Source organism: Tardiphaga sp. 42S5, from assembly GCF_034044155.1.
Classification (GTDB): domain Bacteria; phylum Pseudomonadota; class Alphaproteobacteria; order Rhizobiales; family Xanthobacteraceae; genus Tardiphaga; species Tardiphaga robiniae.
Genome location: NZ_CP139027.1, coordinates 1,198,537 through 1,313,413, shown reverse-complemented (window position 1 = coordinate 1,313,413; position 114,877 = coordinate 1,198,537). Strand labels below are relative to the sequence as shown.

General features: G+C 62.4%; 101 protein-coding genes, 1 tRNA gene, 2 pseudogenes and 1 riboswitch (2 of these 105 running past the window's edge). Of the genes and pseudogenes, 44 read left to right on the top strand and 60 right to left on the bottom strand.

All coding sequences use genetic code 11. The features are described from left to right. The 5 genes from SFY93_RS06130 to SFY93_RS06110 form a co-directional block, all read right to left on the bottom strand. Positions 1–366, bottom strand: partial view of a hypothetical protein gene (locus SFY93_RS06130; RefSeq protein ID WP_320446418.1) — the 5' portion only. The gene continues 126 nt to the left of window position 1, outside the view; the window shows 366 of its 492 coding nt (coding positions 1–366); it begins with the start codon at positions 364–366; its stop codon lies beyond the left edge, outside the window. 9 nt (positions 367–375) lie between these two features. After that, positions 376–735, bottom strand: a complete 360-nt coding sequence (locus SFY93_RS06125) for a DUF6152 family protein (RefSeq protein ID WP_320446417.1) — start codon at positions 733–735, stop codon at positions 376–378. A 27-nt stretch (positions 736–762) separates the two neighbouring features. Further along, positions 763–1,278: a PAN domain-containing protein gene (locus SFY93_RS06120; RefSeq protein ID WP_116664682.1), complete on the bottom strand. Its 516-nt coding sequence runs from the start codon at positions 1,276–1,278 to the stop codon at positions 763–765. Positions 1,279–1,426: 148 nt separating this feature from the next. Next, on the bottom strand, positions 1,427–2,797 hold the full coding sequence (locus SFY93_RS06115) for a glutamate--cysteine ligase (RefSeq protein WP_320446416.1): 1,371 nt from the start codon (positions 2,795–2,797) through the stop codon (positions 1,427–1,429). A 96-nt stretch (positions 2,798–2,893) separates the two neighbouring features. Continuing rightward, positions 2,894–3,394 (bottom strand): MarR family winged helix-turn-helix transcriptional regulator, encoded by a 501-nt coding sequence (locus SFY93_RS06110; RefSeq protein WP_320446415.1) that lies wholly within the window; start codon positions 3,392–3,394, stop codon positions 2,894–2,896. Positions 3,395–3,519: 125 nt separating this feature from the next. Between SFY93_RS06110 and gstA the strand changes: the two genes are divergently transcribed. Further along, complete coding sequence (gene gstA / locus SFY93_RS06105) at positions 3,520–4,134, top strand: glutathione transferase GstA (RefSeq protein ID WP_120288156.1); 615 nt, start codon at positions 3,520–3,522, stop codon at positions 4,132–4,134. Positions 4,135–4,403: 269 nt separating this feature from the next. Here gstA and SFY93_RS06100 read toward each other — a convergent pair whose 3' ends face one another. From SFY93_RS06100 to SFY93_RS06085, 4 genes are all read right to left on the bottom strand, one after another. Then, a complete protein-coding gene (locus tag SFY93_RS06100) occupies positions 4,404–6,620 on the bottom strand; it encodes a 3-hydroxyacyl-CoA dehydrogenase NAD-binding domain-containing protein (RefSeq protein ID WP_320446414.1) in 2,217 nt (738 codons plus the stop codon). Positions 6,621–6,632: 12 nt separating this feature from the next. Then, positions 6,633–7,841, bottom strand: coding sequence for an acetyl-CoA C-acetyltransferase (locus SFY93_RS06095; protein WP_320446413.1), 1,209 nt, complete (start codon positions 7,839–7,841; stop codon positions 6,633–6,635). A gap of 157 nt (positions 7,842–7,998) precedes the next feature. Continuing rightward, positions 7,999–9,789 (bottom strand): acyl-CoA dehydrogenase C-terminal domain-containing protein, encoded by a 1,791-nt coding sequence (locus SFY93_RS06090; protein ID WP_089266812.1) that lies wholly within the window; start codon positions 9,787–9,789, stop codon positions 7,999–8,001. Between the two features lie 98 nt (positions 9,790–9,887). After that, positions 9,888–10,274 (bottom strand): nuclear transport factor 2 family protein, encoded by a 387-nt coding sequence (locus tag SFY93_RS06085; RefSeq protein ID WP_320446412.1) that lies wholly within the window; start codon positions 10,272–10,274, stop codon positions 9,888–9,890. A 77-nt stretch (positions 10,275–10,351) separates the two neighbouring features. Here SFY93_RS06085 and SFY93_RS06080 point away from each other — a divergent pair, with 77 nt between their 5' ends. From SFY93_RS06080 to SFY93_RS06060, 5 genes are all read left to right on the top strand, one after another. Then, positions 10,352–10,939: a TetR/AcrR family transcriptional regulator gene (locus SFY93_RS06080; protein WP_320446411.1), complete on the top strand. Its 588-nt coding sequence runs from the start codon at positions 10,352–10,354 to the stop codon at positions 10,937–10,939. Positions 10,940–11,166: 227 nt separating this feature from the next. After that, entirely contained in the window at positions 11,167–14,562 is a 3,396-nt protein-coding gene (locus tag SFY93_RS06075; RefSeq protein ID WP_320446410.1) for a tetratricopeptide repeat protein, read from the top strand. A gap of 116 nt (positions 14,563–14,678) precedes the next feature. Beyond that, positions 14,679–15,494: a COG3904 family protein gene (locus tag SFY93_RS06070; protein ID WP_320446409.1), complete on the top strand. Its 816-nt coding sequence runs from the start codon at positions 14,679–14,681 to the stop codon at positions 15,492–15,494. 215 nt (positions 15,495–15,709) lie between these two features. Then, the gene (locus SFY93_RS06065) at positions 15,710–16,639 is read left to right on the top strand and encodes a sulfite exporter TauE/SafE family protein (RefSeq protein WP_320446408.1); all 930 of its coding nucleotides are present in this window, start codon (positions 15,710–15,712) and stop codon (positions 16,637–16,639) included. Beyond that, positions 16,636–17,409, top strand: a complete 774-nt coding sequence (locus SFY93_RS06060) for a TIGR02186 family protein (RefSeq protein ID WP_068737508.1) — start codon at positions 16,636–16,638, stop codon at positions 17,407–17,409. Before SFY93_RS06065 ends, SFY93_RS06060 begins: the two co-directional genes overlap by 4 nt. Here the strand turns inward: SFY93_RS06060 and SFY93_RS06055 are convergent. The 3 genes from SFY93_RS06055 to SFY93_RS06045 form a co-directional block, all read right to left on the bottom strand. Beyond that, on the bottom strand, positions 17,406–18,713 hold the full coding sequence (locus SFY93_RS06055) for an NRAMP family divalent metal transporter (protein ID WP_320446407.1): 1,308 nt from the start codon (positions 18,711–18,713) through the stop codon (positions 17,406–17,408). The two genes, SFY93_RS06060 and SFY93_RS06055, sit on opposite strands and share 4 nt — an antisense overlap. Positions 18,714–18,786: 73 nt before the next feature. Continuing rightward, positions 18,787–19,551 (bottom strand): MBL fold metallo-hydrolase, encoded by a 765-nt coding sequence (locus tag SFY93_RS06050; protein WP_320446406.1) that lies wholly within the window; start codon positions 19,549–19,551, stop codon positions 18,787–18,789. Between the two features lie 3 nt (positions 19,552–19,554). Further along, positions 19,555–20,481 carry a DMT family transporter gene (locus tag SFY93_RS06045; RefSeq protein ID WP_320446405.1) on the bottom strand — a complete coding sequence of 309 codons (927 nt, stop codon included), beginning with the start codon at positions 20,479–20,481 and terminating at the stop codon, positions 19,555–19,557. Between the two features lie 95 nt (positions 20,482–20,576). Between SFY93_RS06045 and SFY93_RS06040 the strand changes: the two genes are divergently transcribed. Together SFY93_RS06040 and SFY93_RS06035 are read left to right on the top strand one after the other, a co-directional pair. Beyond that, complete coding sequence (locus tag SFY93_RS06040) at positions 20,577–21,440, top strand: LysR substrate-binding domain-containing protein (RefSeq protein WP_116664696.1); 864 nt, start codon at positions 20,577–20,579, stop codon at positions 21,438–21,440. 78 nt (positions 21,441–21,518) lie between these two features. Continuing rightward, complete coding sequence (locus SFY93_RS06035; RefSeq protein WP_320446404.1) at positions 21,519–22,043, top strand: ureidoglycolate lyase; 525 nt, start codon at positions 21,519–21,521, stop codon at positions 22,041–22,043. A 31-nt stretch (positions 22,044–22,074) separates the two neighbouring features. Here the strand turns inward: SFY93_RS06035 and pdeM are convergent, their stop codons facing one another. The 4 genes from pdeM to SFY93_RS06015 all read right to left on the bottom strand — a co-directional run bounded on the left by pdeM (position 22,075) and on the right by SFY93_RS06015 (position 28,278). Continuing rightward, positions 22,075–22,767: a ligase-associated DNA damage response endonuclease PdeM gene (gene pdeM / locus SFY93_RS06030; RefSeq protein WP_320446403.1), complete on the bottom strand. Its 693-nt coding sequence runs from the start codon at positions 22,765–22,767 to the stop codon at positions 22,075–22,077. A gap of 38 nt (positions 22,768–22,805) precedes the next feature. Continuing rightward, positions 22,806–25,547, bottom strand: a complete 2,742-nt coding sequence (locus SFY93_RS06025; protein WP_414717072.1) for a ligase-associated DNA damage response DEXH box helicase — start codon at positions 25,545–25,547, stop codon at positions 22,806–22,808. A 186-nt stretch (positions 25,548–25,733) separates the two neighbouring features. Further along, on the bottom strand, positions 25,734–26,951 hold the full coding sequence (locus SFY93_RS06020; protein WP_231078378.1) for an ABC transporter substrate-binding protein: 1,218 nt from the start codon (positions 26,949–26,951) through the stop codon (positions 25,734–25,736). Between the two features lie 106 nt (positions 26,952–27,057). Further along, the gene (locus SFY93_RS06015; RefSeq protein ID WP_089266798.1) at positions 27,058–28,278 is read right to left on the bottom strand and encodes an ABC transporter substrate-binding protein; all 1,221 of its coding nucleotides are present in this window, start codon (positions 28,276–28,278) and stop codon (positions 27,058–27,060) included. Positions 28,279–28,624: 346 nt separating this feature from the next. On the opposite strand from SFY93_RS06015, the gene SFY93_RS06010 reads away from it, so the two are divergent. Beyond that, positions 28,625–29,974, top strand: a complete 1,350-nt coding sequence (locus SFY93_RS06010; protein ID WP_089266797.1) for an outer membrane protein — start codon at positions 28,625–28,627, stop codon at positions 29,972–29,974. 198 nt (positions 29,975–30,172) lie between these two features. Continuing rightward, positions 30,173–31,546, top strand: a complete 1,374-nt coding sequence (locus SFY93_RS06005; RefSeq protein WP_320446402.1) for an outer membrane protein — start codon at positions 30,173–30,175, stop codon at positions 31,544–31,546. A gap of 189 nt (positions 31,547–31,735) precedes the next feature. Here the strand turns inward: SFY93_RS06005 and SFY93_RS06000 are convergent, their stop codons facing one another. Then, on the bottom strand, positions 31,736–32,668 hold the full coding sequence (locus tag SFY93_RS06000; RefSeq protein WP_320446401.1) for a class I SAM-dependent DNA methyltransferase: 933 nt from the start codon (positions 32,666–32,668) through the stop codon (positions 31,736–31,738). A 74-nt stretch (positions 32,669–32,742) separates the two neighbouring features. On the opposite strand from SFY93_RS06000, the gene SFY93_RS05995 reads away from it, so the two are divergent. The 4 genes from SFY93_RS05995 to SFY93_RS05980 all read left to right on the top strand — a co-directional run bounded on the left by SFY93_RS05995 (position 32,743) and on the right by SFY93_RS05980 (position 37,228). Further along, entirely contained in the window at positions 32,743–33,783 is a 1,041-nt protein-coding gene (locus SFY93_RS05995; protein WP_320446400.1) for a ligase-associated DNA damage response exonuclease, read from the top strand. Beyond that, positions 33,780–35,456 (top strand): ATP-dependent DNA ligase, encoded by a 1,677-nt coding sequence (locus SFY93_RS05990; protein WP_320446399.1) that lies wholly within the window; start codon positions 33,780–33,782, stop codon positions 35,454–35,456. The genes SFY93_RS05995 and SFY93_RS05990 overlap by 4 nt, the downstream gene beginning before the upstream one ends. An 86-nt stretch (positions 35,457–35,542) precedes the next feature. Further along, positions 35,543–35,848, top strand: coding sequence for a DUF6460 domain-containing protein (locus SFY93_RS05985; protein ID WP_068737958.1), 306 nt, complete (start codon positions 35,543–35,545; stop codon positions 35,846–35,848). Between the two features lie 30 nt (positions 35,849–35,878). Next, a complete protein-coding gene (locus SFY93_RS05980) occupies positions 35,879–37,228 on the top strand; it encodes an MATE family efflux transporter (protein WP_320446398.1) in 1,350 nt (449 codons plus the stop codon). Here SFY93_RS05980 and SFY93_RS05975 read toward each other — a convergent pair. Continuing rightward, complete coding sequence (locus SFY93_RS05975; RefSeq protein ID WP_175365900.1) at positions 37,203–38,297, bottom strand: quinone-dependent dihydroorotate dehydrogenase; 1,095 nt, start codon at positions 38,295–38,297, stop codon at positions 37,203–37,205. The genes SFY93_RS05980 and SFY93_RS05975 overlap by 26 nt on opposite strands. Continuing rightward, on the bottom strand, positions 38,294–38,638 hold the full coding sequence (locus SFY93_RS05970; RefSeq protein ID WP_170849835.1) for a DUF952 domain-containing protein: 345 nt from the start codon (positions 38,636–38,638) through the stop codon (positions 38,294–38,296). The genes SFY93_RS05975 and SFY93_RS05970 overlap by 4 nt, the downstream gene beginning before the upstream one ends. Before the next feature lie 237 nt (positions 38,639–38,875). On the opposite strand from SFY93_RS05970, the gene SFY93_RS05965 reads away from it, so the two are divergent. Next, positions 38,876–39,505, top strand: coding sequence for a S24 family peptidase (locus tag SFY93_RS05965; protein WP_089266927.1), 630 nt, complete (start codon positions 38,876–38,878; stop codon positions 39,503–39,505). 83 nt (positions 39,506–39,588) lie between these two features. Next, a complete protein-coding gene (locus tag SFY93_RS05960; RefSeq protein ID WP_309940652.1) occupies positions 39,589–40,098 on the top strand; it encodes an SgcJ/EcaC family oxidoreductase in 510 nt (169 codons plus the stop codon). Positions 40,099–40,161: 63 nt separating this feature from the next. Here SFY93_RS05960 and SFY93_RS05955 read toward each other — a convergent pair whose 3' ends face one another. Beyond that, the gene (locus SFY93_RS05955; RefSeq protein ID WP_320446397.1) at positions 40,162–41,805 is read right to left on the bottom strand and encodes a lysine--tRNA ligase; all 1,644 of its coding nucleotides are present in this window, start codon (positions 41,803–41,805) and stop codon (positions 40,162–40,164) included. 72 nt (positions 41,806–41,877) lie between these two features. After that, positions 41,878–42,708, bottom strand: coding sequence for an ABC transporter substrate-binding protein (locus SFY93_RS05950; protein ID WP_414717130.1), 831 nt, complete (start codon positions 42,706–42,708; stop codon positions 41,878–41,880). 278 nt (positions 42,709–42,986) lie between these two features. Here SFY93_RS05950 and SFY93_RS05945 point away from each other — a divergent pair, with 278 nt between their 5' ends. Beyond that, positions 42,987–44,852 (top strand): glycosyltransferase, encoded by a 1,866-nt coding sequence (locus SFY93_RS05945; RefSeq protein ID WP_320446395.1) that lies wholly within the window; start codon positions 42,987–42,989, stop codon positions 44,850–44,852. Here the strand turns inward: SFY93_RS05945 and SFY93_RS05940 are convergent. The 3 genes from SFY93_RS05940 to SFY93_RS05930 all read right to left on the bottom strand — a co-directional run bounded on the left by SFY93_RS05940 (position 44,843) and on the right by SFY93_RS05930 (position 46,332). Further along, positions 44,843–45,436: an SCO family protein gene (locus SFY93_RS05940; RefSeq protein ID WP_320446394.1), complete on the bottom strand. Its 594-nt coding sequence runs from the start codon at positions 45,434–45,436 to the stop codon at positions 44,843–44,845. The genes SFY93_RS05945 and SFY93_RS05940 overlap by 10 nt on opposite strands. 33 nt (positions 45,437–45,469) lie before the next feature. Then, a complete protein-coding gene (locus tag SFY93_RS05935; RefSeq protein WP_320446393.1) occupies positions 45,470–45,631 on the bottom strand; it encodes a hypothetical protein in 162 nt (53 codons plus the stop codon). Between the two features lie 242 nt (positions 45,632–45,873). Further along, on the bottom strand, positions 45,874–46,332 hold the full coding sequence (locus tag SFY93_RS05930; RefSeq protein ID WP_089266785.1) for a Clp protease/crotonase-like domain-containing protein: 459 nt from the start codon (positions 46,330–46,332) through the stop codon (positions 45,874–45,876). Between the two features lie 256 nt (positions 46,333–46,588). Between SFY93_RS05930 and SFY93_RS05925 the strand changes: the two genes are divergently transcribed. Further along, positions 46,589–48,247: an FAD-binding dehydrogenase gene (locus SFY93_RS05925; RefSeq protein WP_320446392.1), complete on the top strand. Its 1,659-nt coding sequence runs from the start codon at positions 46,589–46,591 to the stop codon at positions 48,245–48,247. A 12-nt stretch (positions 48,248–48,259) separates the two neighbouring features. On the opposite strand, the gene corA is transcribed toward SFY93_RS05925, so the two are convergent. After that, positions 48,260–49,267 carry a magnesium/cobalt transporter CorA gene (corA, locus tag SFY93_RS05920; RefSeq protein WP_309940730.1) on the bottom strand — a complete coding sequence of 336 codons (1,008 nt, stop codon included), beginning with the start codon at positions 49,265–49,267 and terminating at the stop codon, positions 48,260–48,262. 110 nt (positions 49,268–49,377) lie between these two features. Further along, positions 49,378–49,451: transfer RNA gene (locus SFY93_RS05915), tRNA-Gly, on the bottom strand. A gap of 164 nt (positions 49,452–49,615) precedes the next feature. Here SFY93_RS05915 and SFY93_RS05910 point away from each other — a divergent pair. From SFY93_RS05910 to SFY93_RS05895, 4 genes are read left to right on the top strand one after another with little or no spacing between them, the layout of a single operon-like run. Beyond that, positions 49,616–50,194 carry a methylated-DNA--[protein]-cysteine S-methyltransferase gene (locus tag SFY93_RS05910; protein ID WP_320446391.1) on the top strand — a complete coding sequence of 193 codons (579 nt, stop codon included), beginning with the start codon at positions 49,616–49,618 and terminating at the stop codon, positions 50,192–50,194. Positions 50,195–50,203: 9 nt separating this feature from the next. Then, positions 50,204–51,046 carry a helix-turn-helix domain-containing protein gene (locus tag SFY93_RS05905; protein ID WP_320446390.1) on the top strand — a complete coding sequence of 281 codons (843 nt, stop codon included), beginning with the start codon at positions 50,204–50,206 and terminating at the stop codon, positions 51,044–51,046. A gap of 35 nt (positions 51,047–51,081) precedes the next feature. Further along, positions 51,082–51,483 carry an SRPBCC family protein gene (locus tag SFY93_RS05900; protein WP_320446389.1) on the top strand — a complete coding sequence of 134 codons (402 nt, stop codon included), beginning with the start codon at positions 51,082–51,084 and terminating at the stop codon, positions 51,481–51,483. Continuing rightward, the gene (locus SFY93_RS05895) at positions 51,480–52,007 is read left to right on the top strand and encodes a hypothetical protein (RefSeq protein ID WP_320446388.1); all 528 of its coding nucleotides are present in this window, start codon (positions 51,480–51,482) and stop codon (positions 52,005–52,007) included. Before SFY93_RS05900 ends, SFY93_RS05895 begins: the two co-directional genes overlap by 4 nt. Before the next feature lie 246 nt (positions 52,008–52,253). On the opposite strand, the gene SFY93_RS05890 is transcribed toward SFY93_RS05895, so the two are convergent. From SFY93_RS05890 to SFY93_RS05875, 4 genes are all read right to left on the bottom strand, one after another. Next, the gene (locus SFY93_RS05890) at positions 52,254–52,391 is read right to left on the bottom strand and encodes a hypothetical protein (protein ID WP_320446387.1); all 138 of its coding nucleotides are present in this window, start codon (positions 52,389–52,391) and stop codon (positions 52,254–52,256) included. 131 nt (positions 52,392–52,522) lie between these two features. After that, positions 52,523–54,115, bottom strand: a complete 1,593-nt coding sequence (locus SFY93_RS05885) for an FkbM family methyltransferase (protein WP_320446386.1) — start codon at positions 54,113–54,115, stop codon at positions 52,523–52,525. A 400-nt stretch (positions 54,116–54,515) separates the two neighbouring features. After that, positions 54,516–55,961, bottom strand: a complete 1,446-nt coding sequence (locus SFY93_RS05880) for an MATE family efflux transporter (protein WP_320446385.1) — start codon at positions 55,959–55,961, stop codon at positions 54,516–54,518. Between the two features lie 130 nt (positions 55,962–56,091). Beyond that, a complete protein-coding gene (locus SFY93_RS05875) occupies positions 56,092–57,144 on the bottom strand; it encodes a hypothetical protein (protein WP_320446384.1) in 1,053 nt (350 codons plus the stop codon). 127 nt (positions 57,145–57,271) lie between these two features. Between SFY93_RS05875 and SFY93_RS05870 the strand changes: the two genes are divergently transcribed. Continuing rightward, positions 57,272–58,612: a PQQ-dependent sugar dehydrogenase gene (locus SFY93_RS05870; protein ID WP_320446383.1), complete on the top strand. Its 1,341-nt coding sequence runs from the start codon at positions 57,272–57,274 to the stop codon at positions 58,610–58,612. Positions 58,613–58,781: 169 nt separating this feature from the next. On the opposite strand, the gene garD is transcribed toward SFY93_RS05870, so the two are convergent. Further along, positions 58,782–60,326, bottom strand: coding sequence for a galactarate dehydratase (gene garD / locus SFY93_RS05865; RefSeq protein WP_320446382.1), 1,545 nt, complete (start codon positions 60,324–60,326; stop codon positions 58,782–58,784). Between the two features lie 166 nt (positions 60,327–60,492). Between garD and SFY93_RS05860 the strand changes: the two genes are divergently transcribed. Continuing rightward, on the top strand, positions 60,493–61,347 hold the full coding sequence (locus SFY93_RS05860) for an NAD-dependent epimerase/dehydratase family protein (protein WP_320446381.1): 855 nt from the start codon (positions 60,493–60,495) through the stop codon (positions 61,345–61,347). A gap of 19 nt (positions 61,348–61,366) precedes the next feature. On the opposite strand, the pseudogene SFY93_RS05855 reads toward SFY93_RS05860, so the two are convergent. Further along, positions 61,367–62,330: pseudogene (locus SFY93_RS05855) on the bottom strand (aldo/keto reductase). Positions 62,331–62,469: 139 nt separating this feature from the next. Here SFY93_RS05855 and SFY93_RS05850 point away from each other — a divergent pair. From SFY93_RS05850 to SFY93_RS05835, 4 genes and pseudogenes are all read left to right on the top strand, one after another. Next, a pseudogene (locus SFY93_RS05850) lies at positions 62,470–63,350 on the top strand (LysR family transcriptional regulator). Positions 63,351–63,580: 230 nt separating this feature from the next. Then, positions 63,581–64,240 (top strand): outer membrane protein, encoded by a 660-nt coding sequence (locus tag SFY93_RS05845; protein ID WP_320446380.1) that lies wholly within the window; start codon positions 63,581–63,583, stop codon positions 64,238–64,240. A gap of 342 nt (positions 64,241–64,582) precedes the next feature. Next, a complete protein-coding gene (locus SFY93_RS05840; RefSeq protein ID WP_320446379.1) occupies positions 64,583–65,278 on the top strand; it encodes a Crp/Fnr family transcriptional regulator in 696 nt (231 codons plus the stop codon). Positions 65,279–65,713: 435 nt separating this feature from the next. Beyond that, positions 65,714–65,920, top strand: a complete 207-nt coding sequence (locus SFY93_RS05835; protein ID WP_320446378.1) for a hypothetical protein — start codon at positions 65,714–65,716, stop codon at positions 65,918–65,920. Between the two features lie 16 nt (positions 65,921–65,936). Here the strand turns inward: SFY93_RS05835 and SFY93_RS05830 are convergent, their stop codons facing one another. Further along, positions 65,937–67,043: a 2'-deoxycytidine 5'-triphosphate deaminase gene (locus SFY93_RS05830; RefSeq protein WP_068737579.1), complete on the bottom strand. Its 1,107-nt coding sequence runs from the start codon at positions 67,041–67,043 to the stop codon at positions 65,937–65,939. 107 nt (positions 67,044–67,150) lie between these two features. Continuing rightward, positions 67,151–67,230: riboswitch (SAM riboswitch) on the top strand. Between the two features lie 82 nt (positions 67,231–67,312). Here SFY93_RS05830 and SFY93_RS05825 point away from each other — a divergent pair. Then, positions 67,313–68,494 carry an O-succinylhomoserine sulfhydrylase gene (locus SFY93_RS05825; protein WP_320446377.1) on the top strand — a complete coding sequence of 394 codons (1,182 nt, stop codon included), beginning with the start codon at positions 67,313–67,315 and terminating at the stop codon, positions 68,492–68,494. Positions 68,495–68,622: 128 nt separating this feature from the next. Here the strand turns inward: SFY93_RS05825 and SFY93_RS05820 are convergent, their stop codons facing one another. From SFY93_RS05820 to SFY93_RS05810, 3 genes are read right to left on the bottom strand one after another with little or no spacing between them, the layout of a single operon-like run. Further along, positions 68,623–69,594: an SGNH/GDSL hydrolase family protein gene (locus SFY93_RS05820; RefSeq protein ID WP_320446376.1), complete on the bottom strand. Its 972-nt coding sequence runs from the start codon at positions 69,592–69,594 to the stop codon at positions 68,623–68,625. Next, positions 69,594–70,352 carry an SGNH/GDSL hydrolase family protein gene (locus SFY93_RS05815; RefSeq protein WP_320446375.1) on the bottom strand — a complete coding sequence of 253 codons (759 nt, stop codon included), beginning with the start codon at positions 70,350–70,352 and terminating at the stop codon, positions 69,594–69,596. The genes SFY93_RS05820 and SFY93_RS05815 overlap by 1 nt, the downstream gene beginning before the upstream one ends. Continuing rightward, complete coding sequence (locus SFY93_RS05810) at positions 70,349–71,605, bottom strand: OpgC domain-containing protein (protein WP_320446374.1); 1,257 nt, start codon at positions 71,603–71,605, stop codon at positions 70,349–70,351. Before SFY93_RS05810 ends, SFY93_RS05815 begins: the two co-directional genes overlap by 4 nt. 242 nt (positions 71,606–71,847) lie before the next feature. On the opposite strand from SFY93_RS05810, the gene apaG reads away from it, so the two are divergent. Beyond that, positions 71,848–72,240, top strand: a complete 393-nt coding sequence (apaG, locus tag SFY93_RS05805; protein WP_320446373.1) for a Co2+/Mg2+ efflux facilitator ApaG/CorD — start codon at positions 71,848–71,850, stop codon at positions 72,238–72,240. A gap of 903 nt (positions 72,241–73,143) precedes the next feature. Here apaG and SFY93_RS05800 read toward each other — a convergent pair. The 3 genes from SFY93_RS05800 to SFY93_RS05790 form a co-directional block, all read right to left on the bottom strand. Continuing rightward, complete coding sequence (locus tag SFY93_RS05800; RefSeq protein ID WP_320446372.1) at positions 73,144–74,142, bottom strand: Hsp33 family molecular chaperone; 999 nt, start codon at positions 74,140–74,142, stop codon at positions 73,144–73,146. 269 nt (positions 74,143–74,411) lie between these two features. After that, positions 74,412–75,350 carry an ornithine carbamoyltransferase gene (argF, locus tag SFY93_RS05795; RefSeq protein WP_320446371.1) on the bottom strand — a complete coding sequence of 313 codons (939 nt, stop codon included), beginning with the start codon at positions 75,348–75,350 and terminating at the stop codon, positions 74,412–74,414. Then, positions 75,350–76,576 carry an aspartate aminotransferase family protein gene (locus SFY93_RS05790; RefSeq protein ID WP_320446370.1) on the bottom strand — a complete coding sequence of 409 codons (1,227 nt, stop codon included), beginning with the start codon at positions 76,574–76,576 and terminating at the stop codon, positions 75,350–75,352. Before SFY93_RS05790 ends, argF begins: the two co-directional genes overlap by 1 nt. Positions 76,577–77,022: 446 nt before the next feature. Between SFY93_RS05790 and SFY93_RS05785 the strand changes: the two genes are divergently transcribed. Beyond that, positions 77,023–77,532, top strand: a complete 510-nt coding sequence (locus SFY93_RS05785; RefSeq protein ID WP_068737968.1) for a GcrA family cell cycle regulator — start codon at positions 77,023–77,025, stop codon at positions 77,530–77,532. A 234-nt stretch (positions 77,533–77,766) separates the two neighbouring features. On the opposite strand, the gene phoB is transcribed toward SFY93_RS05785, so the two are convergent. From phoB to SFY93_RS05735, 10 genes are all read right to left on the bottom strand, one after another. Further along, positions 77,767–78,471 carry a phosphate regulon transcriptional regulator PhoB gene (phoB, locus tag SFY93_RS05780; RefSeq protein WP_068737970.1) on the bottom strand — a complete coding sequence of 235 codons (705 nt, stop codon included), beginning with the start codon at positions 78,469–78,471 and terminating at the stop codon, positions 77,767–77,769. 91 nt (positions 78,472–78,562) lie between these two features. Next, positions 78,563–79,276, bottom strand: a complete 714-nt coding sequence (phoU, locus tag SFY93_RS05775) for a phosphate signaling complex protein PhoU (RefSeq protein ID WP_315840221.1) — start codon at positions 79,274–79,276, stop codon at positions 78,563–78,565. Between the two features lie 28 nt (positions 79,277–79,304). Continuing rightward, complete coding sequence (gene pstB / locus SFY93_RS05770) at positions 79,305–80,132, bottom strand: phosphate ABC transporter ATP-binding protein PstB (protein ID WP_068737599.1); 828 nt, start codon at positions 80,130–80,132, stop codon at positions 79,305–79,307. Continuing rightward, on the bottom strand, positions 80,129–80,974 hold the full coding sequence (gene pstA / locus SFY93_RS05765; RefSeq protein WP_089266762.1) for a phosphate ABC transporter permease PstA: 846 nt from the start codon (positions 80,972–80,974) through the stop codon (positions 80,129–80,131). Before pstA ends, pstB begins: the two co-directional genes overlap by 4 nt. Before the next feature lies 1 nt (position 80,975). Then, a complete protein-coding gene (pstC, locus tag SFY93_RS05760; RefSeq protein ID WP_089266761.1) occupies positions 80,976–81,974 on the bottom strand; it encodes a phosphate ABC transporter permease subunit PstC in 999 nt (332 codons plus the stop codon). A gap of 147 nt (positions 81,975–82,121) precedes the next feature. Beyond that, positions 82,122–83,132 carry a phosphate ABC transporter substrate-binding protein PstS gene (gene pstS, locus SFY93_RS05755; RefSeq protein ID WP_089266760.1) on the bottom strand — a complete coding sequence of 337 codons (1,011 nt, stop codon included), beginning with the start codon at positions 83,130–83,132 and terminating at the stop codon, positions 82,122–82,124. Between the two features lie 438 nt (positions 83,133–83,570). Beyond that, positions 83,571–84,887 (bottom strand): ATP-binding protein, encoded by a 1,317-nt coding sequence (locus tag SFY93_RS05750; protein ID WP_320446369.1) that lies wholly within the window; start codon positions 84,885–84,887, stop codon positions 83,571–83,573. A gap of 39 nt (positions 84,888–84,926) precedes the next feature. Continuing rightward, positions 84,927–85,973, bottom strand: a complete 1,047-nt coding sequence (locus SFY93_RS05745) for a lysylphosphatidylglycerol synthase domain-containing protein (protein ID WP_320446368.1) — start codon at positions 85,971–85,973, stop codon at positions 84,927–84,929. Positions 85,974–86,302: 329 nt separating this feature from the next. Beyond that, positions 86,303–86,602 carry a hypothetical protein gene (locus tag SFY93_RS05740; protein ID WP_320446367.1) on the bottom strand — a complete coding sequence of 100 codons (300 nt, stop codon included), beginning with the start codon at positions 86,600–86,602 and terminating at the stop codon, positions 86,303–86,305. Continuing rightward, a complete protein-coding gene (locus SFY93_RS05735) occupies positions 86,599–88,002 on the bottom strand; it encodes an OmpA family protein (RefSeq protein ID WP_320446366.1) in 1,404 nt (467 codons plus the stop codon). Before SFY93_RS05735 ends, SFY93_RS05740 begins: the two co-directional genes overlap by 4 nt. A 162-nt stretch (positions 88,003–88,164) precedes the next feature. On the opposite strand from SFY93_RS05735, the gene SFY93_RS05730 reads away from it, so the two are divergent. Then, a complete protein-coding gene (locus tag SFY93_RS05730; RefSeq protein WP_320446365.1) occupies positions 88,165–89,223 on the top strand; it encodes a polysaccharide deacetylase family protein in 1,059 nt (352 codons plus the stop codon). A gap of 56 nt (positions 89,224–89,279) precedes the next feature. Here SFY93_RS05730 and SFY93_RS05725 read toward each other — a convergent pair whose 3' ends face one another. Then, on the bottom strand, positions 89,280–90,005 hold the full coding sequence (locus SFY93_RS05725) for a CBS domain-containing protein (RefSeq protein ID WP_320446364.1): 726 nt from the start codon (positions 90,003–90,005) through the stop codon (positions 89,280–89,282). Between the two features lie 169 nt (positions 90,006–90,174). On the opposite strand from SFY93_RS05725, the gene SFY93_RS05720 reads away from it, so the two are divergent. From SFY93_RS05720 to atzF, 4 genes are all read left to right on the top strand, one after another. Then, positions 90,175–90,981: an SDR family NAD(P)-dependent oxidoreductase gene (locus SFY93_RS05720; protein ID WP_320446363.1), complete on the top strand. Its 807-nt coding sequence runs from the start codon at positions 90,175–90,177 to the stop codon at positions 90,979–90,981. Positions 90,982–91,243: 262 nt separating this feature from the next. Further along, the gene (locus SFY93_RS05715) at positions 91,244–91,978 is read left to right on the top strand and encodes a cysteine hydrolase family protein (protein WP_320446362.1); all 735 of its coding nucleotides are present in this window, start codon (positions 91,244–91,246) and stop codon (positions 91,976–91,978) included. After that, positions 91,975–93,618 carry a regulator gene (locus SFY93_RS05710; RefSeq protein WP_320446361.1) on the top strand — a complete coding sequence of 548 codons (1,644 nt, stop codon included), beginning with the start codon at positions 91,975–91,977 and terminating at the stop codon, positions 93,616–93,618. Before SFY93_RS05715 ends, SFY93_RS05710 begins: the two co-directional genes overlap by 4 nt. Before the next feature lie 54 nt (positions 93,619–93,672). After that, entirely contained in the window at positions 93,673–95,478 is a 1,806-nt protein-coding gene (atzF, locus tag SFY93_RS05705; protein WP_320446360.1) for an allophanate hydrolase, read from the top strand. Positions 95,479–95,615: 137 nt separating this feature from the next. On the opposite strand, the gene SFY93_RS05700 is transcribed toward atzF, so the two are convergent. The 3 genes from SFY93_RS05700 to SFY93_RS05690 all read right to left on the bottom strand — a co-directional run bounded on the left by SFY93_RS05700 (position 95,616) and on the right by SFY93_RS05690 (position 99,333). Then, a complete protein-coding gene (locus SFY93_RS05700) occupies positions 95,616–97,661 on the bottom strand; it encodes a methyl-accepting chemotaxis protein (RefSeq protein ID WP_320446359.1) in 2,046 nt (681 codons plus the stop codon). Positions 97,662–97,957: 296 nt separating this feature from the next. After that, a complete protein-coding gene (locus SFY93_RS05695; RefSeq protein ID WP_320446358.1) occupies positions 97,958–98,665 on the bottom strand; it encodes a 3-oxoacid CoA-transferase subunit B in 708 nt (235 codons plus the stop codon). Further along, positions 98,662–99,333: a 3-oxoacid CoA-transferase subunit A gene (locus tag SFY93_RS05690; RefSeq protein WP_320446357.1), complete on the bottom strand. Its 672-nt coding sequence runs from the start codon at positions 99,331–99,333 to the stop codon at positions 98,662–98,664. The genes SFY93_RS05695 and SFY93_RS05690 overlap by 4 nt, the downstream gene beginning before the upstream one ends. A gap of 274 nt (positions 99,334–99,607) precedes the next feature. On the opposite strand from SFY93_RS05690, the gene SFY93_RS05685 reads away from it, so the two are divergent. The 3 genes from SFY93_RS05685 to SFY93_RS05675 all read left to right on the top strand — a co-directional run bounded on the left by SFY93_RS05685 (position 99,608) and on the right by SFY93_RS05675 (position 103,411). Beyond that, positions 99,608–100,093: a (2Fe-2S)-binding protein gene (locus SFY93_RS05685; protein WP_089266751.1), complete on the top strand. Its 486-nt coding sequence runs from the start codon at positions 99,608–99,610 to the stop codon at positions 100,091–100,093. 88 nt (positions 100,094–100,181) lie between these two features. Next, positions 100,182–102,536 carry a xanthine dehydrogenase family protein molybdopterin-binding subunit gene (locus tag SFY93_RS05680; RefSeq protein ID WP_320446356.1) on the top strand — a complete coding sequence of 785 codons (2,355 nt, stop codon included), beginning with the start codon at positions 100,182–100,184 and terminating at the stop codon, positions 102,534–102,536. A 74-nt stretch (positions 102,537–102,610) separates the two neighbouring features. Continuing rightward, positions 102,611–103,411, top strand: a complete 801-nt coding sequence (locus SFY93_RS05675) for an FAD binding domain-containing protein (protein ID WP_320446355.1) — start codon at positions 102,611–102,613, stop codon at positions 103,409–103,411. A 7-nt stretch (positions 103,412–103,418) separates the two neighbouring features. On the opposite strand, the gene SFY93_RS05670 is transcribed toward SFY93_RS05675, so the two are convergent. Further along, the gene (locus SFY93_RS05670; protein ID WP_320446354.1) at positions 103,419–103,580 is read right to left on the bottom strand and encodes a hypothetical protein; all 162 of its coding nucleotides are present in this window, start codon (positions 103,578–103,580) and stop codon (positions 103,419–103,421) included. 11 nt (positions 103,581–103,591) lie between these two features. Here SFY93_RS05670 and SFY93_RS05665 point away from each other — a divergent pair, with 11 nt between their 5' ends. Beyond that, positions 103,592–104,698, top strand: a complete 1,107-nt coding sequence (locus SFY93_RS05665) for a CaiB/BaiF CoA transferase family protein (RefSeq protein WP_320446353.1) — start codon at positions 103,592–103,594, stop codon at positions 104,696–104,698. A gap of 163 nt (positions 104,699–104,861) precedes the next feature. On the opposite strand, the gene hppD is transcribed toward SFY93_RS05665, so the two are convergent. Further along, positions 104,862–105,986, bottom strand: coding sequence for a 4-hydroxyphenylpyruvate dioxygenase (gene hppD / locus SFY93_RS05660; RefSeq protein WP_320446352.1), 1,125 nt, complete (start codon positions 105,984–105,986; stop codon positions 104,862–104,864). A gap of 133 nt (positions 105,987–106,119) precedes the next feature. Between hppD and SFY93_RS05655 the strand changes: the two genes are divergently transcribed. The 3 genes from SFY93_RS05655 to SFY93_RS05645 all read left to right on the top strand — a co-directional run bounded on the left by SFY93_RS05655 (position 106,120) and on the right by SFY93_RS05645 (position 109,573). Further along, the gene (locus tag SFY93_RS05655; protein WP_120287902.1) at positions 106,120–106,596 is read left to right on the top strand and encodes an Lrp/AsnC family transcriptional regulator; all 477 of its coding nucleotides are present in this window, start codon (positions 106,120–106,122) and stop codon (positions 106,594–106,596) included. 142 nt (positions 106,597–106,738) lie between these two features. Then, the gene (locus SFY93_RS05650; RefSeq protein ID WP_320446351.1) at positions 106,739–109,171 is read left to right on the top strand and encodes a spermine/spermidine synthase domain-containing protein; all 2,433 of its coding nucleotides are present in this window, start codon (positions 106,739–106,741) and stop codon (positions 109,169–109,171) included. A gap of 90 nt (positions 109,172–109,261) precedes the next feature. Beyond that, positions 109,262–109,573 carry a DUF1272 domain-containing protein gene (locus tag SFY93_RS05645; RefSeq protein ID WP_320446350.1) on the top strand — a complete coding sequence of 104 codons (312 nt, stop codon included), beginning with the start codon at positions 109,262–109,264 and terminating at the stop codon, positions 109,571–109,573. Positions 109,574–109,582: 9 nt separating this feature from the next. Here the strand turns inward: SFY93_RS05645 and hmgA are convergent, their stop codons facing one another. The 4 genes from hmgA to SFY93_RS05625 all read right to left on the bottom strand — a co-directional run bounded on the left by hmgA (position 109,583) and on the right by SFY93_RS05625 (position 113,817). After that, positions 109,583–110,929, bottom strand: coding sequence for a homogentisate 1,2-dioxygenase (hmgA, locus tag SFY93_RS05640; RefSeq protein WP_320446349.1), 1,347 nt, complete (start codon positions 110,927–110,929; stop codon positions 109,583–109,585). Between the two features lie 84 nt (positions 110,930–111,013). Continuing rightward, positions 111,014–111,967, bottom strand: coding sequence for an MBL fold metallo-hydrolase (locus SFY93_RS05635; protein WP_320446348.1), 954 nt, complete (start codon positions 111,965–111,967; stop codon positions 111,014–111,016). Positions 111,968–112,000: 33 nt separating this feature from the next. Continuing rightward, complete coding sequence (locus SFY93_RS05630; RefSeq protein ID WP_320446347.1) at positions 112,001–112,207, bottom strand: DUF2783 domain-containing protein; 207 nt, start codon at positions 112,205–112,207, stop codon at positions 112,001–112,003. After that, a complete protein-coding gene (locus SFY93_RS05625) occupies positions 112,204–113,817 on the bottom strand; it encodes an FAD-dependent oxidoreductase (protein WP_320446346.1) in 1,614 nt (537 codons plus the stop codon). The genes SFY93_RS05630 and SFY93_RS05625 overlap by 4 nt, the downstream gene beginning before the upstream one ends. A gap of 144 nt (positions 113,818–113,961) precedes the next feature. Here SFY93_RS05625 and SFY93_RS05620 point away from each other — a divergent pair, with 144 nt between their 5' ends. Beyond that, a complete protein-coding gene (locus tag SFY93_RS05620; protein ID WP_320446345.1) occupies positions 113,962–114,435 on the top strand; it encodes a MarR family winged helix-turn-helix transcriptional regulator in 474 nt (157 codons plus the stop codon). A gap of 4 nt (positions 114,436–114,439) precedes the next feature. Here the strand turns inward: SFY93_RS05620 and SFY93_RS05615 are convergent, their stop codons facing one another. Then, on the bottom strand, positions 114,440–114,877 hold the 3' portion of the coding sequence (locus SFY93_RS05615; protein WP_320446344.1) for an N-acyl homoserine lactonase family protein. It continues 375 nt past the right edge of the window; the window shows 438 of its 813 coding nt (coding positions 376–813); the start codon falls outside the window, past its right edge — the gene reads right to left on this strand; the stop codon is at positions 114,440–114,442.

Genomic DNA, 114,877 nt, shown 5'->3' with positions numbered 1-114,877 from the left:
GATGATCGCCTCGACCCAGACGACATTGAGCAAGCCCAGCGCGATCAGAGCCGCCTTGATCTGAAACACGCGGTTCAGCACGACATGACTCGCTTCGGCGGTAAACAGAATGCCGCCGGTGAGCACGAGGCCGAGAAATCCGGCAATGGCAAAACGGCGCGCCCTGCGCAGCAGCGGACCAGGCGCCGTTGCGGCTAACCCGCCCGCGAGCCGGACATCCATCACCGCAATGGCACCGGCGAAGAACATCAGCGCGACGATGTGACCGATATTGGCGGACATATAGAGCCAGCGCGATTGCCGGATCGCAGAGCCAATTGCGGACGCTTCCATCGCCATGAAGATCGCGGGTGCGCCCTCAGTCATGAGCCGGCGCTATCGCAATTCGTAGGTCTTGCCGTCCACGGTGATGCGTTCGGCGCGCATCTCGTCCTTCTCGACGGTGGATGGATAGCCGAAGGCCGAGACGGTCTTGCCGACAGCCACGATATCGGCAGACGCCCCGCGCGCCGTCATGCGGGAGGTCGGCGCAAGAGTGACAGTCCAGGCCCTGTCGGCCCCCTTGATCACGATCGTCGCGTGCGGGTTCTCGAATTTGCTGTTTTCGACAGGACCGTTCACGGTGACCGGGTTGGCAGCGTCGTAGCTGCCCCAACCGTGATGGGCGACGGCGGCGACCGTCGTAACAGCAATCAGTAATCCAGCGCATGTCAGTGCGGGCAGGAGACGCGTCATGGCTCAACTCCCTTCGTTGCTGGAATGCTACCTCACAACGCCCGAGATGAAACCCGGTTTTCGCCGCGGCGGCTTGATGTCGTTCTTCAGGAAGCAGCGCGCATTCTTGCCGGCATAACCGGGCCGCGCAAAGGTCCAGGCGCGGCATTTGTTGTCGCCCTGGCAGGCATCGCGGCAGGCATCGCCGTGCTCGGCCTTGTCGTCGTTCTTGATCTCGAACGAACGATAGTCGCCGCCAAAACGATCAGTCGAGGTTTCCACCGGACCGGTGCGCGGCTCGATGACGCCGGCGCCACGCACGCCGGAGACGCAGCAATAGCTCTCGACCCGCGGCGGGACCTTGTCTTTCAGCCAGCACACTGCGTTTTCGGAATTGTCGCTCGGATAGTTGAAGCTCCAGGCACGACACTTCTTGTCGCGCTCGCAGATCAGCGCGCATTCGGCCGGATCGCCGGACAGTGAGACCGAGCGCGAATAATCACCGCCGGGACGATCGAAATTGGTTTGCGCCTGAGCAGGCGTAACGGCTGCGACCAACAGCATGGCGAGGGCTGTCAGACACGCTCTGAACAGGTTCCTCGGCATGCAGGATGACTTTCAGCGGTTTGCAAAGGCGTAAGAAGGACGCCATTGGAACGCCGGTCACCTGTACCGCTGATGAACGGATTTTCAGCTTCGCCAAGCCGCTGATCTAGAAGCAGTATTCCTTATAGGCCGGCGCCACCGAGCCACCCCAGGCGCCATGGAACCTGTCGAGCATCTGCTCGGCCGGAGTCTTGCCGGAATCCAGTATCCGATCGAGTGCCTCCAGATGGTGGGACTCATCGCGGCCGTGCGCGTCGAGCTTGCCGCGCCGGCGCAGGCCACCATGGGCCAACTGCAGACACTCCTTGGCGATTTCGAACAGATAGCGATCCTTGATCTTCGCCTTGAAGCCCAACTTCGGCACATCGTCGCGCAACGCCTGTCGCTCCGCCGCAGTCCAGTTCTTGACGATATCCCAGGCCGCATTGAGGGCGCTGTCGTCATAAAGCAATCCGACCCAGAACGCCGACAGTGCCGGCAAACGATCCGACGGCACGCCATCGGCGCCGCGCATTTCGAGATAACGCTTCAGGCGGACTTCCGGGAAAATCGTCGAGAGATGATTGGCCCAGTCCGAGAGAGTGGGACGCTCGCCGGGTATCTTCTCGTTCTTGCCCGCGAAGAAGTCGCGGAACGACGAGCCGGACACGTCGATGTAAGTGTCGCCGCGCTTGACGAAATACATGGGAACATCCAGCGCGTAATCGACCCAGCGTTCGAAGCCCATGCCGTCTTCGAACGCCCACGGGATCATGCCGGAGCGGGCATTGTCGGTGTCGCGCCAGACTTCGGACCGGAACGACAGGAAGCCGTTCGGCCTGCCTTCAGTGAATGGCGAATTTGCGAACAAGGCGGTCGCGATCGGCTGCAGCGCAACGGAAACGCGCAGCTTCTTGACCATGTCCGCTTCCGAGGAGAAGTCGAGATTGGTCTGCACCGTGCAGGTCCGGTACATCATGTCCAGACCATACTGCCCCACTTTGGGCATGTAGTTGGTCATGATCTTGTAGCGGCCCTTGGGCATCACCGGAATCTGCGCGCGCGACCACGACGGCGTAAGACCGAGACCCAGAAAGCCGATGCCGAGCGGCGTCGCCACTTCGCGCACCTGCGCCAGATGCGCCATCAGTTCGGACTGCGTCTGGTGGACTGTCTCCACCGGCGCGCCCGACAATTCAAACTGACCGCCGGGCTCGAGCGAGATTGCGCCGCCGCCGGTGACGTCATAGAGGCCGATGATATTGCCGGCTTCCATGATCGGCTCCCAGCCGAGCAGATGCTTCATGCCGTCGAGCACCGCGCCGATGCCGCGCGGGCCTTCGTAAGGCACGGGATTGTGACCGGCGAGCGTGAACGGCGTCTTCTCGTGTTCGGTGCCGATGCGGAATTCCGATGGCGGCTTCACGCCCGCCGCCAGCCACGCCACGAGTTCGTCGCGCGATTGCAGCGGCGTCATATCGATTTGGTCACGCGCCATGGAAATTCCGAATGAAAGGCGCTGCAATCTGTTGCGCGCGGTGTCGGGAACGCCCGCGGCCCGTGCGGGTCGCGAACGCGGGCAAAAATTTAAGGCTCATCGCGCCGGCGCGGCGTCTCTGGCGGCCGGCGATGTCACTGTCGCTGCCGCTTCTTGGCACGCGCAGCCGAGCCGGTCGAGCAGGCCGCACAGTTTTGCTGCATCTGCGTCGGACAGTTTCGAGCCGACATGTTTCTCGATCGCCGTTGAATAGGCGCAGCCCATCTTCTTGTGCAACTCGCGCCCGGCAGCCGTGATCTCGACGAACAGGCCGCGCTTGTCCATCTTGCATTCGCGGCGTGCAGCCAGGCCTTCGTCGACCAAACGATCGATCAGCCGCGATGTCGAATATTGCGGTATCAGCATCTGCTTTTCGAGCTCGACCGGGCGCATCTCGCCGGTCGGCGAGCGCGACAGCTCGGCCAACGCGTCGTACCATGCGAGCGGCGGAAAACCGGCGCGCTTGAGGTCCTGCTCGACGCCGTCCAGCACCCGGCTCTGGATTCGCATCAGGCGGATCCAGGCGGCTGTCGCCTCGGTGGAAGGTTTACGTTTCATGGCTCAGTCCAAATGGTGGCGGCACCCTAGCCCACTTGATGCAGCTGCATCAATCTTGACTCGTTCATGCAAATGCATTTAGTCACCCGCGTGGTTAAACCAATGTCTTCAGGGAGGAATTTTCGATGAAGCTGTATTATTCGCCAGGCGCCTGTTCGCTCTCGCCTCATATCGCACTTCTCGAAGCCGGCCTGCCTTACGATCTCGTGAAGGTCGACCTCAAAGCCAAGAAGCTGGAAAATGGCGACGACTATCTCGCCATCAACCCCAAGGGCCAGGTGCCGGCCCTCGGCCTCGACAGCGGTGCGCTAGTGACCGAAGGTCCGGTTATCGTGCAGTACATCGCCGACCAGGCTGCTGCCAAAAATCTGGCGCCGGCCAATGGCAGCGATGCGCGCCGCCAGCTGCAGGAGTATCTTGGCTTCATCAACGGCGAGCTGCACAAGAACTTCAGCCCGTTATTCCAGCCGGTGTTCGACGACGAAGTGAAGGGCTTCTTCAAGACCCGCCTGATGGGCAAGTTCAAATATCTCGATGGCCAGCTCGCAGGTAAGGACTACCTGCTGGGCAAGGATTTCAGCGTCGCCGACGGCTATCTGTTCGTCATGCTGAAATGGGCCGACCGGATGAGCATCGACCTCTCCGAGTTCAAGAACCTGATGACCTACAAGGACCGCGTCGCTGCCCGTCCGCAAGTGCAGGCCGCGCTGGAGAAGGAAGGCCTGATGAAGGCAGCGTAAGCTGCTGGCATCGCGCTGAAATACGAAAGGGCCGGATCAATGATCCGGCCCTTTTTGTTTGCTGTTTCCCCTCTCCCCCAGCGCAGCGAAGCTGCGCGCCGCGGGAGAGGGTGCCTGAGCGGAGCGAAGGCGGGAGAGGGCTCTTGCTCCGAGCGAAGAGCCCCCTCTCCCGTCTCGACCGCCCGCGCGAAGCGAAGCTTCGCTAGAGCGGTCGATCCACCCTCTCCCACCAGCCGCGGCTGCGCCGCGTCCGGGGGCGAGGGGAAGACCTACGCCGCCGCCAGTTTCTTCGGCGGGAAGCGCCCGTAGAAGGTCTCGCCCTTGGCGGCCATCTCTTCGAGCAGCTTCGGCGGGGTGAAGCGCGAGCCGTATTTGGCTTCAAGCTTGTGGCAGAGCTCGACAAACTTCTTGGTACCCATGAAGTCGATATAGCTCAGCGTACCGCCGGTGAACGGCGCGAAGCCGAAGCCGAGGATCGAGCCGACATCGGCTTCGCGCGGATCGACGATCACGTGATCCTCGACGGTACGCGCGGCTTCCACCGCCTGTACCACCAGGAAGCGCTGTTTCAGCTCCTCGACATCGAGCGTATCGGGATCGACCGGTTTCGGCAGCAGCGGCGCGATGCCCTTCCACAGAGCCTTGGAGCCCTTGCCCTTCGGCGGATACTCATAGAAGCCCTTGCCGTTCTTGCGACCGAAGCGCTCCTGCTTCTCCACCATCTCGACGATCAGCTTCTTCTGCGCCTGATCGACCGCCTGCGAGCCGAGATCGGCTTCGGTGGCCTTCATGATCTTCAGCACCAGATCGAGCGCAATCTCGTCCGACAGCGACAGCGGCCCGACCGGCATGCCCGCCATCTTCGCGGTGTTCTCGATCATCGCCGGCGGCACGCCTTCGAGCAACATTTCAAGGCCTTCGGCGGTGAAGCGCAACACGCAGCGATTGGCGAAGAAGCCGCGGGAGTCATTGACGACAATGGGCGTCTTGCCGATGACGCGGACATAGTCGAGCGCGGTGGCCAGCGCGACGTCGCCGGTGTTCTTGCCGACGATGATCTCCACCAGCATCATCTTCTCGACCGGCGAGAAGAAGTGAATGCCGATGAACTTGGACTGGTCCGCGAATTCTTCGGCGAGCGAGTTGATCGGCAGCGTCGAGGTGTTCGACGCGATGATGGCGCCTTCCTTCAACAACGGCTGCACCTTCTTGTAGATCTCGGCCTTGACGGCGCGATCCTCGAACACGGCCTCGATAACAAGATCGCACTCCTTGATAACGTCGAAGTCCGCCGTTGCCGTGATCCGCGCCATCAGCGCCGTCTTGTCGGCTTCCTTGGCGCGGCCCTTGGCGATCAGGCCATCGATGGCTGCGATGCAATGACCGAGGCCCTTGTCGGCGCTGGCCTGATCGCGATCGATCAACACGACCTCCATGCCGCCGCGTGCGGAGACGAAGCCCACGCTCGCACCCATGAAGCCGGCGCCAATGACGGCGAGCTTCTTGACCTTGGTCGGCGGCACGTTCTGCGGACGACGCGCACCCTTGTTGAGCTCCTGCATCGACAGGAACAGGCTGCGGATCATCGCCGCCGCTTCCTTGGTCTGCAGGATATGCGCGAACTGACGGGACTCGACGCGCAGCGCCGCATCCATCGGCAGCTGCAGGCCTTCATAGACGCACTGCATGATGGCGCGAGCCGCCGGATAATTGTCGAAGGTCTCGCGGCGATAGATCGCGTTACCCGCGGGGAACATCATCATGCCCTGCTTGGAATAGACGGGGCCGCCGGGCAGCTTGAAGCCCTTCTCGTCCCAGGGCGCGACGGGCTTGCCGCCAGCCTTGATCCACTCCTTCGCGGCCGTGATGAGATCGGCCGATGGCACCACCGCGCCGACGATGCCCATCGCCTTGGCCTTGACGAGATTGATCGCATCGCCCTTCAGCAGCATCTGCATGGTGTCTTGCGGCTGCAGCATGCGCGCGAGGCGCTGGGTGCCGCCGCCACCGGGGAACAGGCCGACCTTGATTTCGGGCAGGCCCAGACGCGTCTTCGGATTTTCCGCAGCAACGCGATAGTGGCAGGCCAGCGTCAGCTCGAACGCGCCGCCGAGCGCGAGGCCGTTGATGGCCGCGACCCATGGCTTGCCGGAGGTCTCGATCTTGCGCAGCGTCAGCGACAGCTTGCGGCTCTCGTCGAACAGCATCTGCTGCGCGGCTTCCTCGCCCTTGGCAGCCCTGGTCTCGACAAACACCTTGCCCATGCCTTCGAGCATCGACAGATCGGCACCGGCCGAGAAAGCTTCCTTGCCGGAGGTGATGACGACGCCCTTCACGGCGGCATCCGCAGTGGTCTGATCGACGATCGCGCCGAGTTCCTCGATGGTCGCTACGTCGAGCACATTCATCGAACGGCCGGAGATGTCCCAGGTGACGAGCGCGATGCCGTCGGCGTCGGTCTCAACCTTGAAGTTCTTGAAGGTCATGTTGGCCACTCCTTACACGCGTTCGATGATGGTGGCGGTGCCCATGCCGCCGCCGATACAGAGGGTGACGAGGGCCGTCGATTTGTTGGTGCGCTCGAGTTCGTCCAGCACAGTGCCGAGGATCATCGCGCCGGTGGCGCCGAGCGGATGGCCCATGGCAATGGCGCCGCCGCAGACATTGATTTTCTCATTGTCGATATCGAAGGCCTGGATAAAGCGCAGCACTACCGATGCAAAGGCTTCGTTGAGCTCGAACAGATCGATGTCCGACAACTTCATGCCAGAGCGCTCCAGCACCTTCTTGGTGACGTCCACCGGACCGGTGAGCATCATCGCCGGCTCGGAGCCGATATTGGCGAAGGCGCGAATTTTTGCACGCGGCTTGAGGCCGGCTTTCTTGCCAGCTTCGGCATTGCCGAGCAGCACTGCGCCCGCACCGTCGACGATGCCCGACGAATTGCCGGCATGGTGCACGTAGTTGACGCCTTCAATTTCCGGATGCGACTGGATCGCCACGGCATCGAAGCCGCCCATCTGCGCCATCGTCACGAAGGACGGCTGCAGCGCGGCCAGCGACTGCATCGTCGTGGACGGACGCATATGCTCGTCCTTGGCCAGAATGGTGAGGCCATTGATGTCCTTGACCGGGATGACCGATTTCTTGAAGCGGCCTTCGTCCCAGGCCTTGGCAGCGCGCTGCTGGCTCTGCACCGAATAGGCATCGACGTCGTCGCGGGAGAACCCGTATTTGGTCGCGATCAGATCGGCCGAGACGCCCTGCGGCATGAAATAGGCGGGAACGGCGATCGACGGATCGACCGGCCAGGCGCCACCGGCGGCACCAATGCCGACGCGGCTCATGCTCTCGGCACCGCCGCCAATGGTCATGTCGTGCTGGCCAGACATGATCTGCGCTGCGGCGAAGTTCACAGCGTCGAGGCCGGAAGCGCAGAACCGGTTGATCTGGATGCCCGGGACGTCGTTGCCGTAGCCGGCGGACAGCGCAGCCATGCGTGCGATATCGCCGCCGGCTTCGCCGACCGGATCGACCACGCCGAGGATGACGTCATCGATAGTGCCCGGCTGCAGGTTGTTGCGCTCCTTGAGCGCCTTCAGCGGTGCAGTAGCGAGCGCCAGCGCGGTCACCTCATGCAGCGAGCCATCGGCCTTGCCGCGGCCGCGCGGCGTGCGAACGTGATCGTAGATATATGCCTCGGGCATTCATTCTCTCCCGGTTGTCGGATAGTTGATCTATCGGCTCGTCATTGCGAGGAGCACTTGCGACGAAGCAATCCAATCTTCGCTTTTGGCTTTCTGGATTGCTTCGCTGCGCTCGCAATGACGGCGTGTGTTGGTGATGACGGAGTACTTATTAATCTCAGAACGCTTCCGCCGGAAGCTCCATCGTCGTCGCGCTTCCGGTCTGGATGCGGGCGAGATGGAGTGCGGTTTCGGGCAACATCCGCTCCATGAAGAAGCGGCCGGTGACCAGCTTGGTGGTCAGATAGGGTGTCGCGCCATCCGTAGCAATCTTGTCCTGCGCCACCTTGGCCATCTTCGCCCACATATAGGCGAAGGCCGTGAGGCCGAACAGCTGCATGTAATCGGTCGCGCCGGCACCGGCGTTGTCGGGCTTCATCATGGCATTGTTCATCAGCCACATGGTCGCCTGCTGCAGATGACCGAGCGCATTCGAGAGCGGATCGATGTAAGGCTTCATGGCTTCGTCAGCGCCATGCTCCTTCGCAAATGCGCCGACCTCGCCGAAGAACGCCATCGCGGCACGGCCGCCATCGCGCGGCAGCTTGCGGCCGACCAGATCGAGTGCCTGGATGCCGTTGGCGCCTTCATAGATCATGGCAATGCGCGCGTCGCGCACGAACTGCTCCATGCCCCATTCGGCGATATAGCCGTGGCCACCGAACATCTGCTGCGCTGAGACCGCGTTGGCAAAACCGCCATCGGTGAGCACGCCCTTCAGCACGGGCGTCATCAGGCCCATATGATCGTCGGCAGCCTGACGCTCCTTCGGATCGTCCGAGCGATGCGCGACGTCGCTCTTCAGCGCGGTCCACACCACCATGGCACGGGCGGCTTCGTTGAAGGCGCGGATGGTGAGCAGCGTGCGGCGCACGTCCGGATGAACCATGATCGAATCGGCCGGCTTGTCCGGCGACTTCGGCCCGGTCAGCGAGCGGCCCTGCAGGCGATCCTTCGCATAGGCAACCGCGTTCTGATAGGCGACTTCGGACTGCGCGAGACCCTGCACGGCAACACCGAGACGGGCTTCGTTCATCATCACGAACATGCCCTGCATGCCCTTGTTCTCTTCGCCAATCAGCCAGCCGGTGGCGCCGTCGTAATTCATCACGCAGGTGGAATTGCCGTGGATGCCCATCTTGTGCTCGATCGAGCCGCACATCACGCCGTTGCGTGCGCCGATCGATCCATCGGCATTGACCATGAACTTCGGCACAACGAACAGCGACACGCCCTTGATGCCGGCTGGTGCGCCCTCGATGCGGGCCAGCACCAGATGGATGATATTGTCGGCAAGGTCGTGCTCACCGGCCGAGATGAAGATCTTGGTGCCGGAAATCTTGTAGCTGCCGTCCGCCTGTGGCGCGGCCTTGGTGCGCAAAAGACCCAGATCCGTGCCGCAATGCGGCTCGGTCAGGTTCATGGTGCCAGTCCATTCGCCGGCGACCATCTTCGGCAGGAACATCGACTTCTGCTCGGGCTTGCCGTGCACGATGAGTGCTGCGGTCGCGCCCATGGTAAGGCCGCCATACATCGAGAACGCCATATTGGCGGAGATCTGGAATTCGGCGACGGTCTGCGACAGCGTCACCGGCAGACCCTGACCGCCGAATTCAGCGGGAGCCGAGAGGCCGAGCCAGCCGCCCTCCGCGACCTGCTTGTAGGCTTCCTTGAAGCCTTTCGGCGTGGTCACGCTGCCGTCGTCGTTGCGCTTGCAGCCTTCGAGATCGCCGACACGATTCAGCGGCTGCAGCACTTCTTCGCTGAGCTTGGCGGCTTCGCCCAGAATCGCTTCGCGCACATCGGCGGACGCGTCAGCAAAGCCGGGCAGATTGTTGTAGCGATCGAACTGAAACACGTCGTTGAGCAGGAAGCCGACGTCTTCGAGCGGGGCTTTGTAGCTGGGCATGGAATTCTCTCGGTTTGAATTCGATTGATCGGATGATACGGCGCCGCCGTGTCAGATTTACGCAATTGTTATCGGAGATGAAGCAAGCGGCTGGCGGCTCATTGCCGCGCCAATTCCTCGCCCATCAACCGGTGCAACAGGTTGATGGCCTTGAGCGGCCTGACCATCACCTTGAAGTGGGTCATGCGGCCATCAGCGGCGAAGGTGATCATGTCGACGCCATTGATTTTGATGCCTTCGATCTCGTTCTCGAATTCGAGCACCGCGCCGTTGTCGCTGCGCCATTCGCCTTTGTAGGCGAAGCCGGGGCCACCCAGCACTTTCTCTGCAGTCGTCAGATACTTGAACACGATCTCACGGCCCCGCTGCGGCGCATGCACGACCGGGCTTTCGAACACGGCGTCCGGATGCAGCAGGTCCCACAGCATCGCCCGATCATGAGACCGCATGAAGCTATACCATCTATCGAGGCCGCTCACGCTCATCGGCTCTCCCTCCCGCATCGGGCACTGTTCGGCCAGTGCCGCTCCATACACTTCTGCATGGACGTTAACGCCAGAGCGTGGATTTCGTCAATACACATGTGTATGGTCGGGGAATGGATGACCAACTGACCAAAGACCGCCTGACGCGCTCGGCCTGGCTCGACCACGGGCTGAGGATCCTTGCGCGGCAGGGCGCCGACGCGCTGAAGGTCGGTGCGCTGGCCACTGGGCTGAATGTGTCGCGCGGCAGTTTCTATTGGCATTTCAAAGATATATCTGAATTTCGACTACAGCTTCTGCAACGTTGGCAGGAGCGAACGACCGATCAGGTGATCGAGGGGATCGACGCCTCGGTCGCTGGCGCCGCACGTCTGACCCATCTAATGAAGCTCGCTTTCAACGAAGATCGCAGCCTGGACCGTGCCATCCGCGCCATGGCCTCGACCGATGCGGACGTCGCCAAAATGGTCGCCTCGGTGGATGCCAGGCGGGTCGGCTACATGGCGAAATGGCTGATCGAAGCCGGGGTCGAAAGCCAGCGGGCGCTGCCCCGCGCCGAATTTCTATACTGGGCCTATATCGGCCAGTCAGCGGTGATGGACCCACGCCACAGCGCCATCACCGAACTGGATGTCGACGATTTGAGTGCGCTGTTTACGCGCTGACGCCAAAGCCAGAGACATCCGATCCTACCTGCAAATCGGCGCAAGTGTATCAGCGAGTTAACTTTTAAGGCTGGCCGAGCCCGATCCTTAACCCGTTATTTACCCTAACCCTGAAAAGTCCGGATCAGAGGCAGACGACCCGCGCACGTTACGATTGTCTTCACAATGGGACGCGCGGGGGAGGCTGCAGGCGCTGGTGGGCGTCAAGCTCGGAACCGGACCAAAGCATGAATTCGCGCGTATCGTGGAGTGTTGACGGGATTGAGCCATCGGTTCGCGAGCGGGCCGAAGCTGCGGCGCGCCGTGCCGGCATGTCGCTGGGCGACTGGCTGAACTCGACCATCGGCGAAGCTCCCCCGCGCTACAACTCGCCCAATGCACGCCCGCGCGACCAGGAACGCCCCCTCACCCCGCGTGCGGCGCTGCCGCAGCGCGACGCTGCCGATGTCGTCGAAATCCACGAGCGGCTTGACGCCATTGCCCGGCAGATCGAACTGTTCTCGAAGCCTGCACAACGCAGCAGCGAGCCCGGCGTCGCACGCCAGCTCAATGATGCGATTTCGCGGCTTGATGCGCGTTTGTCGCAGATCAGCGAGCCCGCATATCGCCCCGCGCCGCCGCCGCAACAGCCGCGCATCGATATGGTCGAGCGCGCCGCCAATCAGGTCTATAGCGCCTCGCCGCCGATCGATCCGTTCTCGCTGGACTTCGCCATCGCCGAGATTGCCGCCCGCCAGGGCGAACTCGACGGCACGCCGCGCATGGCCCCGCGCAATGCACCGCCCTTTGTACAGCCGCCTTACGCACAACCTGCCGCGCCACCGCAGAGCTTCATGCCGGATATGTCCGGCCTGGAACGGCAGCTGTTTCAGATCACGACAAAGATCGATGCGCTGCAGCGCCCGGACAACAATATCGAGCAGTCGATCGCGGCCTTCCGCGGCGAGCTCGCCGAGATCCGCAACGTCATCACCGAAGCGATGCCGCGCCGCGCGATTGAATCAATCGAGAACGAGATCCGTGAACTCGGCCGCCGCATCGACGACACCCGCCACAGCGGCATCGATGGCGATGTGCTGGCCAATCTCGAACGCGCCCTCGCCGACATCCACAAGACGCTGACCACGCTGACGCCCGCCGAACAGCTTGCCGGCTTCGACGAGGCGATCCGCAATCTCGGCGGCAAGATCGACATGATCGTGCGCTCGAGCAACGATCCCGGCACCATGGAACAGCTGCAGGGCGCGATCGCTGCGCTGCGCGCCATCGTTTCCAACGTCGCCTCCAACGAAGCGCTCGGCCGTCTCAGCGATGACCTGCAGACGCTGTCGTCGAAGGTCGACCAGCTTGCACGCGCGGATAACAGCGATTCCTTTGCCGCGCTCGAGGCGCGCATCATGACACTGACGGCAGCGCTGGAAAATCGCGAGCGCCCGGCTGTCATGGCCAGCTCGGATCATCTGGAAACCGCATTGCGGACGCTGTCCGAGCGTCTCGACCATATGCCGGTCGGCAATGACTCGTCGTCGGCCTTCGCGCATCTCGAACAGCGCGTCTCCTATCTGCTCGAGCGGATGGAGAGCATCACCGATACGCGCGGCAACAATCTCGGCCGCGTCGAGGACGGGCTGCAGGACATCCTGCGCCATCTCGAACGCCAGCAGTCGATGTTCGCCGCGCTGGACAATCCCCGCAGCAAGGCGTCATCGATCGATCCCGGCCTGGTCGACACGATCAAGCGCGAACTCTCCGACATGCGCTTCAGCCAGTCGGAAACCGACCGCCACACGCAGGATTCGCTTGAGGTCGTACACTCCACGCTCGGCCATGTGGTCGATCGCCTCGCAAGGATCGAGGGCGATCTGCGCGCGGTCAGCGCCGCGCCTGCCAAGCAATCCGCGCCCGTTGCAACACCCGCTCCGACCTCGCGCCCCGCGACTGCACCAGATATTTCGGTGCCGGCTCCGACGCGCCCGCAGATGCCCAATCCGGTGAAGCCACAGGCTGCGCCGTCGCAGGTCGAGGTGCGTCCGCCGCAGGTTCACTTCGATGCCGCGCCGCGCGACTTCGCGGCAACTGCGATCTCGCACGAACCGGCATCGGCCTTCCCGATGCCGAAGGCGATCAGCGACATTCTCGATCCTCCGCCCGCGCCAAAGCCAGTCGCGCAGTCTGCATCCGCTGCTGAGCGTCCGTCGCCGCGCCCGATGGTTGACCCGGCGCTGCCACCAGATCATCCGCTCGAACCCGGCACGCGTCCGCAGGGCCGCGGCGCATCGCCATCCGAACGCATCGCCGCGTCGGAAGACGCGATCAGCGAAATCGCCGTCGATGCCCCCGAACAGGCCACCGCGTCGAGTTTCATTGCTGCCGCGCGCCGCGCCGCACAGGCTGCCGCCGCAACCGGCAACGACAAGTCCAGGTCTGACAAATCTAGGACCGACAAATCGAAGGCCACCAGACTCGGGCCGCAGCTCGCCGATAGCGAAAAGTCATCCTCCACGATCGGCTCGAAGATCCGCTCACTTCTGGTCGGCGCCAGCGTGGTCGTGATCGTGCTCGGCTCGTTCAAGATGGCGATGACGCTGCTGGACAGCGGCTCGCCAGCGCCGGTGGCCGAGAATATTCACTCGGCCCCGCCGCTGCAGCTGAACGCGCCCGAGCCGGCCGAGGTCCCGACCAAGCCCGCCGCGCCGGTGCCGGCCACGCCGTCGATGACATCGCCAACCCCGATCGGCAAGCAGTCGCTGATCGCCCCGTCGCCCGCGGCCGTCGAGCCCGCGCCACAGCCGGTGCCTCAGGCCGCGCCCGTGCCTTATGTGTCACCCGACGTGACCGGCAGCATTGCCGCGCCGCAGGCCAGCGCCGCCGGCCCGGTGCTGCCATCCAGTGGCCAGAAGATCACCACAGCCTCGATCCCCGCCAGCGAGCGCCTGCCCGAGACCATCGGCAGCACCACGTTGCGCAACGCGGCGCTCAAGGGCGACGCCTCTGCCGCTTTCGAAATCGGCGTCCGCTATGCCGAGGGCAAGGGCGTGGCGCAGAACTACGACGAAGCCGCCAAGTGGTATGACCGCGCGGCGCAGGCCAATGTCGTGCCGGCCATGTTCCGCCTGGGCGCGCTGTTCGAGAAGGGCCTCGGCGCGAAGAAGGATCTCGACGTCGCCCGCCGCTATTACGTGCTCGCCGCCGACCGGGGTAACGCCAAGGCGATGCACAATCTCGCCGTGCTCGATGCCGATGGCGGCACCAAGGGCGCCAACTACAAGAGCGCGTCGTACTGGTTCCGCAAGGCCGCCGATCGCGGCGTCGCCGACAGCCAATTCAATCTCGGCATTCTCTATGCCCGCGGCATCGGCGTCGAACAGAACCTCGCGGAGAGCTTCAAGTGGTTCAGCCTCGCCGCCGCCCAGGGCGACGTCGATGCCGGCCGCAAGCGCGATGACATCGCCAAGCGCCTCGATCCGCAGTCGCTGGCCGCGGCCAGGCTGGCGGTCCAGACTTTCGCGCCGGAAGGCCAGCCCGAAGACGCCATTAACGTGGCCACTCCCGCGGGCGGTTGGGATGCCACGCCGGCACAGGCCGGGGCGAAAGCATCGATGGGCAAGCGGGCTGCGCGCTAAGGCAGATTTTCTGGCCGCCGGATCGAACCGGCGGTCTTATTTCCTCAACAAACCTTCAGCAGACTTGGCGCCGTGAAGTGCGCGCCGGGCCGGACTGAACGACGAGGAAGACTGGTTTGTCTTTTCGAAATGACGACACATCGGGGGACGCGGAACGTCCATCAGGGATTCCTACGGTCAACCCCTGGGCCGCACGTCCCGCCGAGCCGTCTGCCCCACCGCAGCCCCCGCTGCCCGAGGCACCGCGCAGCAAATGGTTCAACTGGCCCTCGGTCGCATTCGCGGTCGTGATATTCGGCGGCATCGGCGCGCAGGCCTATCAGGAGCTCTCCAAACCTGAGGCCTGGGCCTATTGGAAAGACCTCTATGTCTCGCCGAGCATGGCATCTTCAGAGGTCGCCAATCTCGATCCGGACAATTCAGGCCGCGGCCGTCCAGCGCTGGCGATCACGGGCGAGATCGGCCCGGCCACCGCGAGCTGGTTTCGCGAAAAGCTCGATGAAGCCAAACTCGCGCCTGGCGATACCGTATTGCTGTCGTCTCCGGGCGGAAACGTCGGCCAGGCCATCATCATGGGTGAGATCATCCGTGCGCGCGGGCTGACCACCGCCGTGGGCACGGTGGATTCCGCGGGCCGCATCAAACCGTCTTACTGCGCCAGCGCCTGCGTGATGACCTATGCCGGCGGCAAGGCCCGCATCGGCGTCGAGGGCTCGCGGCTGGGCGTTCACCGCTTCATCTCACCCAAGCCGGGGGCAGATCCTGTCGCGTCCGCGCAGCGCACCATGGGCTATGTGCTCAGCTACATGACCAAGATGGGCGTAGCCTCGTCGGTCGTGGAGGCCATGTCGGCCACCGAGAAAATCCGCTGGCTCGGCACCAGCGAAGCCGCCGCCATGAACCTTGTCACCGATCCGGCCAGGAAGTCGTGACACCGCGGGCCTGCGCCTGGCCCAACAAAATTTACCACCTTGAAAGGTGTATCATCGGTAGAGGCGGAAAACCGTGCCTTTACCGAATTCTTTAATCCCATCAACGGACGATATCGTCTAAGACGAGGACGCGGCTCGCAATCCGCGCCGCCTCCAGAACCACGCCATGAGCGGTTTCGGCCCAACTCAGGGCCAGAATTCCGAAGCGAACGCGCGTGCAACTGTATCTCCCGATCGCCGACATTCCGATCAATGTGTTGCTCATCCTGGCGATGGGCGCTGCGGTCGGCTTCGTCTCCGGCATGTTCGGAATCGGCGGCGGCTTCCTGATGACGCCGCTGCTGATTTTCGTCGGCATCGCCCCCGCGGTCTCGGTCGCGTCAGTGGCGAGCCATATCGCGGCCTCGTCTTTCTCCGGTGCGCTGTCCTACTGGCGACGCCGCGCCATCGATCCCGCGCTTGCGACGGTCCTTCTGACCGGCGGCGTGGTCGGCACGGCGCTCGGGGTGTGGGCCTTCACGCAGCTGCGCAATCTCGGCCAGCTCGACCTCACCATCTCGCTGTCCTATGTGATCCTGCTCACCGCCGTCGGCAGCTTGATGTTCTGGGAGGGCCTGCGCGCGCTGCTGCGCATCCGGCGCGGTGATCCCGTGAACTTGCGCCGGTCCGGCAGCCATAGCTGGGTTCACGGCCTGCCGCTCAAGATGCGGTTCAAGCGCTCCAAGATCTATCTCTCGGTGATCCCGGTGATCGCCGTCGGTCTCCTGATCGGCTTCATCGGCGCCGTGATGGGCATCGGCGGCAGCTTTATCCTGATCCCGATCCTGATCTACTGGCTGCGCATTCCGACTTCGACGGTGATCGGCACGTCCATGGTGCTGACGCTGGTCACCATGGTGATCGCGACATTGCTGCACGCCGTCACCAATCATCTGGTCGATGCGGTGCTGGCCCTCATCCTGATGGTCGGCGGCGTCACCGGCGCACAATTCGGCGCCCGCGCCGGGCAGAAGATTCGCGGCGAGCATTTGCGCCTGCTGCTGGGCCTGTTGATCCTGGCGGTCGGCGTCCGCTTCGCGGTGGAACTGGTCGTTCGCCCCACGGATCTGTTCACGATCCGCGATACCGGAGGCGTCGCTCCATGATACGCGCGCTCCCGATCATCGCCGCACTCGGCATCGGAATGCTCGCCCCGGCCCGCGCCGAACAACTGATCGTCTCGGTGTCGAACCATCGCGTGACCGTGACGCCGAATTATGCCGGCGAGGAACTGGTGCTGTTCGGGGCTGTCGAGAAAGACGACAAGACACCGCCCGGCCGCAACAACTACAATCTCGTCGTCACCGTCAACGGACCGCGCACCGACCTCATGACCCGGCGCAAGGAGCGCCGCTTCGGCATCTGGATCAACACGGATTCGCGCCAATTCCTGCAGGTGCCGTCCTATCTCGCCGTGTTTTCCAACCGTCCTATGGACGCCATAGCGCCTGCCGACGTACAGCGCCGCCAGCAGCTCGGAATCAATAACGTCCTGCTGACCCAGCGCGTCGGCACCGACTATGCGGACGTCGTGGCCACAGACCCGTTCCGCAGCGCCTTTGTGCGACTGCGCAAGGAACACGGACTGTATCGCGAGGAGACCTCAGCGGTGACATTCCTGACACCGACGCTGTTCCGAACCAGCATTCCGCTGCCTGCCGAAGTCCCCATCGGAACCTATGATGTCGAGATCAAATTGTTCGCCGACGGTGCGCTGATCTCGAAAGCGGAGACGGCGTTCGATATCGTCAAGGTCGGCTTCGAGCAGTTCGTCGCCAATGCCGCGCGCAATCACGGTTTCATCTACGGACTGCTCACCGCCGCGATGGCACTGATGTCCGGCTGGGCGGCATCGATCGTATTCAGGCGGGATTAAAGAAGGATTCCGGCGACCATCGCCACCACGCTGATGGCCATTGCTGCAGTCGACAGCCAACCGAGCCAGTGTAGCGGTCCCTTGATCACAAAATCGCCCATCACATCCTTGCGGCGCGACATCACCATCAGCAGCACCATCACCGGCACGGCGAGCACGCCGTTGATGACCGCGCTCCAGTACAGCGCCGAGATCGGGTTGATCGAGGTGAAATTCAGCGCGATCCCGATCACGGCAGACAGAGCCAGCACCGAGTAGAACGCCACAGCCTCGCGTGGCTTGCGATCGAGACCGACCAACCAGCGCTGACCTTCGCCCACAGCATAGGCAGTCGAGCCCGCGAGCACCGGGATCGCCAGCAGACCCGTGCCGACGATGCCCAGCGCAAATATCCATTCCGCGAATACTCCGGCGATCGGACGCAAGGCTTCAGCCGCCTGCGCCGAGGTCTCGATATCCGTCTTGCCTGAGGCATTGAGGGTGGCCGCAGCCGTTATGATGATCGACAGCGCGATCAGGTTGGAGAACGCCATGCCGACGATCGTGTCGGCCCGAATGCGCGAAAACTCCATCGCGGCACCAATCGGCCTCTCGATCAACGGAGCCTTGGCGGGATCGATACGTTCGTCCTCCGCCTCCTGCGAGGCCTGCCAGAAGAACAGATATGGCGAAATCGTCGTCCCGAGAATGGCGACTATGGTGGTGAGATACGAGCCGCTCCAGGTGATTTGCGGCAGCAGGATGCCTGTGAGAGCCGCGCTCCAGTCGACCTTCACCACCGCAAGCGCGGCGACATAGGAAAACAGGCAGAGCGTCAGCCATTTCAGCACCGAGACGTAGCGCTTGTAGTCGAAGAAAATCTGCGCGCCCACCGAGAGCGCGCCGAACAGAACGACGTAGATGATGCCGTGACCGCCAATGAGCAGCTTGGTGGCATCGGCCATGGCGCCGAGATCGGCCGCGATGTTGATCGTGTTGGCGATGAACAGCAGCGACACGATGAGATGCAGCAGCGACGCCGGATAGTGCCGGCAGACATTGCCGGAAATGCCACGACCGGTCACGCTACCGACGCGTCCGGAAATTTCCTGGATTGCGACCATCAGCGGGAAGGTCAGCAGCATGGTCCAACCGATGCCGTAACCAAGTTGTGCCCCAGCCTGACTATAGGTGCCAATGCCGGACGGATCATCGTCGGAAGCGCCGGTGATCAGACCAGGACCAAGCCGTTTCAGAAAGCCTTTCGGACCAGTAGCTTCTCCCTCCTGATCATCAGGCTTCTTCTCGCTCGACTGGTCCGACATCTGATCCCTGCCATCTCACCGCTCGGCAACGTGCCGTCGCAGCTAACGTTCCGAAGCAGGGACAGGCAATGGGCTAGATCAAGGTCCGCACGCCCGGCTCGAGGATACGCAGACGGGCACCGAAGCCGAGCGTGTCGAAGGATGCGCGCAGGTCGCCGGCGGTCTGTTTGAAATGCGCCCATCCGTCGGTGTGCACCGGCACAATCGTCGCATCGGGAAACGCGCGCGCCGTCTCGATCGTGTCGTTGGTGTCCATGGTGAGGTGGAATGGCCCGCGGGTTTGCGCCGCGCCGGCGAAGGGCAGCACTACGCCGGCCGGAAAACGCCGCGCGACCTCGGCGACGCCATCGAACCAGACGGTGTCGCCTGTAATGTAGATCGGCCTGCTCCCTGGCGCGTTCGAGCTCAGCACGAAGCCGATGACATCGCCCGACAGCGGCTCGATGCCGGCCGGGCCATGACGCGCCGGGGTCGCGGTGATCGTCAGCGACTGACCATCCTTGCCTGTAAGCTCAGTGCTGTCCCATGGCGCGAGACCTTCAACATCCCCACCGAGGCGCCTGGCGCCCGCAATGGTTGTCAGCACGCGCGGCGCATGGCGCAGGAAATCGCGTCCGGAATTATCAAGATTGTCGGAGTGCTGATCGTGACTGAGCAACACCGCATCAACCGCGCCGACTTGCGCGGCGGAGATCGCGGGACCGACGAGTTTCTCCAGCGTGACATGCGGCAGCTTGTAGGCGCCCGGATGATCGAAGGTCGGATCGGTGAGCAACCGGAAGCCGTCGATTTCGATCAGCGCGGTGGGGCCGCCGATCAGGGTGATAGTGAGGGACATGAACTACTCCTGTCGCAGGGGGGCTGGTGAAGCGGCCGGTCTGGTGACGAGATAGATACCGAGGGCGACCGGGACGATCCCCAGAAGATCACGACTTTCGACATGCTCGCCGAGCACCATCCAGGCGAACAGCATTCCGAGGGGCGGCATCAGGAAGTGATAGGCGCTGGCGGCGGTGGCGCCACAGGTCTTCAGGAGATGAAACCACAGCAGATAACCGAGGATAGAACCGCCCAATGTCAGGAATGCAAACGAACCGGCCAATCGCGCACTCGGCACGATCGCACCGATATCGGAAAACGCGAGCGCCACCGGGATCAGCACCACGCCGGCCACAAGATTCTGTACGCCGTTGCCGAGCCACAGGCTGCCCTTCGGAGCCAGCTGCTTGAACAGGATCGTCCCGGTCACGATGGACGCGAGCGATGCCAGCGTGAATACGATGCCCTGCGCGCTGTCGGTGCCCACCGATATGCGGTGCCAGACGATCGACGTGACGCCAGCGATGCCGAGCAAGAGCCCGGCGACCTTGCGTCCGGTGAGTGGCTCCTTCAGCAACAGCGCTGCGAACACAGCCGTAAATACCGGGTTTGCGCTGACGACCAGGCCGCCGAGACCGGCGGAGATGGTTTGCAGGCCGGTATAGCCGAGGCCGAGATACAGCGCGTTATTGGCTAGGCCGATGACGGCGTAAGCCGCGACATCGCGCCAGGACAGAGACCAGGCACCGCGGCGCAGGGCGGAAATGCCAAGGATCAGAACACCCGCGATCGAGAACCGTGCAGCGAGCAGAATGAGCGGCGGGCAATCGGTGACAGCGATCTTCCCTGCGACGAAGGAGAAACTCCAGAGCAGACAGAAGATGCCGATATAGATCGGCAGCGGATTGAAGGCGGCACGGGGAACCGCGACTGACGGCGCGATGGACATCGGAAATCTCCTTTGCCGCTGGTCTATGCGCCTGCCTTCCCATTTGGAAATTAAATGATATACTTGTTATCAGTTGAAAAACGAATGGACAGCCGATGCTGGATCTCGAACTCCTGCGCAGCTTCGTCTCGGTGGTCGATGCTCGCGGCTTTACCCGCGCCGGCGAGCGCGTTCACCGCACCCAATCCACCGTCAGCCAGCAAATCAAGCGACTGGAAGAGGATATCGGCCAGCCGCTGCTGAACCGCACCGGCAAGGACGTGACGCCGACCGAAGCCGGCGAGCGGCTGTTGTCCTATGCGCGACGGCTGCTGGCGCTGGCGGAGGAAGCCCGCGACGTACTGGCGCGCCCGACCAATGAAGGCGCTGTCAGGCTCGGCATCCCCGAGGATTTCGCGGCCTATCGCCTGACCGAATTGCTGGCGAATTTCTCGCGGTCGCGGCCCGGCTTGCGGCTCGACGTGCGCGCCGATCAGAGCACGTATTTGCGCCGCGATCTCGAACGCGGCGAACTCGACCTGGCACTGTTCAAGCGCGCCGCCGGTGAGAAAGGTGGCATTGCAGTGTGGCCCGAGCGGATCCATTGGGTCACGAGCAAGGCACATCCGATCGACCCCGCCATCCGGTCGGTCCCGTTGATCGGCTTTCCCGCCGGCTGCCTTTACCGGACCCGCGCGATTCATGCCATCGAGGCGGCAGGCCGCAGTTGGCACATGGCCTATACGAGCTCCGGCCTCGCCGGCATCCAGGCTGCGGTCGCCGCCGGACTTGGCCTCAGTATCCTGTCCGACATGGCTATCCAGGCCGACCATCGCATCTTGACGGCGAAAGAAGGCTTCGCGCCGATCGACCAGACTGAAGTGACGCTGATGGCCGCCCCCGATGCGAGCCCGGCAACGCTGCGGCTTGCCGACCACCTCGCCGAGTTCTGCGATACGGTGCAGGCGAAGGCGGCGTAAGGCCGCTCTTTCTTTTAATGCTCGTCGGTTTGCAGGGCCATGAAGCCATGCTTCGGACACGCCCCCAAGGAGCCCTCCATGCCGACATCCGACGCTGTTACTGTTGAGGCTCTGAGTCCCACGTCGTTCGAACCCTTCGGATGGGTGCTCGGCAAAACCGATCCTCTCAAAAAAGACGCGGTCGGTTTTCGAAGCCCGGCGAGCGATTTCTGGCACGAACACTTCTTTGATCCCGGCACGGGAGGCAACACCGAGGTCTTGTGGGTCGAGTATCGTGACAACAATCCGCTTGTCTCAAAGCTCGAAGTCCATCACCTGACCCAGCAGGCGGTCGTGCCTCTCACGAAAGAGATCGTTCAGGTCCTTTGCTTGAGTGACGCAAACCGGCAGCCGGATTTGTCGACCCTCCGAGCTTATCGTTTGTCTCCTGGCGTCGGAATCTGCATGCGCGCCGGCGTTTGGCACGCAACGCGCGCCGACAATGCGACCTGCCTGATGCTGACCCGAGGCTCGACGACGGAGGATCTTATCGACCATCTCGTCAACAGCCAGCCCGCAAAGGAGACTGCCATCCTGGAAATCCCGCAGGTTCGCCTGATCTAGGCAAAATGACGATCTATTGGATATCGCTGATCTAGCAACAGCGCGACGCAGCAATCGCGTGCATGCGCCGATCACCGAGCACATGGGCAATGAAGCCGAGGGTCTGGAAGATCCTGGCGAATGCCGCATCGCGGATGTTGAGCCCGCCGGCATAGGCGCCGAAGGCCGGCATCACCGCGCGGGTACCGTCGCTCGCAAAGCAACGACGTTCGACGGCGCGCCCGCGCGTGCTGACGCGCGCCTTCGGATGCAAATGACCGGCAATTTCGCCTGCAGCACCAGTCGGCTCATGACGGAAGATGATCGGGCCGACGGCCACTTCTTCAGCGACGGTGCCGCCGAGATCCGGCGGCAATGCGGGATCGTGATTGCCTGATATCCAGATCCAGTCACGGCGCATCTGCAATGCAGACAGCACCTCGCGATTGGCCGGGGACAACCGCTCATGGGCGTCGCGGTCGTGGAAACTGTCGCCGAGCGCAATCACAATGCGCGGATCGTGACGCGCGATCACCGCACCGAGGCGACCGAGCGTTGCGATCGTATCGTAAGGCGGCAGCAGCACGCCACGATTGGCATAGCTCGAGCCCTTTTCGAGATGCAGGTCGGACACCACCAGAAGTTTCTGCTCTTCCCAATACAAAGCACCCGACAGGTCCGCAGCCAACGTGACGCCGGCGATGCTGACGGTGCTCATATCGACGGTGATGGTCTCAGCGTGCATGGTGCTCTTTTAAGACGAATGCGAGATTCGCAAAACCCTTACGATTCTGTCTCTTCGAATCCCGCCGCCTCTTTCACGAGTTCCTCGGCGGCTTCTGCCAGGAGCTCGTCCGACGCTTCGCCGTATACCGCTTCACGGCCGATTTCCAGCATCACCGGCACCGCCAGCGGCGAGACGCGATCGAGTTCCCGGTGAATGATACGGCCCTGGATGCGCGTCAGCATGTCGCTCAATCGCCGAATATCCAGCAATCCCGTCGCGGCGTCGGCACGCGCGGCGCGCAGCAACACATGATCGGGCTGATGCTTGCGCAGCACGTCGTAGATCAGGTCCGTGGAGAACAGCACCTGCCGGCGTGACTTCTCCTCGCCGGTGAACCGCGTGTGGATCAGCCCCGAAATCACCGCGCAGGTGCGGAACGTGCGTTTCATCAGCGCCGATTCCGCGAGCCATGCTTCGAGGTCGTCGCCGAGCATGTCGGGATCGAACAGCGCGGCAAGATCGAGCCTGCCCTGCCTGATCATGTGCGACGTGTCGCCAAGGCCCCATATCGCCAGCGCATATTCATTGGCAACGAAGCCCAGCGGTCGCGCGCGGGCGCGTTCAAGACGGCGCGTCAACAGCATGCCCAGCGTCTGATGCGCGAGGCGGCCCTCGAACGGATAGCAGACGAGGTAATGCTTGTCGGCGCGCGGAAAGGTCTCGACCATCAGTTCGCGCGTGCCGGGCACATGAGAGACATGGGCCTGCAGCAACAACCATTCGCGCACCTGGTCGGGCAGGCCTTTCCAGGCGCGCTCATCGTCCAGCAGTTTGCGCACGCGTTCCGCGAGGTAGGTCGAGAGCGGAAACTTGCCGCCCATATAGGACGGCACTTTCGCGTCCTTGTCATGCGCGCGCGAGACATAGACCTGATCCTCGACCAGGGATTCATAGCGCACGACTTCCCCGCCAAAGACAAAGGTGTCGCCGACCACGAGGCCTTCGATGAAATATTCCTCGATCTGGCCGAGCATGCGTCCCCCGCGCGCCAGCGCACCAGTGACACCCTTTTTGCCTTTTCCGCTGCCTCCGCGCACCAGCCGCACCTTCAGCATCGTATCCTCGACGATGGTGCCGACATTCATGCGATACATCTGGCGCACCTTGGGATTGGTGACGCGCCACTTGCCGGAGGCGTCCTGCTTGATGCGGGCGAAACGCTCATAGATTTTCAGCGCATAGCCGCCGGACGCCACGAACTCCACGGTATCGTCGAAATCGACACGCGACAGTTCGGCATAAGGCGCCGCCGAGCGCACTTCGTTATAGAGATCGTCCGCGCGAAACGGCGCGCCGCAGGCGCAGCCGAGCACGTGCTGCGCCAGCACGTCGAGCGAGCCAGTCCGCAACGGCGGAGTATCCTGTGCATTTTCGGCAACGGCATCGATGGCGACGCGGCATTCCAGCACTTCAAAACGATTGGCCGGAACCAGTACAGCGCGCGAGGCTTCGTCGATCCGGTGATTGGCGCGGCCGATCCGCTGCATCAGCCGCGAGGCGCCCTTCGGCGCGCCGACATTAATGACGAGATCGACATCGCCCCAGTCGACGCCGAGATCGAGCGACGACGTGCAGACCACACCGCGTAATTTCCCGGCGGACATCGCGTCCTCGACCTTGCGGCGCTGCGCGACGTCGAGGGAACCGTGATGCAGCGCGATGGCGAGGCCATCGTCATTCATGCGCCAGAGATCCTGGAACAGCATCTCGGCCTGGCTGCGCGTATTGACGAAGACAAGTGTCGTCTTGTTGGCCTTGATGAGATCGTAGATCTCGCCGAGCGCATGGCGCGCCGAGTGCCCGGCCCAGGGCAACCGTTCCCTGGTGTCGAGCATCTCGACCACCGGCTCGGCTGCACCGCCGGCGATGACGATATCGGCCGAGACGCTTTCGCCTGATGGCTGCGGCACGAGGAAGCGCGCCAGCGATTCAGGCTCGGCGACCGTCGCCGACAGGCCGATGGCGCGCATGTCAGGCGCGAGTTTCCACAGCCGCGCAAGCCCGAGCGACAGCAGATCGCCGCGCTTCGACGTCACCAGCGCATGCAACTCGTCGAGCACGACGCGCTTGAGTGACGAGAACAGAAACGGCGCGTCGTCGGACGACAACAGCAGCGCCAGCTGTTCCGGCGTGGTCAGCAGGATATCCGGCGGATAGCGGCGCTGCCGCGCGCGGCGCGACACCGGCGTATCGCCGGTGCGGGTCTCGACCTTGATCGGCAGCTGCATCTCCGCGATCGGCGTTTCCAGGTTGCGCGCGATGTCGACGGCGAGAGCTTTGAGCGGGGAAATGTAGAGCGTGTGCAGGCCACCGGTGCGCTGAACGCCGCGGCCGGTGGAGACAAGGGCGTTTTTCCCCTCGCCCCGCTTGCGGGGAGAGGGTGGCGCGGACGCAGTCCGCGACGGGTGAGGGGGAGCTTCGGCGAACTCGGGAGTTTCAATTATGCGCTCCCCCTCACCCGGCTTGTTCGCTGTGCTCTCAAGCCGACCTCTCCCCGCCCGGCGAAGCTTCGCTTCGCTAGGCGGGGAGAGGTTAGACAATTCCACCAGCGTCGGAAGAAACCCGGCCAGCGTCTTGCCCGCGCCGGTCGGCGCAATCAGTAGCGCCGAGCGATCGCCGCGCGCCTTCTGCAGCAGCGCCAATTGATGTTCGCGCGGCGACCAGCCGCGCATGGCGAACCAGCGCAGGAAGTGATCGGGCAACAGGTCAGGTTTGGCGACGGATTTACGGGGCGGCACGCGTTAGAACTAGGCATTCTCGGCCGTCATTGCGAGGTCAAGGAAAGTTGCCGTGCAACTTTCCCCTAAGCCCTTGCGACGAAGCAATCCAGAAAACAGCAAGAGAGGACTGGATTGCTCCGCCCAAACGAAATTGGCCGCGCCAATTTCGCCGGGACTCGCAATGACGCGGAAAGACCTGTGGTCTTATTGCGTCACCGACTTGTCGGAGATGATCCAGTCCTTGCCGTCGAACCGCTGAGTGTACAGCGTCGCCATCGGAACATAGGCGTCATTGGTATAACTGTAACTCACCCCCGGCAGCATTTGCGGAGCGCGGAAGCCGTTCAGGCCGATGGCCTGTTTCAGCACGTTCTCATGGGTGAGCTCGTCGCCGCAGCGGCGCAAAATCTCTGCCATGGACACGGCCTGACCATAGCCGAAGAAGGCGATCGAATTATCGGCCGAGACTGTCGGCAGATATTTCGCACGCAGCGCTTCGAACGCCACGATGTCGGGATCCTTGGCATAGAGCGGCGAACCGATGTCCTTGCCATAGGCAATCGAGACGATGCCCTTGGCATTCTCCAACCCTGCCGCCTCCAGGATCGATCGGCCGGTGGAGCCCGCCGACAACAACTGCAGCGGCTTCCAGCCGAGCTCGACCACCTTGCGGATCGACTGCGATGTCGCCTTGCCGGTGGTGATGTTATAGAAAACATCGGCACCGGATTTGGCGAGATTGATCAGCTGCGAGTCGATCGTGGGATCGGTGAGATCGTAGGTCACCTCGGCGATCACCTTGGCGGTCCCGCCGGCTTTCGCGAGTTCATCCTTGAACGGCCCAAGGAAATCCCGGCCGAAATCATCGTTCTGATAGAGGATTCCGACTTTCGCATTTGGATTCACGCTGACGGCATATTTGGCGAGAATACGCGCCTCGGTCGGATAGAGCGGCAGGCCGGCCATGGTCCATTTGTTGTTCTTCGGATCGTTCCACTTCGATGCGCCGGTGTTGAGCAGCAGCTGCGGTACGCCCTTGGAATTGAGATATTTGTGCACGGCCGTCTGCGGCGCGGTGCCGAGCGAGCCATAGAGTGCGAGTACCTCCTCCTGCTCCACCAGACGGCGCGTGGCCTCGACCGCCTTCGGTGCGCTGTAGGAATCGTCCATCGTCAGAAACTTGATCTTGCGGCCATTGATGCCGCCCTTCTCGTTCAAGCTCTGGAAATAGGCTTCACCGACACGGCCCAGCACGCCATAGAGCGAACCGGGTCCGCTATGCGGAATGGTTTGTCCAATCTTGATTTCAGTATCGCTGGCGCCCGGATCGTATTTCTTGTCGGCGGCGATAGCGGCCGTCACAGTCAGTGGCAACACGACGACGGCGACCCGCGCCGCAGACGCAAACAGTCCCTTGTTCATAACGTTTTCTCCCTGATGATTTTTGATCCGGCTCTTTGCGAGTCCGATTGGTCGTCTCCATCCCCGGCCTGTCACCGGGGATGGTCGTTACTTCTAGAATACGCGCTTACTGGCTCACCGGCTTGTCCGACAGATCCCAGTCGGTGCCGTTGAAGGTGCCGACATAGAGCGCCTTGATGGTGGTGTAGTCGGTCGGCGTGAAGCCATAGGTGATACCCGGCAGGAACACCGGTGCGCGGTAGCCTTCCAGATTGGTGGCGTGCTTCAGGACATTCTCACGAGTGAGATCGTCGCCGCAGCGGCGCAGGATTTCCGCCATGGTCACGCCCTGCGAATAGCCCTGGAATGCGATGGTGTTATCGGGATCGACGTTCGGCAGATACTTCTTGCGCAGCTCCTGGAAGGCGATGACGTCCGGATCGTCCTTCCACTTCTCGCTGCCGACTTCCTTAGTGTAGGTCATCGCCACGATGCCCTTGGCATTTTCGGCGCCCGCGGCGTTGATGATCGAGCGGCCACTTGAGGTCGATACCAAGAGATGCAACGGCTTCCAGCCGAGCTCCGCGACCTTGCGGATCGATTGCGACGTCGCCTTGCCGGTGGAAATGTTGAAGAAGGTGTCGGCGCCCGATTTCGCCAGATTGATCAGTTGCGAATCGATGGTCGGATCGGTGAGGTCATAAGACGCCTCGGCGATCACCTTCGCGGAGCCGCCCGCTTCGGCCAGAATCTCCTTGAACGAATTCATGAAGTCCTTTCCGAACTCGTCGTTCTGGTAAAGGATCGCGACCTTGGCGTTCGGCTTGGCCTGCATCAGGTAGCGCGCGATGATCCGGCCCTCGGTCGAATAGATCGGCAGGCCCGGCGTGGTCCACTTGAACTCTTTCGGGTTATTCCAGCGCGAGGCGCCGGTGTTGAGCAGGAGCTGCGGGATCTTCTTGCTGTTGAGAAACTTCTGCACCGCCGACTGCGGCGCGGTGCCCAGCGATCCGAACAGCGCCAGCACCTCGTCCTGTTCGGCGAGCCGGCGAGTGGCCTCGACGGCCTTCGGCGCGCTGTAGGCATCGTCCAGCGACATGAAATTGATCTTGCGGCCATTGATGCCGCCCTTTTCGTTCAGCATCTGGAAATAGGCGGCCTGGGTCCGGCCGATCACGCCGTAGAGGGAACCGGCGCCGCTATAGGGGATGGTCTGGCCGAGCTTGATCTCGGTATCGCTGGCACCGGGGTCGTATTTCTTGTCCGCCGCGAAGGCCGAATGGGCCAGTACGGAGACAACTGCAGCGAGTGTTGCGGTCCTGAAGACGGACCTGTGGCGCGAAGGCATCTGGTGTTTTCTCCCTGAGACCCGCTTGTGCGGGCGTGTTTTTGTGACCCGTCGCGGCGTTGATCGCGGCTGTACGGGCTTGCCCTTATCCTCTGCGGGCGCGACAGGCTTGGCAATCCCTCACCGGTTGCCTCATGTTTTCCGTGGGTTGGCTATCGACAGGGCCTCAGCGCACCCAAACGTGACGAAATACGCATCGCGCCACGAGTGTCTAAACGCTTATTTAACCGGCTTTTTTTGGCCGGCGCCCCTGCGGTTGCAATGTCGGACAGTGTGGCCGTCCGGATACAGCCAATATGGCCCGACTCCCCTATTCTAACGGTTCAAATCTGAATTGGGGTCGACCATGAAACGTATTCTTCTTGCGAGCGCCGCGCTGCTCGGAACCGCTGTGAGCGCGCAGGCTGCCGATCTGGCCGTCAAGGCCCCTTATTACAAGGCGCCCCTCGTCTCGGTCTATAACTGGACCGGCTTCTACATCGGTGTGAACGCCGGCGTCGGCATCGGCCGCGACCGCGTCACACATAGCTACACCGGCGACTCGCTGTATCTCACGCCGCAGGGCGGCTTCGGCGGCGGCCAGATCGGCTATAACTGGCAGGGCGACTCGCTGCTCGGCCCGATCGTTTACGGCCTCGAAGCCGACATCCAGGGTTCGGGCCTCACCGGCGGTGGCGCCAATGTGGTTGGCCCGCTGCAGACCGTCTACGGTCAGAAGTCGGATTGGTTCGGCACCGTTCGTGGCCGCGTCGGTCTCGCAACCGGTCCGGTCCTGAGCTACTTCACCGGCGGTTTCGCTTACGGCAACGTCAAGACCACGATCACTGAAGGCGGCGTGACGGCGTTCTCGGATAGCCGCATGGCGACCGGCTGGACCATCGGCAGCGGCGTGGAAGCAGCCCTGGGCGGCAACTGGACCGGCAAGATCGAATATCTCTACCTGAACCTCGGCAACCGCTCTGATGCGTTCGCTACCCCGACCCAACTCACCAACACCGAACTGCGTGAAAACCTGTTCCGCGTCGGTCTGAACTACCGCATCGGCGGCAACAGCGTTTATACCCCGGTCGCTGCGGCGAACTGGACCGGCTGGTACCTCGGCGGCAACATCGGTTCTGGCACCGGTCGCGATCGCACCACGCTTACCGGCGTCACCCCGGTTCCCGAGCAGTTCAACCTTGCTCCGGACGGCATCAACGGCGGTGCCCAGATCGGTTACAACTGGCAGGCATCGAACTGGGTTTACGGTCTCGAAGCCGACATCCAGGCTTCCAGCCAGCGCGACAACAAGACTGCGGTTGCTCTCGGCCTCGTCAGCTACGATCAGAAGCTGCCCTGGTTCGGCACGGTTCGTGGCCGCCTCGGCTACTCGGTCGGTTCGACCCTGTTCTACGCTACCGGCGGTTACGCCTACGGCGGCGTGAAGACCAAGATCAACGCACTGGGCGTCGAAGTTGCCAACGCTTCGACCACCAAGAGCGGCTGGACTGCCGGCGCCGGCATCGAGACCCCGTTCAAGCTGCTCGGCCTGTTCGGACCGAACTGGACCTCGAAGACCGAATATCTCTATGTCGACCTCGGCTCGGCTTCGACCACGATCCTTCCGGGCGTCGTCAGCGAGAGCAAGGTTACCGAGCACATCTTCCGCACCGGCCTGAACTATCACTTCAACAGCCCGGTCGTTGCGAAGTACTGATCACAGCGACATCGACAGACCAACAAAACCCCGGCCTCGCGGCCGGGGTTTTTGTTTGTGTCTTCGCGCAACGCTGTTTCGGGAAAATTAACCACGAGGGAGGCAATATCTACGTACCGCAATTTCTGGTCGCGCGGCTACAGACAGCATCTAGTTACCGCTTCATAATTCGACCAGAAATCTGAACTGGATCCCTTCATGAAAAGCCTCTGCCTCACGACCGCCGCGCTGTTGTCCCTGACCGCCTGTGCACAAGCCGCCGACATGGCCGCAAAGGCGCCGTACTACAAAGCGCCGGTAGTCGCCGTTTATGACTGGACCGGCTTCTATCTGGGCGTCAACGCCGGCATCGGGCTCGGCCGGGATCGCGCCATCCACAACGACGGATTTCTGGGCACCGAATCGACCTACCTGTCACCGCAAGGCGCGCTCGGCGGCGGTCAGGTCGGCTACAACTGGCAGACCGGCTCCATGCTCGGCCCGGTGGTCTACGGCCTCGAAGCCGACATCCAGGGCGCCGGCCTGAGCGATGACCGCACCAATCTGGGCAGCCCGTTCGTGTCGACCACCTACAACCAGAAGATCGACTGGTTCGGCACCGTTCGCGGCCGCATCGGTCTGGCCACCGGTCCCGTGCTTGGCTACGTGACCGGCGGTTACGCTTACGGCAACGTGAAGACCAGCATCACCTTCGATAACTCCGGGACGGTCTTCTCGACCAACAAGATACAGAACGGTTGGGTCGTCGGCAGCGGCGTTGAAGCGGCCCTCGGCGGCAACTGGACCGGCAAGATCGAGTATCTCTACCTGAACATGGGGAACAACAGCTACGCGTTCGGCCCCCAGACGCTCAACACCGAAGTTCGCGAGAACATCTTTCGCGTCGGGCTGAACTACCGCGTCGGCGGCAGCGCCGTTTACACGCCGGTCGTCGCAGCGGACTGGACCGGCTGGTATCTCGGCGGCAACGTCGGTTCCGGCACCGGCCGCGATCGCAGCGGCATCTTCAAACCAGGTGATCTGCCTGGCGACCCGGCCACGAGCCTGATCTTCAACCTCGCTCCCGACGGCATCAATGGCGGCTTGCAGCTTGGTTATAACTGGCAAGCCGCGAACTGGGTCTACGGTCTGGAAGCCGACATCCAGGCCTCCAGCCAGCGCGACAACAAGACCGTGATCGACTTCGGCAGCCTCGCCCATGACGCCAAGCTGCCCTGGTTCGGCACGGTTCGCGGCCGCCTCGGCTACTCCGTGGGATCGACCCTGTTTTATGCCACCGGCGGTTACGCTTACGGCGGCGTAAAGACCAAGATCAGCGAAGACGGCGTCCAGGCGTTCAATGTTTCGACCACCAAGAGCGGCTGGACCGCCGGCGCGGGTATCGAAACCCCGTTCCGGCTGCTCGGCCTGTTCGGACCGAACTGGACCTCCAAGACCGAATATCTCTATGTCGATCTCGGCACGGCCTCGAACACCGTCAACACCGTGACCGTCACGACCGCGGTCACCGAACACATCTTCCGCACCGGCCTGAACTATCACTTCAACTCCCCGGTTGTTGCGAAGTACTGATCACAGCGACATCTCCGATAGGCAAAACCCCGGCCTCGCGGCCGGGGTTTTTATTTGGTAGGACGCCTGGCGCTCACAGACGTTATTGCCCGGCCGTCATTGCAAGGAGCCCTTGCAACGAAGCGACCGTCTTTTCGCTTCGATTTCTGGATTGCGTCAGCAAACTTGCCCTGGCTGACCCCGACGGCGTTAAAGCCGACACTTGATCGCGACGGCCACCAGTCCTGGTGCGGCAACGCCGCGTTCCGTGCGAGACGAAACGTGCTCAAGATGAATGAGCGCCAGGCCAGCAGCTGCGATCAGGCCGCGCAGATGATCTTCGCTCTGCGCATAACGCAAGCCCGCGCCGAGAGCGACACCGGCGCCATCATGGGTCTCAGCCGTGAAGGCGAGCAACCCGTCTGGGACCAGCACGCGCGTAGCTTCTCGCAAAACCGGCGCAAGGTCGTGCAGATAGATCAGTACGTCGGCTGCGATGACCAGCTCGACACTGCTATCTGACCGGCGGCACAAACCCTCGACGATCTCAGCCACTTCAAGCTCGGCGTAAAGCCCGGTGGCATGAGCGCGCTCGATCATGCGCGGCGACAGGTCGATGCCCATGATGGCGCCAGTGCAGGCGGCAAAAGCGCCGGCCGCCAGCCCGGTGCCGCAACCGAGATCGACGGCGCGGGGGAAGAGCATCGCCCTATCCGTCGCAGCGCATGCGGCACGCACGGCGCCCAACAGGACCGCTGGTCCGCGATAACCGAGCGTATCGACCAGAGCGGCGTCGAACTTGGGCGCGTATTGATCGAACAGCGCCGTCACATAGGTCGCCGGCATGGCCGAGAGATCGTCAGCGCCGAGCCGCATCAACCGCAGACCAGCACCGTTGCGATCACCGGGATCGCTGGCCTGCGCGCGGCGAAACGCGGCGATGGCGGCGGCGGTGTCACCCAGCTGCTCCCGGATCTCCCCGAGCACGAACCATGCGGTGGCAAAGCCCGGCGCCAGATCAGTGGCCTGCTCGAACAGATCGGCGGCCGCCACCAGATCGCCCTGCACCTGCAGGTCGCGCGCATAGTCGAAACGCCGGTCGGCGTTCATATCGCCGGATGACATGAACAAGCGCGCGGGCATGGTGGGAACCGATCGGAGGGCGGGGCGTTCGCAGGATGACTCGAACCAACCCAAGGCGGACCTATATAACCGAGATGCGTCCGCAAGACATCCTTATCCCGGTTCCCGCCGGCCTTTGCTGCAAACCGGGCGGCTTCCATATCGACCCCGTCAGACCGGTCGAGCGCGCCGTGATCACCCACGGCCATTCCGACCATGCCCGCCCCGGCCATGGCGCAGTGCTGGCGACGCAGGAAACGCTCGACATGATGCGGCTGCGCTACGGCGACAATTTCGCCGGCAGCACGCAGGCCATTGCCTATGGCGAGACGATCAAACTCGGCAACGTCACGGTGTCCTGCCACCCCGCCGGCCATGTGCTCGGCTCGGCGCAGATGGCCGTGACCTGCAAGGATATCTGCATCGTCGCATCTGGCGATTACAAGGACGCCCATGATCCGACCTGCACGCCGTTCGAGGTGGTGCCCTGCGACGTGTTCATCACCGAAGCGACATTCGGGCTTCCGGTGTTTCGCCACAGCGATGCCGCCGACGAAGTAAAGAAGCTGCTGGCCTCGGTCGCGCTGTTTCCGGAGCGCGCGCATCTGATCGGCGCCTATTCGCTCGGAAAGGCGCAGCGGATCATCAAGCTGATCCGTCAGGCCGGTTATGATGCGCCGATCTATCTGCATGGCGCGATGGAGAAGATCACGCACTACTATCAGAGCCGCGGCATCGATCTAGGCGAACTGCGCCCGGTGAAGGGCGTCAGGAAAGCCGATCTCGCCGGCACCATCACGCTGGCGCCGCCGTCGGCCACATCGGACGTGTGGACGCGGCGCTTTCCCGATCCAGTCACCGCCTTCGCGTCCGGCTGGATGCGCGTGCGCGCCCGTGCACGGCAACGCGGCGTCGAACTGCCGCTGGTGATTTCGGATCACGCCGATTGGAACGGCTTGATCGCAACAATCGGCGCGACCGGCGCCGGCGAAATCTGGGTGACTCATGGCCAGGAAGACGCGTTGGTGCATTGGTGCCAGAGCAAAGGCCTGACCGCGCGGCCTCTTGCGCTGATCGGCTATGGCGACGAGGAGGAGGAAGAGACACTTCCACCCGGCGAAAGCGCCGAGGCATGAACCGCTTCGCCGAACTGCTCGATCGCCTGGCCTATGAACCCGGCCGCAACAACAAGCTGCGGTTGATCACGGGCTATTTCCGCGAAGTGCCCGATCCCGACCGTGGCTATGCGCTGGCAGCGCTCACCGGCGCGCTGTCGTTCAAACATGCGAAAGCTGGATTGATCCGCGACCTCATCGCATCGCGAACTGATCCGGTGTTGTTTGAACTCTCTTATGACTATGTCGGCGATCTCTCGGAGACGGTTGCGCTGATGTGGCCGAAGGCCCAGGACATCGCGCACAACAACCCGCCACCACCGACACTCACCGAAGTCGTCACCACACTCCGCACGCTCGGCAAGGCCGAATTGCCCGCACAACTCACCCGCTGGCTCGATGAACTCGATGAGACCGGGCGCTGGGCGCTACTGAAGCTCGTCACCGGCGCGATGCGGATCGGCGTTTCGGCGCGGCTGGCCAAGACCGCCGCCGCGGCGCTCGGCGACAAGGACCCGCATGACGTCGAGCTGATCTGGCCCGGCCTTGCGTCGCCCTATGGCGAATTGTTCGCTTGGCTTGAAGGCCGCGCCGAGAAGCCAATCAATCGCGATCCTGCGCCGTTCCGCCCGGTGATGCTGGCGCATGCCATTGAGGAGTCCGACTTCGCCAATCTCGACGCGTCCGATTTCGTCGCGGAGTGGAAATGGGATGGCATCCGGATTCAGGCGGTCAGCGGCAAAGGCGATGACGACAGGATCGTCACGCGGCTCTATTCGCGAACCGGCGAGGACATCACCGGAAGCTGCCCGGACCTCACGCCATCGCTGCGTTTGCCCGGCGCGATCGATGGCGAGTTGCTGGTGCTGCGCGAAGGACGCGTGCAGTCATTCAACGTGCTGCAACAACGGCTGAACCGGAAAAGCGTGACGCCGAAGCTGATGAAGGAATATCCCATTCATCTGCGCGCCTATGACCTGCTCAGCGATGGCGAGACGGATTTGCGCGAACTGCCATTCGAACAGCGACGAACCAAACTGGAAAAGTTCATCGCAGAGCTGGACGACGACAGGATCGATCTGTCCGACCAGATCCCGTTCGCAACGTGGGATGCCCTCACCGCCGCACGTGCCGACCCTGTCAGTGCCGGAGCCGGCGAAGATGCCGATGCCGTCGAGGGCGTGATGCTGAAGCGGCGCGATTCCGCCTATCTGCCGGGACGGCCGAAAGGCCAGTGGTGGAAATGGAAGCGCGATCCGCACGTCATCGACGCGGTGCTGATGTATGCGCAACGCGGCCACGGCAAGCGCTCGTCCTATTATTCGGATTACACCTTCGGCGTCTGGACCGCAGGCGAGAGCGGCGACCAGCTGGTACCGGTCGGCAAGGCCTATTTCGGCTTCACCGACGAGGAGCTGTTGCAAATCGACCGCTTCGTCCGCCGCAACACCACCGAAAAGTTCGGCCCGGTGCGCCACGTCACCCACGAACCTGACAAGGGGCTGGTGCTGGAAGTTGCCTTTGAAGGGCTGGCGCGCTCGCCCCGGCACAAGTCGGGGGTCGCAATGCGGTTTCCCCGCATCAGCCGGCTGCGCTGGGACAAGCCGCCACGTGAGGCCGACCGGCTGGAGACGCTGGAGCGCATGCTGAAGGCGGAGACCACAATTGCGCCGCCCGAGCCTGCGACGCCTTGACGGTCCATACTTGACGAACGAGCCGGGTTCCCCATTTGCGTGGGACCACCTATGATCAGCGCGCGATTTGCGCGCAGGAGACCATGATGCAGCCAAATGAGACCCGGGACTTGCCGGCCAACAATGACGGCCTGGCGCGCTTCCTCGGCGGTTCGCCGCTGGCGGTACTCGGCCGGCTGATCCTGCTGTCGATCCTGGTCGGCGTCGTTCTCGCCGCCATCGGCTTCGATCCGTGGAACATTGTCACCAGCATCCGGCGCCTGTTCCAGTGGGTCTACGACCTCGGCTTCGATGCCATCAACGGCCTCTGGCGCTACTTCCTGCTCGGCGCCGTGATCGTCGTGCCGATCTGGCTGATCATGCGGCTGTTCAGCGCGCCCCGCGGCCGCTGAGACGCGCATCATCCGCTTCAGGCTGCATTGATGTCGTCGGGATTGTCCGTCACCAACAGGCGCGTCTTTGCCATTGCCGGCCCGGCCATGCTGGCCAATCTGACGACGCCTCTGATCGGCATCGTCTCGACCGCGGCAATCGGCAGGCTTGGCGACCCGCACCTGCTCGGCGGTGTGGCTTTGGCCTCCGTGGCATTCGACTGCATTTTCTGGCTGTTCGGATTTCTGCGCATGGCGACGGTTGCCTTCACCGCACAGGCGCTTGGCGCCGGTGACCGGATCGAGGTGCGCGCTATCCTGCTGCGCGCGTTGATGCTCGGAGCGGCGATCGGGCTGACGCTGATTATCTTGCGGACACCGCTGGCGGCGCTGGTGTTCAGCATCATGGGCGGCAGCGACGCCGTCACATCCGCCGCACGCCAGTATTTCTTCATCCGACTCTGGTCCGCGCCGCTGATGCTCGGCAACTATGTCATTCTCGGCTGGCTGGTCGGCCAGGCGCGCACCGGGATCGCTCTGGCACTGCAGGTCGGCATCAATCTCGCCAACATGGCACTCACCGCCCTGCTGGTCCTGCAATTCGACTTTGGCGTCAGCGGCGCAGCACTGGCCACGGTGATCGCGGAAACCGCGGGCTTTCTCGCCGGCCTCATCGCCATGTGGAAAATCCTGGGCGGCCGCATCGATGTGCCGCGCGCGATCCTGTTCGACCGCATCCGGCTACTACGGTTGTTCGCAGTCAATCGCGACATCATGATCCGTACGGCAGCACTGATTGCTGCATTTCTCTTCTTCACGGCGCAGGGCGCCCGTGCAGGCGACCTGACCCTGGCTGCCAATGCAGTGCTCAACAACTTCGTCATGATCGGCTCGTTCTTCCTCGACGGCATCGCCACCGCCGCTGAGCAGCTCTGCGGTCAAGGCACCGGCGCTCGCGACCGCAAGCAATTTTCCCGGGCCGTAAAGCTCGTCCTGATCTGGAGCACGGCATTCGGCATCGCTGTCACGTTGCTATTCGTGCTGTTAGGCGGCCTGCTGATCGATTTCATCACCACCAGCCCCGAAGTTCGGCTCGCTGCGCGGAACTACATGCTGCTGGCGGCGCTGGCGCCCGCCTGCGGCGTCCTCGCTTATGCCTATGACGGCATCTATATCGGCGCATCGTGGGCGCGCGACATGCGCAACCTGATGCTGCTGGCGCTGGCGATTTACATCGCTGCATGGTTCGCACTGGCCAGCCTCGGCAATACCGGACTATGGCTCGCATTTCTGGTGTTCATGCTGTCGCGCGGCGCTTTGCAGGCGCTGCGTCATCCAGCCCTGCTGCGACAGTCGTTTCCGCAGCAGGCCTGGCTTACGCCGGCCAGTCTTCCGCTGTGATCGTCGCCGCATCGGCGCCGACGATTTCCGACAGTGAATCACGGCCGGTGCGCAGCAGCGTCGAGGACAGGTCGGCCTTGATGCTGTCGACAAGGCCGACGCCTTTATAGACCAGCGCCGAATAGAGCTGGATCAGGCTCGCACCCGCGCGAATCTTGGTGAGCGCCGCACCACCGCTGTCGATGCCGCCGGCGCCGATCAGCGGAAATGCACCTTCGACACGCACGAAAGTCTCCGCCACCATGCGGGTAGACAGCCTGAACAAGGGCCGCCCGGACAATCCGCCCTGCTCTTTCGAGCGTGCCTGTTCGCGCAAGGTCGAGGGACGGCCGATCGTGGTGTTCGCGACGATCATGCCATCGACGCCGCGCGAGCGCGCGACATGGACGACATCGTCGAGGTCGGCGAGGCTGAGATCGGGCGCGATCTTCAGCAGCACCGGAGAATCTCCCGCATTCTTGCGAACGCGCTCACGCGCATCGATCACCCGTGCCAGCAGATCGTCGAGTTCGGCGGCCTGCTGCAGATTGCGAAGGCCCGGCGTGTTCGGCGATGACACGTTGACGGTGAAATAGCTCGCCACCGGTGCAAAGGTCTCGATCAGCCGCACATAATCCTGCGTGCGATCGGGCGAATCCTTGTTGGCACCGACATTGACGCCGACGATACCGCCATTCTGCGCACGTGCAGCCAGCCGACGCAGCACGACCTCCGCACCGTCATTGTTGAAGCCGAGCCGGTTGATGACCGCTTCGTCACGCTCCAGCCGAAAGATGCGCGGGCGTGGGTTGCCGGATTGTGGCTTCGGCGTCACTGACCCGATCTCGGCAAAACCGAAGCCAAGACGCAGCAGCGCATCCGGCACTTCGGCGTTCTTGTCGAAGCCGGCCGCGATCCCCACCGGATTGGGGAAGTTCAGACCGAATGCACGGACCGCGAGTTTCGGATCGTCCGGCCGCGGGCGGGCGTAAGGCAGCATGCGCAACCCGCGGATCGCGAGGCGGTGCGCGTCTTCGGCATCGAGCATACGCAGCATCGGTAGGGAAAAGGCATCGAAAGCGCGGATCACGATTTGAGCTCCGGAATGTCGTGGTTGCCGTCGGAGCGCGCACGCAGATCCATGACGGCCGTGACGGCGCCGAGATCGAGTTCGCCATAGAGATGCGGGAACAGATCGCCGCCGCGGGATGGCTCCCAGCGCAGGTCGTCACCGAGTGCGTCTGCGTCCACAGCGACCAGAAACAGGCCGGTCTGGCCGAAATAGTACTTCCGGAGCGTCTCGGGAAGCTGTGCCGCGGTCGAGAAGTGGATGAAGCCGTCCCGGGCATCGTCGGCGCTGCCGCGATAGGTGCCCTGACGCTCGGCCTCGCGCCAGCTCGAGGCCGGACAGATTTTATAGATGGTGCGCAACCGCCCAGACTTCCAATTTGGTTGAATCAGCTGTTTTCGATGTGGTGTGGACGCCCAGTCGCGGGATTCGATGGCTGGAGCCGACAGTCGACCGTATCGGCGCCCCCCCTCCACTTCAAGGCTGCACATTTTTTTCAAATGCCTGTTGCGAAATCCGTGCATTCACGGCAATAATTCCTAGATTTCGCCACGATTCACCGCCCCGCAGAAATCCGGGCCAAGGGACCGAAACCGATGATGCTCTCGCACGCCCAGATCTGGAACGCCCTCGACCGCCTCGCAGAGCGCAACGGCATGTCACCCTCCGGCCTTGCGAAGAAAGCGGGGCTCGACGCCACGACCTTCAACAAATCCAAGCGCATTACCAACGACGGCCGCGAACGCTGGCCGTCGACGGAGTCGGTCTCGAAGGCGCTGACCGCAACCGGCGTGACCATCGACAGCTTCGTCACGCTGATCGAAGGCACCAAGCGCATCGTGCAGTCGGTGCCGCTGCTCGGCTTCGCACAGGCCGGCCATGGCGGTTACTTCGACGACGCGGGTTTTCCCGCCGGCAGCAAGGGCTGGGACGAAGTGGGCCTGCCGTCGGTGAATGACGAGCACGCTTATGCGCTGAAGATCTCCGGCGACTCGATGAAGCCCGCTTATCGCGACGGCGACATCATCGTCGTCTCGCCTGAAGCGCAGATCCGCAAAGGCGACCGCGTCGTGGTCAAGACCAAGGACGGCGAGGTGATGGCGAAGGAATTGAAGCGCCGAACCACGAAGATCATCGAGCTGCAGTCGCTCAATCCGAACCATGTCGACCGCAGCTTTCCGGCCGCCGACATCGCCTGGATCGCGCGCATCGTCTGGGCGAGCCAGTAACCGAACACACTCTGGACTGGCGTCCGGCCACCGAATGATCTATGCGAGTTCCCTATCCGAAACTCGCAACCTTCGGTGGCGCCATGAAAACCAGAACAATCGTTGCCGGCGCGATCGCGCTGGCCCTCGTTAGCGCAGGTTCTCTCGCACATGCGAAGCCCATGACCTGCGCGGTCGTCACGACAAAGCAGATCGAAGCGCTATTCGACCGCTGGAATGCCTCGCTCGCAACGCTCGACCCCGCCAAGGTCACCGCCAATTACGCCTCGGACGCGGTGCTGCTGCCGACGGTGTCGAACACGCCGCGCACCGACAGCGCGTCGATCCAGAGCTACTTCGTGGATTTTCTGAAGAAGCACCCGCAAGGCAAGATCGACACGCGCACCGTCAAGATCGGCTGCAACATGGCATCCGACGTCGGCACCTACACCTTCACGCTGTCCGGCAAGTCCCCCAGCGATACGCAAATCGTCAAGGCCCGCTACAGCTATGTCTATGTCTACCGCGACAAGAAATGGCTGATCGCGCACCACCACTCGTCGGCAATGCCGGAGCCTGTCACGTCGGCGGCACCGACAGCAGCGCCGAAATAGGCATCAAGAAAAAGGCGCGCTCCATCAGGAAGCGCGCCTTTGACGTTTCGCAGGGCGTGAGCCTCAGGCCGAGCGCGCCAGCGCGCCGTCGATCATGTTGATCGCATTCTGCACGCCATAGACTGCGACGAAGGACCCGAAGCGCGGGCCCTTCTCCTGGCCGAGCAGCACCTGGTACAGCATGTTGAACCAGTCGAGCGAGACGCCGGGCCGGCCATCCTTGGCGAGCTTCTTGTGATCAAGGAACGGCTCGCGGCGGCCGATCTCATAGACCGCGTTCTGGATGTCTTCCGGCGTGGCCTCCGCCGGCAGTTGCGACAGCGCATCGCGCAGATCCTGCAGCGCCACGCGCTCGACATCAGTGGGCTCGCGGAACGTCTTGGTCGGCGCCACAAAGTCCCGATAGTAGTTGATGGCATAGCCGACCATCGCGTCGAGCCGCGGATGCGTCGCCGCGGAGACGCCCGGCCGATAACGCCGGATGAAGCCCCACAGGGTTTCGGCATTCTCGGCATTCGACGACGACACCAGCGTCAGCAGGAGCTGGAACGTGACCGGCATGTCCGCCACCGGCGGATCGCCGGCATGGATATGCCAGGCCGGATTGGACAGCCGCTGCTTGGGATCCTGCTTCGCATAGCCTTCGACGAACTGCTGGTACTCGTCGACATTGCGCGGAATCACGTCGAAGAACAGCCGCTTGGCCGCCTTCGGTTCGCGATACATGAACAGCGACAATGACTCCGGCGACGCGTAGCGCAGCCACTCGTCGATGGTCAGGCCGTTGCCCTTCGACTTGGAGATCTTGCCGCCCTTGTCGTCGAGGAAGAGCTCATAGTTGAAGCCTTCCGGCGGCGTGCCGCCAAGCGCAGCGCAGATCTTGCCCGACAGCTTTACGGAATCGATGAGATCCTTGCCGGCCATTTCATAGTCGATGCCGAGCGCCGCCCAGCGCATCGCCCAGTCGGCCTTCCACTGGCACTTCACATTGCCGCCGGTGACCGGCGTCGTGACTTCTTCGTTAGTGTCAGGATCGACATAGGTGACGGTGCCGGCAGCCACGTCGCGCCCGATCATCGGCACCTGCAGCACCACACCCGTTGTCTTGCTAATGGGGAGGAACGGCGAATAGGTCGCACGGCGATCCGGGCCTAGCGTCGGCAGGATGATGTCCATGACCTTGTCATAGACTGCGAGCATCTTCAGCAGCGTCGCATCGAACCGGCCGGATGTGTAGTAGTCGGTCGACGAAGCGAATTCGTAGTCGAAGCCGAACTGATCCAGGAAGACGCGCAGCCGTGCATTGTTGGCCGCGCCGAAGGACGGATATTCGTTCGAGAACGGATCCGGCACCCGCGTCAGCGGCTTGCCGAGATGCGATGCCAGCATGTCCTTGTTCGGCACATTGTCCGGCACCTTGCGCAGACCGTCCATGTCGTCGGAGAAGGCAATCAGCCGGGTCTTGATCTTGTCCTCGGTGAGTACGCGAAAGGCATGGCGCACCATGGTCGTGCGCGCGACCTCGCCGAAAGTGCCGATATGCGGCAGGCCCGACGGACCGTAGCCGGTCTCGAACAGCACTTCGTCTTTCGGCGTTTTCTTCAGACGCGCCACCAGCGCCTTCGCCTGCTCGAACGGCCAGGCGTTGGAAGTCTCGGCGAGCGCGCGCAGCTCGCTCGGGCTCATGGTGGGGTCTAGCGTGGACATCGTGTTTTGGGCCTCCGGGCCGCGGAACCTAGCGGCTCCGCACCGAAATGCCAAACCGCGGGATGAGAAAATTCAGAACGGGCTGACCGAGAAATAACGCAGCCACAAATCGGTGTAGCGGCCTTTCTCCCAGACCCGGAACAGGGCCCAGTTCAGCGCCTGGCGCAGCGTGTCGTTGCCTTTGCGGACGGCGATGCCGATGCCCTCGCCGAAGAAACGGCTTTCGATGAAGGGCCCGCCGCTGAAGGCGCAACAATCGGCGGAATCGCTGCCATTGATCCAGAAGGCGAACGAGATCGCATCGCCGAAGATGAAATCGACCTCGCTGCGTTTCAGCGCCTGGCGTAGCGCATCGTCGCTTGGAAAAGGCACCAGCACCGCATCGGTGAACATCGCCTTCAGATAGGCCTCATGGGTCGAGCCCGCGATCACGCCGACCTTCTTGCCTTCGAGATATTCCGGGCGGATCTCCGGCATCACCGCATTCTTGCGGGCCACGAAGCGCGCCGGCGCACGGTAATAGGGATCGGTGAAATCGACGCGGGCGCGAATCTGCGGCGTCACCGCCATGGAGGCGATGATCGCGTCGCCCCGGTTGCTGGAAATGGCATCGAGCAACGTCTCGAAGCGGCGCATCTGTACGGTGCAAGTGACCTTGATCTCCTCGCAGAGAAGACGTGCGAGATCGACGTTGAAGCCCGCCGGATTGCCGTCGGGGCCGGTGAAGTTGAACGGCGGGTAGTCGGTCTCGGTCAGGAAGCGGATCACGGTGATGCGCGACAGGTCAGGCCGGTCCGGACGGCGACGCGGATCCCAGAAGCCCGGCACAGCCTGCGGACCGGGCTGGCTCACAGTCGGAGTCGACGTTTGTGCCGAGACGACCGTCACCGAAAACAACGACATCCACGCGCCCAGCAGCAGGCCAAGGGTCAGCGCAGTTGCGCGACACTTCTTCAGCGGTATTTGGTTGCGGGAATTAACCATCTGTGGTTGCATATAGGCGGGTCCGGATCGCGGTCTTATAGACCATCCGGCGCGAGACGCGAGTAGCGTTTGTGGTGTGAGGGCGTTGCATGGGGGTGCAGCAATCTTCCCGGGGTCATCAGCCGCGCGTTTCGCGCCAGCCGGGCGCCGCACTACGCTCTCCTCCTCTGCCGATCGGCAGGATGACCTCCTTCCCCATGCCGCAGCGAGACGGGTCGGACCGGCGCGCGGAACCAGCCAGCGAACTCGACTGCCTGCGCGGCATACTCCCGGTCCCGCTTCTGCACGCCGCGGAGCGACGGAGCCGCGAGCTCAATCTGGGCGCCGATCAGATCCTGATCCAATGGGGCGTGATCACCGAGAAGACGTATGTCGCGCATCTGGCCCGCCACCTTGGCATCGGCTTCGACGATCTCTCGACAGTCGGGCGCGCTCACTGCCCCCTAGCTGATGCCGATCTTCCGAAGATCGCAGAGTTCGGCATCCTGCCCCTCCAGCAGGATGACACACTCAACTGGATCGTCACGCCGCGCGCCTTTACGGCACGGCGGCTGATGTGTTTCTCCACCACATATCCATCACTTATCGCGCGCATTCGGCTGACCACGCGGCGTCACCTGCATCAATATCTGACCGAGCAGACCGGCGACGCGCTTTCGGATATCGCCGCCGAAGGCCTGCTGCAGACGCGACCTGCCATGTCGGCCAAGTCGATCATCGGTTGGCGCAGAGGATTGCAGCCAGCGATTCTGCTGCTGGTATGCGCGGTTCTCGCGCTTCTGTATCCGACGCTGGCGATGGATCTGATCGGTGGCCTGGCGGCGATCTGGTTTCTCGCCTTTTCGCTTCTCAGGCTGACTTGCGTGCTGGTTCCGCCGCAGCCGGAGCAACGGTTTCCGCCGCTGCGCGACGATCAACTGCCGATCTACTCAGTGGTCGTCGCGCTCTATCGCGAGGAAACGTCCGTTCCGGGTCTGTTGCGATCCCTGCAAAGGCTCGACTATCCCTCCGAAAAACTCGACATCATTCTGGTGCTCGAGCCCGACGATCTGCGGACCCGCGCCGCCGTTACCAGAGCCCGGCTAGGGCCGCAGGTTCAAGTCCTGATCGCACAGGCCACGGGTCCGAAAACCAAGCCGAAGGCGCTGAATGTTGCACTTCCCTTCGTGCGCGGCAGCTTTCTGACCGTGTTCGATGCCGAAGACGATCCCGACCCCGGCCAATTGCGCGCCGCGCTCGGCATGTTTCGCCAGCACAACGACGACGTCGCCTGCGTTCAGGCTGGGCTGCATTTCGACAATCTGACGCACAGCCTGCTGTCGCGCATGGCGGCAGTCGAATATGCCGGGCTGTTCGCGGTCTTCCTGCCCGGGCTGGTCGCATTGGGCATGCCACTGCCGCTTGGCGGCACCTCCAATCATTTCCGCACGGACACCTTGCGCCGCATCGGCGGCTGGGACGCCTATAACGTCACGGAAGATGCCGACCTCGGGATCCGCCTGGCGCGGCTGGGCTATCGCTCGGTGACCATTCCATCGGTCACGCTTGAGGAAGCACCGATCGCGTTCGGCGCCTGGCTGCGACAACGCTCACGCTGGATGAAGGGCTGGATGCAGACCTGGGCCGTGCATATGCGCGATCCCCAAAAACTGTGGGACGAAGCGGGCGCGCGGGGATTCCTCGCACTCAACATCGTCTTCGGCGGCAATATCCTGACGTCGCTGGCTTTTACGGTGCTGGTCGTCAAACTCATCGCCTGCCTGCTGCTTGCCGATAGTACCCTGCTGCTTGGCGACCGGTTGTCGTCACTGCACGTGCTGGCCATCGCCTGCGGCTTCATCGCGACCTGCGTCCTGGGCCTTACCGGCCTGATGCGCCGTGGCCGCCTGCGCGATGGCTGGATCCTGGCCCTGACGCCGATTTATTGGGGATGTCTCTCGATCGCGACCTGGCGCGCCCTGTGGCAATTCTGGACCCGGCGCCATCACTGGGAAAAGACCGAGCACGGCCTCGTGCATCGGACCGGAACGATGGCAGCGAGCCGCGGTCGACCTCAGAGATAGCGCTTGAGATCCGTGGCCGCTTCTTCCGGCTTGCGCTTGAGGTTGAACGGCGCGACGAAATTGCCGTCCTTGTCCATCAGATAGATCAGCGCGGTGTGATCCATCGTATAGTCACCGTCCTTGGTCGGCACCTTCTTGGCATAGACGCGGTAGCCGGAAATCACCTTCGCCACCGCATCAGGCGTGCCGGTCAAACCCTTCAGGTGCGGATCGAAGCTCGACAGATATTCCTTCATGATCGGTGCCGTATCGCGCTCGGGATCGACCGAGACGAAATAGGTATTGATACGATCGGCGTCCTTGCCCATCGCGCGCAGCACTTCCGACATTTCGAACAGCGAGGTCGGGCAGATGTCCGGGCAATGGGTGAAGCCGAAGAAGACCAGCGTCGGCTTGCCCTTCAGGCTCTGCTCGGTGACGGTCTGGCCGGACTGATCAGTGAGCTGGAACGAACCGCCAATCGAGGCAGGTGCAGCGACATTGCGGAAACCGCCCGTCAGCCACAGCACGACCAGCAGTCCCGCCGCGAGGCTGCCGGCGAAGGCAGCAATAATGACCAGCGGCCGGGTGGTTCGATCAGTCATGGAATCTCCCCTGAAATGCCCTTTGGCAGCCGATCACATGCAGGCGGCGATGCCAGTCTTGACCATCTCGAAAAATACGGCAGTACCGTAATGTGCCCACAGCCCGATGGCGCCCACCACAAGGAGCGCCACGAATGCCGCGGCCGATGCAACAATGACCGACGCAAGCCGTGAAGGCCGCTCGGACGCGGGCATCGGGCTCTTAGGCGTCAATAAAGACTGCACCATCAGACGATCTCAGAACGGCCAAGGCCCGAGATCATTCAGGAGCCTGCCATCCAGGTTCCAGATAGGCTGAGATGACGGCGCGGGCAAGCGCTCCCGGCGCCGCAGGGCATCACGTCATGCTGATGGAATAAAAACCAGATCGGCCTTTAGCTTTTTGTTCTGACGCGTTTTCTTGACGCGAACCGGCATCCACTTCGCTCGAAAACGCTCTAGCGCGCGCTGGAGGCGTGAGCATCCATGTAACAGGGCTTGTACATGCCCATCAGCTGGCGACCGCGCAGGAAGATCATCTGCGTCTTCAGTCCGCCGCGTTTGGATATCCAGCGCCGGATCTGCGTCGGATACATCGAATACAACATCTGGGTGGCTTCCGGGTTGGTCACCGCGCGACCATTGGCACCCATGTCCCAGGCCGCATGAAAGCCGAGATTGGCATTGGAGGTGACGCAGATCCGGTCACGCGGAACTGCGCCGAGCACGATCGTGCAGGCCGAGGCGCACAGGCCATCGATGATCACGGTTTCGCCGGAAGTGCGCAATCCCTGATACCTGTCGACATAGGTTCCGATCCGTCCGCCACGATCATCCGCGATCCGAACCACCGCGTGACTTGCCCCGACGCCCGCGAACAGCAAGACCGCCGCCAGCAAACCCGTAACGAACTTCATGTCCAGCCCCAAAACCTGTCGATCCCGAATCTGAGCGCCCTGGTGATGCAGGGCATGATCAGCGTGTTGCCAGATCGTGGCTTTGTCCAGACGAGCATGACGCTTCCAATGCGATTCAAATCGAGTGTTGCGCGCGGGATGCACCTCGTTCCGTCGCGGTATCAATCTGAAACAGCGCCGCCCTTCGCGCGCAATTTCCGTTGACCAAAGTTCCCGCGCCGACTTCAATCTCCATTAACAAAATGGGGGAAACAGTATGGCCGTTGATGCGGATATCATCGTCGTCGGCGGCGGACTCGCGGGCCTTGTCGCGGCTACGGAAATTGCCGACGCCGGCAAGCGCGTTGTCGTGGTCGATCAGGAAGGCGAGCAGAATCTCGGCGGCCAGGCGTTCTGGTCGTTCGGCGGTTTGTTCTTCGTCGACTCGCCGGAACAGCGGCGCCTTGGCATCAAAGACTCCCATGACCTGGCGATGCAGGACTGGCAGGGCACGGCCGGCTTCGATCGCGATGAGGACCTGTGGCCACGGCGCTGGGCCGAAGCCTATGTCGCTTTCGCCGCCGGCGAGAAACGCGACTGGCTGCGCGCCATGGGGCACCGTGTGTTTCCCGTGGTCGGCTGGGCCGAGCGCGGCGGCTATGACGCGATGGGCCACGGCAATTCGGTTCCGCGCTTTCATGTCACCTGGGGCACTGGCCCCGGCATCGTCGAGCCGTTCGAGCGGCGTGCGCGCGAGGCGCAGAAGAAGGGTCTGCTGAGTTTCAGGTTCCGCCACCGCGTCGATGCACTCAGCGTGACCAACGGAACTGTCGATGGCGTCAGCGGCGCAATCCTCGAACCGTCCAACACCGAGCGCGGCGAAAGCAGTTCGCGCAACGTGATCGGCGACTTCTCGCTGCGTGCGCAAGCCGTGATCGTCGCTTCCGGCGGCATCGGCGGCAATCATGATCTGGTGCGGCAGAACTGGCCGAAGCGGCTCGGCGAGCCACCGAAGCGGATGATCTCCGGCGTGCCCGCCCATGTCGACGGCCGCATGATGGGCATCACGGAAGCCGCCGGTGCGCGGCTGATCAATCGCGACCGCATGTGGCACTATGTCGAGGGCATCGAGAACTGGAATCCGATCTGGCCGAAACACGGCATACGCATTCTGCCGGGCCCCTCGTCGATGTGGTTCGACGCCACCGGCAAGCGGCTGCCAGCGCCGCTGTTTCCGGGCTCCGATACGCTCGGCCAACTGCAATACATCCAGTCTACCGGCTATGATTATTCATGGTTCGTGCTGACGCAGGCGATCATCAAGAAAGAGTTTGCGCTCTCGGGCTCCGAGCAGAATCCCGATCTCACCGGCAAGAGCTGGCTGATGACCGCGCGCCGCGCCACCAACAAGGGCGCGCCAGCGCCTGTCGAAGCCTTCAAGGATCACGGCATCGACTTCGTGGTGCGCGACAATCTCGACGACCTCGTCAGCGCAATGAATGCACTGACCGGCGACAATCTGCTGAAGCTCGATGAGATCCGCACACAGATCGAGGCGCGTGACCGCACCATGGCCAATCCCTACGTCAAGGATGCGCAGGTGATGAACATCCACAATGCGCGCAAATATATCGGCGACCGCCTGATCCGTACGGCGAAGCCACATCGCATTCTCGATCCCGCGCGAGGACCGCTGATCGCCGTGCGGCTGAACATCCTGACGCGCAAGACGCTGGGCGGCTTCGAGACCGATCTGGACTCGCGCGTATTTGGCAGCAACGGCCAGATCATGCCGGGGCTCTATGCTGTCGGCGAAGCCGCAGGCTTCGGCGGCGGCGGCATGCACGGCTATCGCTCGCTGGAAGGCACGTTTCTCGGCGGCTGTTTGTTTACGGGAAGAACGGCGGGCCGCGCGGCTGCGAAGGCGGTGGGGTGATCGCTTCGCCGGTCACAGCCATCCGTTGCGCTTGAAGCGGGTATACAGGTAACCGCAGATCGCGGCGATGCCGCCCAGCACGACATAATAGCCGTAAGCCCATTTCAGCTCCGGCATGTGTTCGAAATTCATGCCGTAGATTCCGGCAATCGCCGTCGGCACCGCCAGGATCGCGGCCCAGGCCGCAAGCCTGCGGGTAATTTCGGTTTGCTGCGACTGCCCTGACATCAAGCTGGCTTCAAAGGCAAAGGCCAGCACTTCGCGCAGCGAGTCGATATCTTCTTCCGCGCGTTTGACGTGATCCAGCACATCGCGGAACAGAGGTTTCATGTCATCGTCGATGAACAGAATATCGATATGTTCTAGGCGATGACAGACATCGACCAGCGGCCCGACCGCGCGACGCAGGCGCAGCAGCTCGCGGCGCAGCTTGTAGAGCCGCTCGAATTCGGCCCGCGTCAGCATGCGGTGCAGGACACCATCCTCGAGTTCATCGATCTCGGACAGGATGGATTCGATGACAGGGCGATAGTTGTCGACGATGAAATCGAGAATTGCGTAGAGGATGTAGTCTTCGCCGTGCGTCAGGTTGGTCGGGCAAGCCTCGCACCGCTCGCGGACAGACGCATAGGACGTCGAGGCGCCATGGCGCACGGACACGACGTAGCCTTTGCCCAAGAAAATATGCGTCTCGCCGAAAGCAACCGTCTGATCGACCAGTTGCGCCGTTCGCGCGACAATGAAGAGCGCTTCGCCATATTGCTCCACCTTGGGATGCTGATGCGATTTCAGCGCGTCCTCGATGGCGAGCGGATGCAGATCGAATTGCGCGCGCAGTTTCTCGAGCAGTTCAAGGGACGGTTCAAACAGTCCAATCCAGACGACGTGGCCCGGCTTCCGCGCCCAGACGCCCGCCTCCTCGACGGGGATATCTGCAACACGGCGCCCATTGGCATAGACGCTGGAGGCGACAACACCAGGCACATTGCCAGCGGTTGCAGCTGAGAGGGGAAACGTCATTCAAGAACCCTGTGTTGTGCGAACAGCAACGGGCGCCTTTGAAGAACGGCGGGAATGCCAAACCGTTCAATCGCCATGCGGCACCGATCATCTGGAATGAACGAAGGGGCTGGAGCGGACGGAGGGAATCGAACCCTCGTATGCAGCTTGGGAAGCTGCCGTTCTACCATTGAACTACGCCCGCATCGTCGCGCCATCTGATCTAGCCGAGACCGGTCGATCCGCCAAGCGGATTGATGGCAGCCGGTTACAGTTCCTTGCGCCGCACACCCGGCCGTGCCCTCCGAAAGGTCACCGCTCAAAGATTCCAGATGACGGCTTCAATTCGCCTGCTAACATCCCTTCGGGATGGCTGGGCACGGATACACAACCTTCGACACGTCGGTGGGCCGATGCGGTATCGCATGGGGCGACGCCGGCATTGTTGGCGTGCAGTTGCCGGAAGCGCGCGAGATCGAGACCCGGCGCCGCCTGCTGCAGCTATTTCCCGATGCGCGCGAATTCCGGCCGCCGGCCGATGTCGACTACGCCATCGAGGGCATCGTTGCGCTGCTGCGCGGCCAAGCCGTCGACCTCGGCGATATCCCCGTCGACATGCATGGCCTGCCGCTGTTCAATTGCCGCGTCTATGATGCGATCCGGATCATCCCGCGTGGCGAAACCCGCACCCATGCGGAGATCGCGGCCAAGCTCGGCGCCAGCGGCGCGGTCTATTCAGTCGGCCAGGCCATCGCGCGCAATCCGTTTGCGATCCTCGTACCATGCCACCGTGCACTGGCCGTTGCGGGCCAGACCAGCGGCTTTGCCGGCAATGGCGGCATCATCACCAAGTCGCGGCTGCTCTCGATCGAGGGCGCGCTGGCGGGCCGGACGACTACCCTGTTCGATGCCCTGCTGTCGGTTGCCCCGTCACGCCCGCAGGGCTAACCTCCGCATATGCAGGCAACAACACTGTTCCAGAGCAACGCGATCACCGTCACGGACTATCGCTGTACGGCGGGTCCGGACGACCAGCCATTTTCCGAACAGCACGCCGGCCATTCGCTCTCCTATGTTCGCAAGGGCAGTTTCGGCTGTCGCTGCCGCGGGCAATCGCACGAACTCATCGCCGGCGCGCTGCTGATCGGGAACCCCGGCGACGAATATACCTGCCATCACGAGCATCATGGCTCTGGCGACGAGTGCCTTTCATTCTCCTTCGCGCCTGAGCTGATCGACACCGTCGGCGACGCCAGGGAGATCTGGCAGCAGGGCGCCATCGCGCCACGCGCCGAATTGATGGTGCTGGGCGAGCTCGCGCAGGCCAGCGCAGGGGCGCACAGCGATCTCGGGCTCGATGAGATCGGTCATGCATTTGCCGCGCGCTTTGTCGACGTCGTGTCGGGCGAGCCGCGCAGGCGTGTGAACGGCAATGCACGGGATCGCCGGCGCGCGGTCGAGGCCGCGCTGTGGATCGACGCCCATGCCAGCGAGGAGATCGATCTCGATGCGGCCGCCCGTCAGGCCGGATTGAGTCCGTTTCATTTCCTGCGCCTGTTCAGGAATGTGCTCGGCGTGACACCGCACCAGTATCTGGTGCGCGCGCGGCTACGGCGGGCTGCAAATCTGCTAGTCGAGCAAGACCGCGCCATCACCGACATCGCCTTCGATGTCGGCTTCGGCGATCTCTCGAATTTCGTGCGCAGCTTCCATCGCGCTGCCGGCGTCTCGCCCCGCGCATTTCGACAGGCTTCCCGCGGCGACCGCAAGATTTTCCAAGAACGGCTGGCCGTGCACTGAGTAGCTTGCCGTCCTGATCAACCGGGAGGCACAGCATGGCATCGATTCACAAAGAGATTTTCCTTGGCGCACCGGCAGACGATGTCTGGTCGGCACTGGCCGACTTTGGCGCGTTGCATACAAGGCTGGTGCCGGGGTTCGTCACCGACACAAAGCTGGACGGCGACGCGCGTATCGTGACGTTCGCCAATGGGTCCGTCGCACGCGAAATACTGGTCACCTGCGACCACGGCCGGCAGCGCCTCGTCTATGCCATCGTCAGCGAACGTATCAGCCAGCACAGCGCGTCAGCGCAGGTGTTTGCCGATGGCGATGCGCGCTGCCGGTTTGTCTGGACGGCCGACGTGCTGCCGAATGAAATCGCGCCTTATATGAGCAGCCAGATGGATCTGGGCCTCGCAGCGATGCAGACCCAATTCGGGAAGGTGGCGCGATGACTGCATCGTTTCTCGATGCGCTCGCAGCGGACGGCCCCGCCCCGGATCGCATCGGCCGGATGGATCTCTATGGCTGGCTGATCGGCGCCTGGGAGCTCGATGTGGTCAGGTATATGACGGACGGCGGAGAGCGCCGACGCAAGGGCGAATGGCATTTCGGCTGGGTGCTGGAAGGCCGTGCCATCCAGGATGTCTGGATCGTGCCGCCGCGCGGCCAGTTGCGTGACGGCGACGCCGCAGCGAATGCCTACTCGTATGGAAGCACGCTGCGGATCTACGACCCACGTATCGATGCGTGGCAGATCCAGTGGACCGATCCGGTGATGCAGAATTTTCTCACCATGACCGGCCGCAAACAGGGCAACGACATCGTCCAGTTCGGCCGCGACAATGACGGACGCCCGATCCGCTGGAGCTTCTCGCAGATTACGCCGCGCTCGTTTCTATGGCGCGGCGAGACCTCGCATGACGACGGCGCGACGTGGCGACGCGATGTGGAATTTACTGCGACGCGCGTCGGCTAGAGGCTGCTTCGTCGATCCAGGATCGGACGCGCATGTTTTGGCACCTCTCCCATAGGAAGAGGTCGGATCGCATGCGAAGCCGCGATCCGGGTGAGGGGTTACGGACTATCCATAGGCCGGTGCCCCCTCACCCCAGCCCTCTCCCTAGCGGGGAGATGGGCGCGCTGTCGATGCGTAAGTCCAGACTCCAGAAACTGTTCTCCGGCCGGATCTCAGGCACAGGACCAGCCTTCGGTCCCCACGGCGTCAGCCGCTCAGCGCCGACAACAGGCCGAGCAACACCATGGACGCCGCCGCCAACCAGAAGAAGGTCATGGCCGATGCGTCGATCGACGCGGATACGCTATGCCGGATGTTATCGTGCATGAAGGTGGTTATGCGCATTCTGCTCGCGGCGATTGTTAGAGTGCTCAAAATGTTATTGAGGCACACCGCTTCAGTTGGAATGCTATTCGGCCGCGAGATTGGGGCCACGCAACAGGTTCGCCGCTCGCACGATGTGCTGCGCCCAGGCGCTATATCCACCTGCGGAACACGATGTTTTCCGCGCCAAATGAATTCTGTACTTTCTTTTCAACAGAACGCCTGTTCGTGCGTTCGCTTCCAGTCATGTATTGAGAATGAAATTCCACGTATATGGCATCAAGTTTTCGATGCACGCCCTTCTCGATCATATCTTCAAGAATTTCGTACTCGGCACCTTCGACATCCATTTTTATGACAATAACGTCATAAACTGCGCATTTGGCCATAATCAGGTTTGAGAGTGAGAATGTTTCGACCAAGCCAACTGTGATTTCTTCTGCTTCGTACAAAGCATTATTGTGGTCCATCACAATTGAACATCCTTCGTACGTGGGATCACGCCGAGTCGCTGGAGGACCAAACAGCTTGGTGTAGCCGTCCCTCGCGCTTGCAGCCTTCTCTATAATTTCGATGCTGCCGCCGCCATCTCTGCGCAGTGCGTGGAGATGAGGTACGCAGTTCGTATTTGGTTCAACTAAAATGTAGTCGTAAAGGTTGGACGTGTAATACTTGCTAAAGAACTTATACCCCTGCCCAATATTGGACCCACAATCAATAAAGAGGCCGCGCGCGCCTTTTTCGTCCTTGATCTTGATCAAAATCCGGCTTGCGTCCGCAGCCACAGCAGCGCGTAGCCGGGCTGACTTGACCGGCTCGATCAGCGATAAGGTTGACAGTTCCAGGAACTTTAATAGCCCGTGCTTCCGCAGAACTTCCGCGGATTGCTTGATCTTCGAGCGTCGCGTTGCTGGCTTCGCTGGTGCGTTGGACTTTCCGCCCTCCAGAGCACAACACGGCTCAATCAGCGTAACGGCTCTCAAGGGTATCGATCGGACCGGGTCTCGCACGGCGTTTCGGTCTCTCAATCGCAGGACAATCCCTTCGGCCTGGTCGAGCGCCTCGCAAAGCGACGTTGGGTCCAGGGAGCTAAGGGAAATCGATGATTCACCGCGCATACGAAGCAAGCGATTCACGCGATCGACGATTGGAATCGCGGCAAGGTTTCTCTCAACATTCGCCTCAAATAGCCGCTCCGCAGGTGATTCAAGACGCAGCCGTTCGCGCAAACGCGCCTCAAGGATTTCTGGAGGTGCATTAAGATGGATGATCAGATCAGCCTTCGGGACGAGTCCAATCGCTTGCTGCAGAGAGGCATCGGTTGCGTGCTCGTTATATAAGGCAAGGGCGCAGGTCACCTGAACAAAAGCCTGGTCAAAAATAACGATCTTGGCTGACCCCGTCGACAGATCCCAATGGCGACATAAACGCAGGACATACTGGCTTAGCCTGACGAGCCAGACGATACTTTTTGGCGGGAGTTCCCGTACTAATCTCAACGTAAGGTCGAACTGGTTCTTGCTGACAATAGGTCGAGCGGCCATTGAAGTGATTTCAGTTATTCCGCGACCGATGCGGCGAAAGGCAGCTATGCCTCCGGCTGGATCGAGGGATGACGCCTCAGCTCCCGGTCGATAGCTGAGTACAACATCCGCATGATGGCCGCGCTCGTTGAGCCTTTTGCATAGCGCGTGGGCGAAGGTGGTCTTTCCTGCCGCTGCAGGGCCAAAGAATTCGATGATCATGCTCGCGAACCTCGAGAGGTGATGTCGGTGCTTGAACGAATCTTCCGGATGCGGCAGTTGGCGCTCTTCCGCCCCAAGTTTGGACCACCTCAACGCTTGGTGCGCATCATGCAAATGAAGGGAGACTGGATTATTTGGAGCGACCGGATCAGAGGCGCCGTCCATACAACGATTACGGTGGACTGCCGAGGTAATGCGGTGAGCTAGCAACACGACGTGCGCCGGCCGACTGAGCGACCTGCACGTTCCGGATTCGAAAGGGAAGCGCAATGGCTTAGCAAAGCTGCCGCAGGCTGTGTGCTTCCCCAAAAGATGCCGCACGCTCGGAAACGACACAGAAGAGGGTTCACCCTTTTGAAGTGCCCCGAAGATGGTAGCCGGCCCATTCCCTAGGCCGAACTCACCACAGCACGGGCCGAACTTCTGGCACGGGGCCAGCCTTCGGTCCCCACGACGTCAGCAGTACGCTGAGTGCCGACAGCAGGCCGAGCAGCACCATGGACGCCGCCGCGAGCCAGAAAAAGCTTATGGCCGAGGCATCGATAGACAGCAGCCACCAGCCTCCAACGCTGACAAAGACCAGCCGCGCGGTTTGCGCCAGCACCGGGCCGAGTACCTTGGCGGCGCCCTGCGAGGCAAAATAGGCCACCGTGGACAGCCCCAGAAAGGCATACATTGGCGCGCAGGTGGCCAGATAGGTCCGGCTTGCCGCGCGCACGCTGGCATCATTGGTGAACAGATTGACCCAGGCATCGGGGAAGATCGCGATCAGTGTGCCGAGCAGGCCGACGACACCGAAGGCGATCACGCTGCCAGTCCAGGTCACGCGGCGCGCACGCGCGATGCGGCCGGCGCCGATTGCCATGCCGACGATCGGCACCGAGGCGATACCCACCGCGAAAGCCAGCGTGCTCAGCATGAATTCGAGCCGCGCACCGATGCCGTAGCCGGCCAGCACCGCGGTGCCGTAATGCGCCAGCATATGGGTGAAAATCAGGAGAGTCAGAACGCCCTGTAGCGGATTGAAACAGGCGATGGCACCCACTTTCAGAATATCGAAGAACATTCCGCGCTGAATGCGAAAGCCCCTGATCTGAGGCCGGACTCGCGCACGACCGGAAAAGACATACCAGCCCATGACGCCTGTGCCGATCGTGAATGCAGTCAGCGTGCCCGCCGCGACGCCGGGCATGCCGAATTGCGGGATCGGACCGAAGCCGAGGCCCAGCACGCCACCGAGAACCACCTGCAAGGCGGCCCCCGCCATCTGCATGGCGGAGGGCATCTTCATGTTGCCGGTGCCACGCAGGATCGCCGCGAAGGTATTCAGCAGCCACGGGATCACGCCACCAGCGAAGAAGACGGTGATATAGCCCTGCGCCTGGCTCAGCACATTACCGCGGCCACCAAGCAGTTGCAGCAGCATGGAGCCGAAGGTCAGCATGCCGACCGTGAAGGTGAGGCCGAAGCAGATGGCGATCAGCAGCGCATGGCCCGCCAGCGTATCGGCGCGCGCGCGGTCACCGGCGCCGAGCGCCCGCGCAATCGCCGACGACACGCCACCGCCCATGGCACCGCCGGACATGGTCATGGTCAGCATCACGAAGGGAAACACCAGCGCCATCGCCGCCAGAGCTTCGGTGCCGAGCCGGCCGACATAGGTGGTCTCGAAAATAACGACGACCGTGCCGGCCGTCAGTGCAACGACATTGGGCCAGGCCAGCCGCAGGATGGTCGGCAGAATGGGGTAATCCAGCAGGGGGTTTTTGGCCGGCGCCTTCAGGCTCGGGAGCGGCTGCTTGTCGGCATCGACCAATCGGGGTTCGGCGACGACAGCGTCGGACATGCATTCTCCCTGAGCTTCCGGTCTTGCCTGCCGGACACATCCGTTCCTAGCACCGATCGCGGGCAATACCATGCCCGGCGCACGCATGGGGGATGCTCGATTTGCACTGCAGTATCAACGGGTCGAGGCGCTAGCCGATCGACCAGATGAACGGCAGCGCACCACCTGGTGCCGGCGTCATCGTGACAGGTATGTTGCGACCGCATCCTGCCGCAAGGCCCTCGACCAGTCCCTGCAGGGCCTTCGCACAGGCGGCGTTGTTGTCGGCGACGCCGTCCATCAGTTTCCAGCTCTGCTGCCGGATTTCGACCTGGCCCTCGGACTTGCCGATCTCCACGATATCGTCCTGCGCCGCGAACAAGGCGCTCAGAAATTCCGCGAACGCTCTGGCATCGCCGCGCTGCAGGCCGAAGCCCGCGGAAACTTCATCGAAATACTGCATGCCGATCAGTCTGCCGGTGAGATGCAGCAGATAGCCGGCATCGACCGGGCCGAACAGTTGAACCGCCACAGGCGCTGCGGTCCGTACATATTCCATGGCGTAGTTGCGATAGGCCTTTTCCAGCCGGGCTTTCGGCCAGCTATCCACCGGCAGCGCGGGTGCCTTGGCGGGATCGAACAACGGCGCTTCCAGATGGCGCGCGAACACCAGACGCTGATCGATATCCAAATCATGGTCGTATCCGCAGTAATAGCCTTCGAGCCCATCCTGGCCATCGACGCTCTGCTTGGTGCAGACGAAACCCATGCGGGGATTGCCGAGCGAGACGCCGTTGTTGGCGTGCCAGCCGCGCAGCATCGCGCGGGAGACCTCACCGGGCACGCCGCAGATCGCGGTGCCGCGCCAGATCCAGCGCGGCGGCGGATAGCGGATCCAGGCCTTGCGGTCACTCTCGTACATATATTCGACCGACACGCCGCCGATCCAGTTCGAGAGATAGTGATACTGGGCCGCAGCGACCGCGGGTGGCAGGCCGGACAGACCAAGCTTTGCGAGGCCGGGCAGAAATCGCTCCTGCTGCTGCCGGCGGAATATCCGAAACATGAATTCCGCGGCATCTGCGGTGCCGCGGCGTGTGACGGTGGTCAGGATCAGGCCGGTGAAATAGGCATGATAGAGATCTGCGACGCTGCGCCAGCGCATCCATGTGGCTTCGTCGCTCGTATTTGTCGGTCCGGTCATCGTTTCTTCCCTGTTTGTTGGGAGGACCATAGCCGTGCATCACTCCGGCTTCACATGAAATTCATGCAGGGAGGTCGAACGTTCCTGCATCGCGCGCATTGAATTCCGTCAGCCACAAGGACATTCCATGCGCCAGAAATTCCTGCTTTCAGCCTGTCTCGTCGCCCTGACGTTGCCGCTGGCCGGATGCAACGAACAATCCAACATAGCATCCGGCGAAGACTTCGGGCCCTCACCCAAACTCGTCGAGCCCAGCAAGTCGCTCATCCCGACTGTCAACGTGTCCAGAGCGGTCGGCTGGCCCGATGGCTCCAAGCCGAAGGCTGCCGAGGACATGACGGTCAACGCTTTTGCGCGCGGGCTCGATCATCCGCGCACGGTCTATGTGCTGCCCAATGGCGACGTGCTGGTGGCGGAAAGCAATGCGCCGCCGAAACCGGAAGATGGCAAGGGCATCAAGGGCTGGGTCATGAAACTGGTGATGGGCCATGCTGGCGCGGGCACACCAACAGCAAATCGCATTTCGCTGCTGCGCGACGCGGACGGCGACGGCGTCGCAGAGACCAGGACAGCGTTTCTCGAAGGGCTCAACTCACCCTTCGGCATGGTGCTGGTGGGCGACGAATTCTTTGTCGCCAATGCCGATGCCGTGGTGAAGTTTCCCTACAGGACCAATGATACCAGGATCACAACGCCTGCCGTGAAGGTGGCTGACCTGCCCGGCGGCCCGATCAATCACCACTGGACCAAGGATCTCGCGGCGAGTCCCGACGGCACGAAACTCTATGCAACCGTCGGCTCCAACAGCAATGTCGGCGAGAACGGCATGGAGGCCGAGAAAGACCGCGCCGCGGTGCTTGAGATCGACCGCGCGACCGGCGCCTCACGCATCTTCGCATCCGGCCTGCGCAATCCCAACGGCCCGTCGTGGCAGCCGCAGAGCGGCGCGCTCTGGGTGACCGTCAACGAACGCGACGAGATCGGCAGCGACCTTGTGCCAGACTACATGACCTCGGTGAAGGATGGCGGCTTCTATGGGTGGCCTTACAGCTATTACGGCCAGCACGTGGACGTCCGCGTGCAACCGCCCCGCCCCGACATGGTGGCCAAAGCAATCGCGCCGGATTACGCGCTCGGTGCGCATACCGCGTCGCTCGGCCTGACCTTCAACACCGGAGACCTGTTTCCAGCCAGCATGAAGGGCGGTGCCTTCATCGGCCAGCACGGCTCATGGAATCGACGCCCGCAAAGCGGCTACAAGGTGATCTTCGTGCCCTTCACTGACGGCAAGCCATCGGGCAAGCCCCAGGACGTGCTCACCGGTTTCCTCAACGACAGTGGCGAAGCGCAGGGGCGTCCGGTCGGCGTGCGCATCGACAGCAAGGGCGCATTGCTGGTGGCTGACGATGTCGGCAATACGATCTGGCGCGTGACGACATCGGGCGCGAAGGCGGCAGCGTTGAAGTGATATCAGAGACCTGACGAAGCTCCGTCATGGCCGGGCAGCGCGAAGCGAGGGCTTCGCTTGATGTCCCGGCCATCCACGTCTTCCTGAGTTTATGGCCGAGACATGGATGCCCGGCACGAGGCCGGGCATGACGAGTTTTTATTACTTCGCCTATCCCACTTGAAATTCTTCACGTCACCGGCGCCGGGTTGAACAGCACCAGATCGTTATGCAAGCCCCATTTGTCCGCCCAGACCCGCTTGCGGCCGCTGGCGACGTCGAGGATCAGCTGGAACAGCTCCCAGCCGGCTTCCTCGATGGTCATCTCGCCTGACGCAATGCGGCCAGCGTCGAAATCGATCAGGTCCGACCAGCGCTTCGCCAGTTCAGTCCGCGTCGAGACCTTGATGACCGGCGCCTGCGCCAGCCCATAGGGCGTGCCGCGTCCCGTGGTGAAGATCTGCATCTGCATGCCGGCGGCGAGCTGCAGCGTGCCGCAGACAAAATCGCTGGCTGGCGTTGCCGCAAACAGCAGTCCCTTCGTCGTCGCGCGCTCGCCAGGGCCGATCACACCACTGATCGCGCTCGAGCCGGACTTGACGATCGAGCCCAATGACTTCTCGACGATATTGGCAAGACCGCCCTTCTTGTTGCCGGGCGTCGTATTGGCACTGCGATCGGCGCCGCCCCGCGCCAGATAGGAATCGTACCAATCCATCTCGCGGATCAGCGCGCGGCCGACATCCTCGTTGACGGCACGGCGCGTCAACAATTCGATGGCGTCACGCACTTCGGTGACTTCGGAGAACATCACCGTTGCGCCGGCGCGCACCAGCAGATCACTGGCGAAGCCGAGCGCCGGATTGGCGGTCACGCCGGAAAACGCGTCGCTGCCGCCGCATTGCAGGCCGATCACCAGATCGGAGGCCGGGCAGGTCTCACGCTTGCGCTGGTTCAGGATTTTCAGCCGCGCCTCGGCCATGGTGGTGATCGTATCCACCATGTCGCCAAAGCTCTGATTGCCCTCGTCCTGCAGGCGCATCATGCTGGCAGGATCCTCCTTCGGCAGCAAACGCTCCGGTGCTAGCTTCTCGCAGCCGAGGCCAACCACCATCACCTCGCCGCCGAAATTCGGATTGCGCGCGATGTTCTGCAGCGTGCGGATCGGGATATAGGCATCCGGCGCATTGATGGCGACACCACACCCGTAACCGTGGGTGACGGCGACGACGTCATCGACATTCGGATAGCGCGGCAGGAGCTCGGCCTTGATCTTCTTGAGCGCAAATTCCAGCGTGCCGGCGACGCATTGCACCGAGGTACTGATGGCGAGAATATTCTTCACGCCGACGGAGCCGTCGCGATTGCGAAAACCTTCGAATGTGTAATCTTTCAGCGGCGGCTGCGGTTCCGGAACCGCATTGGCAATCTCAAGGCTGTCGAGATCCGGCGCATCGGGCATATGGATGCGCGCCTCCTCGACCCATTCACCGGCCGAAATCATGTCCAGCGCATAACCGATGATTTCGCCGTAGCGGATGATCGGCGCATCCTTGGCGATATCTTCCAGCGCCACCTTGTGCCCCTGTGGCACGAAATGACGCAGCTCCAGGCCGCCGGCCATCATGGTGCCCGCGGGCAGGCCAAAATCATTGACGATGATGGCGACATTGTCGCGCGCATTCAGTTTGATGTAGCGCGGCGCATATGCATCTGCTGCCAGCGTGGTGGCCATCGCCTTGTCCTTCCCAAATCTATCTGCCGGCATTCGCGCCGGTCTCGTAGTAGAGCAGTAGCATAAAAGATGACGATGTCGCGCACTTGACCGGCACGCTCTGCAGCCCGAATGATGACCTTGAAATGGGCCGGCGCGCCCGAATTCATGCAGAAATGGGATCACCGTGCGTCTTTTCGTCTTCGGGCTCGGCTACAGCGCAAACCGCTTCATCGCGCAGCATGGCGGTCAATTCACCGGGATTGCCGGCACCGTCCGCACGGCCGGCACATCGGCAGCCTTGGCGCCAGCCCGCGGCATCGAGACGCTCGTCTTCAACCCTGATGTCACCGATCCCCGCATTGCCGATCGCCTCGCAGATGCCGATCTGCTGCTCGTCTCGATCCCGCCCGGCGCGGATAGCGATCCCGTGCTGCAGACTTTTGGCTCAGAGATTGCCGCCAGCGGCATCCGGCGCATCGTTTATCTCTCCAGCGTCGGGGTTTACGGCGATCATCAGGGCGCCTGGATCGACGAAACCGCCCCGGTCTCCGGCGAGGGCCGGCGCAAGGCACGTATCGATGCCGAAGCCGGCTGGCGCGCTCTGGCCGGCGATCGCGCGACGATTCTGCGCATCGCGGGCATCTACGGCCCTGGCCGCAATGCGCTGGAAAATCTCAAAGCCGGCAAGGCCCATCGCATCGTCAAGCCGGGCCAGGTGTTCAACCGCATTCATGTGGATGACATCGTGGCGGCCATCGCGGCAGCATTCGATCACGCGCAGACCGGCATCTTCAATCTCTGCGACGACGAGCCGGCGCCGCCGCAGGACGTCGTCACCTATGCCGCCGCACTGATGGGTATCGCGCCGCCGCCGGAGCAGGACTTCGCAACCGCCGAGATGAGCCCGATGGCGCGCAGCTTCTATGCCAGCAATAACCGCATCTCGAATGCACGGTTGAAACGCGAGCTTGGCGTGAAGCTCGCGTTTCCGACCTATCGCGAAGGCCTCACGGCGCTGTGGCAGCAGCGCGAGACCTAAGCAGCGAGTGACTTGCAGGTTACCGGCCGGTCATTGCCTCCAGCCTGTCCGGGTAGCGGTTGCCCTGCACGGTGATTTTTGCAGCAGCGCTGTCGATGTCCCGCAGATCGTCTGATGTCAGCTCTATAGCCGCCGCACCGAGATTTTCCTCAAGCCGATGCAGTTTCGTGGTGCCCGGGATCGGCACGATCCACGGCTTCTGGGCCAGCAGCCATGCCAGCGCGATCTGCGCGGGCGTCGCCTGCTTCCGTGCCGCGATCTCGCCAAGCAGATCGACAAGGGCCTGATTTGCCTTGCGCGCTTCGGGTGTGAAGCGCGGGAGAATGTTGCGGAAGTCACCGCTGTCGAGCGTCGTGCTCTCATTCATGGCGCCCGTGAGAAAGCCCTTGCCGATACCGAGCTCCTCAAGCTTCGCCAGCACTTCCTTCTCGGGGCCCCGCGTCCACAACGAATATTCGCTCTGGATTGATCGGCTGTACGGCATGGGCGCGGCGAATTGTCGTCACGCCCGGCTCGGACAGGCCGAAATGCTTCACCTTGCCTTCAGTGATCAGGTCCTTCACCGCGCCGGCCACGTCCTCGATCGGCACGTCAGGATCGACGCGATGCTGGTAGAACAGATCGATGGCATCGATCTTCAAGCGCTTGAGCGATGCTTCGGCGACCTCGCGAATATGTGCGGGGCGGCTGTCGAGACCGACCTGCTGACCGGTTGCGGGATCGAGCCTGAAGCCGAATTTGGTGGCGATAACGACCTGATCGCGGAGCGGCGCGAGCGCTGCACCGACGAGTTCTTCATTGGTGAACGGGCCATAGACTTCGGCGGTATCGAAGAAAGTAACACCGCGTTCGACGGCCCCGCGGATCAGCGCGGTCATTTCTGTTGTGTCGGCCGCAGGCCCGTAGCCGAAGCTCATGCCCATACAACCGAGACCGATGGCCGAGACTTCCAGTCCACTGCGTCCGAGTTTGCGTGTCTTCATGTCAGATCTCCTGTGCCATCCGGCCAATGAGCGGCTCCCGCGCTGGTGGGATGTTGCCGCCGACCTGCGACATCTGGAGATCATGCGCCCATGACACTAGATGATATAATCTGCACGCACTTATCAGCCGGATTCATGAATGGCCCGCCAGACAATCGACGACCTTCTCGCATTCTTTGCCGTCGCGAAGGAGGCGAGCTTCACGCGCGCGGCCGCCAAACTCGGCGTCTCTCAATCCGCGCTCAGCCACACCATCCGCGGTCTCGAAGAACGGCTCGGACTGCGGCTATTGACCCGAACGACCCGCAGCGTCGCGCCGACCGCCTGATCCGGACGATCGGCCCCAAGCTGGAAGAGATCGACGCCGAACTCGCGGCCGTCACGGAGCTGCGCGAGAAGCCGGCCGGCACCATCCGCATCACCACCGGTGAGCATTCCGCCGAAACGATCATCTGGCCCGCCCTCGCCAAGCTGCTGCCGCGCTGTCCCGACATCAAAGCCGAACTCGTCGTCGATTACGGCCTCATCGATATCGTCGCGGAACGCTACGACGCCGGTGTTCGCCTGGGAGAACAGGTCGCGAAAGACATGATTGCCGTCCGCATCGGACCGGACTTTCGCATGGTCGTGGTCGGCGCACCGTCCTATTTCGCCAAACGACCGCCGCCGAAACGACCGCAAGATCTCACCGCGCATGACTGCATCAATATCCGTCTGCCGACCATGGGCGGCCTCTATGCGTGGGAGTTCGAGAAGCGCGGGCGCGCCTTGAAAGTGCGTGTCGATGGCCAGATCGTGTTCAACAACATGTCGCTGCGCCACAAGGCGGTGCTGAACGGACTGGGGCTGGCCTATTTGCCGGAGGATCGCGTGCGCGATCACATTGCCTCAGGCCGGCTTGTTCAAGTGCTGGACGATTGGTGCCAACCGTTCTCGGGTTATCACCTTTATTATCCGAGCCGCCGGCAACCGACATCCGCATTCGCAGCGCTGGTTGAAGCGTTGCGTTACCGTGGCTGACCGGGATCGATGTCGGGTTCCGTCGCCTCAATTCTAACATGATTGAAGCGAAATCGCACATCGTGAAAAGTTCCTGAATCAATTTGGGCAATGCTGTGTCCTAAGCGCGACGTGGTGGCCAAAGCTGCCTTTTTCGTTTGAAGCGCTGTTGCACGCGTGTGACAGCATTCACTGCGCAATAGTCTAGGTTCGCCTTCGTCATCCCCGTTGGGATTGAGAAGGAACACCTGATGAAGAAGCTTCTACTGTCTACCGCTGCTCTGGCCCTCGTCGCCTTGGCTGCTCCCGCGTCTGCTGCCGACCTGGCTGCGCGCCCCTACACCAAGGCTCCGGCCTATGCTCCGGCTGCTCCGATCTACAACTGGACCGGTTTTTACATCGGCGGTCACATCGGCGGCGCGTTCCCGGGTGAAGACAACGCGCTGATTGGCAGCCGCGACGGCACGTTCATGGGCGGTGTGCAGGGTGGTTACGACTACCAGTTCGCGCCGAACTGGGTGTTCGGTCTCGAAGCCAATTACAGCTTCAAGGACACCAACAGCAACTTCGACAATCGTGGTCTCGGTTCGGTCACCGGTCGTCTCGGCTACACCTGGGGTCCGGCCCTGCTCTACGTGAAGGGCGGCTACGCCTGGGCTGACTCGCGCTTCACCAATGGCTTCGGCGGCGACGGCGGCCGCGATGGCTACACGGTTGGCGGCGGTCTCGAATATCTGTTCACCCAGAACTGGTCGGGCAAGGTCGAATATCAGTATTACGACTTCGGCAACGTCACCTTCCTCACACCAGCTCTCGCTGTCGGCGGTTTCAAGAACGACGAGCACACGATCAAGGCTGGCCTGAACTACCGCTTCAACCTGGGCAACTTCGGCGCAGGCTTCGTTCAGTAAGCCTGACGATCTATCGTCTACTTCGTCTCCAGAAAAAACTTAGGCCCGCAGCCATGCGGGCCTTTTTTTGGTGCCACGGAGATCTGGGAGGTTGCGAAGCGCACACCCCGTCCAAGGAGAGAAATATTATCATTCAGCGCAATCGTCCTAAGCGCCTGAGTGAATTTGGTTATCCGGGGTCTGCCAATCGCGATTCCGCAAGACGGCCTGCCGGCAGGGCTTGGCGCCGCTCATTCTCGCGTCCGGCACCCCATATGTACGGTAACCCGCGTGGAACGTGCTCTCGGAGCGTATTCCAACCCCCTTGCGGAAGCGGCCCGACCGATCGGGCAGGAAACCTGCATGCTGTCGCCGAATTCAGGCGGTCCCTTGGACAACAAGCTGCTCTCGACCTTGCCGCGCTCCGAACTCGAGATGCTCCTTCCCAATCTTTCAACCCGGAATCTCCCGCAAGGGCAGGTGTTGCTGGAATCCGGTGAGGAGTTCGACCAGGTCTACTTCCCCCACAGCGGGATGCTCTCCTTGCTCGTTGTCATGCAGGACGCCAAGGCCATCGAGACATCGACGGTAGGACGTGAGGGCGTCGTCGGGGCGATGGCGGGAATCGGCCTCTACAAGTCGTCGGCCCGCGTCGTCGTTCAGCTTCCTATGACCTGTACGCTGATCGCGGCATCGCAGTTGAGGAAGGCAGTCGCGGCGAACGAGGTCATCCGGAAGCTGTGCATCGACTACAACGAAGTGCTGCTCATGCAGTCGCGCGTCACCGCCGGCTGCAACGCGCTACATCCCATCGACCAGAGGTTCTGCCGCTGGCTGCTCCAGTCGTCCGATCGTGCCGCAAGCGATACGGTCGAACTGACGCAGGAGTTCCTTTCCGAGATGCTGGGTGTGCGGCGTACGTCGGTCACGGAAGTCGCGAGCAACCTGCAGAAGGCGGGCATCATTACCTACGCGCGCGGGACCATCAAAATACTTGACCGAAAGAAGGTCGAAGACTTGTCGTGCGAGTGCTTCCAAAGGCTTTCAAGCGCGAACTAAGCCAGTGTCGAACACCGGACTGATAAAAGCCTGAGTTTCTGGGAATTAATGATGGAACGGGAGAATTATGTCGACTCTCCGACATATGGAGCGCATGGTCGGCGATCACCGAGCTGCACATCGGCTTTTGTCGGTGACTGAGAGCATCGTGCTCCCGCCTGTTACACAGGGGTGCACCATGACTGAAATTCGGCCCGAACCGAACAATCTCACTTCAAGCGAACGTCCGCGCTGCCCCAGATGCATGTCCCGCATGATGCTCGCCCGGATCGGTCCGGGGTCGTCTGGGGTGAACCCGCGCTCGTTCGAATGCGGGTCATGCGGCCATTTCATCAAAGCCTTAATTGCAGACGACCCTATGAAATCCAGATCTGCAGGCTGGCTCGACGCCGACCTTCGTGCACCGAATTAGAGCGCCACGAAAGGACAAGCACGATGCGCAGCAGGCAGAAAACTGTCTTTCTTTCGGCCGATCACCTGGAGATTCAAGCGGCTTCCCGGATCAGCGAGGCCGCATTGCTGCCGCCCGGCGAAGCCCGCAACCAGGCCCTAAGGAACGCCGCGCAGTTGCGTTCCTACGCCGAGATGAAGCGGGCATTGTCGCCGTCACCTGCGGCATTGGTACAGACTGCGAAACGTTGACGCGACGACGCCCCCGTCAGACCTTGAAGTGCTTCGAGAGCTTCAGGCTCTGGCCCTGATAATTCGAACCGATGCGCTGGCCGTAGAGGGCATCCGGACGATCCAGCATGCGCTCATAGACGAGACGGCCGACGATCTGGCCATGTTCGAGAATGAACGGCACTTCGCGCGAGCGCACTTCCAGCACCGCGCGCGAGCCCTTGCCGCCGGCGCCGTCATGGCCGAAGCCGGGATCGAAGAAGCCGGCATAGTGGACGCGGAATTCGCCGACCAGCGGATCGAACGGCACCATTTCGGCGGCGTAGTCCGGCGGCACCTGCACCGCTTCCTTGGAGGCAAGAATGTAGAACTCGCCGGGATCGAGGATCAGCGTGCCGTCCTTGCGCGCCGAGATCGGCTCCCAGAATTCATTGACGCTGTAGCCACCGCGACGATCGATATCGACGACGCCGGTATGGCGTTTGGCGCGGTAGCCGACGAAGCCCGAGGCATTCTCGCCGGAGAGATCGACAGACAGCGCGAGGCCGTTGTTGAGATCGGCCGTGTCGCTGTCGACCAGCGGCTCCTGCGCATGTAGTTCTTCCAGCGCCTCGGTGTCGAGCACCGCATCGCCGACGCGGAAACGGACCTGCGACAGGCGCGAGCCTTCGCGCAGCAATACCGGGAATGTCTTCGGGCTGATTTCGGCATAAAGCGGCCCGTGATAGCCCGCACCGATCACATCGAACCGTCTGGTGCCATCAGCAATCACCCGCGTGAACACGTCGAGGCGTCCCGTGGAGCTCTTCGGATTGGCAGCCGCGAAGATGTTCGGCGGCAGCGCCAGGCTTTCGATCAGCGGCACGATGTAGACGCAGTTGGTTTCGAGCACCGCACCGTCCGACAGGTCGATCTCGTGCAGCTTCAGCTCGTCGATGCGTTCGGCGACCGTCGAATTCGGCCCCGGCAGGAAGCTGGCGCGCACGCGATAGGCGATGGAGCCCAGCCGCAGATCGAGGCTGGCGGGCTGAATCTGGCTCTCGACGAAGGGATATTCCGGCAGGATCAGGCCGGCATCGGCCATCGCCGCAATCATGCGGTCGGGCAGAATTCCATCGGCATCGGGGGCAAGCGTAAACGGCACAGGTCTCGTCCTTCGGTCGTCCTTCAGCGAGAATACACTGAAAAATAGCGACTTTACCGGTTATCTCAGCCCCGCCTTGACGAAAAGGGCAAGCGGGAATATGCACATCGTTATCCCGTGGTGATTTGAGCCGGCCGGCTTGCAGCCACGTAAAATAAGTCGCTAAACAGGCCGGGGACACATGTCCTTCCAGCATGCGATCCCGGCCTGAGGACGTCCGTCCAGGCCGGTTTTTTGTGCCCGTATTACGCGGGTACGTTGGAGGTCACATGTCTACGAAGTCCTATCGCCCCGAAACCCGGCTCGTTCATTCCGGCGCGCTGCGCTCGCAATTCAACGAGACGTCCGAAGCCCTCTTCCTCACGCAGGGCTTCATCTACGAGACCGCTGAAGCCTGCGAGGCGCGGTTCAAGGGCGAAGATCCCGGTTTCATCTATTCGCGCTTTTCGAATCCGAATACGTCGATGTTCGAGAGCCGCATGATCGACCTCGAAGGTGCGGAGGCCGCACGCTCGACGGCCACCGGCATGGCCGCCGTGACCACCGCCATTCTCGCGCCGCTGCGCATGGGCGATCACGTCGTCGCCGCCAAGGCACTGTTCGGCTCCTGTCGCTACGTCATCGAAGAGCTGCTGCCGCGCTATGGCATCGAGTTCACCCTCGTCGATGGCCTCGACCTCGACCAGTGGCAGAAGGCAATGCGCCCAAACACCAAGTCGCTGTTCCTGGAAAGTCCGACCAATCCGACGCTCGACGTGCTCGACATATCAGCCATCGCTGACATCGCCCATGCCGGCGGTGCGCGACTGATTGTCGATAACGTGTTCGCGACGCCGCTCTGGCAGAGCCCGCTGGCGCTCGGTGCAGATGTCGTCGTGTATTCGGCGACCAAGCACATCGATGGGCAAGGGCGCTGCCTCGGCGGCATCATCCTGTCGTCGAAGGACTTCATCGACGAGCATATTCACAACTATCTGCGCCAGACCGGCCCCTCGATCTCGCCGTTCAATGCGTGGACGCTGGTGAAGGGACTGGAGACGCTGGCGATCCGTGTCGAACGGCAGACGCAGACCGCGGCTGCTATCGCAGACGTGCTGGCCCAGCATCCGAAGATTTCGCGGCTGATCTATCCGGGCCGCGAGGATCATCCGCAGGCGGCAACGGTGAAGAAGCAGATGCGCGCCGGTTCGACGCTGATCGGCTTCGAGGTAAAGGGAGGCAAGACCGCGGCGTTCCGCGTCCTCAACGAGCTGAAAGTGGCTCGTATCTCGAACAATCTCGGCGACGCCAAGAGCCTCGTCACGCATCCGGCGACGACGACGCATCAGCGCCTGCCGCTGGAGGCGCGACTCGAACTCGGGATCACGGAAGGTTTCATCCGCTTCTCGGCGGGCCTCGAGCATCGTGACGATCTGATCGAGGATCTCGAAGCGGCACTGGCGAAGGCGTAGTTCGCGCCATCACACTCCGTCATGCCCGGCGAATGCCGGGTATCCACGTCTTTGCCTCAAACCAAGACGTGGATGGCCCGGACAAGCCCGGCCATGACGGCGTTTTAGTTTCAACTACCACAATAAACTTACAGCGGCTTCTGCGCCTGCTGAATCTGCGGTTCATTGATGCCAAGCTTCACCTGGCCGACCGACTTGATGATGTTGTCGCCGAGCAGCTGCGCGAAGCAGGCATAGCCCCAATCGTTCATATGCAGGCCGTCGGCAATGACGAAGCTGTCAAACGACATCTGCTGGCCTTCGTGCCATTCCTTCATCACTTCGAAGCGCGGGAAGATGCCGACCTTGCGCAGTTCGGCGACCTTGTGGAGCAGCGAGACCATCTTGCTGGTGCCTTCCGGCCGCGTATTCACCAGCGGCGAATATTGCGGATCGACCAGCACCAGATCGGCGCCTGCGGCCTGAATGCGGGCGACACCGTCTTCCACCATCTTGCTGGTTTCGCCGGGATCGAGATTGCGCAGCACCGCATTGGTGCCGACCTGCCAGATCACGAGATCGGGCTTCGAATTGATCACTTCGCTCTGCAGCCGCGCCATCATTTCCGGCGCATCTTCGCCGCCCTTGCCGCGGTTGAGCACGGTGATATTGGCCGACGGGTAAGCACGATGCAGCTGCGCGGCAAGGCGGTTCGGATAGGTGAATTCCGGCGCCGTCGAACCGTAGCCTTCGGTGGAGGACGAGCCGAACGCAACGATGACCACGGGCTTGCCGGCAACGAGCCGGCTGGCTACATGCGGCAGCGCGCCCATCGCCTTCATGCCGCCCTTGGGCGTGCGGCAGGGGACGCGGCTCAAGATATCGGTCGCGGTCTTTGCGACTTCCTTGACCCTGTCGATGGCTTTTGCAGCGACGCCCCTCTTCGCGGCGTCCGTGGGATCATTGACCGCAATGCTCTGATCAGCGCCCTTGCTGTCAGCCGGAGCGGCCTGCGCCGTTTCCGCGTGCGCGACGGACGACGAGATCGGGAGCGCGAAGGTCGTGGAAGCAGCAAAGGCAGCGACGACAGCAAAGCGAGACAAATGGCCGACGAAACTCATTAACGCTGAATCCTCAAATCCGCTGCTTTGATCTTGGCCGCATCGACGACAAAGGTCGAAAGCGCCCGGCCAAGACAATCATGCACCCGCTTCGCCAGCTCCATGCCGGGCGACGCGCTGAACAGGTCAAAATCACCGCTCTCATTCCAGTGCCGCATGATGGCGAAACGGTCGAACAGCGGGACGTCGTGCTGCTGCGCCACCACACGCATATTATCTAGGTAGGCGGAGCCGGAAATCATCGTCTCCGTGCGCGGACTGTACTGCAGATTCATTAAAATGACGTCAGTTCCGGCCTTTTGCATGACGGCAACGCCCTCATCTAGGGCGTTCCGGAAGTCGTCGGCGTCGGCCTGCTTCATGGCATCCACGGTTCCGGTCTGCCAGATCACCAGGTTCGGCTTCTTGTCCGTCACCAGCTGTTCCAGGGTCGGGGCCATTTCCTCGGCGGTCTTCTTGACCTGCAGCTCCAGTGCCACGTTCACCTCGACGCCCGGTAGCTTCTCCTTCAGATAGGCCTGCAGGCGGTTCGGATAGGCTGCGGAGTGGTCTGAGACCCCGATCACTGAGGATCGGCTGCCAACGACCAGAATATCGAGCTTTCCGCCCGGTTTGGCCGCAGCCTCGACCTTGGGCAGGGTGCTTTCGGAGGTCAGGAGGTAGGCGGGAACCTCACAGGTATGCGCGGGCGGTTCGGCCCGGACAGGAGCCGCCACCAGCAGGCCAGCCAGCATCGTGAGCCGCAGAACGGCCTTCATGCTTCCCCTCCTGCGAGATCCGCGTCGGATCGTTTGGCGCGGGATCCGCCTTTGACAGTGACGCCCTTGTACCACGAAAATACCCAAGCGGCGGTTGACATAACAACTATGCCGAGGAAGCTGATCAGGGCATGCATGCCGGCTCCGCCGGCGACCTCAGCCAGCACAAAATGGCCGGCAAAGGCCAGGAACACCCCGATACAGAAGATTTCGAGGGAGTGCTGGCCGCACAGCACCATTGGCCGCAGCCAGACCGATTTCAGCCCCGGCCAGTCCTTGGGCAGGAAACGGACTGTGAGCGCCGCCAGCGCCAGGAAGTGGGCGAAGCGCAGCACGTCGAGATCGGTCTTGTTGATGGGATACATCCACTGCTCGATGACTTTCGGCAGCAGATGATGGATCTGCGGAATGTACCAGGTCAGCGTCACCCAGAACGCCGCCAGAAGATAGGCCACGCAGAGCCACAGCGTGATGTTGGATGACAGTATCCGCGACATCCTGACGGCGCCGCCCAGCGCGCACCAGGCACCGAATACGAACAGCAACTGCCAGGCGAACGGATTGAAGGCCCAAACGCCGTTCGGGTAGGCGGTCAGATGCAGGTCGAATTCCCAGGTCAGCGCATAAAGACCGACCGACAGCGCCAGCGTGAGATCGGCGCGGCGGCGCATCAGCCAGAGGATCGGCGGCAGGAACAGCATGAGGACGATATAGAGCGGCAACACGTCCATGTTCACCGGGCGAAATTTCAGCAACAGCGCCTGAACGATGGTCACGTCAGGCTGTTTGAGAAAATCGAGAATCCCCATTTCCTCGGAATAAAGCGGGTTCTCGAACCGCGTCGCAACATAGGAAATTTCCGCGAGGAAGATCGTGAACAGGAAGACGTGGGCGACATAGATCTGCCAGACCCGCTTGAAGATGCGCGCGCTGGCAACCAGCGTGCCCTGCTCCTGCATCGCGCGGCCATAGACGAAAGCGGCGGTATAGCCGGAGATGAAGATGAAGATCTCGGTAGCGTCGCTGAAACCGTAATTACGGATCGTCAGCCAGGTCAGGATATTCGGCGGCAGGTGATCGATGAAGATCAGCCACAGCGCCAGCCCGCGAAACAGATCGAGGCGCAATTCGCGTTCGGTGCCTGCGACGGGAAGCGACACGGCATCGGCACGCGTCGAGGCGCGCGACCCGGACACGTGGGAGGACGCATCTGCGTGGGACTGGCCGGCAATCGGGTCGGCAACAGAGGTCATTCAGCACCGCTCAACGGAAATCGTCGCATGATGGAAATCGACCGCCCCACACCACGCAGGCCATTTGCAGGGGACGATCCGTCAAGTCATAGCCAAATCAGGGATCGATTATGCGGTAACTATGTTGAAACCGCGATGGCCCGGCGCAGTTCCGCGCAGCACTCCAAGCCGATTTTCCCTGGATTTGGCCGGTAACGTGTTTTTCGCTATGCTTGCGACGCATTTTGAACGATGACACCGCCATGTACCGCGCCATAACACGACAGATTGAAGTCACCGTCGAACCGAATTTCATGCCTGAACGCTCGTCGCAGGAGAAGCGCGAGTTTTTCTGGTCCTATACGGTCGTCATCACCAATGCCGGCAAAGAGACAGTGCAGCTGAAGACCCGGCACTGGATCATCACCGATGCGTCCGGCCGCATGCAGGAAGTGCGCGGCGAAGGCGTCGTCGGCGAACAGCCCGTGCTCGGCCCCGGCGAACGCTTCGAATACACATCGGGCGTGCCGCTGCCGACAACGTCCGGCTTCATGGAAGGCACCTATCAGATGGTGACCGATGCCGGCGAGCCGTTCGAGATCGACGTACCGCTGTTTTCGCTGGACGGACCGGACGGGAAGCGTGTGCTGAATTAGGCGACCGCCGAAATGTAGGATGGGTAGAGCGTCTTCGCGAAACCCATCATTAACACGTGCGATAGGTGATGGGTTTCGCTCCGGCGCAAGATGCGCCTGCGCTCTACCCATCCTACGGCCTCATCGCAGATTCAACTGTCAAACAGCCACTGCTCTTCAGACATGCGTCATCACCCCCATTGTTTGCGGCGCGGGGGCGCCGTCGTTGCTTGCATTCCCGCCCCCTTGTGAGAGGGCGTGCGGAACGCCGGGTGCCCTTTGCACCCTTGGGCCTGATGCGATGCGGTCTTCCGCAATTGTGAGTGCACCAGGACTTTCGGAGGCGCCGAGCAAGTGCCCGACGTTCCGCCTGCGGTGTTTTTTCGGTTGCTTGCACTTTGCCTCAGCGAACGATCCGATCACCGAATTAAAGTCCCAAGGCGATGGGAAGGGAGCCTCAAGCGAATAGGCCGAACGCGTTTTGACTTGGTCGTCCGTCACACTGTCCAGGGCGTCTTTCCATCCCAAGGCCAGCCGTCTCCTAGCCAGTGGCAGTGCTGGCGCAGATCCGTCCTGCCCGAAGACAGACGTCACCCATGAACCGCGTAACGCCGCATCTCCGGCGTCCACCGCATCCTGCCCCGCGAACGTGACGATCGCGATCGCCCCTCTCGGTGGGGCAGGACGCAGGGGAATATAAACCTTATGGGGATGTTGTCAACGACGGATAGGAAAAAATGTTCGGGTACCCTACACTGTCATTCCGGGGCGCGAGGAGGCGCTGAAGGCGGCGTATCGCGAACCCGGAATCCCGACATGTTCAGCGCAAAACACTCTGAGATTCCGGGTCCGCACTTCAGCGGCTCTGCCGCTTACGTGCGCCCCGGAATGACGAGCTTGGGTCGGGAGGACGCGGGCGAACGCCTATTCCACGCCCGCTTCCTGCGGTGTGAACTCGTACACCGACGAACAGAACTCGCAGGTCACGACGACCTTGTCGTCCTTGACCATGTCGGCGCGGTCCTGCGGCTCGAAGCTCTTGAGCATGCCGGACACGGCATCGCGCGAGCAGGAACACTCCGCGCGCAGCGGCGATGGCGCGAAAACGCGGACGCCGCGCTCGTGGAACAGGCGATACAGCAGCCGCTCGCCGGACAGATCGGGATCGATCAGCTCGACATCCTCGACGGTGCCAATCAGCGACTGGCCCTCGACCCAGGCGTCATCTTCCGGCACAGCATCCACCTTCGCGCCGTCCGGCGCATCGCCGGCATGGAGATCCCGCTGCACGCGCTCCGGCGCCTTCGGCAGGAACTGCAGCAGCATGCCGCCGGCGCGCCAGCGATGTGTCGGGCCGCCTTCCTCGCCGCTGCGCCATTCCTCGCCGACGGCGAGGCGCACCTTGGTCGGAATCTGTTCGGAGCGCAGGAAGTATTCATGCGCAGCATCTTCCAGCGTGCCGCCATTCAACGCGACGAGCCCCTGATAGCGGCTCATATCCGCCCCCTGGTCGACGGTCATCGCCAGATGGCCCTTGCCGAGCAGCGCCGCGGTGCCGAGACCGGGCAAAAGGCGCTCGGCATCGAACCGCGCATAGGCGCGCATTTTATCGGGCGCGCGGAAGTCGACGATCATCAGCGACACCGGACCGTCGGTCTGGGTCTGCAGGATGAAGCGGCCGTCGAATTTCAGCGAGGAGCCGAGCAGCGTCGTCAGCACGATGGCCTCGCCGAGCAGCTTGGCCACTGGCGCGGGATAATCATGCTTGGCGAGCAGTTCATCGAGTGCCGGACCAAGCCGCGTCAGCCGCCCGCGCAGATCGAGCGGGGCAACCTCGAAGGGCAGCACCGCGTCATCGACCGGAACGGAAGACGGCGCGCGGATGGGGGCGTCGGGCTGGAGATTTGGATTTGATGGGGTCATGGCGCTCTATTTGGGGGCGGAGGGCCGCAAGTGAAAGGGGGCGATGGAACCGGGAAATCCAGGTGACGCACGACTTTTTCTCCTCTCCCCCGCGCGAAGCGAAGCTTCGCCAGGTGGGAGAGGGTGGATCGAACATGCGAAGCATGTTCGAGACGGGAGAGGGGACGCCACAAACACCGCGCTTTGCCGCTCCCCCTCTCCCGCCCTCGCTTTGCTCAGGCACCCTCTCCCGCAAGGGGAGAGGGGAAGAAGGAAAGCTCCGTGCTGTCTCACGCCACCGCGTTGAGGCACCAAGCTAGAATGCCCTTCTGCGCATGCAGACGGTTTTCGGCCTCGTCGAACACCACCGACTGCGGACCGTCGATCACCTCGTCGGTGACCTCCTCGCCGCGATGCGCCGGCAGGCAGTGCATGAAGAGTGCGTCCGGCTTGGCCAGCGACATCAGCCGCGCATTGACCTGATAGGGCTTGAGCAGATTGTGGCGGGTCTCGCCGTCCTTGTCGCCCATCGACACCCAGGTGTCGGTGACGACGCAGTCGACGCCCTTCACCATCGCATCGGGATCGTCGCTGAAGGTGATCGGCGCATCTGTCGCCTTGACCCAGTCCTTGAACGGCTTCTTCGGCGACAGCTGCGGCGGCGTCGCGATATTGAGCTTGAACTGGAAGCGCTCGGCCGCGTGCGCCCAGGACATCAGCACGTTGTTGTCGTCGCCGGTCCAGGCCACGGTGCGCCCCTTGATCGGACCCCGGTGCTCCTCATAGGTCATGACATCCGCCATCACCTGGCAGGGATGCGAGAAGCGCGTCAGGCCGTTGATGACCGGCACGGTGGCATTCTCGGCGAGCTCCATCAGCGAGTCATGGTTGAGAATACGGATCATGATGATGTCGACGAAGCGCGACAGCACGCGCGCGGTGTCGGCGATGGTCTCACCGCGACCGAGCTGCATTTCGGCGCCGGTGAGCATCACGACTTCGCCGCCGAGCTGGCGCATGCCGACCTCGAACGACACGCGGGTGCGCGTCGAGGGCTTTTCGAAGATCATCGCCAGCGTCTTGTTCTTGAGCGGACGATCGGGCTCGGCATTCGAGCCATCCCGCCCCTTCAGCTTCGCCTTCATGGCGGCAGCCGCGTTCATGATATTGCGCAACTCACTGGCCGGCACGGCCGTGAGATCGAGGAAGTGCCGCGGTGACGTGCTCATCACACGGCTCCGTGCGTCTTGGCGGATGAACCGAGGGCCACGCAAGCCTGTTCCAGCCGCTGCACGGCCTGCTCTATCTCGGACTCGCTGACGATCAGCGGCGGCAGGAAGCGCACGACATTGTCGCCGGCGCCGACGGTCAGCAGCTTCGCGTCACGCAATGCGGCCACGAGATCACCAGCCGGCACCACGGCCTTGAGGCCGATCAGCAGACCTTCGCCGCGCACTTCGCTGAGCACATCAGGGTGGCCGTCGACCACGCCCGCGAGTTTCTGTTTGAGCAGCAGCGACATCTTCTTCACGTGATCGAAGAAACCGGGCTTCAGCATGATATCGAGCACGGAATTCGCGGCAGCGACCGCCAGCGGATTGCCACCGAAGGTCGAACCATGGGAGCCGGGCGCCATGCCTTCGGCCGCTTCCGCCGTAACGAGGCACGCGCCGATCGGGAAGCCGCCGCCGAGCGCCTTGGCCAGCGACATCACATCCGGCGTCACGCCGATGCGCCGATAGGCGAACAACTCGCCGGTGCGGCCCATGCCGGTCTGCACTTCATCGAAGATCAGCAGAATGCCGTTCTTGTCGCAGAGTTCGCGCAGCGCGCCGAAGAACGCGTTGCTCGGCGCACGCACGCCGCCCTCACCCTGCAGCGGCTCAATGAGAATGCCGGCGGTGTTCGGACCGATCGCCTTCTTCACGGCTTCGATATCGCCGAGCGGCAACTGATCGAAGCCGTCGAGCGGCGTGCCGTAGCCTTCGAGATATTTGGCAGCCCCGGTCGCAGCGAGCGTGCCGAGGGTGCGGCCATGGAACGCGCCTTCGAAGGTGATGATGCGCGTGCGCTCGGGGTGGCCCTTGGAGAAATGATAGTGGCGGGTCACCTTGATCGCGCATTCCATCGCTTCCGCACCCGAATTGGCGAAGAATACGAAGTCGGCAAAGCTTTGTTCGCACAGCCGCGCGGCGAGGCGTTCACCGTCCGGGCTCTTGAACAGGTTCGACATGTGCCAGAGCTTGGTGGCCTGCTCCTGCAGCGCGGCGACCATATGCGGATGCGCATGACCGAGCGCGTTCACGGCCACGCCGCTGGTGAAATCGAGATAGCGCTCGCCATCGGTTCCAATCAGCCACGCGCCCTCACCGCGCTCGAAAGCGACATCCGCACGCGCGAAAACAGGCAGCAAGTGAGCCTGAGAGAGGGGCGAGGACGTTGCGTTGCTGGTCATAACCGATCCGATCGAAAAGACGGCGTCCACGTCGATGACAATTGTACGAAATCGAACAACGGACCCTAGAAACGAAACGTGCCGCCCTTCTCGGGCGGCACGTGGGCATTATTCTATGTGTGCTGTGAAGACTGTCAACCGCGCACTGCGGCTTTCGAGTCACACGGAGTCGCAGAAAAAGCCGATTTTGCAGCTTTACTTGCAGAAGCATGTGGACGCGGCATGCCCGACTCTTGCGCGCGAGTCACGGCATATTGTAGCTTTTGCCTCGTCGGATACGACATCTCGTGCGGCGGTAGATCCTTTTGACACATCCAGTGCGGCGTAACAGCCGGACGCGAAATTCGCGCCCGGTGAGCGCTAAAGGATTCTGACCGCAGGGATTTTTGAAGTCTCAACTCGCAGCGCTGCCCGGTCAGGCCGGCGCTCACGAAGGGAAAACGGCGATGACGGTAATGACATGGACCGACGATCGCGTCGAACAGTTGAAGAAACTCTGGGAAGGCGGCCTTTCCGCCAGCCAGATCGCTGCGGAACTCGGTAACGTGACCCGCAACGCCGTGATCGGCAAGGTTCACCGCCTTGGCCTGTCCGGCCGTGCCAAGAGCCCCTCCTCGGCAGCTCCGCGGCAGCGCAAGGCGCGCCCGGCCCAGCAGATGGTACGTGTCGCCCGCCCGATGGCACGCGGCAATACCGCGCTGGCCCATAATTACGAGATCGAGGCCGAGCCCGATCCGATCGCCTATGACAACATTGTGCCGATCAGCCAGCGCCTGTCGCTGGTCGAACTCAACGAAGCCACTTGCCATTGGCCGATCGGCGATCCGTCGAGCGCGGACTTCTACTTCTGCGGCGGCAAGGCCCTGGCCGGCGCCCCCTATTGCGCGCATCACTCGCGCATCGCTTATCAGCCGGCCAGCGATCGCCGCCGCGCAGTGCCGAAGCCGACGCGCTGAGCTGGAAAGCATCTAAGCCAAATGAAAATGCCCGGTGATGAGCCGGGCATTTTTTGTTTGGGGGCTTCTAACCTCGCCCCGCTTGCGGGGAGAGGTCGGCGTCCGCATGAGGGCGTCGGGTGAGGGGGGCGCTCCACAGACTCCGAAGGCGATGGAGAGTCCCCCTCATCCGACCCGGCGTCGCTGCGCTATGCTGGGCCACCTTCTCCCCGCAGGCGGGGAGAAGGAAGATACCTACTCCGCCGCCTTGTCGAAGCGGTCGTCCAGCGCGTAGCCGGCGCCGCGGACGGTGCGGATCGGATCGGGCTCACCGGCGGGATTGAGCAGCTTGCGCAGGCGGCCGATATGCACGTCGACGGTGCGCTCGTCGATATAGATGTCGCGGCCCCAGACGCTGTCGAGCAACTGCTCGCGGCTGAACACGCGGCCCGGATGTTCCAGGAAGAACTCCAGCAGGCGATATTCGGTCGGACCGAGATCGATCGGACGGCTTGAGCGCACGACGCGGCGCTTGTCACGGTCGAGTTCGATGTCGCCAAACGCCAGGACGGTGGCGAGACGCTCGGGAGCTGCACGACGGAGCAGGCCCTTCACGCGGGCCAGGAGCTCCGGCACGGAGAACGGCTTGACGATGTAGTCGTCGGCACCGGTGGCGAGACCGCGAACGCGCTCGCTCTCTTCGCCACGCGCCGTCAGCATGATGATCGGCAATGCCTTGGTTTCGGGCCGTGCGCGCAGGCGGCGGCACAGTTCGATGCCGGACAGGCCCGGCAGCATCCAGTCGAGCACCACGAGATCCGGCACCCGCTCTTTCAAGCGGGTGTCGGCGTCGTCGCCGCGAGCGACGGTTTCAACATCATAGCCTTCGGCGTCGAGGTTGTAGCGAAGAAGCGTCGTGAGGGCTTCCTCGTCCTCCACCACCAGAATGCGTGCATTCACAGCCATATGGTCAATATCCTCAGTGAGGTCCGAAAAGCCTTTAGATCATGATCCTTGCGGAAGACTGGCTCCCACTTTTCCGGATCATGCTTCAGACCGTCGGCGTATTCGCGAATGTGGTCATGTCGCCCTTCGGGCGCTTGTCGAGGATTTGCTGGCCCTCGATCATGTAGAACACGGTTTCCGCAATATTGGTGGCATGGTCACCGATCCGCTCGATGTTCTTGGCGCAGAACATCAGGTGGATACAGAACGAAATGTTACGCGGGTCTTCCATCATATAGGTCAGGAGTTCGCGGAACAGCGAGGTGCAGATCGCGTCGATTTCCTCGTCGCCCTTCCACACCGTCATCGCAGCGGGCAGATCGTGTGCGGCATAGGCGTCGAGCACGGCCTTGACCTGGGTGGTCACGAGGTCGGTCATGTGTTCGAGGCCGCGGATCAGCTTCAGCGGATGGAAGTCGCTGTCGAGTGCATTGACGCGCTTACCGATATTCTTGGAGAGATCGCCGATGCGTTCCAGATCGGTGGCGACGCGCAGCGCGCCGACGATCTCGCGCAAATCGACAGCCATCGGCTGGCGTTTGGCGATGGTCAGCACGGCGCGCTCTTCGATCGTGCGCTGCAACTGGTCGATCTCGGCGTCGGTGGCGACGACGCGCGCACCGAGCGCGACGTCCCGGCGGATCAGCGCATCGACGGATTCGACGATCTGCCGTTCCGCGAGGCCACCCATCTCGGCGACGAGACGGGTCAGCTCCTGCAGATCGTCGTCGAAAGCCTTGGTGGTGTGTTCAAAAGCCATCTCAAATTCCTCCCGCGAATATGTCGCGTCAGCCGAAGCGGCCGGTGATGTAATCCTGGGTGCGGCGATCGGTCGGTGATGTGAAGATCTTGTTGGTCTGATCGAACTCGATCAACTCGCCGAGATACATGAAGGCTGTGCTGTCGGAGACGCGGGCAGCCTGTTGCATGTTATGGGTCACGATCGCGATCGTGTACTGATCCTTCAACTCGTCGATCAGCTCCTCGATCTTCGCGGTCGAGATCGGATCCAGCGCCGAGCACGGCTCGTCGAACAGGATCACTTCCGGCCGCACCGCGATGGTGCGCGCGATGCACAGGCGCTGCTGCTGACCGCCCGACAGGCTGAGGCCCGACGCGTTGAGCTTGTCCTTGACTTCGTTCCACAGCGCACCGCCGCGCAGCGCCCTCTCGACGCGAATATCCATCTCCGACTTGGAGATCTTTTCGTAGAGGCGGATACCGAAGGCGATGTTTTCGTAAATCGTCATCGGGAACGGAGTCGGCTTCTGGAACACCATGCCGACGCGGGCGCGCAGCAGGTTGAGGTCCAGCTTTGGATCCAGAATGTTCTGGTTGTCGAGCATGAGCTGACCTTCGGCGCGCTGGCCGGGATACAGATCATACATGCGGTTGAAGATGCGCAGCAGCGTGGACTTGCCGCAGCCCGACGGGCCGATGAACGCAGTCACACGGTTCGCCATCAACGTCAGGTTGATCTTCTTCAGAGCGTGGTGTTCGCCATAGTAGAAGTTCAGGTCGCGCACGGTGACCTTGGGACGGGTCTCGCCCTGCAGGGCCGACGGCGGCGGCATCGAGACGGAAGGAACGCCAGACGACACAGAAAGCTCACTCATTTTGCTGTCCTCTCGGCGCCGAGAATGCGCGCGCCAATGTTAAGGGCAAGTACGGTCAAGGTGATGATCAGGGCACCGCTCCAGGCGAGCTGCTTCCAGTACTCGTAGGGGCTCTGCACGAAGTTGTTGATGGTCACCGGCAGGTTGGCCATCGTCTTGGTGAGATCGAGGCTGAAGAACTGGTTGCTCAGCGCGGTGAACAGCAGCGGCGCCGTTTCACCGGCGACACGCGCGGTCGCCAGCAGCACGCCGGTGATGAGACCGGCGCGGGCTGCACGATAGGCGATCCGCTTGATGACCAGGGAGCGCGGCAGACCGAGCGCCGAGGCCGCTTCGCGCAGCGGGTTCGGCACGAGACCAAGCATATCTTCAGTGGTGCGAACCACGACGGGGATCACGATAACGGCGAGCGCAAGCGAACCGGCGAGAGCCGAGAAGCCGCCCATCGGAACCACCACCGCACCATAAACGAACAGGCCGATGATGATGGACGGGGCCGACAGCAACACGTCGTTGATGAAGCGGATCACCGAGGTGAGTTTGTCGTGCTTGCCGTATTCCGCGAGATAGGTGCCGGCAAACAGGCCGAGCGGCGCGCCGATACCGACGCCGATGACGGTCATGATGATCGAACCGACGATGGCATTGAGCAGGCCGCCTTCCATGGAGCCGGGCGGCGGCGTGTTCTGGGTGAATATCTGCAGGCTGATGCCGGCGATACCGTTGTAGAACAGCGTGAACAGGATCAGCGCGAGCCAGGTGACGCCAAAGAGAGCGGCACCCATGCAGAGCCCACGGATGATCATGTCGTTGCGACGGCGTGAAGCGTAAATCGGGTTCATATTAGTTGCCCGCCTTCTTTTCCAGACGCAGCAGCATCAGACGCGCTGCCGAGAGCACGAAAAATGTCAGCACGAACAGCAGGAGACCGAGCAGGATCAGACCCGATTGATGCAGACCGTCGCTCTCCGCGAACTCGCTGGCGATCGCTGCCGAGATCGTGGTGCCCGGGCCAAAGATCGAGCCTGTGATCCGGAACGAGTTGCCGATGATGAAGGTCACCGCCATCGTTTCACCGAGCGCACGGCCGAGCGCCAGCATGACGCCACCGATCACACCAACGCGGGTATAGGGGATGACGACGTTGCGGACGACTTCCCAGGTGGTGCAGCCGACGCCGTAGGCAGCTTCCTTGAGCACCGGCGGCACCGTCTTGAACACGTCGACCGAGATCGAGGTGATGAAGGGCAGCACCATGATGGCGAGGATCAGCGACGCGTTGAACAGCGAGAGATAGGACGGCGGGCCGGCGAAGATCACGCCGAGGACCGGGACGCCTTCGAAGGCGCTGATCATGAACGGCTGCACATGGTTGGCCAGGAACGGGCCGAGCACGAAGAAGCCCCACATGCCGTAGATGATCGAGGGAATACCGGCGAGAAGCTCGACCGCCATGCCGATCGGGCGGCGCAGCCAGTTCGGGCACAGTTCGGTGAGGAAGATCGCGATGCCGATGCCGACCGGAATGGCGATAGCCATCGCGATCACCGAGGTGATCAGCGTGCCGTAGATCGGGCCGAGCGCTCCCAGCACCGGCGGATCAGCCGACGGTGCCCAGCGCTGCGTGGTCAGGAACGAGAAGCCGAATTCGCGGAGCGCCGGCCACGCACCAACGATGAGCGACAGAATGATGCCGCCGAGAATAAACAAAACGGACAGCGCCGAGATGCGGGTGATCCAATAAAACGCCTGGTCCCCGGTCTTGAAGGCATTCAAAGCCTTCGCACGATCATAAGGTCCGGCAGCGTCCATCGAAGAGCTCTGTACGGCCATGTCTGCCACGCCAGTCCCCTGTAATTGTTACAATACCCCAAAACGCGTTGCCCTGGAGGGGCTTGTCAGGGCGCTAAGTCAGAAGAGAAGAAGAGAGAAATTCAGCCCTGCAGCAAACGGAGGAGAGATGCCCCTCTCCTCCGCCCACACACCGGATCAGCTCTTGATGTCAGCCGACCAGGTCTTTTCGATCAGTTTGACGACGGGTTCCGGCATCGGAATGTAATCGAGCTCTTCAGCCATCTTGGCGCCCTTCTCGAACGACCACTTGAAGAACTTGATCGCTTCAGCCGAGGCCGCCTTGTCGGTCGGGGTCTTGTGCATCAGGATGAAGGTCGCGGCAGTGATCGGCCACGAGGTTTCGCCCGGCTGGTCGGTGAGGATGACGTAGTAGCCAGGAGCCTTGGCCCAATCGGCGTTCGACGCAGCAGCCTGGAAAGCCGCGACGGTCGGCTGCACGGTCTTGCCAGCCTTGTTGACCATGCCGGTATAGGTCAGTTTGTTCTGCTTGGCGTAAGCATATTCAACATAACCGATGGCATTCTTGGTCTGACCGACGTTGCCGGCAACGCCTTCATTGCCCTTGGCGCCAACGCCAACCGGCCACTCGACGGCGGTACCGGTGCCGACCTTGGTCTTCCAGTCAGCCGAGGCCTTGGACAGATAGTCGGTGAAGTTGAAGGTGGTGCCCGAACCGTCCGAACGACGAACGACGGTGATGGCGGCCGAGGGCAGCTTCAGCTTCGGGTTCAGCTTGGCGATGGCAGCGTCATCCCACTTGGTGACCTTGCCGAGATAGATGTCGCCGAGCACTTCGCCGGAGAGAACCAGCTCGCCCGAGGCGATGCCTTCGAGATTCACGACGGGAACGATCGCGCCCATCACCATCGGCCACTGAACCAGGCCGTCCTTCTCGAGCTGCTCAGCCTTGAGCGGCGCGTCGGTGGCGCCGAAGGTCACGGTCTTGGCCTGGATCTGCTTGATGCCGGCGCCCGAACCAATCGACTGGTAGTTCAAACCATTGCCAGTCTCTTTCTTGTAGGCGTCGGCCCACTTCGAATAGACCGGGAACGGGAAGGTTGCGCCGGCACCCGTGATGTCGGCGGCAAATGCCGAGGTCGAGGCGGCAACGAGGCCGGCAGCGACGATCGCTTTGAGGAATTTCATGGGATGTCTCCAATCTCGTGAGTGACCGCGCCGGATGCGCCAGTTGTGCTCACGCCGCCCGTTTAGGGGTGGTCGATTGTGCTTTTATGATAGTTCCGTGACACTTGGATGACGGCACCAAGCATCTGTAAATGCTTTGTTTTTCTGCCTCCGCGGATAATTTTACCGTGCAAATGACATCGAAAATGCCCTGCCATAAGGGTCATGCCAGGCCGTCAAAATCCGCCGTCACAGGGGTTAACAATATGTTTCAGCAGGCGGAATCCGGCCTCGCGCGCATGCGCGCGTATGACAGCGGCGGGTACGATATTGAGGGTGATCGGACGCAATGCCGCACCATCCGCCAGGGCTTTTTTGACTGTCTGAGCGAAGCCAGCGATGCCCGACCGCCCGAGGGCGGTCGCTATGGGCGCAGGAGAACGAAGGGAGTTTAAGGCGTCAGGACGCGGCGGAGGTAGGAGGGGTCGGCGGCGTCTTTACCTGCGGAAAGGCCGCGGTGAAGGTCGCGCCATTTTTCGGCACACTTTCGATTAGCAGCCGGCCACGGTGCCGGTTCAGGATGTGCTTCACCAGCGAGAGGCCGAGGCCCGTACCGCCCTGTGCGCGGCTGTCGCCGACATCGACCCGGTAGAAACGCTCGGTCAGGCGCGGCAGATGCTCGGGGGCGATGCCCGGGCCATAGTCCCGCACGGCGACGCGGATTTCCGGCACACCCTCCGAGGTCGACTCCGTGGTCAACGACACGTCGACCTTGCCGCCGGATGCGCCGTATTTCAGCGCGTTCTCGATCAGGTTCTCGAACAGCCGGAGCAATTCCTCGCGATCGCCAGCGATGGACACCGGCGTCTCCGGCAGCGCCATTTCGATCCTGACGTTGCGCTCGTTGGCCAGCGGCTCCAGCCCGTCGCCGACCTGACGGATGATCGGGAGAATATCCACCAGCGTATCCGGCCGCACATGCGCCGACAGTTCGACGCGCGACAGCGACAGCAGATCGTCGATCAGCCGTGCCATGCGGGTCGCCTGCGCATGCATGATGCCGAGAAAGCGCTCGCGCGCCTTGGCGTCGTCCTTGGCAGGTCCCTGCAGCGTATCGATGAAGCCGGACAGCGCCGCCAGCGGCGTGCGCAGCTCGTGGCTGGCATTGGCAACGAAATCGGCACGCATTTCCTCAACGCGGCGCAGCGGCGTCTGGTCGTGGAACGTCATGAGCATGCAGGTGTCGGTGCCGCCAAAGGCAGTCGGAACCGGCACCGGCGTGATCATCAATTCCATCCAGCGATCGACCGGAACGTGGTCGAGGTAAGTCGCGCGGCGCGGCTCGGTGGTGGCGATGGACTCGCGCAAGGCGGTGATGATCTCCGGCGAGCGCAGCGCGAATTGCGCCAGTTCGTTCTTGCGCAACGCGGGCGCGAGCTGCGCCGCTGCGGCATTGAGATGGATGACGCGGCCGGCGCGGTCGAGCAGCACGGCGGGATCGGGAATTCCGGCAATGATGGCACGCACCGCGGGCGCCTCGACAGGATTGGCGGCCAGCGCCTCGTCGCGCGCCGTCACCACGTCATGCAGCCGCCACGGCACTAGCGCCGCACCGGCGATGCAGACGAACACGATGCCCGCGCGCAGCGGCGACAACTCGCCGAAAAACACCAGTGCGGCCAGCGCCAGGCCGGCGGCCAGCAGGATGATCGCCGAATGCCGCAGCCGGTCCGGCCACGGCGAAAACATGGTCGATGGAGAAGCTTCAATGGCCATCTGAACCGGATCTCTTCCTGCTGCGAATGCGAACGTATATCAGGCGCCGGAGCGACCATGTTCCTTGAGCGGGTGGCCGACGCCGGGCTTGGCGTCCGCCGCGACCGCCTGCAGCTTTTTCGATCGCGAACCGATAATAAGCTCGCGAAGCGTCAGTAACATGACTGATATAAAGAACGGCGCGAGGTAATAAAGCACCCTGAACAGCAGCATGCCAGCCAGCAGCTTTTCCTGATCCATCATTTCGAGGCCAACCAGCATGGCGGCGTCGAACACGCCAAGACCGCCGGGCGAATGGCTGGCGAAACCCAGCAAGGTGGCCGAGACGAATACCACGGCGACCACGACGAAACCGACGTCAGGCTCGGCGGGCACCAGCATATACATCGCCAGCGCACAGAAGCCGAGATCGATGATGCCGATGGTGATCTGCAGCAAGGTCAGCGGGCCACCCGGCAGTACCACCGACCATGGGCCGCGGCCGACGCTGCGCGGCTTCATCCAGACCCAGACCACATAGCCGACGAGGCCGGCGAGGATGATATAGGCCAGGATGCGGTTCATCCATGGCGGCACCTGGTTGATCGCGCTGGCCGCCTCCGGGTGATAGGCGATGCCCATGCCGAGCACCGCGAGATTGCCCAGCCAGAAGGTCAGGCCAGCCAGAAACACGATCTTGGCGACATCGACGGCGCTGAGATCCCAGGCCGAATAGATGCGATAGCGCACCGCGCCGCCGGTGAAGACGCTGGCACCGACATTGTGGCCGATCGAATAGCTGGTGAAGGCCGCCAGCGCGTTGATCCGGTAAGGCACGTCGCGGCGGCCGATCGTGCGCACGGCGAACCAGTCATAGAATGTCAGCGTGAAATAGCCGGCGGCAACCGACAGCGCCGACAACATAATCAGCCGCGGCTCGGTCTCGGTCATGGCATGGAAAACGGCAGCAGCGTCGATGTTGCGTAGCTTGTGATACAGCATGTAGCAGGCGATGCCGATCACCGCGACGCTGATCAAGACACCGAGCTTGTGCAGGATTTGCTTCTCGCGCAGAAACGAGATCGCCCTGCGTATTGCTTCCAGCATCTCAACCTCGAATGCGATCCCCTGACCAGAGAGATCTGGACCAGGAAGTCAGACTAGCCTCGGCGGAACCGCCACATCAGTTGTCTCCGGCACAACCGTCGTAGCGCGTTTTGCGGCAAAGTGGAATTCGCCGACTGTGAATAAAAACAAGCCACATCAGTATATTAGGTCAGTCCTAACAAACCACCAGCCTCTCGGGCGCATTCACTGCGGCAAAATGCCGACGTCCTGACGCGTCTCACGTGACAATGAGGCTTTCGTGACCTCATGCCGCCGATTTGGCGGCGAGACGTTGATAAAAAAGACGGCAGCGGCAAGCACCACAGACCTCAGGTCGCGCGAGCGTGCTGCCGGGTCACCACGATGTCGCGCAGCCATGATCCGATGGCGCAGCCGACGAGATAGAAGCCGAACAATGCGAGGCCGAGATCGAGCCAGTAGCCGAAGCGGCCGGGCACGACCTTGGCAATCGCGATGCCGACGATGACCGCGGCGATCACCGACAGACGCTGGATCCAGACCCGCGACACCGAACGCCCCCGATAGACCACGGCGATCCAGCCCATGCAGAAGCCGATCAGGAACGCCCCGAGCAGCCAGCCCCAGTGAAACATCGCAAGATAGGTCATGGCGCTTGCCTCACGACGAATTCGATCCGGCGATTCTGCAGCTTGCCTTCGTCGGTATCGTTGGTGGCGATGGGTTGGGTGCTGCCGTAGCCGATGGTGGAGAAACGGTCCGCCGGCAGGCCGGCCTTCACGAGATATTCTTCGACGGCGAGCGCGCGCTTTTCCGAAAGCAACTGATTGAACGCTGCGTCGCCATCACCGTCAGTGTGACCGGCGATCTCGACCCGGACATTGGGACAGCGCATGGCGATTTCCACGAGGCGATCGAGCAAGCCCGCGGAATCCACATTGATGCTGGCGCTGGAGGGCTCGAACCGGATGCGGCCCTTGGTCAGGTTCTGCGCAAAGAGCTGCTGGCACACGCTCGCATCGACCGGCGCCGCGGCGGGCTTCACCGATACTTCGGCTTTGGCCTGCCAACCCTGCGGGAGCTCGCGCGCCAGACTTGCGCGTATCTGGTCGGCGGCGACTTCGTAGAGTGCGTCACCTGACAGCTTCACCTCGCGGTCGGACACCACCAGCGTGCCCGTCGACAGGCGTGAGAGCGCACCCAATGCCGTCGTCACCGCTGCGGCAAAACCGCCGGGCGCACCGATGCTGGCTTTCAGGTTGTCGACGATCTTCTCATTGCCGAACTTGCGTCCGGCAGCCGACGCAAGCGCGGCGTGGATGGTGTTGTCCGGGACATAGCCGCTCAGCGTCAGCGTATTCGTTACCGGATCCTTGTTGGCCTGGAACACATAGGGCGGCGCCTTGACGTCATTGGCCGCGACCGTGAAACCTTCCGGCAGATTCTTCAACGCGGCCGCAATGGCTTCGCGGCCACCGAGATCGCGCGCCATGCCGGAGAGGCTGACGTTGGTGTCCGAAATTACCGCCTTGCCTTCCTTCAGCTTGGCGACCTGATCAAGCAACAGCACAGCTGCGGCATCGAACCGCGGCGGCGCGCCGCGCTTCAGGCCCATGCGGTCGGAGACCTCGGTTCCGCTGAGTGCGGCGCGGGCCGCTTCCACAATTCGCACCTTGCTGGCCGGCAATGGCGCGGTGCCCCACAGCGTGACGCGGACATTGTCGCGCTCCGCGACCCAGACGAACGGCTTCGCCTCGGCGACGAGACGGGTTTCGTCATTGACCAGGCGAACGCCCGGCGTGGCCTCGACCGACGAGACCGCACTGCGGCGACCATCTTCGGAAAACGCTTCGGCAGAAAACGATACGTCACGGCCGGCAACCGTGATCTGGCTCTTGTCGAGGATCGTGTTTTTCAGCGCCGCAGTGCTGTGCGCCGTTAAATCCGTTTCAAGCGGAATCGTGCTAACCCAGGCAGCAACCACCCAAAGGATGGCAAGCGGGATGAGCCCGGGCCACCATTTGGCACTCCACCTGTAAAATCCGTGCATTCGACGTCCTGCGGGTCTGGAAACAGAGAGAAAACAAACCCTTGCGGGACTGTCAAATTGAAATCAAGGCAAACCTCTGGCGTCGCCGCGGGTATTCGAATAACGCTTTGTTCAATCGTTTCTGATCATTTCCGTGGGTAGCATCAATTGCTCGGTCATACGATGAAGCAGATTCGCAACACGATTATTCGTGCCGGCCTGGACGCGCTGTATTTCAGCGGCGCCCACCGCGTGTTGCGACCGATCTTCGGCGGCGTGGGCACCATTTTCATGCTGCACCATGTGCGCCCTGCGCATGCCGGTCCGTTCCAGCCCAACCGTCACCTCGAGATCACGCCGGATTTCCTGCGCGCCACCCTCGCTTATCTGCGCGCAACCGACGTCGATATCGTGACGCCCGATGAAGTGCAGCGGCGGCTGACGGAACGGGATTTCTCGCGCCGCTTCGCCTGTTTCACCTGCGACGACGGCTATCGCGACAACCGCGACCATGCATTGCCCGCGATGCGGGATTTCGACGCTCCCTTCACAGTCTATGTCACCAGCGACTTCGCCTCCGGCACAGGCCGGCTGTGGTGGGTGGCGCTGGAGCGCGTCGTTGCCAGGGCCGATGTGATCGAGGCCCCGATCGACGGACAGATGGTGCGCCTGGACACATCGACTCTCGCCGGCAAGGACATGGCGTTCGACCGCCTGCATGGCTGGCTGCGCGGATTGCCGGAAGAAGCGGATATCCGCCGCGAGGTCAGCGCAATCTGCGCCGCGCATGGCATCGACGAAGACGCGGTCAGCCGCGAGCTGTGCATGTCGTGGGACGAACTCAAACCTTTCGCCGCCGATCCGCTGGTGACAATCGGCGCGCATACCGTAAGCCACTGCAATCTCGCCAAACAGACCGAAGCGATGGTCGTGCATGAGCTGTCAGCCAGCCGCACCGATATCGAAAACGTTCTGCAGCGCCCGGCCGTGCATCTTGCCTATCCCTATGGCGACCGCTGCGCCGCGGGCACACGGGAATTCGCACTGGCGAAAAGCGCCGGCTTCGAGACAGCCGTGACGACGCGCCCCGGCGTGATCGCCTCGGACAACTCCTCGCAGCTCACAGCGCTGCCGCGGGTCTCGCTGAACGGCAACTATCAGGACACCCGCTATCTGCCGGTGCTGACCTCCGGCGCGGCCACCGCGATGTGGAACGGCTTCCAGCGCGGCGGCGTCGGATAGTCTGGCCCGCTGCAGGCGAACTGCAGCCTTGCGGGAGTCTTGCGTCCCGCGCCGGATCAAACCGACTTTTGCGGCAGATCGGCATCCGGCGGAAAATACACGCCTGACATCGGATCGACCCAGCACAGATGCTCGTTGACGCGGGTGACGCCAGTCACATTTTCAGCAGCCACGACAATCGCCCGACGGACATTCTCGTCCGTGATGAAGCCGTCGATGTCCACGACGCCATCCTTCACCCGGACGTCGAGGCCGAATGGTGTCCATTCGTTATGCCTGAGCACAGCGACGATGCGACGGCGGATCAACGCATCACTCGACCCGACATCGGAGACATCGTGCATGAGATCGGCGATGGCTTCGACGAAATTCTGCCGGCTGACGATACCCACGAGCTTGTCGCCCTGCACCACCGGCACGCGCTTGATGTGATACTTCTCCATCACGTCGACGATATCGGCCAGACCGGTCTCCTCGGTCACCGTGTGGACCTCGCGGGTCATGATCTCGTGCACCTTGCGGCCGGCTTCGCGGACATAATCGATGGCCTGCAGGCTGGGGCCACGCACGAATTCGAGCCAGCGCGGACGCCTGCGCTGCGTGCCGACCTCGTGCCGACGCAGGAAGTCCCGCTCGGTCACAATGCCAACCAGCTTGCCGGCCGCATCCACCACAGGCAATCCGCTGACGTGATAATCGATCATCAGCCGCGCTGCTTCGCTAATCGACGCGTACGGCGACACGGTGACGAGCTTGCGGGTCATAATTTGATGGGCTCTCATGACACTCTCCCGTTGGGTTGAGGTCCGTTTGCTGGACGAACCAACGCGAGAAGCCTACGCCGGCCACCGGCTCCGGCCTTGATCTGGCTCAACTGCAGCGGCGCTTGTTGACTCCCCTTGCCCGCCGCCGCACACAATCGGTCCAACGACAAAACAAGCGGGAGGCGTCATGTTCACCAATCTGTTTTCGCTCGATGGCCGCATTGCACTCGTCACCGGCGGCTCGCGCGGCATCGGCAAGATGATCGCGGCAGGATTTCTCAGCCAGGGCGCGGCGAAGGTCTACATCACCGCGCGCAAGGCCGGGCCGTGCGAAGCCACCGCGAAAGAACTCTCAGCGCAGTATGCCGGTGAATGCATCGCACTGCCGATCGACATCTCGACCATGGCCGGCATCGAGATGCTGGCTGCCGAAATCAAGAAGCGCGAACCCAAGCTCGACATTCTCGTCAACAATGCGGGCGCCGCCTGGGGCGCAGACTTCGATGAATTTCCGGAGAGCGGCTGGGACAAGGTGATGACGCTGAACGTCAAGACGCCGTTCTTTCTGACCAAGGCACTGGCCGCGCCGCTGCGTGCAGCAGCCAGCGCGGACAAGCCCGCCAAGGTCATCAACATCGCGTCCATCGACGGCATCTTCGTTAATCCGATGGAGACCTATTCCTATGCGGCGAGCAAATCCGGCCTGATCCACCTGACGCGGCGGATGGCCGTCAAACTGATCCAGGATCACGTCGTCGTCACGGCCATCGCGCCGGGCCCGTTTCAGTCGGACATGAACAAGGCTGCACGCGACAATGCCGATGAAGTGGCGACCCGCGTCCCCGCTGGCCGGATCGGCACCGACGAGGACATGGCAGGCGCCGCGATCTATCTCGCTTCGCGCGCCGGCGATTACGTCGTCGGCGCCACCATCGCGGTGGACGGTGGCATCGTCTATGCGAATCCAGGCATCAAAGGCGACGGCTGGGATTGAGGTCACGCACGCCACGTCATTGCGGCCCTCGGGCTGCAATGACGTGCGATCGCTGCCAATCTATCAGCCTCGGCTATAAACTAAGCAATTAACCAGCGTCCGGCCTGCGAACGACATTTAGGCCGCAAAGCTATTCTGAAATAACCACCTGATTTATATAAATATAATCTCCTGAACTATTCCATCGTCGCAGTTGTACACAATGGCACGCTGCTTGCTTTGTTAACCTCTGAGACATCCATGCCTCGGGGAGTACACGGCAATGGCGGACTCACTGCATACAACGACGGTCCTTGCAGAACCCGGCCCGATCGCGGTCGACTGGGGCACGACAGCGCTCGTCATCATCGACATGCAGCGCGATTTCATGGAGCCCGGCGGCTTCGGCGAGACGCTCGGCAACGACGTGTCGCAACTCGCCAGCGCCGTCGCCCCGATCGGCGCGGTCCTGAAAGCGGCGCGCGAAACCGGGATGATGGTGGTGCACACCCGCGAGGGGCACCTGCCCGATCTCTCCGACGCACCGCCCGCCAAGATCGAACGCGGCGCGCCGTCACTGCGGATCGGCGATCCCGGTCCGATGGGACGCATCCTCATTCGCGGCGAGGCCGGTCACGACATCATTCCCGCGCTCTATCCGGTCGAAGGCGAGATCGTCATCGACAAGCCCGGCAAGGGCGCATTCTACGCCACGACGCTCGGCGCCGATCTCAAGGCGCGCGACATCGACACGCTGCTGGTCTGCGGTGTCACCACGGAGGTCTGCGTCAACACCACCGTGCGCGAAGCCAACGACCGCGGCTATCGCTGCATCGTCATCGCGGATGGCTGCGCATCCTACTTCCCCGAATTCCACGAGATGGGCCTGAAGATGATCAAGGCTCAGGGCGGCATCTTCGGCTGGGTCGCCTCATCCGCCGCAATCCTTGAAGCAATGACACTTTCTGAAAATGCACCGGAGATTTCCAACAAACTTGCAGCAGGAGCATCACGATGAGCACGACCGCGGGGACGTTTTCTAAAGATTCTGCCGGCAAATCCGACTTCAAGCCCGCTCTATGGACGCCGGGCGACTGGAATGCGTTTTTCGGCTTCGGCACCAATATTCTCGTCAACATGCTGGTGCTGACGGGCCTGCTGCGCTTCGTGCTGAAGATGCCTGACAACATCGTATTCGGACGCATCCTGCCGGCGATGGGCCTTATGATGTGCCTGTCCACGATGTACTACGCCTGGCTTGCCTACAAACTTGCGCAGAAGACCGGCCGCAGCGACGTCTGCGCGCTGCCGTCGGGCATCAGCGTGCCGCATATGTTCATCGTCACCTTCGTGATCATGCTGCCGATCTCGATCACCACAGGCGATCCCATCAAGGGCTGGGAAGCCGGCCTCGTCTGGGTGTTCTTCCAGAGCTTCATCCTGATGATCGGCGGCTTCATCGCGCCCTGGATCCGCAAGGTGACACCGCGCGCCGCGCTCTTGGGCACGCTGGCCGGCGTCTCCATCGCTTTCATCGCGATGCGCCCGGCGCTGGAAATGTTCATGACGCCGGTGATCGGCCTCACATGTTTTGCCATCATCATGCTGAGCTGGTTCGGCGGCTATAAATATCCCAAGGGGATTCCGGCAGGCCTCGTCGCGATCGGCGTCGGCATGGTGATCGCTTGGGGCTCCAATCTGTTTGGCGTCGGAATCGGCGGCGTCAGCGTTGCCGGCGTCAAGGCGGCCTTCACCAATTTCGGTTTCTCGGTGCCGCTGCCAGCCTTCGATCACGTGTTCTCGGGATTTCAGTTCCTCGGCATCATCCTGGTCACCGCCATTCCCTATGGCATCTACGATCTGGTCGAGGCGATGGACAATGTCGAGAGCGCGGAAGCCGCCGGCGACGAATATCCAACCACCCGCGTGCTGACCGCCGACGGCGTCGTCTCGCTGATCGGTTGCCTGATGGGCAACCCCTTCATCAACGCGGTCTATATCGGCCATCCCGGCTGGAAGGCGATGGGCGGCCGGATCGGCTATTCGGCGGCGACCGGCCTGATGGTGATCGTGCTGTCATGGTTCGGCGTCATCTCGCTGATGCTGGCCGTTATCCCTGTGGTCGCGATTTCGCCGATCCTGCTCTATATCGGCATGCTGATCTGCGCGCAGGCGTTCGAGACCACGCCACGCGAACACGCGCCGGCCATCGCGCTTGCGCTCACGCCGCATCTTGCGGCCTGGGCCACGGTGCTGCTGTCGGGCGCACTCGGTGCCGCCGGCATGAATTTCGGCGCGATCCATTCGCCCGAATTCATCGCCAAGATGGGCCAGAACGGCGTGCTGTTCCACGGCCTCGAAGTCATGGGCGGTGGCTCGATCCTGGTCGGCCTGGTGCTCGGCGCCATCGCGGTGTTCGTCATCGAGCGCAAATTCATCAATGCATCGGCCTTCGCTCTGGCCGGCGCGGTCCTGACCTATTTCGGCTTCATGCACGGCGAGGCGATCGGGATCGGCGGCGGATTGGGGGTGACGCCCGGCGTCGCTCTCGCTTATGCTCTCGTTGCAGCCGGGCTCTTTGCCGCGGACAAGTTCGGCGCAACCAGCCTGTCTTCTGTCCCGCAATCGGAGCCGCCACTTGCCGTGCCTGCTGAATAACATCGTCTCAACCTGCGGGTGGCACACCCGTGCCATCCGCAGCAGGTTCGCATCGTGAGTGGGTCCGTTCCCGAAACGATCGCCGCCATCGTCGCCGCGCACCGCGCCGGCACCGTGACGCCCGCACAGACAGTCGCCCGTAGCTATCAGCGCATCCGCGACCGCGGTGACACGGCGATCTTCATCACGCTGCGCAACGAGGCCGAGGCGATCGCCGAAGCCGAGGCGCTCGCTGCGAAAGATCCCGCGACGCTGCCGCTCTATGGCGTGCCGGTCGGCGTGAAGGACAATATCGACGTCGCCGGTCTGCCGACCACCGCCGCCTGTCCCGCTTTCGCCTATAACGCAACGCGTGACGCCAGCGCCGTGGCGCGGCTGCGCGCGGCGGGTGCGATTATCATCGGCAAGACCAATCTCGACCAGTTCGCGACAGGTCTGGTCGGCGTGCGCTCGCCCTATGGCATTCCCAAGAACGCGATCCGCGACGATCTCGTGCCCGGCGGATCGAGCTCCGGCTCTGCCGTTGCCGTATCCGCAGGCCTCGTGCCGCTGACGCTTGGTACCGACACCGCCGGCTCCGGCCGCGTGCCCGCGATGCTCAACAATATCGTGGGCCTCAAGCCCAGCCTCGGCCTGATCCCGACCGCCGGCGTCGTGCCGGCCTGCCGCACGCTGGATTGCGTGTCGATCTTCACGCTCACGGTGGACGATGCCGTTGCCGCGCTCGATGTGATGGGCGGCTACGACGCGCATGATCCCTATTCGCGCAAGCGGGTGCCGGGTTCGCTCACCGCGTTTCCGAAGGGCCTCAAGCTCGGCGTGCCGCGCAATGGCCAGTTGATCTTCTTCGGCGACAAGGCCTCGGAGAAAGCCTATGCGGACGCGCTGAAGCGTTGGACCTCGCTGGGTGCGACGCTGGTCGAGTTCGACCTCGAGCCGTTCTATGAAACCGCGCGCCTGCTTTACGACGGACCATGGGTCGCCGAGCGCCTGCTGGTGATCCGCGATCTGCTGGCGTCTGCGCCGGATGCAATTCATCCGGTCACGCGCGAGATCACCATCGCCGGTGCACGCCAGAGCGCCACCGATACGTTTGCGGCCCTGTACAAGCTGCAGGAGCTGAAGCGTGTCGCCGAACAGGCTTTCACCGCCATTGATGCGCTAGTGCTGCCAACCGCGCCGACCGCCTATACGACGGCGCAGGTGCTCGCCAACCCCATCGAGCTCAATTCGCGGCTCGGCACCTATACAAACTTCGTCAACCTGCTCGACCTCTGCGGCCTCGCCATCCCCGCCGCCATGCGTGCCGACGGCATCCCGTTCGGCATCACGCTGCTCGCGCCGGGCGGCGACGATGCCTTGCTGGCCAGCATCGGCCGGGTGTTTCACGCCGATACCAAATTGCCGGTCGGCGCCAGGGCCCTGCCGCAGCCGGCGCTGGCGGCACTGTCCACTGAGTTGGCCGAAGGCGAAATCGCAATCGCGGTGGTCGGCGCGCATCTCTCCGGCATGGCGCTGAACAGCGAATTGACGGCGCTGAACGGCCGCCTGCTGAAAGCCACGACGACGGCGCCGGACTACAAGTTCTATGCGCTCAATGGCACCACGCCGGCGAAGCCCGGCCTGCTGCGCGTCGCTGATGGCTCGGGCACGGAAATCGCCGTTGAAGTCTGGGCGTTGTCGGCAGAGGCCTTCGGCAAATTCGTTGCATCGCTTCCGCAGCCGATGTCGATCGGCACACTGACATTGTCCGACGGATCGAGCGTCAAGGGCTTTCTGGTGGAAGCCAAGGCGACGGAAGGCGCGCGGGACATCTCGTCGTTTGGCGGATGGCGGGCCTATATGGCTGAAAAGAAGTAGCCGCACGCAGCGGCGCTACTATTGAAACGCTGTCATGGCCGGGCTTGTCCCGGCCATCTACGTCTTGCTTTGCGGCAAAGACGTGGATGCCCGGCACAAGCCCGGGCATAACGGAGTTATAGTTGCGGGCATCGCGTTTACGCCGCCCGGATATTCCCCATGAACCGATCCAGCTCGGCGCGCAGGCGCGCGCTTTCGCTCGACAGGGTCTGTGCCGAATTCAGCACCTGAGCCGACGCCGCGCCGGTTTCGGTCGCGCCGCGGTTGACATCGATGATATCGCCGGCGACCTGCTGGGTGCCGTGGGCAACGCGCTGAACGTTCTGTGCGATTTCGCGGGTGGCAGCGCCCTGCTGCTCGACGGCGCTGGCGATCTCGGACGCAATGCCGGAAATCTCGCCGATGGTGCTGCCGATCTGCTTGATCGCCGACACCGACTCCTGCGTCGCGCTCTGCATGCCGGCAATCTGGGTCGAGATTTCCTCGGTCGCCTTGGCGGTCTGGCTGGCCAGCGACTTCACTTCGGAGGCCACAACCGCGAAGCCGCGGCCGGCATCGCCGGCCCGCGCAGCCTCGATGGTCGCATTGAGCGCCAGAAGGTTGGTCTGTTCCGCAATCGCCGTGATGAGATCGACGACGTCGCCGATGCGCTGTGCGGCGCGCGACAATTCGCCGATGCGGGCATCGGTCTGCTGCGCCTGCACGACTGCGCTGTCCGCGATCTTGCTGGAGGTCTGCACCTGGCGGCCGATTTCATTGACCGACAGCGAGAGCTCCTCGGTTGCGGTCGCCACCGACTGCATGTTCGAGGAGGCCTGATCCGATGCGCCGGCGACGCGGCTCGACAATCCCTCGGTGGTCTCGGCGGTGCGCGTCAGCGTGCCCGCTGCGGTTTCCAACTGCCCTGCCGATGCCGACACGTTCGAGACGATCGCACCCACGGCGGCCTCGAAATCGTCCGCAAAGCGGATGAGTTCGGCCCGGCGGGCCGCACCGGCCTCGCGGCTTTGCTCTTCCTGCGCGGCAGCGTCGCGCTCGGCCTTCGCGATGGCCTGCACCTTGAATTCTTCCACGGCTGACGCCATGTCGCCGAGTTCGTCGCGCCGGCCAAGACCCGGCAGCACGACTTCGAAGTCGCCGGCTGCTAGCTTGCGCATCGCCGCGCACATCGCGATCATCGGACCGGCAATGCTGCGGCCGAGCAGCAGGGCAAGGATGGCACCGACGATGAAGCCGCCAACGCCCAGCACCATCACCTGGCGCTCGGTGTCCTGGATCGTGGTGTCGGATTCGATTTCGAGACGCTGCTGATCGGACAGCAGATCCCCCTTCATCGCCGTCGACAGCTTGGTGATGGCTCCCGCCGTCTCCGACATTTCCTGAACGAGACCGTCGACCTTCTTGGTGTTCTCAACGAACTTGACGAAAGCATCAGCGTAGAGCTTCGTCTCCGCGGTGATCTCCTTCACCTTGTTGTTGATCTTGTCGTCATTGGCATAGATCGTCGCAAACGAGTTCTGCAGGAACTTGATGCGAGCCGTCGCGGCATTCGAGGTCTTGTCCTCGGCCTTGCCGATATAGGTGTTCACGAGCGACGTCGCGGTGATGAACTGGGTGGTGATTTCCTTGACCTGGTCCTGCACCGTCGCAAGGCCGGCCATGGTTGCGGTGTCGCCAAGATCATCGATCTTGTTGCGCAGCATCAGGCTGGTGCGCGACAACTGGGTCGAGGCGATGGCGTCGTTCTGTCCCTTGACCGTGAGAATGTCGGCGAACACCTTGGTGAAGGTCGTGAATTCGCGGGACAGCTTGGTGATCTTGTCGAGCCGCGCAGAATCCTTGGTCGCCTTCATCGACTGATCGATGGCGTCCTTCAGACTGGTTTCCGCAGCCTTCGCTGCCTTGGCGTCCGCTTCATTGCTGGTGAGGACGTAATAGCGGGTCAGCGCCTGATAGGAGGTCAGCTCGCGGTCAATATTGCGGGCCAGACCTGACTCCGCAACGCTGGTGCGATACGACACCACGCCGGCCGAGATGCGCTCGAAACCGACATAAGCCAGCACCATGCTGAGCGCGGAAATGGCGAGCACGGTAGCAAAGCCCAGCGTCACCTTGGCGCGGAACCTGAGGGCAGGAAACTTAAAAGAAGCCGGCTTCTTCCGGACAAGCGTCGTCGTTGCCACCTGGGCCCCCGTTCATAACTCCCAACATCCCGGTCATCGCGCGCAAGCGCACGCAAGCCGATGTCCAAACCTACGGCACATTGGCTAAGGACGAGTAAACGGATACCGGGCAGCTGGAGGTTGCGCGGCAGGCGAACGGGGGTACGTACCGCCACATTCAGCGGAAAAAGCCATTTGGAACGCCGTCGTGCCTGGGCTTGTCCCAGGCATCCACGTCTTCTCCATTCGCCGCCAAGGCGTGGATGGCCGGAACAAGTCCGGCCATGACGTGGAGAGATCCGCGCTTCCGGCAGAAGTTACGCCGCCATTGCCTCCGGCGGCATCAAAGCCCGCCAGTTGTTTGCGAGCTGCAGCTTCGGCTCGGTGAGCGCCTGCAACTGCTCCAGAGTCATGCCCTCCACCATCTCGCGGACGAACAGACCCTGCTCGGTGACGTCGATGACCGCCAGATTGGTGTAAATGCGTTTCACGCAGCCCGGCGCGGTGAGCGGCAGACGGCACTTCTTGAGAATGCGTGGTTTCCCGTTCCTGTCGGTGTGATCCATGATCACCCGGATCTCCTTGGCGCCGACCGCAAGATCCATTGCGCCACCGACGCCAGGCGGGAAGCTGGGATCTTCCGTGGTCCAGTTGGCGAGGTCGCCGTGCTCGGACACCTCGAAGGCGCCAAGCAGGCTGACATCGAGATGCTTGCCGCGGATCATCAGGAACGCGTCGGCGTGATGCATGAACACGCCACCCTTGATCAGCGTCGTGTAGTTCTTGCCGGCATCGATCAGGTTCTCGTCTTCCGTGCCCGGCTCCGGCTTCGGACCGAGACCGAGAATGCCGTTCTCGCTGTGGAAGATCACCTCGCGGCCATCGGGCACGTAGCTCGCCGCCCGCGTCGGCATGCCGATGCCGAGATTGACATAGGCGCCTTCCTGCAGGTCCTGCGCGGCGCGCCAGGCCATCTGGTCGCGATTGAGCGGTTTGTATGTTGCGGTCTTATCAGACGACGTCATGCCTTTGCTCCCACTACCACCACACGATCGATGAAAATGCTCGGCGTCACCACCGCTTCCGGATCGAGACTGCCGAGTTCGACCATTTCATTGACCTGCACGACGCTGAGATCGGCAGCCATGGCCATGATCGGATTGAAGTTACGCGCCGACTGGTCATAGACGAGGTTGCCCCAGCGATCCGCCTTCTTGGCGCGCAGCAGTGCAATGTCGCCCTTCAGCGGCTTCTCGAACACATACAGCACGCCGTCGATCTCGCGGGTCTCCTTGCCCGCGGCGAGTTTCGTATGCGCCGTGACCGGCGAGAAGAAGCCGCCGAGCCCCGCGGCATGGGCATGCATGCGCTCGCTGATGATGCCCTGCGGGACGAGTTCGAGTTCCAGCGTCTTGGCACGATAGGCATTCAGGAAAGCGCTGTAGTCGCCGGAGCGCGGATAAGAACAGATCACCTTGGCTACGCGGCCGGAATTGATCAGCCGGGCCAAACCAGTATCGCCATTGCCGGCATTGTTGTGGACGATGGTGAGATTGGTCGCACCCTGCTCGTGCAACGCCTCCAGCAGATCATCGGCAATGCCGACAGTACCGAACCCGGCCACCAGGACGACTGCCCCGTCCTTCACCCCAGCCACGGCCTCGGCCGGGCTGGCTACGCACTTGTCGATCACTCCCGAAAACTCCTCGTCGCGGAATTGTTATTGTCCGCAATCGCTTGCGGCATTTATTGCGCCGCGACTAGAGCATTGCAGCCTGCGGATATGAAGGCACAAATTTGCAGGAGGGATACGCGCGTTGCTTGCTTCCCCTCTCCCCTTGCGGGAGAGGGTGCCTGAGCGAAGCGAAGGCGGGAGAGGGGAGAAAGTCACCCCACCAAATTCCCAGTTGCAAACTTTCCGGACCGCGCTTCTAATTGGAATAATTAAAAAATACCGGGAGGTCTGCGTGTCCACAGTGAAACTGACGGTCAATGGCAAATCTGTCTCTGCCACGGTCGAAGACAGAACCCTTCTCGTCCACCTGCTCCGCGAAAATCTCAACCTAACCGGGACCCATGTGGGCTGCGATACCAGCCAGTGCGGCGCCTGCATCGTCCATATCGACGGCAAAGCCGTGAAATCCTGCACCACGCTGGTTGGCCAGATCGACGGCGCCAATGTCACCACCATTGAAGGCATCGCCAAGGGCGACCAGCTGCATCCGATGCAGGCGGCGTTCCGCGACAATCACGGCCTGCAATGCGGCTACTGCACGCCTGGCATGATCATGTCGGCGATCGACATCGTGAATCGCCACGCGGGCGATCTCGATGAAGAGACGGTGCGCCAGGAGCTCGAAGGCAATATCTGCCGCTGCACCGGCTACCACAACATCGTCAAATCGGTGCTCGACGCCGCCGGACGCATGAAGGTTGCGCAAGCGGCTGAATGAGCCGCGGCGCATTGATCTGAGCTGAGCCAACCGCGCCTTTCGATGGAAAGCGCGGACAATCAAAAACTCCGGCAGGGAGACCCATGAGATGGGCGTTGAAGGCATCGGCGCACGCGTTGCGCGCAAGGAAGACAAGCGATTCATCACCGGCCGCGGCCGTTATGTCGACGACGTCAAGATCGTCGGCCTCACCCACGCGCATTTCATCCGCAGCCCGCATGCCCATGCGAAAGTGAAGGGCATCGACGCTTCCGCGGCAAAGGACATGCCCGGCGTGGTCGCTGTGCTGACAGCACAGCAACTGGTGGACGACAAGATCGGCAATCTGATCTGCGGTTGGGCGGTGTCCTCCAAGGACGGCACACCCATGAAGATGGGCGCATGGCCGGCGATGGCGCCGGACACCGTGCGCTTTGTCGGACAGGCCGTGGCGGTTGTGATCGCCGAAACCAAGAACCAGGCGAAGGATGCGGCCGAGGCCGTGGTCGTGACTTATGAAGAACTCCCTGCCGTCAGCAGCATGACCGCAGCACTCGCCTCGGGTGCACCGCAACTACATCCGGAAGCGCCGGGCAATGTGGTCTATGACTGGGCGATCGGCGACGAGAAGCTGACCAACGACGCCTTCAGCAAGGCCGCCAATGTCATCTCGCTGGACCTGACCAATAACCGGCTGGTGCCGAATGCGATGGAGCCGCGCGCAGCCGTCGCGGAATATGACGACGCAGAAGAGCACTTCACGCTCCATACGACATCGCAGAATCCGCATGTGGCGCGGCTCGTCCTGTCGGCGTTCTACAATGTTGCGCAGGAGCACAAGCTGCGCGTGATTGCTCCCGATGTCGGCGGCGGCTTCGGGTCGAAGATCTTCATCTATCCCGAGGAAATGGTCGCACTCTGGGCCTCCAAGAAAGTGCGTCGCCCGGTGAAATGGACCGGTGACCGCACCGAAGCGTTTCTCACCGACGCGCATGGCCGCGATCACATCTCCCATGCCGAGATGGCGTTCGATGCCAACAACAAGATCCTGGGCCTGCGGGTGAAGACCCACGCCAATTTCGGCGCCTATATGTCGCTGTTCTCGTCCTCGGTGCCGACTTATCTCTACGCCACGCTGCTGTCGGGCCAGTACAATATCCCGACCATCTATGCCGAGGTGATGGGTGTCTATACCAACACCACGCCGGTCGATGCCTATCGCGGCGCCGGACGCCCCGAGGCGAGCTATCTGGTGGAGCGCCTGATGGAGACATCGGCGCGGCAGTTGAAGGTCGATCCCGCCGAGCTGCGCCGCATCAACTTCGTCACCCAGTTCCCGCATCAGACGCCGGTGATCATGGCCTATGACATCGGTGACTTCGGCGCGTCGCTCGACGCGGCGCTGAAGGCGATCGACTACAGCGGCTTCCCGGCGCGGAAGGCGAAGGCCAAAGCCAGCGGGAAGCTGCGCGGCCTCGGCTTCTCCTGCTACATCGAGGCCTGCGGCATCGCGCCCTCCAAGGCCGTCGGCTCGCTCGGCGCCGGCGTCGGCCTGTGGGAATCCGCGGAAGTTCGCGTCAATCCGGTCGGCACCATTGAGGTGCTGACGGGCTCGCACAGCCATGGCCAGGGCCATGAGACGACCTTCGCGCAACTCGTTGCTGACAGGCTTGGCATCTCCGTCGATCAGGTCCAGATCGTCCACGGCGACACTGATAAAGTGCAGTTCGGCATGGGCACCTATGGCTCGCGCTCGGCGGCGGTCGGCATGTCCGCGATCTTCAAGGCGATGGAGAAGGTGGAAGCCAAGGCGAAGAAGATCGCCGCGCATCTGCTCGAAGCCTCCGAGGGCGACATCGTCATCGAGAATGGCGAATTCAAGGTCGCCGGCACCGACAAGGCGATCGCGCTGCCGATGGTCGCGCTCGCCGCCTATACCGCACACAATCTGCCTGACGGCATGGAGCCCGGGCTGAAGGAAGGCGCGTTCTACGACCCCACCAACTTCACCTTCCCGGCCGGGGCCTATATCTGCGAGGTCGAGATCGATCCCGGGACCGGCAAGACCGACATTGTCGACTTCGTGGCCGTGGATGACTTCGGCCGGCTGATCAATCCGATGATCGTCGAGGGCCAGGTCCATGGCGGCCTCGCCCAGGGCATCGGCCAGGCGATGCTCGAAAGCGCTATCTATGACGACAACGGCCAGCCGGTGACGGCGTCGTTCATGGATTACGCCATGCCCCGCGCCGACGACGTGCCATCGTTCCGGGTCTCGCACACCACGACGCTGTGCCCGGGCAATCCGCTCGGCGTGAAAGGCTGCGGTGAGGCCGGCGCGATCGGTTCGTCACCCGCGGTGATCAACGCCATCACCGATGCGCTCGGCCACAACAAGATCGAGATGCCGGCGACGCCCGGCCGTGTCTGGGAAGCGCTGCAATTGCAGCAGGCAGCGGAATAAGCGGAGTGTTTTCAAGCGAAGTGGAAGCCGGCTCGCTTCAAGAAAACACGACCAAAAGATAAGGAAGCAATACGATGTACGAGACCACTTATCACCGCCCCGCCAGCGTCGACGAAGCAGCGGCCCTGTTCGCCAAACATCCCGAGGCCAAGTATCTCGCCGGCGGCCACACGCTGATCCCCGTGATGAAGCAGCGTCTTGCGGCACCATCGGATGTTATCGACCTCGCCAAGATCAAGGACTTGATCGGCGTCGAGGCAACATCCGACGCGCTGATCATCAAGGCGGCGACGACCTATTACGACATCACACAGAGCCCCGCGGCCAAGAAGGCGATCCCGGCGATCGTGCATCTGACGTCGGTGCTCGGCGACCCCGCCGTGCGCTATCGCGGCACCATCGGCGGCTCCATCGCCAACAACGACCCCGCCGCGGACTATCCGGCGGCCGTGCTGGCGCTGAATGCCACTATCAAGACCAACAAACGCGAGATCAAGGGCGACGATTTCTTCCAGGGCCTGTTCTCGACGGCGCTGGAAGAGGACGAGATCATCACATCCGTGTCGTTCCCCATTCCGGCCAAGGCCGGCTACGCCAAGATGCGCCACCCGGCGTCGCGCTTCGCGTTGACCGCCGTTTTCGTCGCCCAGACTAAATCCGGCGAAGTCCGTGTCGCTGCCACCGGCGCATCGCAGAGCGGCGTGATGCGCGTGCCGGCGATCGAGGCTGCACTGAAAGCCAACTGGTCGGCGGGAGCGCTGGATGGCGTGAAGATCTCAGCCGATGGGTTGATGGGTGATATCCACGGCTCGGCGGAATATCGCGCCAATCTCATCAAGGTGATGGCGCAGCGCGCGGTGGAAGCGGCGGGCTGACATTCCATCAAACGGCAAAATGCGCGCGAGAAATCGCGCGCATTTTTGTGCAGTGCCGCAGCATGGCCGCATGCAGGATTGCGGCCAAAAGCTTCTTGCCCTTGTCACCTCCAGCATAGACAGTTTCCGGCAAATCGGCCCGTCGCCATCGACGGCCAAGATCAAGCATGGGAAACACAAGTGCAGGACACCACCATCGCGTCGTCGCGATCACAGGCCAAAGCCACCGGCCCGCTCAAAGGCACACGCATCGTCGAATTCGCGGGCATCGGCCCCGGTCCGTTCGCCTGCATGCTGCTGGCCGATATGGGCGCCGAGGTGATCACGTTGGTGCGGCCGAAGCAGATGCCGAAAGGCGCTGCGTCACGCGGCCGCAAGATCATCGAGGTCGATCTCAAGGACAAGGCTGCCATCGCACAGGTGCTGTCGCTGCTGGATAGCGCCGATGCACTGGTGGAAGGCTATCGCCCCGGCGTGATGGAACGCCTCGGCCTCGGGCCGGACGTTGTGCTCGGCCGCAACAAGAGACTGGTCTATGGCCGCATGACCGGTTGGGGCCAGCACGGCCCGCTGGCGCAGGCCGCTGGTCACGACATCAACTACATCTCCATCACTGGCGCGCTGGCTGCCATCGGCGGCGCCGACAAGCCGGTGCCGCCATTGAACCTGGTCGGCGATTTCGGCGGCGGCTCGATGTATCTTGTGATGGGCATGCTCGCGGCCATGCTGGAAGCCAGCCGCTCTGGCCAGGGCCAGGTGGTGGACGCCGCCATGTGCGACGGCGCGGCATCCTTGATCACCATGTTCTTCGACATGACCGCGGCCGGTCGCTGGAAGGAAGCCCGCGAGAGCAACATGCTGGACGGCGGCGCGCATTTCTACGGCGTCTATGAATGCAGCTGCGGTAACTTCATCTCGATCGGGTCGATCGAGCCGCAATTCTATGCCGAGCTGCGCGAACTCGCCGGGCTGTCGGAGGCCTGCTACGACAATCACATGGATTCCAAGAACTGGGCTGCGGTGAAGGACAAGCTCACCGCAGTGTTCAAGACCAAGAGCCGCGACGAGTGGTCAAAGATCATGGAAGGCACCGATGTGTGCTTCGCACCGGTGCTGACCATGTCGGAAGCCACGAAACATCCGCATATGGTGGCACGCGAAGTGTTCATCCAGCACGAAGGCGCGACACAGCCGGCACCCGCACCGCGGTTCTCGCGCACGCCGTCGGCAGCACGGCCGGCAGTAAAGGTGGAGCTGGGTGATGCGGTGAAGGAGTGGGCGCAGTAAGGTCCATCTGCACCTGATTTCGCATTGACCTCTCCACGTCATGGCCGGGCTTGTCCCGGCCATCCACGCCTTTGATTGCCGCAAGACGTGGATGCCCGGCACAAGGCCGGGCACGACGGTTGAGGAGTGGCGTTCGACTATAGAGGCTGTCGGAGCAAAAACACTACGCCGCCGTCTTATCGCCGACGTGCAGCACACCGCGCCTGATCTGATCTTCCTCGATCGACTCGAACAGCGCCTTGAAATTGCCCTCGCCGAATCCGTCGTCGCCCTTGCGCTGGATGAATTCGAAGAAAATGGGTCCGATCGCATTGGCCGAGAAGATCTGCAGCAGCACCTTGGTCTCTCCGCCTTCGACCACACCCTCGCCGTCGATCAGGATGCCGTTCTTCTGCAGGCGCGGCACGTCCTCGCCATGCTTGGGCAGCCGTGCATCGATCTTCTCGAAATAGGTCACAGGCGGCGCCGGCATGAAGGGCAGGCCATCGGCGCGCAGCTTCTCGATGGTCGTGTAGATATCCGTCACGCCGCAGGCGATGTGCTGGATGCCCTCGCCGTGATAGGTGTTGAGATATTCCTCGATCTGGCCGGCATCGCCGGCATCCTCGTTGATCGGAATCCGGATCTTGCCGTCCGGACTGGTCAGCGCACGCGAGAACAGGCCCGAGGCGCGGCCCTCGATGTCGAAGAAGCGTATCTGGCGGAAGTTAAACAGCTTCTCGTAGAATCCGGTCCAGACATCCATCCGGCCGCGATGGACGTTGTGGGTGAGGTGATCGAGATAGAACAGGCCGGCACCTTCGGGACGCGGATTCTTGGCGCCCAGCCATTCGAATTCATGGTCATAGGCCGAGCCCTTGGCGCCATAGCGATCGACGAAGTACAATAGGCTGCCGCCGATGCCCTTGATGGCCGGCACGTCGACCGTCTTCTGCGCTGCGATCACATCCGCCGGCTCGGCACCGAGCAAGATCGCGCGGTCATAGGCCGCCTGCGCATCGACGACTCGGAACGCCATCGACGGCGCGCACGGGCCGTGCGCGGCGACGAAATTGAAGCCGTGGGTGCCGGGCTCCTCATTGACGAGGTAGTTGATATCGCCCTGGCGGTACACTGTGATGTGCTTGGTCTTGTGCCTTGCGACGGGCGCGTAGCCCATCAGCTTGAACAGCGCATGCAGCTCCGCGGGGTTCGGATGCGCGTATTCGACGAATTCAAAGCCGTCGGTGCCCATCGGATTATGTGCCGAGATGGTGGCGGCCGGCGCGTCGTGCGGAAACGGACCCATGGTGATCTCCCGAAGCTGATTTGCATTATCGCTTGCCTGGAGTGTCGGTCGTTTGCGACGCAAGGTGCATGCAAATTCGGATGGAATATGCGACATTCATGCACGGCTCACGCATGAAAGAGGCTTTTGACGCATGATCCCGGTAGACGCCTTCGATCTCAAGATGCTGGCCGCACTGCAGAACGACGGCCGGCTGACCAATCAGCAGCTCGCCGATGCCGTCGGCCTATCGGCCTCGCAATGCTCGCGGCGCCGGATGCGGCTCGAGGAGGAGAAAGTGATCTCCGGCTATCACGCCGATCTGTCATCGGACGCGCTCGGCTTCAACGTGATCGCCTTCATCCAGGTGCAACTGGCCACCCACTCGCCGGACAATGCCAAGAAGTTCCGCACGCTGGTGCAGCGGGTCGACGAGGTACAGGAGGCCTACTCGCTGACCGGTGACGCCGACTACGTGCTCAAGGCCGTGCTGCGCGATCTCAAGGGACTGTCCGACCTCGTCAACAATGTGCTGATGCCGCATCAGAGCGTGGCGCATGTGCGCTCGTCGATCGTGCTCGATCGGTTGAAGGAAACATCGAAACTGCCGCTGAAATCGGCCCTCGCCTGAGCGCCAGAGGCCTGCGACACAGCGGAATTTGCAACCGCCGATTGATCAGTTCTTAACTCGAAGCGCCTACAACACCCGTCTGGTTCCGATCCGAATTGATTGGACACTCGATACTGCCAAAGCATTGCAAGAAAGAGCAGAGATGGGTGGACGCGACGCAGGCACGACCGAGAATGCCAATCACCGGCTCGTTCGCTTCTTCTGCATCTGCCTTGGCACCCTCGTCTTCGCCTATTCTCTGCTGGCATTGCGCCTGTTGTTCGAGAGCGACGGCATCACCGCAACCGATGGTCTGCTGACACTGGTGCGCGTGTTGCTGGGCGCAGCGGCGCTGGCCATCATCATTTCTCCACCCCTGATCGCAAAGCCGCTTGGCCGCCAGATCACGCTGCTCGGCACCGATTTCGAAGCCGGCTATGCGAGCATGAGCACCAAGGAGAAGGTACGGCTGATCGTGCTGGTCACCATGGTGAGCCTGCTGCTCGAACTGGTGATGATCCGCTGGCTGGCGTCGGTCTTCCCAGTGTTTTCGTTCTTCAAGAATTTCACGCTGCTGGCGTGCTTTCTAGGCCTTGGCGCCGGCTATGCCGTGTCCGAGAAACAACCATGCGCACCGGCGCTGGTGCTGCCGATGCTCGCGCTGTTCGTCAGCGTCATCACGCTGCTGCGCTACGATATCGGAGCCGGCAACGGCTTCTTCACCGGCCTGCCGATGCATGAACAGACCTCGATCAATATCGATATGGATCGCCTCGACTGGCTGTCGCTGTTTGCCCAGAGCATTCCCGTCTATTTGCTGCTGGCGATGAGCTTCGTGTTGTGCGCATGCATCTGCTATCCGGTCGGCCAGCTCTGCGGCAAGCTGCTGCACGCGACCGACGCCCTGAAGGCCTACGGCCTCAATCTCGTCGGCAGCATCCTCGGCGTGCTGGTGCTGTTCGTCATGAGCCTGTTCTGGCTGCCTCCGGTGATCTGGTTCACCGCGGCCGGCGGCATCCTGCTTGTCTTCGTACTGTCGCGGGATGTCCGCTCGCCGATCGGCATTGCGAGCTTCTGCGTGCTGCTCACGGTGCTAGCCTGGCCGGTGCAGCCGGAGACCCAGCGGATCTACTCGCCCTATCAGCTGCTCGAACGCATGGCGAAATCCGACGGATTGATGAATATCCTGTCGGGCGGCTCGTATTATCAGAAGGTGTTCAACCTCGCGGAGAGCCACCGCAGCATCGAGAGCGCCGAAGACCGCTATGTGCGGACCTATTACGAGTTTCCGTTCAACTTCAAGACAAAGCCCGAGCGGGTGGCCATCGTCGGCGCCGGCAGCGGCAACGACGTTGCGGCGGCGCTGCGCATGGGCGCGTCCCATGTGGACGCCATCGAGATCGATCCCGCCATCATCCATCTCGGCCGCAGCAATCATCCGGAACACCCCTATGACGATCCGCGGGTGACCGTACATATCAACGACGCGCGCAACTTCTTCCGCACGGCGCAGCAAAAATACGACCTGATCATTTATGGCGTGCTCGATTCCCACACGGCGCTCAGCCATGCATCGAACCTGCGCGTCGATTCCTATGTCTATACCCGCGAGGGCATCGACGAGGCCTTCCGCCTGCTCAAGCCTGACGGCGTGATGTCCATTGCTTTCGCGCTGCCGAACGAGTCGCTCGGCTTCAAGCTGTCGCATATCCTGCAGGGTCTGCCGGGCGCCGGCAAGCCGCTGGCCATTCGCGTGCGTTACGATTCGAGCACGACGACGGCCTTCGTCGTGCAGAAAGGTCGCGATGCCGTGCTGCCGAACATGGAGGCCTTCGCGGCCATCGGCTTCACGGACGTGTCGCAGCGCTATGCGCAGCCCTATCCCGAAGCCAGCATCCCGACCGATGACTGGCCGTTCTTCTACATGGTCAGCCGGACCTATCCGACCAGCTACATGATCGCGCTCGGCATGGTCATGTTGCTGAGCACGATGTTCGTGCGCAAGACCATCGGCCTCAATGACCCAATCGAGCGCGGCTATCTGCCATTTTTCTTTCTCGGCGCCGGCTTCATGCTGGTGGAGACCAAGGCCATCACCGAGCTGGGTCTGCATCTCGGCGGGACCTGGTTCGTGATCGCCGCCACCATCGTCATGGTGCTGGTGATGGCGTTTCTGGCCAATCTCATCGTGCAACGGCACGCATTCCAGCGCACCGGCCTCGCTTATTGCGGCCTGATCGTCAGCCTGCTCGTTGGCTACTTCTATGCGCGCAACCACACGCTGATCGCCTTTGCTTCGCCATGGGCCAATCTCGCGCTCAGCGGCGTGCTGCTGACGATCCCGCTGTTCTTCTCGGGCATCATCTTCTCGAGCCTGATCGCCCGGGCCAGCGTCAATATCTCGACCGCACTGGCCTATAACCTGATGGGCGCGCTGTTCGGCGGCTTAATGGAATACAACTCGATGTATTTCGGCTTTGCGTTTCTGTACCTGCTGGCCATCGGCTTCTACGCGCTCGCCTGGCTGTTCTCACGCAATCCCGGCATCGCCTGGGCGCGACGGCTCAACATCCCGCGCACGGGCGCAGCATCGTAGCACCCGCCTTCCGGCGTCAGGCCGCCTGAGAGTTCACGAACCATCGCGGTTCTGCCAAGATCGGCGCAACAAACCGATTGGGAGAGAACGATGGCACTGGCGCTGCGGCCAAACTGTGAATATTGCGACAAGGATCTGCCGCCCGCGGCACGCGATGCATTCATCTGCACTTTTGAATGCACGTTCTGCGCGGACTGCGTGGAGAGCAAACTCTTCAATGTCTGCCCAAATTGCGGCGGGGGTTTTACGCCGCGACCGATCCGCCCCGCCACCGAATGGCGGTCCGGCCTGTCGGTCGCCAAGCGCCCGGCGTCCGACAAGCGCGTACATCTCTCAAAGAGCCCTGAAGACATAGCAACGCATGTCGCGCGCATCAAGGACGTGCCGCCCTGGGAGCGATAACGTGAGCACCTAGCGCTTGTTCGGATCGAAGCGCTTCTCCAGGCCCTTCCAGCAATCCGCATAATCGCTCTGCAGCGTCGCCGTCGTGGCCGCGTGTTCCGTAACGCGCTGCGGGTAGCGGGTCTCGAACATGAAGGCCATGGTGCCGGTGAGCTTTACGGGCTTCAGCTCGCCATTGCTGGCGTGATCGAAGGCCTCGCGGTCCGGGCCGTGCGGCAGCATCATGTTGTGCAGACTGATGCCGCCCGGCGTGAAGCCCTGCGGCTTGGCGTCATAGACGCCGTAAATGAGACCCATGAATTCCGACATGATGTTCATGTGATACCACGGCGGCCGGAAGGTGTTTTCCGCCACCGCCCATCGCTCCGGGAAAATCACGAAGTCGATGTTTGCCGTGCCTGCGGTTTCCGACGGCGAGGTCAGTACCGTGAAGATCGACGGATCCGGATGATCGAAACCGATCGCGCCCACCGGCGAGAAGGTACGCAGGTCGTATTTATACGGCGCATAGTTGCCGTGCCAGGCGACGACATCGATGGGCGAATGCGGCAGCACCGTCCTGAACAGCGTGCCGCCCCATTTCACATAGAGCTCGGTCGGCGTGTCCTTGTCCTCATAGGCGGCCACCGGCGTCAGGAAGTCACGCGCATTGGCGAGACAATTGGCACCGATTGGGCCGCGTTCCGGCAGCGTGAAGGCACCGCCGTAATTCTCGCAGAGATAGCCGCGCGCCGCACTGCCGCTGAGTTCGACGCGGAACTTGACGCCGCGTGGGATCACCACGATTTCACCGGGCTCGGCGTCGATGCGGCCGAATTCGGTGACGAATTTGAGATTGCCCTGCTGCAGCACGAACATCATCTCGCCGTCAGCATTGTAGAAATTCTGATCCACCATTGACTTGGTGATCAGATAGACATGCGCCGCCATCCCGGCCTGGGTGCCGGCATCGCCCGCCGTGGTCATGGTCTGCACACCCTGCAGGAAGGTCATGTCCTCCTTCGGAATCGGCGCTGGATCCCAGCGCAGTTGCGCGATCGGCAAATCGTTCTCGTGGCACGGCGCAGTGCGCCAAAGTTTGCTATCTGCCTTATCGAAGCGGCCGGAATGTTTCACCGATGGGCGGATGCGATACAGCCAGGACCGTTCATTGGTGCCGCGCGGCGCGGTGAAGGGCGAACCGGAGAGCTGCTCTGCATAGAGTCCATAGGCCGCACGCTGCGGCGAGTTACGGCCGATGGGCAGCGCGCCAGGCAGCGCTTCGGTTTCAAAGCTGTTGCCGAAGCCAGACATGTAGCCCGGCGTGATATTGACGGTGTTGCGGCTGATCAGATCAGGATTGGTGGTGACGTTCATCTCATCCTCCGTTTGGTCTTGCGCATGATCTCGGCCGAAAACCGGCATCACCCTCGGGCCAAACCCGAGGGCAGGCTTTCTGGATCATGCGCTTTGCAGCGCTGCCCACATTTCGCGGTCGCGCTTGTCGGTCCAGATCACGGGATCGTCGATTCCCGAGGCTTCGTCGAAGGCACGGGACACATTGAACGGCAGGCAGTGCTCGTAGATCGCAAAGCTCGAAAATTTCTTGTCCATGACATCGCGGGTCGCCGCCATGGTCTCCTTCAGGCTGCGCCCCTTGGCGACCGACATCTCGGCCGCGCCATAGAGCGACATCACGAAATCACGCGTCATCGCGATCGCTTCGCGGGTCGTCTCCAGCCCCTTCAACGCATCGCCGCGACCCGGCGCAATCGCTTTCGGATTGAACGCGCGGATCTCGTTCAGCGTCGACGGCCATTCGCGCAGCAGCGCATCGCCGCAGTAGCAGGCCGAGTGATATTCGATCAGATCGCCTGAGAACATGACTTCGGCATCCGGCACCCAGGCGACGATATCGCCCGACGTATGACCGGCGCCGAGCTGCATCAGCCGCACCTCGCGCTTGCCGAGGAAGATCGACATCTCGCCCTCGAAAGTGAGTGTCGGCCAGGTCAGGCCGGGAATGCTCTCGGCATCCTGGAACAGACGCGGGAAACGCCCGAACTCGGAATCCCAGTCCTGCTGGCCGCGTTCTTCCACCAGCCGATAGGTCTCCTGCGACGCGACGACACCCTGCGCCTTGTAGGCAGACGCGCCGAGCACGCGCACCGCGTGATAATGCGACAGCACGACATATTTGATCGGCTTGTCGGTGACCGTCCGCACGCGCTCGATGACCTTGTTGGCCATCGCCGGCGTCGCCTGCGCGTCGAACACGATGCAACCGTCATCGCCGACAATGACCGCCGAGTTCGGATCGCCCTCGGCCGTAAAGGCATAGAGATCGGTGCCGATCTCCGAAAAGGTGACCTTCTTCTCGGTCATGTCGGTCGTGGATGCGAAACCCTTGGTCATCTATCTATTCCTTTGATCTTTACGTCAGTCAGTTCATGTGGCGACAGGCAGCCGCCGCTTCGCCAGCGCAATCGCGTCACCGAGCACAGCAGCATCGCCGATATGATTGGCGAGGATCAGCACCAGTGCCGTATCGAGCGCCGCGCTTTGATCGTCGGTCAATCCGCGATGCGCCTCGACGATCACACGATAGGCGTCGTCGGGACTGGCGAAGTTGGACGTCATGGATAGTGCCGTCATGACGGCCTCCCAGAGGCACGCGCGACCGCGGCCTTGATCGCCTGCGGCGTCGGATGCCGGAAACGCGCGGCGACATAGCCATCGGGACGCAGCAGATAGGCGGCACCCGGATCGGCACCGTAACGCGCCTTGAACAGTCCGGTCTCGTCACGCAGCGCCGCATCGTCACCGACGACCAGACGGGCCACGCCCTCGGGCAGTTCGATCGCCTGACCATCCGACTGTAGCACGGTAAAGCCACACCCCGCCCCCGCGAAACATTCCGAGAGAAACACATGTGCGCCGTCATCGCTGACGAGCGGCGCGTCCGGCATATGCGCGCCCGGTCGCGGGCCGCCGGACCAGTCATCGCTATCGGCGGTCGAAAGCGGCGTCTGATAGACCGATGGCACGGACAGCCGGCCGCCATTGATCATCCGCTTGGCGAAATCGGCTTCCCTGGCGAGCGACAGCACCGCTTGCCGCATGCGCTGCTCCTGCTTCGAATGCGGCGCTATAAAATCCGTCGCATGGGTCGAGGCCCGGATGTTCTCGTCTGCTGCCGGGCCACGCTCAGCGTCATAACTTGCCAGCAGCGACGCCGGCGCGTCGCCGGCCAGCACCAGTGCGAGCTTCCAGGCGATATTCTCGGCGTCTTCGAGGCCGGAATTGGCGCCCCGCGCGCCGAAAGGCGACACCTGATGCGCAGCATCGCCGGCAAAGATCACGCGCTCATGCAGGAAGCGCTGCATGCGGCGGCACTGGAATTTGTAGACCGAGATCCACTCGAAATCGAAATCGTCGTGGCCGAGCATGCGTGCGATGCGCGGACGCACTTTCTCCGGCTGCCGTTCGATTGTGGGATCGGCATCAGGCCCGAGCTGCAGATCGATACGCCAGACATCATCGGGCTGGCGGTGCAGCAGCGCGGACTGGCCGGAATGGAATGGTGGATCGAACCAGAACCAGCGTTCGGTCGGGAATTCCGCGGTCATCTTGACGTCGGCGATCAGGAACTGATCCTCGAACACCTCGCCGGAAAAATCCGCGCCGACCATGCCACGCAAACCGGAGCGGGCACCATCGCAGGCAACGACATAGTCGGCGCGCAGCGTGTATGGCCCATCGGGCGTCTCGATGGTGAGTTCGGCGTGATCGTTGTGCTGCGCCAGCGCGATGACCTTGTTGCGCCAGCGCAGATCGATCTCCGGCAATTGATGCACGCGATCGACCAGAAAGGATTCAGCGTAATATTGCTGCAGGTTAATGAAGGCCGGCATCTTGTGGCCGGTCTCGGGCAGCAGATCGAACTGGTAGAGCATGTCCGGACCGAGAAAGATCTTGCCGACCTTCCACACCACGCCCTTGTCGATCATGCGATGGGCGACACCGAGACGGTCCCAATATTCGAGCGAGCGTTTGGAGAAACAGATGGCGCGCGAGCCGTCGCCGATGCGATCGGCGTCGTCGAGCAACACCACGCGCTGGCCGCGCTGCGCCAGATCGATGGCCAGCGACAGGCCGACAGGGCCAGCACCAACAACCACTACGGGATGATGCGCCGCAGCGGCAGCTGACCGCGCCTGATCGGCATGGCGGCGATAGGCAAACTGGCGGACATGTTGCGCCATGGCTCAGCCCCTGCCCTGCAACCAGATGTATTTTCGGATCAACGCTGGTCTGGCCAACGGATCGCACTCCCTTTAAGATAGTCTCATTTGCAACCATCTAAACGCCGGACCCGTGGCGGCGTCAACAGCAGAATTGGTGGCTCCGTGGCAAAATTCGACCTGTTTCAGTTCGTTCCGTTCCGGCTCAACCGGCTGGCGGCGGAGGTCAGCGCCGCATTGTCCGATGAATATCAGGTACGCTATGGGCTCGATATTCCGGAATGGCGCGTCATCGCCACGCTGGGCTTTCGCGACGATGCCTGCAGCGCGCAGTTCATTTCGCAATGCACGCGCACCCACAAATCCACCATCAGCCGGGCGGTGACGGCCCTGCTGGACCGCGAACTCATCGAACGGGTCGAGAACGAAGACGACCGCCGCGCCTTCGAATTGCGTCTCTCCGCAAAAGGCACCGCGCTCTATGAAGAGCTGATCCCGCGCCTGCTGCACAAGGAACGCGATATTTTGTCGTGTTTAACGGCACAGGAACGCAAGGATTTCGCCGCCGCACTCGGCAAGATCGAGCGCAGCCTCGATCTCGTGCAGACGCGGCATGGGCAAAAGGCCGGCGCCTATTGAGCAATTAGTCTTTCACAAAGGAGCGCGATGGCGGCAGATGCAACGCATAGGCATCGGCCTTGCTGCCCTCGACGCGCGGATAGAGCTCACGCACCAGCGGATCATGGCCGGGAATGATGCGATCGGGGTGGCCGGCAAGGCGCTCGCAGGTGGTCCAGCCGTCGCACATGTCGCCGATATTGTAGACGATCGGAAACGGGCTGCGGCGCTGCATGTTGCCGTAATAATGCGAGGCATCCGAGGCGAGCACCACCGGGCCGCGCGCGGTTTGCACGCGCACGATCTGCAGACCGTCGGAATGGCCACCAACGCGGTGCAGCGTGACCCCCGGAGCAACCTCGCCATCGCCATTGTGGAACGTGACGCGCTCATTGAACACGTGACGCACCATCAGCGTGACGTCTTCCGCCGAGAACGGATGCCGCAGCAGCCCGTTGCACAT

Bases quoted from the DNA above. Each gene is read 5' to 3' on its own strand.
- SFY93_RS05635 (WP_320446348.1), bottom strand. From the start codon at position 111,967: ATGACCAAGGGTTTCGCATCCACGACCGACATGACCGAGAAGAAGGTC.
- SFY93_RS05845 (WP_320446380.1), top strand. From the start codon at position 63,581: ATGAAGAAGCTTCTACTGTCTACCGCTGCTCTGGCCCTCGTCGCCTTG.
- SFY93_RS06000 (WP_320446401.1), bottom strand. From the start codon at position 32,668: ATGCCCGCGCGCTTGTTCATGTCATCCGGCGATATGAACGCCGACCGG.
- hppD (WP_320446352.1), bottom strand. From the start codon at position 105,986: ATGGGTCCGTTTCCGCACGACGCGCCGGCCGCCACCATCTCGGCACAT.
- hmgA (WP_320446349.1), bottom strand. From the start codon at position 110,929: ATGAACGTCACCACCAATCCTGATCTGATCAGCCGCAACACCGTCAAT.
- SFY93_RS05645 (WP_320446350.1), top strand. From the start codon at position 109,262: ATGGCACTGGCGCTGCGGCCAAACTGTGAATATTGCGACAAGGATCTG.
- SFY93_RS06090 (WP_089266812.1), bottom strand. From the start codon at position 9,789: ATGCCCAGCTACAAAGCCCCGCTCGAAGACGTCGGCTTCCTGCTCAAC.
- SFY93_RS05895 (WP_320446388.1), top strand. From the start codon at position 51,480: ATGACTGCATCGTTTCTCGATGCGCTCGCAGCGGACGGCCCCGCCCCG.
- SFY93_RS06120 (WP_116664682.1), bottom strand. From the start codon at position 1,278: ATGCTGTTGGTCGCAGCCGTTACGCCTGCTCAGGCGCAAACCAATTTC.
- SFY93_RS06125 (WP_320446417.1), bottom strand. From the start codon at position 735: ATGACGCGTCTCCTGCCCGCACTGACATGCGCTGGATTACTGATTGCT.
- SFY93_RS05995 (WP_320446400.1), top strand. From the start codon at position 32,743: ATGCGTCCGCAAGACATCCTTATCCCGGTTCCCGCCGGCCTTTGCTGC.
- pstB (WP_068737599.1), bottom strand. From the start codon at position 80,132: ATGAGTGAGCTTTCTGTGTCGTCTGGCGTTCCTTCCGTCTCGATGCCG.
- apaG (WP_320446373.1), top strand. From the start codon at position 71,848: ATGTACCGCGCCATAACACGACAGATTGAAGTCACCGTCGAACCGAAT.
- SFY93_RS05925 (WP_320446392.1), top strand. From the start codon at position 46,589: ATGGCCGTTGATGCGGATATCATCGTCGTCGGCGGCGGACTCGCGGGC.
- SFY93_RS05730 (WP_320446365.1), top strand. From the start codon at position 88,165: ATGAAGCAGATTCGCAACACGATTATTCGTGCCGGCCTGGACGCGCTG.
- SFY93_RS05670 (WP_320446354.1), bottom strand. From the start codon at position 103,580: ATGCTTGATCTTGGCCGTCGATGGCGACGGGCCGATTTGCCGGAAACT.
- SFY93_RS05900 (WP_320446389.1), top strand. From the start codon at position 51,082: ATGGCATCGATTCACAAAGAGATTTTCCTTGGCGCACCGGCAGACGAT.
- SFY93_RS06015 (WP_089266798.1), bottom strand. From the start codon at position 28,278: ATGCCTTCGCGCCACAGGTCCGTCTTCAGGACCGCAACACTCGCTGCA.
- SFY93_RS05935 (WP_320446393.1), bottom strand. From the start codon at position 45,631: ATGCCCGCGTCCGAGCGGCCTTCACGGCTTGCGTCGGTCATTGTTGCA.
- SFY93_RS06095 (WP_320446413.1), bottom strand. From the start codon at position 7,841: ATGCCCGAGGCATATATCTACGATCACGTTCGCACGCCGCGCGGCCGC.
- SFY93_RS05710 (WP_320446361.1), top strand. From the start codon at position 91,975: ATGAGCACGACCGCGGGGACGTTTTCTAAAGATTCTGCCGGCAAATCC.
- SFY93_RS05680 (WP_320446356.1), top strand. From the start codon at position 100,182: ATGGGCGTTGAAGGCATCGGCGCACGCGTTGCGCGCAAGGAAGACAAG.
- SFY93_RS05810 (WP_320446374.1), bottom strand. From the start codon at position 71,605: ATGACCTCTGTTGCCGACCCGATTGCCGGCCAGTCCCACGCAGATGCG.
- SFY93_RS06085 (WP_320446412.1), bottom strand. From the start codon at position 10,274: ATGAGCGTGAGCGGCCTCGATAGATGGTATAGCTTCATGCGGTCTCAT.
- SFY93_RS05785 (WP_068737968.1), top strand. From the start codon at position 77,023: ATGACGGTAATGACATGGACCGACGATCGCGTCGAACAGTTGAAGAAA.
- SFY93_RS05695 (WP_320446358.1), bottom strand. From the start codon at position 98,665: ATGACGTCGTCTGATAAGACCGCAACATACAAACCGCTCAATCGCGAC.
- SFY93_RS05945 (WP_320446395.1), top strand. From the start codon at position 42,987: ATGCCGCAGCGAGACGGGTCGGACCGGCGCGCGGAACCAGCCAGCGAA.
- SFY93_RS05840 (WP_320446379.1), top strand. From the start codon at position 64,583: ATGCTGTCGCCGAATTCAGGCGGTCCCTTGGACAACAAGCTGCTCTCG.
- pstS (WP_089266760.1), bottom strand. From the start codon at position 83,132: ATGAAATTCCTCAAAGCGATCGTCGCTGCCGGCCTCGTTGCCGCCTCG.
- SFY93_RS05980 (WP_320446398.1), top strand. From the start codon at position 35,879: ATGTCGTCGGGATTGTCCGTCACCAACAGGCGCGTCTTTGCCATTGCC.
- SFY93_RS05825 (WP_320446377.1), top strand. From the start codon at position 67,313: ATGTCTACGAAGTCCTATCGCCCCGAAACCCGGCTCGTTCATTCCGGC.
- SFY93_RS05655 (WP_120287902.1), top strand. From the start codon at position 106,120: ATGATCCCGGTAGACGCCTTCGATCTCAAGATGCTGGCCGCACTGCAG.
- SFY93_RS05950 (WP_414717130.1), bottom strand. From the start codon at position 42,708: ATGTCGTTGTTTTCGGTGACGGTCGTCTCGGCACAAACGTCGACTCCG.
- SFY93_RS05800 (WP_320446372.1), bottom strand. From the start codon at position 74,142: ATGACCCCATCAAATCCAAATCTCCAGCCCGACGCCCCCATCCGCGCG.
- SFY93_RS06075 (WP_320446410.1), top strand. From the start codon at position 11,167: ATGAATTCGCGCGTATCGTGGAGTGTTGACGGGATTGAGCCATCGGTT.
- SFY93_RS06060 (WP_068737508.1), top strand. From the start codon at position 16,636: ATGATACGCGCGCTCCCGATCATCGCCGCACTCGGCATCGGAATGCTC.
- SFY93_RS05985 (WP_068737958.1), top strand. From the start codon at position 35,543: ATGCAGCCAAATGAGACCCGGGACTTGCCGGCCAACAATGACGGCCTG.
- SFY93_RS05880 (WP_320446385.1), bottom strand. From the start codon at position 55,961: ATGTCCGACGCTGTCGTCGCCGAACCCCGATTGGTCGATGCCGACAAG.
- SFY93_RS05715 (WP_320446362.1), top strand. From the start codon at position 91,244: ATGGCGGACTCACTGCATACAACGACGGTCCTTGCAGAACCCGGCCCG.
- SFY93_RS05820 (WP_320446376.1), bottom strand. From the start codon at position 69,594: ATGAGTTTCGTCGGCCATTTGTCTCGCTTTGCTGTCGTCGCTGCCTTT.
- SFY93_RS05720 (WP_320446363.1), top strand. From the start codon at position 90,175: ATGTTCACCAATCTGTTTTCGCTCGATGGCCGCATTGCACTCGTCACC.
- SFY93_RS06010 (WP_089266797.1), top strand. From the start codon at position 28,625: ATGAAACGTATTCTTCTTGCGAGCGCCGCGCTGCTCGGAACCGCTGTG.
- SFY93_RS06045 (WP_320446405.1), bottom strand. From the start codon at position 20,481: ATGTCCATCGCGCCGTCAGTCGCGGTTCCCCGTGCCGCCTTCAATCCG.
- SFY93_RS06020 (WP_231078378.1), bottom strand. From the start codon at position 26,951: ATGAACAAGGGACTGTTTGCGTCTGCGGCGCGGGTCGCCGTCGTCGTG.
- SFY93_RS06115 (WP_320446416.1), bottom strand. From the start codon at position 2,797: ATGGCGCGTGACCAAATCGATATGACGCCGCTGCAATCGCGCGACGAA.
- pstA (WP_089266762.1), bottom strand. From the start codon at position 80,974: ATGAACCCGATTTACGCTTCACGCCGTCGCAACGACATGATCATCCGT.
- SFY93_RS05835 (WP_320446378.1), top strand. From the start codon at position 65,714: ATGCGCAGCAGGCAGAAAACTGTCTTTCTTTCGGCCGATCACCTGGAG.
- SFY93_RS05990 (WP_320446399.1), top strand. From the start codon at position 33,780: ATGAACCGCTTCGCCGAACTGCTCGATCGCCTGGCCTATGAACCCGGC.
- SFY93_RS05940 (WP_320446394.1), bottom strand. From the start codon at position 45,436: ATGACTGATCGAACCACCCGGCCGCTGGTCATTATTGCTGCCTTCGCC.
- SFY93_RS06100 (WP_320446414.1), bottom strand. From the start codon at position 6,620: ATGACCTTCAAGAACTTCAAGGTTGAGACCGACGCCGACGGCATCGCG.
- SFY93_RS05745 (WP_320446368.1), bottom strand. From the start codon at position 85,973: ATGCTGGAAGCAATACGCAGGGCGATCTCGTTTCTGCGCGAGAAGCAA.
- SFY93_RS05905 (WP_320446390.1), top strand. From the start codon at position 50,204: ATGCAGGCAACAACACTGTTCCAGAGCAACGCGATCACCGTCACGGAC.
- corA (WP_309940730.1), bottom strand. From the start codon at position 49,267: ATGACGTTTCCCCTCTCAGCTGCAACCGCTGGCAATGTGCCTGGTGTT.
- SFY93_RS05725 (WP_320446364.1), bottom strand. From the start codon at position 90,005: ATGAGAGCCCATCAAATTATGACCCGCAAGCTCGTCACCGTGTCGCCG.
- SFY93_RS05910 (WP_320446391.1), top strand. From the start codon at position 49,616: ATGGCTGGGCACGGATACACAACCTTCGACACGTCGGTGGGCCGATGC.
- SFY93_RS05890 (WP_320446387.1), bottom strand. From the start codon at position 52,391: ATGCGCATAACCACCTTCATGCACGATAACATCCGGCATAGCGTATCC.
- SFY93_RS05815 (WP_320446375.1), bottom strand. From the start codon at position 70,352: ATGAAGGCCGTTCTGCGGCTCACGATGCTGGCTGGCCTGCTGGTGGCG.
- pdeM (WP_320446403.1), bottom strand. From the start codon at position 22,767: ATGCACGCTGAGACCATCACCGTCGATATGAGCACCGTCAGCATCGCC.
- SFY93_RS05650 (WP_320446351.1), top strand. From the start codon at position 106,739: ATGGGTGGACGCGACGCAGGCACGACCGAGAATGCCAATCACCGGCTC.
- SFY93_RS05930 (WP_089266785.1), bottom strand. From the start codon at position 46,332: ATGAAGTTCGTTACGGGTTTGCTGGCGGCGGTCTTGCTGTTCGCGGGC.
- SFY93_RS06110 (WP_320446415.1), bottom strand. From the start codon at position 3,394: ATGAAACGTAAACCTTCCACCGAGGCGACAGCCGCCTGGATCCGCCTG.
- gstA (WP_120288156.1), top strand. From the start codon at position 3,520: ATGAAGCTGTATTATTCGCCAGGCGCCTGTTCGCTCTCGCCTCATATC.
- SFY93_RS05630 (WP_320446347.1), bottom strand. From the start codon at position 112,207: ATGACGGCACTATCCATGACGTCCAACTTCGCCAGTCCCGACGACGCC.
- SFY93_RS05675 (WP_320446355.1), top strand. From the start codon at position 102,611: ATGTACGAGACCACTTATCACCGCCCCGCCAGCGTCGACGAAGCAGCG.
- SFY93_RS05955 (WP_320446397.1), bottom strand. From the start codon at position 41,805: ATGTCCACGCTAGACCCCACCATGAGCCCGAGCGAGCTGCGCGCGCTC.
- SFY93_RS05885 (WP_320446386.1), bottom strand. From the start codon at position 54,115: ATGATCATCGAATTCTTTGGCCCTGCAGCGGCAGGAAAGACCACCTTC.
- SFY93_RS05960 (WP_309940652.1), top strand. From the start codon at position 39,589: ATGAAAACCAGAACAATCGTTGCCGGCGCGATCGCGCTGGCCCTCGTT.
- garD (WP_320446382.1), bottom strand. From the start codon at position 60,326: ATGGCCACCACGCTGGCAGCAGATGCATATGCGCCGCGCTACATCAAA.
- SFY93_RS06035 (WP_320446404.1), top strand. From the start codon at position 21,519: ATGCCGACATCCGACGCTGTTACTGTTGAGGCTCTGAGTCCCACGTCG.
- SFY93_RS06050 (WP_320446406.1), bottom strand. From the start codon at position 19,551: ATGTCCCTCACTATCACCCTGATCGGCGGCCCCACCGCGCTGATCGAA.
- argF (WP_320446371.1), bottom strand. From the start codon at position 75,350: ATGAGCACGTCACCGCGGCACTTCCTCGATCTCACGGCCGTGCCGGCC.
- SFY93_RS05875 (WP_320446384.1), bottom strand. From the start codon at position 57,144: ATGACCGGACCGACAAATACGAGCGACGAAGCCACATGGATGCGCTGG.
- SFY93_RS05735 (WP_320446366.1), bottom strand. From the start codon at position 88,002: ATGCACGGATTTTACAGGTGGAGTGCCAAATGGTGGCCCGGGCTCATC.
- SFY93_RS06040 (WP_116664696.1), top strand. From the start codon at position 20,577: ATGCTGGATCTCGAACTCCTGCGCAGCTTCGTCTCGGTGGTCGATGCT.
- SFY93_RS06005 (WP_320446402.1), top strand. From the start codon at position 30,173: ATGAAAAGCCTCTGCCTCACGACCGCCGCGCTGTTGTCCCTGACCGCC.
- SFY93_RS05625 (WP_320446346.1), bottom strand. From the start codon at position 113,817: ATGGCGCAACATGTCCGCCAGTTTGCCTATCGCCGCCATGCCGATCAG.
- phoU (WP_315840221.1), bottom strand. From the start codon at position 79,276: ATGGCTTTTGAACACACCACCAAGGCTTTCGACGACGATCTGCAGGAG.
- SFY93_RS05965 (WP_089266927.1), top strand. From the start codon at position 38,876: ATGCTCTCGCACGCCCAGATCTGGAACGCCCTCGACCGCCTCGCAGAG.
- SFY93_RS05870 (WP_320446383.1), top strand. From the start codon at position 57,272: ATGCGCCAGAAATTCCTGCTTTCAGCCTGTCTCGTCGCCCTGACGTTG.
- SFY93_RS05750 (WP_320446369.1), bottom strand. From the start codon at position 84,887: ATGGCCATTGAAGCTTCTCCATCGACCATGTTTTCGCCGTGGCCGGAC.
- SFY93_RS05790 (WP_320446370.1), bottom strand. From the start codon at position 76,576: ATGACCAGCAACGCAACGTCCTCGCCCCTCTCTCAGGCTCACTTGCTG.
- SFY93_RS06055 (WP_320446407.1), bottom strand. From the start codon at position 18,713: ATGTCGGACCAGTCGAGCGAGAAGAAGCCTGATGATCAGGAGGGAGAA.
- SFY93_RS05740 (WP_320446367.1), bottom strand. From the start codon at position 86,602: ATGACCTATCTTGCGATGTTTCACTGGGGCTGGCTGCTCGGGGCGTTC.